95 protein-coding genes and 2 pseudogenes (2 of these 97 cut by a window edge) are annotated in these 113,967 nt (G+C 71.3%); 37 read left to right on the top strand and 60 right to left on the bottom strand.

Annotated elements, in window-relative coordinates; translation table 11 throughout:
• Nucleotides 1-782 carry the 3' portion of an ABC transporter substrate-binding protein gene (locus ACRAKF_RS32140; protein ID WP_447041288.1) on the top strand. The gene continues 217 nt to the left of window position 1, outside the view, so only the last 782 of its 999 coding nucleotides appear in the window; its start codon lies beyond the left edge, outside the window; the stop codon is at nucleotides 780-782.
• 2 nt (nucleotides 783-784) lie between these two features.
• Here the strand turns inward: ACRAKF_RS32140 and ACRAKF_RS32135 are convergent, their stop codons facing one another.
• Together ACRAKF_RS32135 and ACRAKF_RS32130 are read right to left on the bottom strand one after the other, a co-directional pair.
• Nucleotides 785-1,645, bottom strand: coding sequence for an SMP-30/gluconolactonase/LRE family protein (locus ACRAKF_RS32135; RefSeq protein WP_447041286.1), 861 nt, complete (start codon nucleotides 1,643-1,645; stop codon nucleotides 785-787).
• Nucleotides 1,642-2,412 carry an IclR family transcriptional regulator gene (locus tag ACRAKF_RS32130; RefSeq protein WP_447041284.1) on the bottom strand — a complete coding sequence of 257 codons (771 nt, stop codon included), beginning with the start codon at nucleotides 2,410-2,412 and terminating at the stop codon, nucleotides 1,642-1,644. The genes ACRAKF_RS32135 and ACRAKF_RS32130 overlap by 4 nt, the downstream gene beginning before the upstream one ends.
• Nucleotides 2,413-2,649: 237 nt before the next feature.
• On the opposite strand from ACRAKF_RS32130, the gene ACRAKF_RS32125 reads away from it, so the two are divergent.
• The 7 genes from ACRAKF_RS32125 to ACRAKF_RS32095 all read left to right on the top strand — a co-directional run bounded on the left by ACRAKF_RS32125 (nucleotide 2,650) and on the right by ACRAKF_RS32095 (nucleotide 11,014).
• Nucleotides 2,650-3,816, top strand: a complete 1,167-nt coding sequence (locus ACRAKF_RS32125) for a mandelate racemase/muconate lactonizing enzyme family protein (RefSeq protein ID WP_447041282.1) — start codon at nucleotides 2,650-2,652, stop codon at nucleotides 3,814-3,816.
• Nucleotides 3,813-4,841, top strand: coding sequence for a zinc-dependent alcohol dehydrogenase (locus ACRAKF_RS32120; protein ID WP_447041280.1), 1,029 nt, complete (start codon nucleotides 3,813-3,815; stop codon nucleotides 4,839-4,841). Before ACRAKF_RS32125 ends, ACRAKF_RS32120 begins: the two co-directional genes overlap by 4 nt.
• 86 nt (nucleotides 4,842-4,927) lie before the next feature.
• Nucleotides 4,928-5,896, top strand: a complete 969-nt coding sequence (locus ACRAKF_RS32115; RefSeq protein WP_447041278.1) for a hypothetical protein — start codon at nucleotides 4,928-4,930, stop codon at nucleotides 5,894-5,896.
• A gap of 4 nt (nucleotides 5,897-5,900) precedes the next feature.
• Nucleotides 5,901-7,007, top strand: a complete 1,107-nt coding sequence (gene chvE, locus ACRAKF_RS32110) for a multiple monosaccharide ABC transporter substrate-binding protein (RefSeq protein WP_447041276.1) — start codon at nucleotides 5,901-5,903, stop codon at nucleotides 7,005-7,007.
• Nucleotides 7,004-8,566, top strand: a complete 1,563-nt coding sequence (mmsA, locus tag ACRAKF_RS32105) for a multiple monosaccharide ABC transporter ATP-binding protein (RefSeq protein WP_447041274.1) — start codon at nucleotides 7,004-7,006, stop codon at nucleotides 8,564-8,566. The genes chvE and mmsA overlap by 4 nt, the downstream gene beginning before the upstream one ends.
• A gap of 9 nt (nucleotides 8,567-8,575) precedes the next feature.
• Nucleotides 8,576-9,808, top strand: coding sequence for a multiple monosaccharide ABC transporter permease (gene mmsB / locus ACRAKF_RS32100; RefSeq protein ID WP_447041272.1), 1,233 nt, complete (start codon nucleotides 8,576-8,578; stop codon nucleotides 9,806-9,808).
• Nucleotides 9,809-9,844: 36 nt separating this feature from the next.
• Entirely contained in the window at nucleotides 9,845-11,014 is a 1,170-nt protein-coding gene (locus ACRAKF_RS32095; protein ID WP_447041270.1) for an aldose epimerase family protein, read from the top strand.
• Nucleotides 11,015-11,081: 67 nt separating this feature from the next.
• Here the strand turns inward: ACRAKF_RS32095 and ACRAKF_RS32090 are convergent, their stop codons facing one another.
• From ACRAKF_RS32090 to ACRAKF_RS32060, 7 genes are all read right to left on the bottom strand, one after another.
• Nucleotides 11,082-12,158, bottom strand: a complete 1,077-nt coding sequence (locus ACRAKF_RS32090) for a glycoside hydrolase family 43 protein (RefSeq protein WP_447041268.1) — start codon at nucleotides 12,156-12,158, stop codon at nucleotides 11,082-11,084.
• Between the two features lie 31 nt (nucleotides 12,159-12,189).
• Nucleotides 12,190-14,676: an alpha-L-arabinofuranosidase C-terminal domain-containing protein gene (locus ACRAKF_RS32085; RefSeq protein WP_447041266.1), complete on the bottom strand. Its 2,487-nt coding sequence runs from the start codon at nucleotides 14,674-14,676 to the stop codon at nucleotides 12,190-12,192.
• A 185-nt stretch (nucleotides 14,677-14,861) separates the two neighbouring features.
• On the bottom strand, nucleotides 14,862-15,692 hold the full coding sequence (locus tag ACRAKF_RS32080; RefSeq protein WP_447041264.1) for a pectate lyase: 831 nt from the start codon (nucleotides 15,690-15,692) through the stop codon (nucleotides 14,862-14,864).
• Nucleotides 15,693-15,801: 109 nt separating this feature from the next.
• A complete protein-coding gene (locus ACRAKF_RS32075) occupies nucleotides 15,802-16,659 on the bottom strand; it encodes a hypothetical protein (RefSeq protein WP_447041262.1) in 858 nt (285 codons plus the stop codon).
• Entirely contained in the window at nucleotides 16,656-17,207 is a 552-nt protein-coding gene (locus ACRAKF_RS32070) for a SigE family RNA polymerase sigma factor (protein WP_447041260.1), read from the bottom strand. The genes ACRAKF_RS32075 and ACRAKF_RS32070 overlap by 4 nt, the downstream gene beginning before the upstream one ends.
• Nucleotides 17,208-17,286: 79 nt before the next feature.
• Nucleotides 17,287-19,587 carry an alpha-xylosidase gene (gene yicI, locus ACRAKF_RS32065; RefSeq protein ID WP_447041258.1) on the bottom strand — a complete coding sequence of 767 codons (2,301 nt, stop codon included), beginning with the start codon at nucleotides 19,585-19,587 and terminating at the stop codon, nucleotides 17,287-17,289.
• Entirely contained in the window at nucleotides 19,584-22,493 is a 2,910-nt protein-coding gene (locus tag ACRAKF_RS32060) for a glycoside hydrolase family 3 C-terminal domain-containing protein (protein ID WP_447041256.1), read from the bottom strand. The genes yicI and ACRAKF_RS32060 overlap by 4 nt, the downstream gene beginning before the upstream one ends.
• A gap of 298 nt (nucleotides 22,494-22,791) precedes the next feature.
• Between ACRAKF_RS32060 and ACRAKF_RS32055 the strand changes: the two genes are divergently transcribed.
• Genes ACRAKF_RS32055 through ACRAKF_RS32040 form a run of 4 tightly spaced genes read left to right on the top strand, consistent with a single transcriptional unit; the run spans nucleotide 22,792 to nucleotide 28,465 of the window.
• Nucleotides 22,792-24,468 (top strand): extracellular solute-binding protein, encoded by a 1,677-nt coding sequence (locus tag ACRAKF_RS32055; RefSeq protein WP_447041254.1) that lies wholly within the window; start codon nucleotides 22,792-22,794, stop codon nucleotides 24,466-24,468.
• 1 nt (nucleotide 24,469) lies between these two features.
• The gene (locus ACRAKF_RS32050) at nucleotides 24,470-25,531 is read left to right on the top strand and encodes an ABC transporter permease (RefSeq protein WP_447041252.1); all 1,062 of its coding nucleotides are present in this window, start codon (nucleotides 24,470-24,472) and stop codon (nucleotides 25,529-25,531) included.
• Nucleotides 25,532-25,550: 19 nt separating this feature from the next.
• On the top strand, nucleotides 25,551-26,477 hold the full coding sequence (locus tag ACRAKF_RS32045) for a carbohydrate ABC transporter permease (protein WP_447041250.1): 927 nt from the start codon (nucleotides 25,551-25,553) through the stop codon (nucleotides 26,475-26,477).
• 8 nt (nucleotides 26,478-26,485) lie between these two features.
• Nucleotides 26,486-28,465: a beta-galactosidase gene (locus ACRAKF_RS32040; RefSeq protein WP_447041248.1), complete on the top strand. Its 1,980-nt coding sequence runs from the start codon at nucleotides 26,486-26,488 to the stop codon at nucleotides 28,463-28,465.
• Nucleotides 28,466-28,473: 8 nt separating this feature from the next.
• Here the strand turns inward: ACRAKF_RS32040 and ACRAKF_RS32035 are convergent, their stop codons facing one another.
• Both ACRAKF_RS32035 and ACRAKF_RS32030 read right to left on the bottom strand, forming a co-directional pair.
• A complete protein-coding gene (locus tag ACRAKF_RS32035) occupies nucleotides 28,474-29,481 on the bottom strand; it encodes a LacI family DNA-binding transcriptional regulator (protein ID WP_447041246.1) in 1,008 nt (335 codons plus the stop codon).
• Nucleotides 29,482-29,661: 180 nt separating this feature from the next.
• Nucleotides 29,662-31,038 carry a glycoside hydrolase family 6 protein gene (locus tag ACRAKF_RS32030; RefSeq protein WP_447041244.1) on the bottom strand — a complete coding sequence of 459 codons (1,377 nt, stop codon included), beginning with the start codon at nucleotides 31,036-31,038 and terminating at the stop codon, nucleotides 29,662-29,664.
• Between the two features lie 424 nt (nucleotides 31,039-31,462).
• Here ACRAKF_RS32030 and ACRAKF_RS32025 point away from each other — a divergent pair, with 424 nt between their 5' ends.
• Both ACRAKF_RS32025 and ACRAKF_RS32020 read left to right on the top strand, forming a co-directional pair.
• Entirely contained in the window at nucleotides 31,463-31,642 is a 180-nt protein-coding gene (locus tag ACRAKF_RS32025) for a hypothetical protein (RefSeq protein ID WP_447042319.1), read from the top strand.
• A 51-nt stretch (nucleotides 31,643-31,693) separates the two neighbouring features.
• On the top strand, nucleotides 31,694-34,027 hold the full coding sequence (locus ACRAKF_RS32020; RefSeq protein ID WP_447041242.1) for a WD40/YVTN/BNR-like repeat-containing protein: 2,334 nt from the start codon (nucleotides 31,694-31,696) through the stop codon (nucleotides 34,025-34,027).
• Here the strand turns inward: ACRAKF_RS32020 and ACRAKF_RS32015 are convergent.
• From ACRAKF_RS32015 to ACRAKF_RS31940, 16 genes are all read right to left on the bottom strand, one after another.
• A complete protein-coding gene (locus ACRAKF_RS32015; RefSeq protein ID WP_447041240.1) occupies nucleotides 33,985-35,277 on the bottom strand; it encodes a pectate lyase family protein in 1,293 nt (430 codons plus the stop codon). The genes ACRAKF_RS32020 and ACRAKF_RS32015 overlap by 43 nt on opposite strands.
• A complete protein-coding gene (locus ACRAKF_RS32010) occupies nucleotides 35,274-36,035 on the bottom strand; it encodes a rhamnogalacturonan acetylesterase (RefSeq protein WP_447041238.1) in 762 nt (253 codons plus the stop codon). The genes ACRAKF_RS32015 and ACRAKF_RS32010 overlap by 4 nt, the downstream gene beginning before the upstream one ends.
• Nucleotides 36,032-37,372: an ABC transporter substrate-binding protein gene (locus ACRAKF_RS32005; RefSeq protein WP_447041236.1), complete on the bottom strand. Its 1,341-nt coding sequence runs from the start codon at nucleotides 37,370-37,372 to the stop codon at nucleotides 36,032-36,034. Before ACRAKF_RS32005 ends, ACRAKF_RS32010 begins: the two co-directional genes overlap by 4 nt.
• Before the next feature lie 74 nt (nucleotides 37,373-37,446).
• Complete coding sequence (locus tag ACRAKF_RS32000) at nucleotides 37,447-39,036, bottom strand: family 43 glycosylhydrolase (RefSeq protein ID WP_447041235.1); 1,590 nt, start codon at nucleotides 39,034-39,036, stop codon at nucleotides 37,447-37,449.
• On the bottom strand, nucleotides 39,033-39,893 hold the full coding sequence (locus ACRAKF_RS31995) for a DUF6807 domain-containing protein (protein WP_447041233.1): 861 nt from the start codon (nucleotides 39,891-39,893) through the stop codon (nucleotides 39,033-39,035). Before ACRAKF_RS31995 ends, ACRAKF_RS32000 begins: the two co-directional genes overlap by 4 nt.
• A complete protein-coding gene (locus ACRAKF_RS31990) occupies nucleotides 39,890-41,119 on the bottom strand; it encodes a Gfo/Idh/MocA family protein (protein WP_447041232.1) in 1,230 nt (409 codons plus the stop codon). Before ACRAKF_RS31990 ends, ACRAKF_RS31995 begins: the two co-directional genes overlap by 4 nt.
• A complete protein-coding gene (locus tag ACRAKF_RS31985) occupies nucleotides 41,116-41,988 on the bottom strand; it encodes a carbohydrate ABC transporter permease (RefSeq protein WP_447041230.1) in 873 nt (290 codons plus the stop codon). The genes ACRAKF_RS31990 and ACRAKF_RS31985 overlap by 4 nt, the downstream gene beginning before the upstream one ends.
• The gene (locus ACRAKF_RS31980) at nucleotides 41,985-42,950 is read right to left on the bottom strand and encodes a carbohydrate ABC transporter permease (RefSeq protein WP_447041228.1); all 966 of its coding nucleotides are present in this window, start codon (nucleotides 42,948-42,950) and stop codon (nucleotides 41,985-41,987) included. The genes ACRAKF_RS31985 and ACRAKF_RS31980 overlap by 4 nt, the downstream gene beginning before the upstream one ends.
• Nucleotides 42,951-43,103: 153 nt before the next feature.
• Entirely contained in the window at nucleotides 43,104-44,894 is a 1,791-nt protein-coding gene (gene araD / locus ACRAKF_RS31975; RefSeq protein WP_447041226.1) for an L-arabinonate dehydratase, read from the bottom strand.
• Nucleotides 44,891-45,793, bottom strand: a complete 903-nt coding sequence (locus tag ACRAKF_RS31970) for a dihydrodipicolinate synthase family protein (RefSeq protein ID WP_447041225.1) — start codon at nucleotides 45,791-45,793, stop codon at nucleotides 44,891-44,893. The genes araD and ACRAKF_RS31970 overlap by 4 nt, the downstream gene beginning before the upstream one ends.
• Nucleotides 45,790-46,470 carry a GntR family transcriptional regulator gene (locus tag ACRAKF_RS31965; RefSeq protein WP_447041223.1) on the bottom strand — a complete coding sequence of 227 codons (681 nt, stop codon included), beginning with the start codon at nucleotides 46,468-46,470 and terminating at the stop codon, nucleotides 45,790-45,792. Before ACRAKF_RS31965 ends, ACRAKF_RS31970 begins: the two co-directional genes overlap by 4 nt.
• A gap of 150 nt (nucleotides 46,471-46,620) precedes the next feature.
• The gene (locus tag ACRAKF_RS31960; RefSeq protein ID WP_447041222.1) at nucleotides 46,621-47,346 is read right to left on the bottom strand and encodes a methyltransferase domain-containing protein; all 726 of its coding nucleotides are present in this window, start codon (nucleotides 47,344-47,346) and stop codon (nucleotides 46,621-46,623) included.
• Nucleotides 47,347-47,504: 158 nt separating this feature from the next.
• Nucleotides 47,505-49,931, bottom strand: coding sequence for a SpoIIE family protein phosphatase (locus tag ACRAKF_RS31955; protein ID WP_447041221.1), 2,427 nt, complete (start codon nucleotides 49,929-49,931; stop codon nucleotides 47,505-47,507).
• A gap of 198 nt (nucleotides 49,932-50,129) precedes the next feature.
• Nucleotides 50,130-52,565, bottom strand: coding sequence for an MFS transporter (locus ACRAKF_RS31950; RefSeq protein WP_447041220.1), 2,436 nt, complete (start codon nucleotides 52,563-52,565; stop codon nucleotides 50,130-50,132).
• Nucleotides 52,566-52,751: 186 nt separating this feature from the next.
• Nucleotides 52,752-53,207, bottom strand: a complete 456-nt coding sequence (locus tag ACRAKF_RS31945) for an SRPBCC family protein (protein ID WP_447041219.1) — start codon at nucleotides 53,205-53,207, stop codon at nucleotides 52,752-52,754.
• Between the two features lie 139 nt (nucleotides 53,208-53,346).
• Nucleotides 53,347-53,919: a GNAT family N-acetyltransferase gene (locus tag ACRAKF_RS31940; RefSeq protein ID WP_447041218.1), complete on the bottom strand. Its 573-nt coding sequence runs from the start codon at nucleotides 53,917-53,919 to the stop codon at nucleotides 53,347-53,349.
• Nucleotides 53,920-54,180: 261 nt separating this feature from the next.
• Between ACRAKF_RS31940 and ACRAKF_RS31935 the strand changes: the two genes are divergently transcribed.
• Nucleotides 54,181-55,206 (top strand): Rv2578c family radical SAM protein, encoded by a 1,026-nt coding sequence (locus ACRAKF_RS31935; RefSeq protein WP_447041217.1) that lies wholly within the window; start codon nucleotides 54,181-54,183, stop codon nucleotides 55,204-55,206.
• A 146-nt stretch (nucleotides 55,207-55,352) separates the two neighbouring features.
• Nucleotides 55,353-56,957, top strand: a complete 1,605-nt coding sequence (locus ACRAKF_RS31930) for an alpha/beta fold hydrolase (RefSeq protein WP_447041216.1) — start codon at nucleotides 55,353-55,355, stop codon at nucleotides 56,955-56,957.
• Nucleotides 56,958-56,989: 32 nt separating this feature from the next.
• On the opposite strand, the gene ACRAKF_RS31925 is transcribed toward ACRAKF_RS31930, so the two are convergent.
• Entirely contained in the window at nucleotides 56,990-57,571 is a 582-nt protein-coding gene (locus tag ACRAKF_RS31925; RefSeq protein WP_447041215.1) for an adenylosuccinate lyase, read from the bottom strand.
• Between the two features lie 378 nt (nucleotides 57,572-57,949).
• Here ACRAKF_RS31925 and ACRAKF_RS31920 point away from each other — a divergent pair, with 378 nt between their 5' ends.
• The 9 genes from ACRAKF_RS31920 to pssA all read left to right on the top strand — a co-directional run bounded on the left by ACRAKF_RS31920 (nucleotide 57,950) and on the right by pssA (nucleotide 68,816).
• Nucleotides 57,950-59,731 carry a 3-hydroxyacyl-CoA dehydrogenase family protein gene (locus tag ACRAKF_RS31920; RefSeq protein WP_447041214.1) on the top strand — a complete coding sequence of 594 codons (1,782 nt, stop codon included), beginning with the start codon at nucleotides 57,950-57,952 and terminating at the stop codon, nucleotides 59,729-59,731.
• Between the two features lie 106 nt (nucleotides 59,732-59,837).
• On the top strand, nucleotides 59,838-60,662 hold the full coding sequence (locus ACRAKF_RS31915; RefSeq protein ID WP_447041213.1) for a TetR family transcriptional regulator: 825 nt from the start codon (nucleotides 59,838-59,840) through the stop codon (nucleotides 60,660-60,662).
• Between the two features lie 397 nt (nucleotides 60,663-61,059).
• On the top strand, nucleotides 61,060-62,397 hold the full coding sequence (gene ccrA / locus ACRAKF_RS31910; protein WP_447041211.1) for a crotonyl-CoA carboxylase/reductase: 1,338 nt from the start codon (nucleotides 61,060-61,062) through the stop codon (nucleotides 62,395-62,397).
• Between the two features lie 21 nt (nucleotides 62,398-62,418).
• Nucleotides 62,419-64,446, top strand: coding sequence for a methylmalonyl-CoA mutase family protein (locus tag ACRAKF_RS31905; protein WP_447041209.1), 2,028 nt, complete (start codon nucleotides 62,419-62,421; stop codon nucleotides 64,444-64,446).
• Complete coding sequence (locus ACRAKF_RS31900) at nucleotides 64,443-65,402, top strand: HpcH/HpaI aldolase/citrate lyase family protein (protein ID WP_447041207.1); 960 nt, start codon at nucleotides 64,443-64,445, stop codon at nucleotides 65,400-65,402. Before ACRAKF_RS31905 ends, ACRAKF_RS31900 begins: the two co-directional genes overlap by 4 nt.
• Before the next feature lie 4 nt (nucleotides 65,403-65,406).
• Entirely contained in the window at nucleotides 65,407-65,943 is a 537-nt protein-coding gene (locus ACRAKF_RS31895) for a MaoC family dehydratase (RefSeq protein WP_447041205.1), read from the top strand.
• Nucleotides 65,940-67,145: an acyl-CoA dehydrogenase family protein gene (locus ACRAKF_RS31890; protein WP_447041203.1), complete on the top strand. Its 1,206-nt coding sequence runs from the start codon at nucleotides 65,940-65,942 to the stop codon at nucleotides 67,143-67,145. The genes ACRAKF_RS31895 and ACRAKF_RS31890 overlap by 4 nt, the downstream gene beginning before the upstream one ends.
• Before the next feature lie 170 nt (nucleotides 67,146-67,315).
• Complete coding sequence (locus ACRAKF_RS31885; protein ID WP_447041201.1) at nucleotides 67,316-67,972, top strand: phosphatidylserine decarboxylase; 657 nt, start codon at nucleotides 67,316-67,318, stop codon at nucleotides 67,970-67,972.
• Nucleotides 67,973-68,033: 61 nt separating this feature from the next.
• Nucleotides 68,034-68,816, top strand: coding sequence for a CDP-diacylglycerol--serine O-phosphatidyltransferase (pssA, locus tag ACRAKF_RS31880; RefSeq protein WP_447042273.1), 783 nt, complete (start codon nucleotides 68,034-68,036; stop codon nucleotides 68,814-68,816).
• Nucleotides 68,817-68,954: 138 nt separating this feature from the next.
• Here the strand turns inward: pssA and ACRAKF_RS31875 are convergent, their stop codons facing one another.
• From ACRAKF_RS31875 to ACRAKF_RS31855, 5 genes are read right to left on the bottom strand one after another with little or no spacing between them, the layout of a single operon-like run.
• Nucleotides 68,955-70,214: an ABC transporter substrate-binding protein gene (locus ACRAKF_RS31875; protein ID WP_447041199.1), complete on the bottom strand. Its 1,260-nt coding sequence runs from the start codon at nucleotides 70,212-70,214 to the stop codon at nucleotides 68,955-68,957.
• The gene (locus tag ACRAKF_RS31870) at nucleotides 70,211-71,317 is read right to left on the bottom strand and encodes a branched-chain amino acid ABC transporter permease (RefSeq protein ID WP_447041197.1); all 1,107 of its coding nucleotides are present in this window, start codon (nucleotides 71,315-71,317) and stop codon (nucleotides 70,211-70,213) included. The genes ACRAKF_RS31875 and ACRAKF_RS31870 overlap by 4 nt, the downstream gene beginning before the upstream one ends.
• Nucleotides 71,310-72,200, bottom strand: coding sequence for a branched-chain amino acid ABC transporter permease (locus ACRAKF_RS31865; RefSeq protein WP_447041195.1), 891 nt, complete (start codon nucleotides 72,198-72,200; stop codon nucleotides 71,310-71,312). Before ACRAKF_RS31865 ends, ACRAKF_RS31870 begins: the two co-directional genes overlap by 8 nt.
• On the bottom strand, nucleotides 72,197-73,000 hold the full coding sequence (locus ACRAKF_RS31860) for an ABC transporter ATP-binding protein (RefSeq protein ID WP_447041193.1): 804 nt from the start codon (nucleotides 72,998-73,000) through the stop codon (nucleotides 72,197-72,199). The genes ACRAKF_RS31865 and ACRAKF_RS31860 overlap by 4 nt, the downstream gene beginning before the upstream one ends.
• Nucleotides 72,997-73,845 (bottom strand): ABC transporter ATP-binding protein, encoded by an 849-nt coding sequence (locus ACRAKF_RS31855; protein ID WP_447042271.1) that lies wholly within the window; start codon nucleotides 73,843-73,845, stop codon nucleotides 72,997-72,999. Before ACRAKF_RS31855 ends, ACRAKF_RS31860 begins: the two co-directional genes overlap by 4 nt.
• A gap of 272 nt (nucleotides 73,846-74,117) precedes the next feature.
• On the opposite strand from ACRAKF_RS31855, the gene ACRAKF_RS31850 reads away from it, so the two are divergent.
• Nucleotides 74,118-75,338 carry a PucR family transcriptional regulator gene (locus ACRAKF_RS31850; RefSeq protein WP_447041191.1) on the top strand — a complete coding sequence of 407 codons (1,221 nt, stop codon included), beginning with the start codon at nucleotides 74,118-74,120 and terminating at the stop codon, nucleotides 75,336-75,338.
• On the opposite strand, the gene ACRAKF_RS31845 is transcribed toward ACRAKF_RS31850, so the two are convergent.
• Nucleotides 75,339-75,914, bottom strand: a complete 576-nt coding sequence (locus ACRAKF_RS31845; RefSeq protein ID WP_447041189.1) for a TetR/AcrR family transcriptional regulator — start codon at nucleotides 75,912-75,914, stop codon at nucleotides 75,339-75,341.
• A 98-nt stretch (nucleotides 75,915-76,012) separates the two neighbouring features.
• On the opposite strand from ACRAKF_RS31845, the gene ACRAKF_RS31840 reads away from it, so the two are divergent.
• Entirely contained in the window at nucleotides 76,013-76,399 is a 387-nt protein-coding gene (locus ACRAKF_RS31840) for a nuclear transport factor 2 family protein (RefSeq protein WP_447041187.1), read from the top strand.
• A 7-nt stretch (nucleotides 76,400-76,406) separates the two neighbouring features.
• Here ACRAKF_RS31840 and ACRAKF_RS31835 read toward each other — a convergent pair whose 3' ends face one another.
• Nucleotides 76,407-77,528: a glycerate kinase gene (locus tag ACRAKF_RS31835; RefSeq protein WP_447042270.1), complete on the bottom strand. Its 1,122-nt coding sequence runs from the start codon at nucleotides 77,526-77,528 to the stop codon at nucleotides 76,407-76,409.
• A gap of 274 nt (nucleotides 77,529-77,802) precedes the next feature.
• Here ACRAKF_RS31835 and ACRAKF_RS31830 point away from each other — a divergent pair, with 274 nt between their 5' ends.
• The gene (locus ACRAKF_RS31830) at nucleotides 77,803-78,303 is read left to right on the top strand and encodes an NUDIX domain-containing protein (protein WP_447041185.1); all 501 of its coding nucleotides are present in this window, start codon (nucleotides 77,803-77,805) and stop codon (nucleotides 78,301-78,303) included.
• Nucleotides 78,304-78,358: 55 nt separating this feature from the next.
• Here the strand turns inward: ACRAKF_RS31830 and ACRAKF_RS31825 are convergent, their stop codons facing one another.
• From ACRAKF_RS31825 to ACRAKF_RS31805, 5 genes are all read right to left on the bottom strand, one after another.
• The gene (locus tag ACRAKF_RS31825) at nucleotides 78,359-78,859 is read right to left on the bottom strand and encodes a methylated-DNA--[protein]-cysteine S-methyltransferase (RefSeq protein ID WP_447041183.1); all 501 of its coding nucleotides are present in this window, start codon (nucleotides 78,857-78,859) and stop codon (nucleotides 78,359-78,361) included.
• A 15-nt stretch (nucleotides 78,860-78,874) separates the two neighbouring features.
• Complete coding sequence (locus tag ACRAKF_RS31820) at nucleotides 78,875-80,368, bottom strand: AlkA N-terminal domain-containing protein (protein WP_447041181.1); 1,494 nt, start codon at nucleotides 80,366-80,368, stop codon at nucleotides 78,875-78,877.
• Nucleotides 80,369-80,487: 119 nt separating this feature from the next.
• Nucleotides 80,488-81,897: a phytoene desaturase family protein gene (locus tag ACRAKF_RS31815; RefSeq protein ID WP_447041179.1), complete on the bottom strand. Its 1,410-nt coding sequence runs from the start codon at nucleotides 81,895-81,897 to the stop codon at nucleotides 80,488-80,490.
• Nucleotides 81,898-81,974: 77 nt separating this feature from the next.
• Entirely contained in the window at nucleotides 81,975-82,802 is an 828-nt protein-coding gene (locus tag ACRAKF_RS31810) for an inositol monophosphatase family protein (protein WP_447041177.1), read from the bottom strand.
• A gap of 118 nt (nucleotides 82,803-82,920) precedes the next feature.
• The gene (locus tag ACRAKF_RS31805; RefSeq protein ID WP_447041175.1) at nucleotides 82,921-84,771 is read right to left on the bottom strand and encodes a gamma-glutamyltransferase family protein; all 1,851 of its coding nucleotides are present in this window, start codon (nucleotides 84,769-84,771) and stop codon (nucleotides 82,921-82,923) included.
• A 179-nt stretch (nucleotides 84,772-84,950) separates the two neighbouring features.
• On the opposite strand from ACRAKF_RS31805, the gene ACRAKF_RS31800 reads away from it, so the two are divergent.
• Nucleotides 84,951-86,015, top strand: a complete 1,065-nt coding sequence (locus ACRAKF_RS31800) for a lipoate--protein ligase family protein (RefSeq protein WP_447041173.1) — start codon at nucleotides 84,951-84,953, stop codon at nucleotides 86,013-86,015.
• On the opposite strand, the gene ACRAKF_RS31795 is transcribed toward ACRAKF_RS31800, so the two are convergent.
• The 7 genes from ACRAKF_RS31795 to ggt all read right to left on the bottom strand — a co-directional run bounded on the left by ACRAKF_RS31795 (nucleotide 85,981) and on the right by ggt (nucleotide 95,014).
• Nucleotides 85,981-86,715, bottom strand: coding sequence for a DUF4232 domain-containing protein (locus ACRAKF_RS31795; RefSeq protein WP_447041171.1), 735 nt, complete (start codon nucleotides 86,713-86,715; stop codon nucleotides 85,981-85,983). The genes ACRAKF_RS31800 and ACRAKF_RS31795 overlap by 35 nt on opposite strands.
• Nucleotides 86,716-86,785: 70 nt before the next feature.
• Nucleotides 86,786-87,784: a TIGR03842 family LLM class F420-dependent oxidoreductase gene (locus ACRAKF_RS31790; RefSeq protein ID WP_447041169.1), complete on the bottom strand. Its 999-nt coding sequence runs from the start codon at nucleotides 87,782-87,784 to the stop codon at nucleotides 86,786-86,788.
• A gap of 14 nt (nucleotides 87,785-87,798) precedes the next feature.
• Nucleotides 87,799-89,202, bottom strand: a complete 1,404-nt coding sequence (gene hydA, locus ACRAKF_RS31785; protein WP_447041167.1) for a dihydropyrimidinase — start codon at nucleotides 89,200-89,202, stop codon at nucleotides 87,799-87,801.
• A 54-nt stretch (nucleotides 89,203-89,256) separates the two neighbouring features.
• Nucleotides 89,257-90,540: an aspartate aminotransferase family protein gene (locus ACRAKF_RS31780; RefSeq protein WP_447041165.1), complete on the bottom strand. Its 1,284-nt coding sequence runs from the start codon at nucleotides 90,538-90,540 to the stop codon at nucleotides 89,257-89,259.
• On the bottom strand, nucleotides 90,537-91,379 hold the full coding sequence (locus ACRAKF_RS31775; protein WP_447041163.1) for a nitrilase-related carbon-nitrogen hydrolase: 843 nt from the start codon (nucleotides 91,377-91,379) through the stop codon (nucleotides 90,537-90,539). Before ACRAKF_RS31775 ends, ACRAKF_RS31780 begins: the two co-directional genes overlap by 4 nt.
• Nucleotides 91,380-91,574: 195 nt before the next feature.
• On the bottom strand, nucleotides 91,575-92,954 hold the full coding sequence (locus ACRAKF_RS31770) for a hypothetical protein (protein WP_447041161.1): 1,380 nt from the start codon (nucleotides 92,952-92,954) through the stop codon (nucleotides 91,575-91,577).
• Nucleotides 92,955-93,151: 197 nt separating this feature from the next.
• Complete coding sequence (gene ggt, locus ACRAKF_RS31765; protein WP_447041159.1) at nucleotides 93,152-95,014, bottom strand: gamma-glutamyltransferase; 1,863 nt, start codon at nucleotides 95,012-95,014, stop codon at nucleotides 93,152-93,154.
• A 104-nt stretch (nucleotides 95,015-95,118) separates the two neighbouring features.
• Between ggt and ACRAKF_RS31760 the strand changes: the two genes are divergently transcribed.
• Complete coding sequence (locus tag ACRAKF_RS31760) at nucleotides 95,119-95,874, top strand: hypothetical protein (protein ID WP_447041157.1); 756 nt, start codon at nucleotides 95,119-95,121, stop codon at nucleotides 95,872-95,874.
• Nucleotides 95,875-96,007: 133 nt separating this feature from the next.
• Nucleotides 96,008-97,192 (top strand): L,D-transpeptidase, encoded by a 1,185-nt coding sequence (locus tag ACRAKF_RS31755; RefSeq protein WP_447041156.1) that lies wholly within the window; start codon nucleotides 96,008-96,010, stop codon nucleotides 97,190-97,192.
• Between the two features lie 203 nt (nucleotides 97,193-97,395).
• Here ACRAKF_RS31755 and ACRAKF_RS31750 read toward each other — a convergent pair whose 3' ends face one another.
• The 7 genes from ACRAKF_RS31750 to ACRAKF_RS31720 form a co-directional block, all read right to left on the bottom strand.
• The gene (locus ACRAKF_RS31750) at nucleotides 97,396-98,277 is read right to left on the bottom strand and encodes an amino acid ABC transporter permease (RefSeq protein WP_447041155.1); all 882 of its coding nucleotides are present in this window, start codon (nucleotides 98,275-98,277) and stop codon (nucleotides 97,396-97,398) included.
• Nucleotides 98,274-98,918, bottom strand: a complete 645-nt coding sequence (locus ACRAKF_RS31745) for an amino acid ABC transporter permease (protein WP_447041154.1) — start codon at nucleotides 98,916-98,918, stop codon at nucleotides 98,274-98,276. The genes ACRAKF_RS31750 and ACRAKF_RS31745 overlap by 4 nt, the downstream gene beginning before the upstream one ends.
• Nucleotides 98,919-98,927: 9 nt before the next feature.
• Complete coding sequence (locus ACRAKF_RS31740; protein ID WP_447041152.1) at nucleotides 98,928-99,833, bottom strand: glutamate ABC transporter substrate-binding protein; 906 nt, start codon at nucleotides 99,831-99,833, stop codon at nucleotides 98,928-98,930.
• Nucleotides 99,834-99,865: 32 nt separating this feature from the next.
• Nucleotides 99,866-100,609 (bottom strand): amino acid ABC transporter ATP-binding protein, encoded by a 744-nt coding sequence (locus ACRAKF_RS31735; RefSeq protein WP_447041151.1) that lies wholly within the window; start codon nucleotides 100,607-100,609, stop codon nucleotides 99,866-99,868.
• A gap of 209 nt (nucleotides 100,610-100,818) precedes the next feature.
• Nucleotides 100,819-101,265, bottom strand: a complete 447-nt coding sequence (locus ACRAKF_RS31730; RefSeq protein ID WP_447041150.1) for a DUF6278 family protein — start codon at nucleotides 101,263-101,265, stop codon at nucleotides 100,819-100,821.
• A 206-nt stretch (nucleotides 101,266-101,471) separates the two neighbouring features.
• Nucleotides 101,472-102,332, bottom strand: coding sequence for an ABC transporter permease (locus ACRAKF_RS31725; RefSeq protein ID WP_447041148.1), 861 nt, complete (start codon nucleotides 102,330-102,332; stop codon nucleotides 101,472-101,474).
• Nucleotides 102,329-103,240 (bottom strand): ATP-binding cassette domain-containing protein, encoded by a 912-nt coding sequence (locus ACRAKF_RS31720; protein ID WP_447042269.1) that lies wholly within the window; start codon nucleotides 103,238-103,240, stop codon nucleotides 102,329-102,331. Before ACRAKF_RS31720 ends, ACRAKF_RS31725 begins: the two co-directional genes overlap by 4 nt.
• Before the next feature lie 132 nt (nucleotides 103,241-103,372).
• On the opposite strand from ACRAKF_RS31720, the gene ACRAKF_RS31715 reads away from it, so the two are divergent.
• From ACRAKF_RS31715 to ACRAKF_RS31705, 3 genes are all read left to right on the top strand, one after another.
• On the top strand, nucleotides 103,373-104,704 hold the full coding sequence (locus ACRAKF_RS31715) for a sensor histidine kinase (protein WP_447041146.1): 1,332 nt from the start codon (nucleotides 103,373-103,375) through the stop codon (nucleotides 104,702-104,704).
• Nucleotides 104,701-105,360, top strand: coding sequence for a response regulator transcription factor (locus tag ACRAKF_RS31710; protein WP_447041144.1), 660 nt, complete (start codon nucleotides 104,701-104,703; stop codon nucleotides 105,358-105,360). Before ACRAKF_RS31715 ends, ACRAKF_RS31710 begins: the two co-directional genes overlap by 4 nt.
• Before the next feature lie 274 nt (nucleotides 105,361-105,634).
• The gene (locus tag ACRAKF_RS31705) at nucleotides 105,635-107,410 is read left to right on the top strand and encodes an SGNH/GDSL hydrolase family protein (protein ID WP_447041143.1); all 1,776 of its coding nucleotides are present in this window, start codon (nucleotides 105,635-105,637) and stop codon (nucleotides 107,408-107,410) included.
• A 31-nt stretch (nucleotides 107,411-107,441) separates the two neighbouring features.
• Here ACRAKF_RS31705 and ACRAKF_RS31700 read toward each other — a convergent pair whose 3' ends face one another.
• From ACRAKF_RS31700 to pcaDC, 3 genes are all read right to left on the bottom strand, one after another.
• Entirely contained in the window at nucleotides 107,442-108,221 is a 780-nt protein-coding gene (locus ACRAKF_RS31700; protein ID WP_447041141.1) for an exodeoxyribonuclease III, read from the bottom strand.
• A 58-nt stretch (nucleotides 108,222-108,279) separates the two neighbouring features.
• Nucleotides 108,280-108,912 carry an MBL fold metallo-hydrolase gene (locus ACRAKF_RS31695; RefSeq protein ID WP_447042268.1) on the bottom strand — a complete coding sequence of 211 codons (633 nt, stop codon included), beginning with the start codon at nucleotides 108,910-108,912 and terminating at the stop codon, nucleotides 108,280-108,282.
• Between the two features lie 69 nt (nucleotides 108,913-108,981).
• Entirely contained in the window at nucleotides 108,982-110,262 is a 1,281-nt protein-coding gene (pcaDC, locus tag ACRAKF_RS31690; RefSeq protein ID WP_447041139.1) for a bifunctional 3-oxoadipate enol-lactonase/4-carboxymuconolactone decarboxylase PcaDC, read from the bottom strand.
• A 413-nt stretch (nucleotides 110,263-110,675) separates the two neighbouring features.
• On the opposite strand from pcaDC, the pseudogene ACRAKF_RS31685 reads away from it, so the two are divergent.
• A pseudogene (locus tag ACRAKF_RS31685) lies at nucleotides 110,676-110,841 on the top strand (transcriptional regulator); the annotation flags it as partial.
• A gap of 106 nt (nucleotides 110,842-110,947) precedes the next feature.
• Here the strand turns inward: ACRAKF_RS31685 and ACRAKF_RS31680 are convergent.
• Complete coding sequence (locus ACRAKF_RS31680; RefSeq protein ID WP_447041137.1) at nucleotides 110,948-111,598, bottom strand: TetR/AcrR family transcriptional regulator; 651 nt, start codon at nucleotides 111,596-111,598, stop codon at nucleotides 110,948-110,950.
• An 80-nt stretch (nucleotides 111,599-111,678) separates the two neighbouring features.
• Between ACRAKF_RS31680 and ACRAKF_RS31675 the strand changes: the two genes are divergently transcribed.
• A complete protein-coding gene (locus ACRAKF_RS31675) occupies nucleotides 111,679-112,086 on the top strand; it encodes a RidA family protein (protein WP_447041135.1) in 408 nt (135 codons plus the stop codon).
• A 30-nt stretch (nucleotides 112,087-112,116) separates the two neighbouring features.
• Here ACRAKF_RS31675 and ACRAKF_RS31670 read toward each other — a convergent pair.
• Nucleotides 112,117-112,520 (bottom strand): annotated as a pseudogene (locus ACRAKF_RS31670) (helix-turn-helix domain-containing protein); the annotation flags it as partial.
• A gap of 277 nt (nucleotides 112,521-112,797) precedes the next feature.
• Nucleotides 112,798-113,523 (bottom strand): SDR family oxidoreductase, encoded by a 726-nt coding sequence (locus tag ACRAKF_RS31665; RefSeq protein WP_447041134.1) that lies wholly within the window; start codon nucleotides 113,521-113,523, stop codon nucleotides 112,798-112,800.
• Nucleotides 113,524-113,610: 87 nt separating this feature from the next.
• Here ACRAKF_RS31665 and ACRAKF_RS31660 point away from each other — a divergent pair, with 87 nt between their 5' ends.
• Nucleotides 113,611-113,967, top strand: partial view of a LysR family transcriptional regulator gene (locus ACRAKF_RS31660; protein WP_447041132.1) — the start only. It continues 522 nt past the right edge of the window; the window shows 357 of its 879 coding nt (coding positions 1-357); its start codon is at nucleotides 113,611-113,613; its stop codon lies beyond the right edge, outside the window.

Below are 113,967 nucleotides of genomic sequence, written 5' to 3'. Positions count from 1 at the left end.
AGCACGTGACGGGCTACGTGATGCCGCCCGCCAATCCGCCGGTGAGCGAGTCGCCCTGGGCGTCGGAGTACGCCAAGGTGAAGATGCTCAGCGACGACCTGCTCAACAAGGAACTCGTCGTCGAGGCCAAGTCCGACTTCGTCGTCGCCGGCTGGAACTCCGGCTTCAGCGACCAGCGCGGCATCACCCCGAAGATCCTGGACAAACTCGGCATCCAGAGCTTCATGCACACCGAGAGCTGCTTCAACTACCCGAAGTATCCGCAGAAGGTCACGCCGTTCAACGCGCTCTACAGCGATCTGGAGCGACTCGGCGAGATCTTCCGGGTCGAGAAGAAGGCCGGACAGGTGGTCGACGGCCTGAAGAAGCGCGTGGCGGCCGTCAAGGAGAAGGCCCCCAAGGGCGGCGACCCCGTACCGGTCTTCCTCTACGACTCCGGCACCGACCAGCCGTTCACCGCGGGCAGCCAGGTGCCGCCCACCGACATCATCAAGGCCGCGGGCGGCAGGAACGTCTTCGACGGGCTCGACGAGCGCTGGACCCAGGTCAACTGGGAGGCCGTCACCAAGGCCGAGCCCGAGGTCATCATCATCTTCGACTACGGCGACCAGCCCGCGAAGAAGAAGATCGACTTCCTGAAGAAGTCCCCGCACACCAAGGAGCTGCCGGCCGTCAGGAAGAACAACTTCTTCGTGCTCGACTACAACGAGGGCATCAGCGGACCCCGCAACATCGACGGCCTGGAGAAGTTCGGGAAGTACCTGCGCGAGCTGAAGCGCTGACGTCAGCCCGCGAAGGCCGTGCCCGGCAGCCCCGTGCCCGCGTCCGGCAGTACGAGCACCGAGCCCGCCAGCGGATGCGGGCGCTCCTGGCCGACGCGGGCCGTGGTGATGTAGAGGTCGCGCAGCGAGGGCCCGCCGAAGGCGCAGGCGGTGGGGCGCGGCACGGGAAGGCCGACGGTCAGGTCGAGCCGTCCGTCGGGGGTGTACCGGCGGACGGCTCCGCCGTTCCAGAGGGCCACCCAGACGCAGCCGTCCGCGTCGACGGTGAGCCCGTCGGGGTCGCCCGCCCCGTCCTCGATCACCGCGAACGGCCGCCGGCCGCGCGCGTTCCGGCCGTCGAAGTCGAGGACGTCGACGCGCCGCGTGGGGCTGTCCACGTAGTACATGAGCCGCCCGTCGGGGCTCCACCCCGTGCCGTTGCTCACCGCCACATCGCCGGTGTCGGCGCCCTGTCCGGTGGCCGTCCCGTCGGGGTCGACGCGCGTGAGGCCGCCGCCGCCCGGCGCCTCGTCGTAGCGCATGGTGCCCGCCCAGAGGGAGCCGTCCGGCGCCACGGCCGCGTCGTTGCCGCGCCGTCCGGGCACCGGGTCGTGGACCAGCCAGGAGAAGGGGGAGCCGCCGGGCCCGTAAAGCCCGATGCCGTCACGGAGGTTCACCACGAGGCCGCCGCCCGCGCGGGGCTTCGCGGCGCCGACGTGCTGCCCGGTGGCCATGACCGTGCGGCGGCCGTCCCCGGGGGCGTAGGTGTGCACGCGTGAGCCGAGGATGTCGACCCAGATCAGCCGTCCGGTGGCCGCGTCCCAGGTGGGCCCCTCGCCGAGCAGCGCCTCCGCGCGCACCGCGACCTCGTACGCGGTGCTCATCGTCCGCCCCGGTGGCCGAGGCGGACGGACAGGTCTTCGGCGCCCTTGGCGGCGAGCTCGGCCAGTTCCCGCTCGCGGTCCTCGCTCCAGCGGATCATCGGCACGGAGATGGAGAGCGCCGCGACGACCCGGCCCGCGCTGTCCCGCACCGGCGCCGCCACACAGCTCACGTCCGGGTTGGACTCCCGGTGCTCGACCGCGACGCCCCGCTCGCGGATCTGTGCGAGGGCGTCGAGCAGTTCACCGGGGTCGGTGATGCTGTCCGGCGTCATCGCGGCGAACTCCCGCCCGCTGAGCCGGGCTTCGAGCTCCGGCTCCGGCAGCGAGGCGAGCAGCATCTTGCCGACCGACGTGCAGTGCGCGGGGAGACGGCGGCCCGCCGCGGAGACCATGCGCACGGCGTGCGTGGAGTCGACCTTGGCGATGTAGATGACGTCCGTGTCCTCCAGGATGGCGACGTGGACGGTCTCGTCGCAGGTCTCGGCGACCTCACGGGCCATCTGCTGCCCCTCGGCCGCGAGGTCGAGCTGCTCGGCGTAGCGGCTGCCGAGCTGGTAGGTGCGCACCCCGAGGCGGTAGCGGCCCGGCTGGTCCGGGATCTGGACGAGGTACGAACGGGCCGCCAGGGTGGTCAGCAGCTCGTGCACCGTGGTGCGCGGGAGCCCCAGCCTGCGGGTCACCTCGGGCGCGGAGAACGTCCCGTCGCCCTCCAGGAACAGTTCCAGTATGTCCAGCGACCTGGTCACCGCGGGCACCAGTCGTCCCATGAATCGGCCTTCCCACCCTGCGCGTCCGAAACTTCGGTCGCTGATCGGTATGACGAACACAGGTTAGGCACGGTGCCGTTCGGGACGCAATGGCCGCCGGGACGGGCGGCCGCGCACGCCCGCCTCCCGCAAGACCGTCCAGCCATACCCATTGACACGTTCCGGCCACCGTGATTACCGTCACGCCAACATTTCGAACGTGTGACGAAATACCGAACAAGTCAAGGGACAACTGCCTTGCGCATCACGGGAATCAGCACGCATGTGGTCGGAACGCCCTGGCGTAACCTCACGTACGTCCAGGTCCATACCGACGAGGGCCTGACGGGGATCGGTGAGACCCGCATGCTCGGGCACACCGACGCGCTCATCGGATACCTCCGCGAGGCGGAGGCCAACCACATCAAGGGGTCCGATCCGTTCGCGGCCGAGGACCTGCTCCGCAGGATGAAGTACGGCGACTACGGCCGGGCCGGCGAGATCGTGATGTCCGGCATCGCGGTCATCGAGATGGCCTGCTGGGACATCAAGGGCAAGGCGCTCGGCGTCCCCGTCTGGCAGCTCCTCGGCGGCAAGGTCACCGACCGCGTCAAGGCGTACGCCAACGGCTGGTACACCACCGAGCGCACCCCGGAGGCGTACCACAAGGCGGCCAAGAGCGTCATGGAGCGCGGCTACCGCGCCCTGAAGATCGACCCCTTCGGCACCGGGCACTTCGAGCTCGACCACGAGCAGAGCCTGTACGCGGTCTCCCTGATCGAGGCCGTACGGGACGCGATCGGCCCCGAGGCCGAGCTGATGCTGGAGATGCACGGCCGGTTCTCGCCCGCCACGGCCATCCGCCTCGCCCGCGACCTCGCGCCGTTCCGCCCCGCCTGGCTGGAGGAGCCGGTGCCGCCGGAGAACCTCAAGGCGCTGGAGAAGGTCGCCGCGAAGGTCGACATGCCGGTCGCGACGGGTGAGCGCATCCACGACCGCATCGAGTTCCGCGAGCTGTTCGAGAGCCAGGCGGTGGACATCATCCAGCCCGACGTCGGCCACATCGGCGGCATCTGGGAGACCCGCAAGCTCGCGGCCACCGCCGAGACGCACTACGTCCTGGTCGCCCCGCACAACGTGGGCGGCCCGGTCCTGACCGCGGCCTCGCTCCAGGTCGGCTTCACCGCGCCGAACTTCAAGATCCTCGAACACTTCAACGACTTCGCCGACGCGGACATCAAGAAGGTCGTCAAGGGCGCGCCGCAGGTCGACCCGGAGACCGGCTGCTTCGAGCTGTCCCACGCGCCCGGCCTCGGCGTCGAGCTCGACACGGACGCCGCCGCGGAGTTCCCGCAGCAGCAGGCCCGCTTCGACCTGTGGGCCGAGGGCTGGGAGAAGCGGTCGCCGGGCGGGGCCGAGGCGTGAGCCACGGGACGGCGAGCAGCCGCGCGGTCGTCGTCGAGCGCCCCGGCGAGCACCACCTCGTCACCGGGGACATCCCGGAGCCCGGCCCCGGCGAGGTCCTCGTCGAGGTGGCCGCCGCCGGGATCTGCATGAGCGACCGCGAGGTGTACGACGGTCATCGCGACGCGGCCTACGTGCGCTACCCGGTGATTCCGGGGCACGAGTGGGCCGGGACCGTGGTCTCGGTGGGCGCGGGCGTCGACCCCGCGCTCGTCGGCCGCAGGACCGTCGCCGAGGGGTTCCGGGCGTGCGGCCGCTGCGAGCGCTGCCGGTGCGGCGAGACCAGCCTGTGCGAAGGCGGCTACGCGGAGACCGGGTTCACCGAGCCGGGCGCCTTCGCGGACCACCTGACGGTGCCCGCCCGGCTGTTGCACCCGCTGCGGGATGACGCCGATCTGCGGGCGGCCGCCCTGCTCGAACCCTCGGCGGTCATCGCGGCCGCCGTGCGTGCGGGGCGGCCGCGGCCGGGCGAGCGGATCGCGGTGGTCGGCGCGGGGACGCTGGGGCTGCTCGCCGTGCAGCTCCTGGCCGCGTCCAGCCCCGCGGAGCTGGTGGCCGTCGACCCCCGGGCGGCCCGGGGTGAGCAGGCCCGGGTGTTCGGGGCGACGGACGCGCTCTCTCCCGAGGAGGCGGCTGCCGCCGGGGGCCGCTTCGACCTGGTCGTCGAGACGGCGGGGGCGCCGAGCACCGCCGCCTCGGCCTGCCTCCTCGCGCGCAGGGGCGGTCGGGCCGTGCTGACCGGGATGTTCACGGAGGGGGCCGTGGGCATCGACCCGGTCCATCTCTCCCTCAGCCAGCTTGAGGTGCGCTCCGTCTTCGGGGCGTCGTCCGCCGCCTGGTCCGACGCGGTGCGGGCCTTCGGCCTCGGACTGATCGACCCTGCCCCGCTGATCACGCATGAGTTCTCGCTGGAGGGGTTCGGGGAGGCCATCTCCCTGGTCGGCTCGGGCGACCCGAAGGTGGGGAAGGTGCTGCTGGTGCCCTGAGTCCTCGCCGCGGGCCGGCACCACCTCCCCCACCTCACCAGCCGAACCCCGAACCGACATACCGAACAACGGAACATAGGAGCCTCGTGACCACCCCGTCCGTACCCCGGCGCCCCGGCGCCGACGCCCTCGCCCGCATCGGGCACCCCGTGCCGCCCGTCGAGGCGGCCGACACCTCGCCGCACACGTTCCCCGACGGCGGAACGTGGCGTACCGAGATCCCCTCCGTCGAGGGGCCCGAGCCGCTCGCCGCCGTGCTGAAGGAGAGCGCGCGGCTCGACGTGCCGGTGCACCGGATCAGTCAGGGCAGTGGCGTCTGGATGCTCCGTGACGTCGAGATCACCGAGATGGTGGACTCCTGCGCCGAGCGCGACATCGAGCTCTGCCTGTTCACCGGACCGCGCGGCACCTGGGACATCGGCGGCTCCACGCGCACCGACTCCGGTGGCGCGGGGCTGCGCGCCCGTGGCCACGACGCGCTCGCCGGGTGCGTCGAGGACGCCGTACGCGCCACGGAACTCGGCGTGAAGTGCCTGCTCGTCGCGGACGAGGGCGTGCTGTGGACGCTGCACAGGCTGCGCGCCACCGGCGTGCTCCCCGCCGACACCACCTTCAAGCTGTCCGCGCTGACCGGCCCGGTGAACCCGGCCGCTTACGCCGTGTACGAACGGCTCGGCGCCGACTCGCTCAACGTGCCGTCCGACCTGTCCCCCGCGCATCTCACCGAGATCCGCCGGGTCAGCGGGGCCCCCATGGACATGTACGTCGAGGCCCCCGACGACCTCGGCGGCTACGTGCGGATGTACGAGGTCGCCGAGCTGATCCGGCGCGGCGCCCCGCTGTATGTGAAGTTCGGCCTCTCCAAGGCCGCAGGCATCTACCCGTACGGCGCCCATCTGCGTGAGCACGCCCTCGCCACGGCCCGGGAGCGGGTCAGGCGGGGCCGGCTCGCCCTGGATCTGCTCGCCCGGCACGGCGCGGACGGCGGCATGTCGCCGCTCGGCTCGCGGCTCCCCGGTGAACTGCGCCGTTTCTCCGTCCCGGAAGGGGACTGAACCCATGCGCACCCGCACTCTCGGCCTCGCCGCCGTCGCCGCGCTGCTCACCGTCTCGCTGACCGCCTGCGGCCAGGAGGCCAAGGGCGGCAGCCGCTACAAACCGGATGACGGCAAGGGCGGCACGATCGGTCTCGCGATGCCCACCAAGTCCTCCGAGCGGTGGATAGCCGACGGCAAGAACATGGCGGAGCAGTTCAAGAAGGCCGGTTACGACACCGACCTCCAGTACGGCGACGACAAGGTGGAGAACCAGGTCGCCCAGATCGAGAACATGATCACCAAGGGGCACCGGCTGCTCGTGGTCGCCGCGATCAACGGCTCCGCGCTCACCGATGTGCTGAAGCGGGCGCACGACGCGGGCATCCCTGTGATCTCGTACGACCGGCTCATCCTGGGCACGGAGAACGTGGACTACTACGCGTCCTTCGACAACGAGCGCGTGGGCCGGCTCCAGGGCCAGTACCTCGTGGACAAGCTCAAGCTGGGCAAGCCCGAGAAGGGCGGCGAGGCCCGGTCGATCGAGCTGTTCGCGGGTGACCCGGACGACAACAACACGAAGTACTTCTGGAACGGCGCCATGAAGGTGCTGAAGCCGTACTTCGACAGCGGCCAGCTCGTGGTGCGCAGCAAGCAGACGCGGATCAACCAGGCCACGACGTTGAAGTGGGACGGCGGCACCGCGCAGAAGCGCATGGACGACCTGATCAGCAAGAGCTACGGCGACAAGCGCGTGGACGCGGTGCTCTCGCCGTACGACGGCATCTCGATCGGCGTCATCTCGGCGCTGAAGAGCGCGGGTTACGGCAGCAAGAGCGAGCCGCTGCCGGTGATCACGGGCCAGGACGCCGAGCTGGCCTCGGTGAAGTCCATCATCCGGGGCGAGCAGACGCAGACGGTCTTCAAGGACACGCGCAAGCTGGCCGCGCAGACCGTGAAGATGGGCGACGCCGTGCTGACCGGCAAGAAGGTGCAGGTCAACAACACAAAGGACTATAACAACGGCGAGAAGACCGTCCCCGCCTTCCTGCTCAACCCGGTGAGCGTCGACAAGTCCAACACGAAGCTCCTCGTCGACGAGGGGTACTTCACGGCAGGACAGCTCACGTGAGCGCCCCGCTCCTGGAGATGCGGAGCATCACCAAGACGTTCCCGGGCGTCAAGGCGCTCTCCGATGTGCGGCTGAACGTACGGCCCGGGGAGATCCACGCGATCTGCGGGGAGAACGGCGCCGGCAAGTCGACGCTGATGAAGGTCCTCAGCGGCGTGTACCCGCACGGCAGCTACGAAGGGGACATCCTCTTCGAGGGCGAGCCCGTGGCCTTCAAGGACATCCGTGCCAGCGAGCGCCACGGCATCGTGATCATCCACCAGGAGCTCACGCTCGTCCCGTACCTGTCGATCGCCGAGAACATCTTCCTCGGCAACGAGCAGGCCAAGAGGGGCTTCATCGACTGGAACGACACGCTGCGCCGGGCGAGCGCCCTGCTGAAGCGGGTCGGCCTGCACGAGAAGCCGCAGACGCCGGTCTCCGACATCGGCGTGGGCAAGCAGCAGCTCGTGGAGATCGCGAAGGCCCTGTCGAAGGAGGTGAAGCTGCTGATCCTCGACGAGCCCACCGCGGCGCTCAACGACGAGGACAGCGCGAAGCTCCTGGACCTGATCGTGGAGCTGCGCGAGCAGGGCATAGCCAGCATCATCATCTCGCACAAGCTGAACGAGATCCGGCAGATCACCGACGCGGTGACGATCCTGCGCGACGGGCAGTCCATCGAGTCGCTGACGGTGCGCGAGGCCCCCGGGGCGAGCGCCGACCTGTCCGAGGACCGCATCATCCGGGGCATGGTCGGCCGCGACCTCGACCACCGCTTCCCCGACCGCACCCCGTACGAGGGGCAGGACAAGGACGAGCTCGCGCTGTCCGTCGAGGGCTGGACGGTGCGCCACCCCGTGGACCACCAGCGCACGGTCGTCGACGACGTGTCGCTGACCGTGCGGCGCGGCGAGATCGTCGGCATCGCGGGCCTCATGGGCGCGGGCCGCACGGAGCTGGCGATGTCGGTCTTCGGGCGCTCCTACGGGCAGTACGTGGCGGGCACGGTGGCGGTGAACGGCCGCCCGGTGGTCACGAAGACGGTTCCGGCCGCGGTCGACGCCGGGATCGCGTACGTCACCGAGGACCGCAAGCGGTACGGCCTGAACCTCATCGACAACATCAACCGCAATATCTCCCTGGCCTCGCTGCCCGGCATGCGGCGGCGCGGCATGGTCGACGAGCACCACGAGCGCCAGGTCTCGGAGCGCTACCGCAAGTCGATGAACATCAAGACGCCCACCGTCTTCGAGCAGGTGGGCCGGCTCTCCGGCGGCAACCAGCAGAAGGTCGTCCTGAGCAAGTGGATCCACGCCGATCCCGAGGTGCTGATCCTCGACGAGCCGACGCGCGGCATCGACGTGGGCGCCAAGTACGAGATCTACACGGTGATCGACCGTCTCGCGGCGCAGGGCAAGGCGGTCCTCTTCATCTCCTCGGAACTGCCCGAGCTGCTCGGGATGTGCGACCGGATCTACACGATGGCCGAGGGCCGCCTGACCGGTGAGGTCACGCGTGCGGACGCCACCCAGGAAGTGCTGATGCGCCATATGACCAAGACGAGAAGCAAGAGCTGAGGGCCCGCCATGACCACCACGACCACTCCCCCACGGGACTCGTCCGCCGCTCCGCCGCCCGTCACGCAGCGGGCCGGTGCGCTGCTGCTCCAGAGCATGCGCTCCAACATGCGCCAGTACGGCATGCTCATCGCCCTGGCGTTCATCGTCGTGCTGTTCCAGATCTGGACCGACGGCACGCTGCTCCTGCCGAACAACGTCTCCAACCTGATCCAGCAGAACGGCTACATCCTCATCCTGGCCATCGGCATGATGATCGTCATCATCGCCGGTCACATCGACCTGTCCGTCGGGTCGCTGGTGGCGTTCGTCGGCGCCATGTCGGCGGTGATGATGGTCAAGCACGACATGCCGTGGGTGCTCGCCCTCGTCCTGTCGCTGCTCATCGGCGCGGTGGCGGGCGCCTGGCAGGGCTTCTTCATCGCGTACGTCGGGATTCCGTCGTTCATCGTGACGCTGGCCGGCATGCTGCTCTTCCGCGGCCTCACGCAGATCGTCCTGGAGGGCCAGTCGCTGGCGCCCTTCCCCGACGGCTTCCAGAACATCGCCAAGGGCTTCATCCCGGAGATGGGCCCGTACACGCAGTACCACAACCCCACGCTGTTCCTCGGTCTCCTCACCATCGCCTTCCTGCTCTTCCGTGAGGTGCGGGACCGCAAGCGGCAGCAGGCGTTCGAGCTCGACGTGCTGCCGCAGGGCCTGTGGGTCGCCAAGTGCGTGGCGATGACGGCGGCCGTGGTGGCGTTCACGATGACGCTGGCCAGCTTCCACGGCGTGCCGGTCGTCATGCTGATCATGTGCGCGCTGCTGATCGGCCTCGGCTATGTGATGCGCAACGCGGTCGTCGGGCGGCACGTGTACGCGCTCGGCGGCAACAAGGCCGCCGCGATGCTCTCCGGCGTCAAGGACAAGCGCGTCACGTTCCTGGTCTTCGTCAACATGGGCGTCCTCGCGGCGCTCGCGGGCTGTGTGTACGCCGCGCGCCTCAACGCGGGCACCCCGCAGGCGGGCCTCAACTTCGAGCTGGAGGCCATCGCGGCCTCGTTCATCGGCGGCGCGTCGATGAGCGGCGGCGTCGGCACGGTCATGGGCGCCGTCATCGGCGGCCTGGTGCTCGGCGTCCTCAACAACGGCATGTCCCTCGTCGGCATCGGCACCGACTACCAGCAGGTCATCAAGGGTCTCGTCCTGCTCGCCGCGGTCGGGTTCGACGTGTGGAACAAGCGCAAGGTCGGTCGCTAGCACCCCCCTTCTCATCCCTCATCTCAGGAGCCGCACATGGAAACGAGCAGACGCACCGTCCTGGCCGGCGCGGCCGCCGCGGGCCTCTCCGCCGCCGCCACCGGCGTCTCGTACGCGACGGAGGGCGCCGCGCGCACCGCGCCCTCCTCGAAGCCGGTACGGGAACTCTTCGGGAAGCTCGCCGACGGCACGAAGGTCTACCGCTGGTCGCTGGCGAACGGCGGCACCCGCCTCAAGGTCCTCTCCTACGGCGGCATCGTCCAGTCGCTCGAACTCCCGGACCGGCACGGCCGCTACACCAACGTCTCCCTCGGCTACGACTCGATCGAGGAGTACGTGGCGGGCACCACGTTCTTCGGGGCCACGATCGGCCGCTACGGCAACCGCATCGCCCGCGGCCGTTTCACCCTGGACGGCGCGACGCACCAGCTCTCCGTCAACGACGGGGAGCACAGCCTGCACGGCGGCGCGAAGGGGTTCAACACGCGCGTGTGGGACGTGGAGCCGTTCACGGACTCCTCCGGCGTCGGCCTCGTCCTGCGGTACGTGAGCGTCGACGGTGAGATGGGCTACCCGGGGACGCTGCGCGTGAAGGTGACATACACCCTCACCGCGCGCGGCGAGTGGCGGATCGACTACGCGGCGACCACCGACAAGGCCACGGTCGTGAACCTCACCAACCACACGTACTACAACCTGGCGGGTGAGGGCAGCGGCAGCATCGAGGGCCATGAACTGACCCTGGCCGCGCGGCGGTTCACCCCGACGGACGCCGGCCTGATCCCCACGGGCGAGCTGGCGAAGGTGTCCGGCACGCCCTTCGACTTCCGGCGGGCCAAGACGGTCGGGCGGGACATCCGCGCCGCCCATCCGCAGCTCGTGACCGCCAAGGGGTTCGACCACAACTGGGTGCTCGACAAGGGCATCACACGCGCCCCTGAGCACTTCGCGACGCTGCGGGACCCGGACTCCGGACGCACGATGAGGATCGCGACGACCGAACCGGGGGTGCAGTTCTACTCCGGCAACTTCCTGGACGGCACCCTCACCGGGCCCTCGGGCCGCACCTACCGGCAGGGTGACGGCCTCTGCCTGGAGACCCAGCACTTCCCCGACTCGCCGAACCAGCCGTCGTTCCCCTCGACGGTGCTGCGCCCGGGTGAGACCTACCGGTCGAGCACGGTGCACGGCTTCTCGGCACGCTGACCCGTACGACGACGAAGGAGCGCGGTACGGACACCGGTTCGGTGTCCGTACCGCGCTCCTTCATGTGCTACGCGGGGCCGTCCGCCACCGGCACCCCGAAGTCGGGGGTGCCGTCGGCGTGCCAGTTCAGGCGCTGGACGCGGGTGTGGCGGTTGGGGTCGTTCAGCGGGTCACCGACGATGTCCCTGTACTGGCGGGCGTGGTAGACGAGGACGTCGGTGCGGCCGTCCTCGGCGACGGTGAACGAGTTGTGTCCCGGGCCGTACTGCTTGGTCGTGTCGTTGCTGGTGAAGACCGGCTCGGGCGACTTGGTCCAGGACCTCGGGTCGAGCAGGTCACTGCCCGCCCTGGCGGTCAGCAGCCCCATGCAGTAGTTGGCGTCGGTGGCGCTCGCGGAGTACGTCATGAAGACGCGGCCGTTGCGCTGGAGGAACGAGGCGCCCTCGTTGACCTTGAAGCCTATGCACTCCCAGTCGTACTCGGGGGTGGTGAGCCGGACCTGGGGTCCCTTCAGCGTCCAGGGGTTGGCCATCCGGGACAGGAACACGGCGCTGTTGTGGTCCTCACCGGGGTCCTTCTGCGCCCAGGCGAGGTAGCGCGAGCCACGGTAGGTGAACGTCGTGGCGTCCAGCGAGAACGTGTCCCAGGCGGTCTTGATCTGCCCCTTCTCGGTCCAGGTGCCCTTGAACGGGTCGCGGTGGCTGTTCTCCAGGACCCACATGCGGATCTTCCACACGTCATCGGCCGGCGCCGCGGCGAAGTAGAGGTACCACTTGCCGTTGATGTGGTGGATCTCCGGCGCCCAGATGTGCGCGGCCATGTCACCGCTGGTGTGCCGCCGCCACACGACGGACTCCTCGGCGGTGGCGATGCCTCCCAGGGTGCGGGAGCGGCGCAGGATGATGCGGTCGTACTCGGGGGCGGTCGCCGTGAAGTAGTAGCGGCCGTCGCTGTGGCGGTGGATGTGCGGGTCGGCGCGGTGCGGGACGAGGGGGTTGGTCCGCGGGGCGGCCACGCGTGCGCCCGGCGCGGCGGCGAGGGCGCTGCCCTGCCCCAGGGCCAGCGCGCCGGTCACGGCGGCGCTCACCGCCAGGCCGCCCTTCAGGAGCGTCCTGCGGCTGGGGTGTTCGTCAGGGGTGTACACGTCGTTGGTCTGCCTCTCCGAAGTAGGTGGTTCAGCCGGTCTTGATGCGCAGGAACGTGATCGAGTGGGCGGGGAAGGTGTACGAGAAGGAGTCGTCGACGCCTCGGAACACCGACTCGACGGGTTTCACCGGCGTCTTGTCCTTGGTGTTCTCGGCGGCCGGATCGGCGGCGAGCGTCGTCACCCGGGCCTTGTCGGCGACCTTCGTCCCCTGCCCGAGGCCGACCGTCGTCCGGGCGTCGGAGTCCTGCGCGTTGACGACCTTGACGATGAGGTCGCCGGTCGCCTTGTCGCGCGTGACGACCTGGCGGAACGGCTCGGCGGGCTTGTCGTCGGTGAAGGAGCCCCACTTCTTGCCGTCGAGGTAGAGCGTCACCTGCCGGCCGCGCACCTCCACGCGGATGTCGTAGGTGCGGCCGGTCTCGATGGTGGTGGAGTCCTCGACAAGCGTCTGCTTGCCGCCGTCCACGCCCTTCTCGACGGCGGAGCGGGTGTTGTTCCAGCCGCCGAGGTTCCACCAGTAGTAGTTGCCGGTGTCCTTGACGCCGAAGGCGACCATGAAGCCCTCCTTGCCGGACTTCTTGGTGGCCTTGACCTTCAGGTCGTAGTTCTGCCAGCCCTTGTCGCCTGCGGTGACCAGGGTGTTCTCGGCGCTGTCGTCGGACTGGACGTAGGCCCCGTCCTCGACGGCCCACGTGCCGCGGCCCGCCGTCTTGCTCCACTTGGCGTCACCGGCGGAGAAGTCGTCGGAGAGCAGCGGCTCGCCGCCCGCTCCCGTGACCGAGACGTCGTCGTACGCCGCGCTGGTGGCCCAGGTGGAGAGGCCGACGGCGCCGGTGATGGGTCCCGAGGTCGCGGGTGTCCCGGAGGCCTTGGACGGCACGACCTCGTCGCCCACGTTGCGCATGAAGAGCTTCTGCGTCTCGTAGTTGGCCGAGCCCCATGACTGGTCGTTGTCGAACCAGATCATGTTCGGCTTCCACTGCACGTAGTCCTCGTTGGCGAGCAGCGGGGCGTACGAGGCGAGCTTCACGACGTCGGCGTTGCGCTCCAGGCCGGTCATGAACGCGGCTTCGGAGAGCGCGTTGCCGAACGTGTTGCCCTGCGAGGCGTACTCGCCGAGGAACACCTTCGGGCCGCTGCGGTCGTAGGAGTCGTAGCGGTCGTTGTTCTCCAGGAACCACTGGGGGCTGTTGTAGTAGTGCTCGTCGACCATCGCGACGTCGGCGTCGCGGTTGAGCTGCCAGGCCTTGTCGAAGACCGCGCCGCTGTCGTCGGGGCCCGAGTTGGAGATGACGGTGATCTCCGGGTGCTTCGCCTCGATGGCGGCGCGGAACTCCTTGAAGCGGGCGAAGTACTCCTCGGGGAGGTTCTCCTCGTTGCCGACTCCGAGGTGGGTGAGCTTGAAGGGCTTGGGGTGGCCCATCTGGGCGCGCTTCTTGCCCCACTCGCTGGTCACCGGGCCGTTGGCGAACTCGATGAGGTCGAGGGTGTCCTGGATGTGCCGCTTCAGCAGCGCCGGGTCGTCGGTCGCCTTGTTCTGGCCGCAGCCGGTCACCAGGGCGGGCACGACGGGCAGCGGCATGGCGCCGGTGTCCTCGGCGAACTGGAAGTACTCGTAGTAGCCGAGGCCGTAGCTCTGGTTGTAGCCCCAGAAGTTCGCGTTCGTGGCGCGCTGCTCGACCGGGCCTATGGTGTCCTTCCACTGGTAGGAGCGGGCCCGCTGCCAGCCCGACTTCTCGTCGTACGCCTCGTGGCTGCCGGTGTTGACCAGGCAGCCGCCGGGGAAGCGCAGGAAGCCGGGGTCCAGGGCGGCGATCTTCTCGGCGAGGTCCTTGCGCAGGCCGTTCTCGCGGCCCTTGTAGGTGTCGCGGGGGAAGAGGGAGATTTCGTCGAGTGCGGCGGGCGAGCCGCCGGACGCGACCGTCAGCCGGCCCGTGGAGGAGGTGCGTTTCGCGGTGAACGACACCTCGTACTTCGCCCAGCGGTCGCGCGGGGTGACCCGGCGGGCGGTGGCGAGCTCGCCCGAGGCGTCGTGCAGCGTGAGGGTGAGCGGCGCGCGCCCGGCGCCGTCCGTGCGGGCCCAGACCGAGAAGTCGTAGCGCTTGCCCTTCTCGACCGCGATGCCGGTGTTGTAGCCGGAGTTGGTGACGGCGGCGTCCGCGGCCAGGGTGAGGTAGTTGCGGTTGCGGTCGTTCAGGCGGCCCCCGTCGTTCACCACCTTGGCGGTGCCCTTGGTGTCCCAGGACGTCAGCGGCGTGTACGAGCGGTTGTCCGCCTTGTCGTACTCGAAGGACCTGTTCTGGACGAGCTCCGCGTAGAGACCGCCGTCGGCGGCGCGGTTGATGTCCTCGTAGAAGACGCCGTACATCGAGTCGTCGATCTTCGCACCGGTGCGTGCGGTTTCCACGTCGATCGTGTAGTCGGCCGGCTCGGCCGCCGCGCCGGGGCTCGTGGCGAGCGTGCCGGCCAGCAGGACTCCGACGGTGAGAGCGAGTCTCCGTCGTCTGTGCGCCATGTCATCCCCTGTCGGGTGGTTCGGTATCTCGAACATTGGTCAACACTTCGAACATCAGGGAACTTAAGAAGCGGAAGGAGCATGCGTCAACGCCTGGGACGAACTTGGTGGCTTCCGGTACGAGAAAGCCCCCTCCGGTGTCCACCGTCGGGGGCGTCCTCATGCGGTAGCGGCTGGTTTGTCGCCTACTTGTAGGTGATGTCCGCCGCGGTGAACTTGCAGTACGTGCCGTCGGGGCCGTGGCCCGTCTCGACCGGCTCGTCACCGGTGTTGTTGCCCGTGAAGCGGGAGCACGTCTTGATCTTCTTGTTGCTGTCGCCGTAGATACGGATGTTGCGCAGCTCGGCGGTGTCGCCGTAGTTGGTGTTGATGCCGACGATCGACTTGCCGGGGGCGGTGATGTCGACGTCGTCGATGACGACGCTGCGCTTGTACTGCTTGGAGCAGTTGCCGCACGCGCGCACCAGCTTGCCGAAGTCGGAGACCTGGAACTTGGTCACGACCAGCTTGCCCGCGCCGTTGAACTGAAGGACCTTGTCGTCGGCCTTGCGCGCGCCACCGCCGCGCACGGTGTACGTGGCGTTCGCCGACGTCCCCTTGAACGTGGCGGCGTCCTCGCCGACGTCCTCCCACCACACGTTCTCCAGCGTGCAGCTGCCCTGGCAGTGGATGCCGTCGGCGGCGGGCGTGCCGATGATGACGTTCTTCAGCGTGGCCCCGTCCTTCAGCTTGAAGATCGGGTCCTGGCCCTCGTCCTGGCCGTCGCCGCCGAGCTCACCGCTGCCGTAGTAGCGCTTGAGCCCGCCGTCCCGGGTGCCGGAGACCTCGATGGTCTTGGACACCGCCTGCTTGCCGTTGGCCTCGGGCCAGGCGGTGGCCGCCCCGGCGGACGTCATGACGGAGGTGGTGACGAGGGCGGCACCGGTCAGTCCGAGCGCCGTGACGCCGCCGATGAGGGCACGGCGACGGGTCCGGGTGCGGCGGTGTCGGGTGCGCCCGTTGGCTGATGTAGTCATGTCCGGATTCCTTCGGTGGACAGAAGTGTGCGTCTCCTGGTCGCCGCCGGCCGGGGAAGGGTTGCCGCCCTCCGCGAAGAAATTGATCACGTCACGAAATCAGTCCACGTCAGTCCCCCGAGGGGGCGAAGTCACCCTTCCACTCCGTGCGTTCACCGGAGGTGCCCGCATCGATCCGGTAGCGGTCCCCGTGCGCGTCCCGCTTGCCCTCCGGGTGGTTGAACTGCCCGGCGAACCGGTGCTCACCCGCGGGTACGGTCCGCCCGGCCTTCAGCGTCCACCGGTAGACGAGGGAGCCGCCCCGCTCCCGCACCGTGACGTCGAAGTCGCCCTCGGGCAGTGAGCGCCAGTTGCCGGTGGACTCGACCTCGGCGCGCCGGTCCACGCGCAGCTCCACGGTGAGCGCGGTCAGCGGCTTCTTCGCCTTGAGGGTGATGTCGCTCTGCGACCAGTACTCGCTGGACCCCGGGTCGATGGACCCGTCCGCCCAGAGCAGCTCGTCGGCGGGCACCTCGACGGGGGTGCGCGGCCGGTCCGCGGGGGTCGAGTGTTTGTCCCCGGCCGGGGGCCGGGCGGACTTCGGGGGCCCCGAGGTCGGCGGCGTGACGGGGGTGCCGTCGGGGCGGCGGGGCGGTGGGGCGGGGTCGCTGCCGTGCTCCGTCGCCGCGGGGGACGGCGCGTCGGGCGTCGCGGTGGTGGCCACGGAGCGGTGGTCGGTCTCGTCGGCGCGCAGGGCCGATGCCACGCCGTAGCCGCCGACCGCGCAGACCCCCGCCACGGCTGCCGTCGCCGTCACCACGCGCAGCCAGGACCCGCCCGCCCTGCGGTCCGGCTTCGGCTGCCGCTCGGGCCGCTGCCCGGCCGCCATGCCCTGCTCGACGCGGGCGCGCATCCGCTCCCGGTCGGGGCGGTGCGCCTGGGCGGCGCCGCGCAGCCGCCTGCGCACCTCGTTGTCGTCGTCCCTCATGTGCTTCCCCCCGTGTCCGCCGTGACGGCGCGCACCCGCTGCCAGGTGGTGTGCGGGCCGAGGCTCCTTTGCAGCTCCGCCATCCCCTTCGACGTCTGGCTTTTCACCGTACCCACCGAGATGCCGAGGGCCAGCGCGGTGTCCTTCTCCGAGAGGTCGAAGGCGTGCCTGAGCACCACGCAGGCCCGCTTGCGGAAGGGCAGCGAGCGCAGCGCGTCCCGCACGTCGACCACGGCGGGTATGTCGGGGTCGGCCACGTCCTCGCCGCGGCCCGACCAGAAGAGGGTGACGCGGCGGCGCTCGCGTACGGCGCTGCGGATGCGGCTGCGCGCCATGTTGGCGACGACGCCGCGGGCGTAGGCGGCCGGGTGCTCGGCGGCGCGCACCCGGTCCCAGCGGTGCCAGAGCGCGAGCAGCGCGTCGGCCGCCAGATCGTCCGCGCCATCCGTCTCGCCCGTCAACAGGTGGGCCAGGCGGGCGAGTTCGGCGTAATGCCGCTCGAAGAAGGCGTGGAACTCGGCGGCCGCGTCATCGACGGCCGAAGGCATAGGTGTCCTCTCTTCCACGGTCCCCGGCGCGGCGCCCACGGTGGGGCGCGCCGGCGTCGCCGTATCGGAATCGCGCACTCTAGCCGGTCGTCGGGCCGGCGAGGACATCGGGCAGGACCACCTCCCCCTCGCCGTGGGCGGACGCGCGCCCGTCGGCCGTGCGGACGTGGAAGGCCCGCGCGGAGCCGGCGGCCCGGACCTTGATACCGTCACCGTGCCGTGTCGCGCGGAAGGTCGCCGCGGGACGTCCTTGCAGGTCGGGCACGGTGACCTCGACGTCGTAGGCGCCGCCGTGAGCAGCCGTTCCGGGGGTGGCGAGCAGCGTCAGCTCCTCAAGCCAGTCGCCGTCGGGGCGCTGTTCGTCGGCGCCCAGCGGCAGCAGGGCGCCGGGGCGCACGTACAGCGGGAGGCTGTCGAAGCCGTGGGTCTCGCGGCGCCAGCAGGGGCCCTGGACGCGCTGTCCGGTGAGCAGGTGGGTCCAGGTGCCCTCGGGCAGGTAGAACTCCACGTCTCCTTCGGCGGTGAAGACGGGGGCGACGAGCAGGTCGGGGCCGAGCATGTACTGCCGGTCCAGGGTGCGGCAGGCCGGGTCGCCGGGGAACTCCAGGAGCATCGGCCGCATCACGGGCACGCCGTCGCGGTGGGCCTCGACCGCGGCCCCGTACAGGTAGGGCATGAGCCGGTGCTTCAGGCGCGTGAACTTCCGGGCCACGTCCACCGCTTCGTCGCCGAACGCCCACGGCACCCGGTAGGAGACGTTGCCGTGCAGACGGCTGTGCGAGGACAGCAGGCCGAAGGCGAGCCAGCGTTTGAAGACCGCCGGGTCGGGGGTGCCCTCGAAGCCGCCGATGTCGTGGCTCCAGAAGCCGAAGCCGCTGAGCGAGAGCGAGAGGCCGCCGCGCAGGGACTCGGCCATGGCGCCGAGCGAGGCGAAGCAGTCGCCGCCCCAGTGCACGGGGAACTGCTGGCCGCCCGCGGTGGCGGAGCGTGCGAACAGGACGGCCTCGCCCGCTCCCCGCTCCTTCTCCAGGACCTCGAAGACCGTGCTGTTGTAGAGCTGCGTGTAGTAGTTGTGCATGCGCTCGGGGTCGGAGCCGTCGTGCCAGACGACGTCGGTGGGCACCCGCTCGCCGAAGTCGGTCTTGAAGCAGTCGACGCCCTGGTCGAGCAGGGCGCGCAGGTGGTCGGCGTACCAGGCGCGGGCGGCCGGGTCGGTGAAGTCCACGAGCGCCATGCCGGGCTGCCACAGGTCCCACTGCCAGATGTCGCCGTTCGGGCGCCTGAGGAGGTGTCCCGCGGCGGCGGCCTCGGCGAAGAGCGGGGACTTCTGCGCGATGTACGGGTTGATCCACACACTGACCTTGAGTCCGCGCTCGCGCAGCCTGCGCAGCATGCCCTCCGGGTCGGGGAAGACGTCCGGGTCCCAGCGGAAGTCCGTCCACTGGTGCTCGCGCATCCAGAAGCAGTCGAAGTGGAAGACGCTGAGCGGCAGGTCGCGCGCCGCCATGCCGTCGACGAACCCGGTGACCGTCTCCTCGTCGTAGTCGGTGCAGAACGAGGTGGAGAGCCAGAGGCCGAACGACCAGGCGGGCGGCAGGGCGGGGCGGCCGGTGAGCGCGGTGTAGCGGCGCAGGACGTCCTTGGGGGTGGGTCCGGCGACGACGTAGTACTCGATCGACTGGTCCTCGACGCTGAACTGGACCTGGCCGACGGATTCCGAGCCGATCTCGTAGGACACCTTGCCGGGGTGGCTGACGAAGACGCCGTAGCCGCGCGAGGAGAGGTGGAAGGGGATGTTCTTGTAGGCCTGTTCGCTGCTGGTGCCGCCGTCGGCCTGCCAGATGTCGACGCTCTGGCCGTTCCTGACGTACGGGGTGAAGCGCTCGCCCAGGCCGTAGATGTACTCGCCGACGCCGAGGGCGAGCTGGGCGATCATGTGGTGGCTGCCGTCAGGGGCGGTGGCGAACCCGGTGCCTCTGCGCTCCACGGCGGTCAGCCGCCGTCCCTCGGCGTCGAGGAACTCCGGCCCCCAGGGCCCCGCGCTGTCCAGGCGCAGGGTGAGCGGGCCGCTGACGAGTTCGGTGACGGTGCCCTCGCGGCGCACCTGCCCGGTGCGCCCGCCGCCGTGCACCTCGAACGCCGGGGCACGCACCGCCTTGCCCGCGTGGTGGGTGGCCCGCACGCCGATGACGCCCTCGGCGGGCGAGAAGCACTCGACGGTGATGAGCGGCGAGTTGAGGGTGTCACCGCGCTCGCGGACCCGCTGGACGGCGGCGTACGCGGTGAACTCCCCCTCGCCCTCGCGGACCTCGCGCACCTCGGTGGCGTACGAGGCGTTCACCCCGTCACGCATCAGCCAGAAGCCGTCGGTGAATTTCATGCGGTGTCTCCCCGCTCTGTGGTGCCGGTGAAGGAGAGGTGCGTCAACCGGACGGGGCCGCGCAGCCGCACGCGCAGGTCGCGCACGCCGGACACGGCGAACCCCGAGACGCAACGGGTGTAGTCGTACACGCCGCCGGTGGGTGGCACGGTGACGGTGGTCGCGGTGCTGCCCGCGATGAGATCGACGGCGCCCTCGCCCGCCGCCTCGACGGTGACGGTGACGGTGCCGGTCCCCTCGCCGAAGTCGCACGCGTGGAAGTGCAGCTCGCCGGTGCCGCCGTCGACGGCCCGCACGGCGTCGCCCGACGTCCTGCTCCGGTCGACGATCTCGGTGCCGCTCTGCGTGTCGTACCCGACGGCCGCCAGGCCGGCCCCCTGTACCGGCCTGGCGCCGGGGGGAGGCCCGTCGAGCACGACGGGCGCGGACAGGCGGATGTCCTGGCTGGAGGCGCCCGCGAGGAGTTCGTACGTGCCGGGCGCCACCGTCCAGCGGTCGTGCCGCACGTCCCAGAACCCCAGGTCGGTCACGGGCACCCGGAACACGAGGCGTCGGCGGGCCCCGGGCGCCAGACCGACGCGGCGGTGGCCGACGAGCTGCCGGTGCGGCAGGGCCACGACGGGTAGGCGGGGCGCGCGGACGTAGAGCTGCGCCACCTCGTCCGCAGCACGGGACCCGGTGTTGGTGACGGTGAACGCGACGCTCAGGGTGTCGCCGTCCCTCTCGGCCGTGAGGTCCTCGTACGCGAAGGAGGAGTAGCCGAGGCCGTGCCCGAACGGGTAGAGCGGCGTGCCGTCGAAGTAGAGGTAGGTCTGCCGGGAGCCGATGATGTCGTAGTCGAACAGGTCGGGCAGGTCGGCGTGGTCGGCGTACCAGGTCTGCGGCAGCCGCCCCGCCGGGGAGACGTCACCGGCGATGACGCGGGCGAGCGCCGCGCCCCCGGCCTGCCCGCCGTGCGCGGTCCACAGCAGCGCGGGCAGCTCGGCGTGGGCGTCGGCGACCGCGTACGGGTAGGAGCTGACCAGGGCCAGGGCGGTGCGCGGCTGGGCGGCGCGGGCCGCGCGCCACAGCCGTTCCTGGTGCGGCGGCAGGCCGAGGGCGGTGCGGTCCTGGGTCTCGCGGCCGTTGATGTGCGGATCGTTCCCGGCGACGACGATCACGGTGTGAGCGGCTGCGGCCACGCGGCGCACGGCGTCCTCGCCGCGCTCCAGGACCTCGACCGTGAACACCTCGGCGCGGTCGGCGGCGACGGCTTCGCCTTCCTCGGCAACCTTCACGCCGTCGGCGGCGACTGAGACGTGACCACCCGTCCCCGTGTGCCGCAGGAGGTGTCCGTCCCCGTGCCCGCTCTCGTGCCCGACCAGTTCGAACGTCTCCTGCACCACCCAGCCGCCCGGCTGGTCCGCCGAGGCCCGCACGAAGCCGTCGCCGGCGACGGAGACGTAGCGCCCGTCCGGCGCCCGCAGCGTCCAGGCCCCCTCGCCCCAGTCGACGAGGGCGAACTCGGTGGCCTGGTCCTCGTCCCCGGTGACGGTCAGCGGCGGCAGGTCGGTGCGGCCCGTCAGGAGCGCCGGGTCGAGGGCGCCCGCGGCCACTCTCGCCAGGGCGGCGGCGCCGGAGGCGGGCACGCGCAGCCAGCCGCCCGCGCACCGCAGGCGCACCCGGTCCGCGCCCTCGGCGAAGGTCACCCGGTCGGCGCCGAAGCGCTCACGCAACCCGTCGAGCAGGGAGCTGCGGCGGATCAGGGTGCCGCTGTACCAGTCGGTCCTGCACTCGTCGGCGAGGATTCCGACGACCGCGACGCGGGCGTCCCCGACGGGGGGCGCGAGGGGCAGCAGGCCGTCGTTCTTGAGCAGGACGACGGCCTGCTCCGCGGCCTCGCGGGCCAGCTCCTGGTGTTCGGCCGTGTCGATGCCGTGCGCGTCCGTCACCTCGTACGGGCCGCCGTCGGGGTCGAACTCGCCGAGCCGGAAGCGGACGGTCAGGTGCCTGCGTACGGCCGTCCCGATGTCGGCCTCCGTCAGCAGGCCGTCCGCCAGGGCGCGCCGCACGCGGCCCAGGATGACCTGCGCGTCGGTCCCGTGGTCGGTGAAGCTGTCGACGCCGGCGACGAGGGCCGCGGCGACGGCCTCCTCATGGGTGTCGAAGTAGTGCTGGGAGTCGACGAGGTTGCTCGGCGCGCCCGCGTCGGAGCAGACGAACAGCTCCTCGTCGGTCCAGCGCCGCAACTCCTCGCGCAGGTGGGGCGAGAGGTGGTTGGGGCGGCCGTTCACGAGGTTGTAGGCGGGCATCACCCCGGCGACCGCGCCCGCCTCGACGGCGGCGCGGAAGGCGCGCAGGTCGTACTCGTGCAGGACGCGCGGTCTGACGGAGGCGTTCGACGTGTCCCGCCGTGTCTCGTTGTTGTGCGCGAGCCAGTGCTTGAGGACCGGGGCGGTGCGCCAGTACGCCGGGTGGTCGCCGCGCAGGCCGCGGGTGAACGCGGCGGCGAGGGCGGAGGTCAGGTGCGGGTCCTCCGCGTAGCCCTCCTCGTTCCTGCCCCACAGCGGGTGGCGCAGCAGGTTCACCGTGGGCGCCCAGACGTTGAGGCCGACGCGGTCGTCGCGCGAGCGCATGGCGCGTGCCTCGACGGCGACGGCCTCGCCGACCCTGCGCAGCAGGTCGTCGTTCCAGGTCGCGCCCAACCCGACGGCCTGCGGGAAGACCGTCGCGGGCCCCATCCAGGCGACACCGTGCAGGGCCTCCTGGCCGGTGCGGAACGCCGCGACGCCGAGCCGGTCGACGGCGGGCGCGAACTGGTGCAGGAAGGCGACGCGCTCATCGGTCGTCAGGCGCGAAAGCAGGTCGTCCACGCGCTTGTCGAGCGGAAGTCCGGGGTCACGGAACGGCGGCGGGCTCTCGGTCACGTGCGGGTCCCCTCGGCGGACGGCGGCGGGCTGGACGGCGGAACGGAATGCTCACTTCTTCGAAGCGCTTCGATGCTCATGCCCACACCGGTGCATGTCAAGACGAGAGGCACGGCCGACCCGTTTGATCCCGTACTGCTGGCGGAAAAGCCAACAGCTCCGCAGGTTTGAGGAATTCGCGTTCAACTCTTGTTACGGCAGGGACGTTCACTTAACCTCGCTGCAACATCGAAGCGCTTCGAAAGCCGACCGGCGGTCACCGCCGTGTGTCAGGGCGCGCGCCACGAAGGGTTGAGCAATGACTGCGAACTCCCCCTCCACCGGCTCCGGACCCAACCGGAGAACGTTCCTCGCCTCCTCCGGGCTCGCCGCGCTCGCCGTGGCCGGCGGGGCACCGCTGCTCGCGGCCTGCGGGGGCGGCGGGTCGAAGAACGAGGGCACCACGACGGGGAAGAAGCTCAAGGACCTGCTCCCGGCGTACGTCCCCTCCGACCTCGCCGCGCCGGACATCCCGGCCAAGAACGGCTCGGCCGCGGGTTTCACCAAGGCCCTGCCCGCGGCCGAGCTCAAGGCGTCGGTACCGAAGAAGCTGGGCAAGGGCGGCGAGTTCACCGTCATGGCACCGATCTGGGGGAACGTGCCCAAGCAGGGCAATCCCTACTGGACCGCCATGGACGAGGCGGCGGGCGTCCGCGTCAAGTGGCAGAACCAGCAGGGCGACACCTACGGCCAGAAGCTGGGCGCGGTCCTCGCCTCCAGCGGCGTCCCGGACGCCGTGGTCGTGCCCGGCTGGGAACTGACCGGCAAGATACCGAGCGCCATCGCCAACAAGTTCGCCGACCTCGGCCCCTATCTGAGCGGCGACAAGGTCAAGAGGTACCCGAACCTCGCCGCGATCCCGACCGGCGCCTGGCAGCGCTCCGTCTTCGGCGGCAAGCTGCGCGGGCTGCCGATGCCCGCGGCCACCACCCCGAACATCGCGCCCTTCTACCGCACGGACCTCTTCGAGAAGGAGGGGCTCGAAGCGCCCACCAGCGCCCAGGAGTTCTACGACCTGTGCAAGCAGCTCAACTCGCCCAAGAACAAGGTGTGGGCGTGCGGCGACATGACCTGGGCCGCCTGGAACATCTTCGGCGTACTGCCGGAGAAGCCGTACTACTGGAAGCTCGTCGACGGCAAGCTCGTCAACCGCTACGAGACCGACGCCTACCTCGAAGCCCTGGAGTGGTCGCGCAAGCTCTACTCGGCGGGCTTCGTCCACCCCGACGCGAAGGCCGAGACCGGCAGCATCGGTGACCTGTGCGCCGCGGGCAAGGTCTGGATGTACTGCCAGGACCTGTCCGACTGGTACGGCAAGGCGGCCGTGCAGCGCGTGGACGACAAGAAGTTCCGCATGGAGGCGTTCGACTACTTCGCCCCCGACGGCGGCGCCCCCACCCTGTACGCGCGCCCGCCCGCCGACATCTGGACGTTCATCAGCGAGAAGGCCGACGAGAAGACCATCCGCGACATCCTGGCCCTCGCCGACTTCACGGCGGCGCCCTACGGCTCCAAGGAGCAGCGCCTGCGGATGTACGGCGTCGAGGGCGTCCACCACACCTACGAGGACGGGGTCCTCACCAAGAACGGCAAGGGCAACAACGAGGTCTTCTCGACATACGAGTACCTCGCCTCCCCCGCGCCCTTCGTCGCCTACGCCGATCTGCCCGACGTCACCCGGGGCATGGTCCAGTGGCAGCAGCGGCAGGGCGAGCACATGAAGAAGCCCCTCTTCCACGGCATGATGATCATTGAGCCGACGCGGTACACCGAGCTGAACGCCGAGTTCGAGGACCTGGAGAAGGACATCGTGCGCGGCCGCAAGAAGGTCTCCGACATGCAGCGCGCGGCCTCGGACTGGAAGTCGGGCGGCGGCGACAAGCTGCGCGACTGGTACCGCGGGCTCCTCGACGAGACCGGCGACTCGGCGGCCTGAGATGGCACACACCACAGCCCGGGCGCGCGGCGCCGCGGACGAGGCGGAGCCCGCCCCGGCCGGCGGGCCACCCCGCTCCCGCGCTTCACGCGCCTCCCGTGCCTCCCGCGCCTCTCGCGCGCGGAAGGCCGACGCCCGCGTCCCGCTGCGCCACCGGCTGCGCCGCGACCGGGTCCTGCTCCTGATGGTCCTTCCCGCGCTGCTGCTCCTGCTCGTCTTCAACTACGTACCGCTGATCGGCAATGTCGTCGCCTTCCAGGACTACGACCCCTACATCGCGGACAACGCGTTCCAGGCGATGTCGCAGAGCCCGTGGATCGGCTTCGAGCACTTCCGGCACATGGCCGAGGACCGGCTGTTCTGGCAGGCGGTCAGGAACACGCTCGCCATCTTCGCGATCCAGCTCACGCTGTTCTTCCCGGTGCCGATCCTGCTCGCGCTGTTCGTCAACAGCTTCGTGCGGCCCCGGGTGCGGGCCGTCGCCCAGGCGATCCTCTACCTCCCGCACTTCTTCTCCTGGGTCCTCGTCATCACCGTCTTCCAGCAGATGTTCGGCGGGGCGGGCCTGGTCGCCCAGGTGCTGCGCGACCACGGCCACGAAGGCTTCGACCTCATGACCGACCCGGCTCTCTTCAAGTTCCTCCTCACCTTCGAGATGGTCTGGAAGGACGCGGGGTGGGGCGTCATCGTCTTCCTCGCCGCGCTCGCCGCGGTCAGCCCCGAGCTGTACGAGGCCGCCGCGATGGACGGCGCGAACCGCTGGCGGCGCATGTGGCACATCCAACTGCCGGCGCTGCGCCCGGTCGTGGCCCTGCTGCTCGTGCTCCAGGTCGGCAACGCGCTCACGGTCGGCTTCGAGCAGATCCTGCTCCAGCGGGCGGCGGTGGGCCCCTCCGCCTCCGAGGTCCTGGACACCTACGTGTGGAACACCGGTCTGGACAACGGCAACTTCGGCTACGGCGCCGCCATCGGCATCGTCAAGGGAGTCTTCGGCCTCCTGATGGTGCTCGGGGCCAACAAGGCCGCCCACCTCATGGGCGAGCAGGGGGTGTACAAGCGATGAAGCGTGAGGTGTACGAGCGATGACTGTGCTCAGCTTCGGCATCAAGCCGGGCAGCCGTACCGGTCTGCGGCCCGTGTGGGAGGAGCCGCCGACCCGCGCCGGTCTCGCCACCAAGGGCGTGACGCTGGCCCTGGTCTGTCTGGCCGTCCTCTTCCCCATGTGGGTGGTGGTCGTCACCAGCCTCTCCTCGGTGCGCACGATCACCGGGACGGGCGGCCTCGTGGTGATCCCGCGGGGTGTCACCTTCATCCACTACCAGGAGCTGCTGGGCGGCGGCCAGGTGTCGCGGGCCGCGCTGGTCAGCGTCGGCGTCACGGTCGTCGGGACGCTCTTCAGCATGGCGGTGTCGGTCCTGTGCGCCTACGGCCTCTCACGGCCGGGGTCCGTGCTGCACCGGCCGATCCTGATGGTGATCGTCGCCACGATGTTCTTCGGGGCGGGGCTCATCCCCACGTATCTGGTGGTGCAGGGGCTCGGCCTGACCGACAGCTATCTGTCGCTGATCCTGCCGAGCGCCATGAACGTCTTCAACATCCTGGTGCTGCGGGCGTTCTTCATGGGCACGGCGCAGGAACTGATCGAGAGCGCCCGCCTCGACGGCGCGGGTGACCTGCGCATCCTGTGGCGGATCGTCATGCCGCTCTCGCGGGCGGTGATCGCGGTGATCACCCTCTTCTACGCGGTGGGGTACTGGAGCGCGTGGTTCAACGCGTCCATCTACCTCAGCGACCCGGACATGATGCCGCTCCAGAACGTCATGCAGCAGCTGGTGATCAAACAGCAGCGGCCGACCGGCCTCAGCCAGGCCATCAACACCGGGCACCTGTCGCCGCTCGCCATCCAGATGGCCGTGATGGTCCTCGCGCTCCTTCCGGTCGCCGTCCTCTCCCCCTTCGTGCAACGGCACTTCAAGCAAGGCATGCTCACCGGCGCTGTGAAGGGCTGAACCCACCGATGCCTTCCCTCGACGACACCACCCGCGGCCGCGTCCTGTTCGGCGGCGACTACAACCCCGAGCAGTGGCCCGAGGAGGTCTGGCACGACGACGTGCGTCTGATGCGCGAGGCGTCGGTCACCTCCGTCACCCTCGGCGTCTTCTCCTGGGCCAAGCTGGAACCCCGGCCGGGCGCCCGCGAGTTCGGCTGGCTCGACCGGCTGATGGACCTCATGGACGAGCACGGCATCGGGGTCGTCCTCGCCACACCGACCTCCGCTCCCCCGCCGTGGCTCGGCCGGCTCCACCCCGAGACGCTGCCCCGCGACGAGAACGGGCAGGTCGAGTGGTGGGGTTCGCGCCAGCACTTCGCGCACTCCAGCGCCGTCTACCGCCGCTGCGCCGCGGCCATCACCGAGGACCTGGCCGCGCGCTACGCACACCACCCCGCGCTGCGCATGTGGCACATCAACAACGAGTACTGCACCTACGACTGGGGCGACGAGGCGGCGGCCGCGTTCCGCCGCTGGCTCCGGGCCCGGTACACCTCGATCGACGCGCTCAACACCGCCTGGGGCACCGCCTTCTGGGGCCAGGTCTACGACAACTGGCGGGAGGTCCTGCCGCCGCGCCGCGCCCACTACCTGAAGAATCCCACCCAGGTCCTGGACTTCAAGCGCTTCACGTCGGACGCCCTGCTCGAGTGCTACCTCGCCGAGCGCGACATCGTCCGCGCCCACACCCCGCACCTGCCGGTCACCACCAACTTCATGCCGCTCTGGCCGGGCCAGGACGGCTGGAAGTGGGCGGGCGAGGAGGACGTGGTGTCGGTGGACGTCTACCCCGACCCCAAGGACCCGCTGGGCGGCCGGTACGGCGCTCTCGTCCAGGACCTCACGCGCTCGCAGGCCGGTGGCGGCCCGTGGATGGTGATGGAGCAGGCGGCGGGACAGGTGAACTTCCGCGGCGTCAACCGCCCCAAGCCGGCCGGCCTGAATCGCCTCTGGTCCTGGCAGGCCGTGGCGCGCGGCGCCGACGCCGTCTGCTACTTCCAGTGGCGGCAGTCCCGGCAGGGCGCGGAGAAGTTCCACTCGGGGATGGTCGGCCACGCGGGCGCACAGGGCCGCGCCTTCCAGGAGGTGAAGCGCCTGGGCGCCGAACTGGCGCGGCTGGGCGGTGAGGTGAGCGGCGGGCGCGTACCCGCGCAGGTGGCGGTCCTGCACGACTGGGACTCCTGGTGGGCGGGACAGCAGGATGGCCGCCCCTCCGACCGGCTCGACCACGCGGAGACGCTGCGGGCGTGGCACGGCGCCCTGTGGGACGCACACCTGACGGCCGACTTCGCCCACCCCGAGCACGACCTGTCCCCGTACAAGCTCGTCGTCGTCCCGCACCTCTACCTCCTCACCGACACCGCGATCGACAACCTCCTCGCGTACGCGGCGGGCGGCGGCTCCGTCGTCTGCGGCTTCTTCACCGGTGTGGCCGACCGCGACGACCGAGTACGGCCCGGCGGCATGGACGCCCGGCTGCGGGACCTCTTCGGCATCCGTACCGTGCACGAGTGGTGGCCCCTCGACGCCGACGAGAGCGTCGACTGCGGGGAGTTCACCGGCACGCTCTGGTCGGAGGAGCTGGAGCCCACGCGGGACGCCGTGCCGGAGGCCTCCTACCGGGGCGGCGAACTCGACGGCATGCCCGCGGTGCTGCGCCGGGGCCGCGCCTGGTACGTCTCCACCCTCCCCGCACCGGCCGCCCTGCGCGACCTGCTCGCACGGGTGGCGGCCCTGGCCGGCGCACGGCCTCCCCTCGACGGCCTCCCCCGGGAAGTGGAGGCCGTGCGCCGCGGCGACCTGCTGTTCCTGCTGCACCACGGCCGCGGCGAGGTGAGCGTCCGCGTACCGGGTCGCCACCGCGAGCTGCTGTCCGGCGACGCCGTGGAGGACACGCTCACACTCGGCCGCTACGGGGTGGCCGTGCTGCGGGAGGCCACTCCGTAGTCAGTGGGTCAGCCGGGAGCGTTTCCCGTGCTGGCCCGCACCGTCAGCTCCGGTGCGATCAGCGTGACGTCGTCCTCGTCGTCCCCCGCCAGCTTGGCGATGATCCGCTCCACGGCCCTGCGGCCCATCTCCTCGGCGGGGATGGAGACCGAGGTGAGCCGCACCGATGCCTGAAGGGCCACCTGGTCCGGGCAGACCGCGATCACCGAGATGTCCTCGGGAACGGCGCGGCCCTGCTGGCGCAGCAGGCCGAGCAGCGGCTCCACGGCCGACTCGTTCTGGACGACGAAGCCGGTGGTGCCGGGCCGCTCGTCGAAGACGCGGGCGAGCGTGGCCGACGTCGGCCCGTACCCCGCGTCGCAGGGCCGGTGCAGCAGCCGCACGCCCTGTTCGCGGGCGCCGGTGCGCAGGCCCTCCAGGGTGCGCTCGGCGAAGCCGGTGTGCCGTTCGTAGACGGCGGGGGCCTCGCCGATGACGGCGATGTCACGGTGGCCGAGCCCGGCCAGGTGCTCCACGCAGAGCGCGCCCGTCGCCACGAAGTCGAGGTCGACACAGGTCAGGCCCGCCGTGTCGGCGGGCAGTCCGATGAGCACCGCGGGCCGTGTGCTCTCGCGGAGCAGCGGGAGCCGCTCGTCGTCCAGCTCGACGTCCATGAGGATCATCGCGTCGGCGAGTCCGCTGCCCGCCACGCGGCGCACGGCCGCGGGGCCCTCGTCGCCGGTCAGGAGCAGCACGTCGTAGCCGTGTGTGCGGGCCGAGGTGGCGATGGCGATGGCGATCTCCATCATCACCGGTACGTACATGTCGGTGCGCAGCGGCATCATCAGGGCGATGACGTTGGACCGGCTGCTCGCCAGGGCGCGGGCGCCCGCGTTCGGGTGGTATCCGAGCTGCTCGATGCTGCGCTCGACGCGCTCGCGGGTGCCGGTGGAGATCGACCGCTTGCCGCTGAGGACGTAGCTCACCGTGCTGGCCGAGACTCCGGCGTGCTTGGCGACCTCGGCTAGGGTGACCATTGAGCTCTCCGGTCCGGTCGGGGCGGCGGCGCATCGTGGCGAAACGCTTCGACGCACGCCGCTGTGGTGAAGGCGCAGTTGAGCCTCCGACCCTATGTGGGCGCCCACGACAAGTCCAGGGGCGAGTCGAAGCGCTTCGACTCGCCCCTGGCGACCGTCGCCCCACGGTTCTCCCGGTGGTTACACCGCCGGGTGCGCGTTCTTCAGGAGCTCCTGGAACTGGGCCGAGAACCAGTGGCCGGAGACCGGGGCGTCGGGCAGTGCGCCCGTCTTGTTGTGGTTGTTGCGCGGGTTCCCCTCGTACGTGGGATCGCACATCCGGTCGAAGCCCTTGCCCTCGTCGTTCGGGATCTGCTTGCTCGATCCGTCGGACTCGCCCGGCGGCTTCATCCACACGTAGGCGTCGATGCCGGCCTCCGGTGCGGCCTTCGGGCGTTCGCCGAGACCCGCGCCGGACTGGTTGCACCAGTTGCCGAGGTGGATGCGGCGGTCATAGCGCCCGCCGTTGACGTAGGAGTCGACGTCCGTCTTCGGGCCCGGGCCCTTCGGGCGTGCCGCGCCGCCCCAGCCGTTGCGGGAGGTGTCGATGAGCATGCCGATGTCGGACCGGAAGCCGGTGCTGACGAGCTGGTTGCGGAAGGCCTGGGCGAAGGACAGCTCGTCGGTGTAGCGGTTCCAGTCGACCCACTTCGACTCGCGGACGGAGCGGCCCCCGACCGAGTCCCCGATCGTGAAGTTCTCCTCCTTCAGGGCGCTGTAGTTGGCGGTGTTGGTGATGAAGCCGTGCACGTTGTCGACGGTGCTGCCCTCGGCGGTGGCGGCCTGGCGGAAGACCTGCGCGGACGCGGCGAAGTTGTCGTCCCAGCCGATCCAGCCGTGGTGGCCCGCGTCGATGTAGTTGTAGACGTTCGGGACGGCGCCGAGCTGCTTGAGGGCGTAGCCGACGCCCTTCACGTAGTTCCCGTTGGCCTTCATCACGTCGCAGGCCGGGGTCGCGGTGGGGCGGCCCGAGGTGTTGGTGACGAGGTTGGGCAGCGAGTCGATCTCGATGGTCGTGACGATGCGCAGGCCGGAGTACTTGGACTCGCCGAGGATCCTCGCGATCGGGTCGATGTACTCGTGCTTGTAGCGGTCGATCTCGGTGGGGCCGAGTTCACCGTTGGAGGCGAGGGCCGCGCAGTCCCGGCCCGGCAGGTTGTAGATGACGAGCTGGACGACGCCCGCGCGCTGCTGGAGTGCCGCGTCGAGGTGCTGGCGCAGGCCCATCTTGCCGTTGCCGCCCGCGATCGCGGCGATCCTGTCGAGCCAGACGCCGGTGGGCTGGTCGGACACGGCGCTGCCGCCCGGCTCGGCGGCGGCCTTCTTCGACCACTCGGGGTTCACGTACACCTTGGCGCCCGCGTAGGGGTTGTCGACGCGGGCGGCGGCCGCCGCGGCCGGGCTCTCGCCGGTGAGGGCGACGGCGGTGCCGCCGCTGACGGCGAGCACGGTGGAGAGGGCGAGCAGGAGCGTGCGCGATCTGCGGTGCGTGCGGATGCGGGGATGGTTGCGGCTCATGTACGGGGTCCTGCCTCTCGGGAGTCGATCACGGACCTCTGACGTGAAGTCACCGCGGGGAGAAGAAAAGGTTGCCGGGTTTCCCGATAAATCTTCGCCACTTCTCCGTCGAATGGATTCGGCACAGTGAGGCACGCGAGAACCCTTGACAACTTCAAGTACCACAAGGATTTTGGGAGCGCTCCCACCTTTTCCGGCAGAAGGGCACCCCCATGCGTCCATCACCCGCCCCCGCCGAGCACGGGCAGCCCCTGAGCCGCCGCCGCATGCCGGCCGTCAGTGCGGCCGCGGCCGCCATCCCCGCCGTTTCCTCCCTTGTCCCCGCAGGTCAGAGCGCCCATGCCGCCAAGGCGTCGCGGCCACCCCGTACGAGCGACGGCTATTTCTCGCCAGAGGGCATTCCTATCCGATATGGCCGCAAGCCATGTACGGCAAATTCATGATCCCCTCGCGCGCGGACCAGCCGACGAACAGTTTCTCCAATGCGTCGAAACCGGCTGCGTTCGCGTACGGCACCGATGACATCTACGGCATGCGCCGGCTCCAGGACGTCGACAACACGTCGCTCCGGGAGACGGCCGCGACGGAACTCCTCGCATCCTGAACGATCCGCCCCCGCCCCCTCCTGCCCCACCCGACGTGCGAAGGGACCCCCATGCCCCCTACGCCCCGCGCGCACAGAGCGCGCGTGCTGCCCGCCCTCCTCGGCCTGCTCGGCGGACTGCTCGCCGGTGGCCCGGTGGCGACCGCCGACGACCACACCCCCGCGTCCGCGACGGCCGCCGAGAGGTACGACTGGAAGAACGTCCGCGTCGACGGGGGCGGCTTCGTCCCCGGCATCGTCTTCAACCGCTCCGAGCGCGACCTCGCCTACGCCCGCACCGACATCGGCGGCGCCTACCGCTGGCAGGAGTCCGCCAAGTCCTGGAAGCCGCTGCTCGACTCGGTCGGCTGGGACGACTGGGGCCACACCGGCGTGGTGAGCCTCGCGTCCGACTCCGTCGACCCCGACCGGGTGTACGCGGCCGTCGGCACGTACACCAACGACTGGGACCCGGGCAACGGCGCCGTCCTGCGCTCCGCCGACCGGGGAGAGACCTGGCGCAAGACCGACCTGCCGTTCAAGCTCGGCGGCAACATGCCCGGCCGCGGCATGGGCGAGCGCCTGGCCGTCGACCCGCACGACAACGACGTGCTGTACCTGGGGGCACCCAGCGGCAAGGGCCTGTGGCGCTCCACGGACGCGGGCGCCACCTGGAAGCAGGTCACGGACTTCCCCAACCCGGGCAACTTCCAGCAGGACCCGGGCGACACGACCGGCTACAACTCCGACAACCAGGGCATCGTCTGGGTCACCTTCGACGAGTCGACGAAGGCCGGGGGCAAGACCGGGACGCTCTACGTGGGCGTCGCCGACAAGGCCAACTCCGTCTACCGCTCCACCGACGGCGGCGGCAGCTGGTCACGCGTGGCGGGCCAGCCGACCGGTCTGCTGGCCCACAAGGGCGTCCTCGACGCGGAGAACGGCTACCTCTACCTCGCCTACAGCGACCGGGCCGGGCCCTACGACGGCGGCAAGGGGCAGGTCTGGCGGTACGCGACGAGGACCGGCGAGTGGAAGAACGTCAGCCCGGTCGCCGAGGCCGACACCCACTACGGCTTCAGCGGTCTGACCGTCGACCGGCAGCGCCCGGGCACCGTCATGGTCACCGGTTACAGCTCCTGGTGGCCCGACACCCAGATCTTCCGGACCAGGGACAGCGGCGCCAACTGGACGCCGGCGTGGAGCTACTCCGCGTATCCGGCGCGCGAGAACCGCTACACCATGGACATCTCCTCCGTCCCCTGGCTGTCCTGGGGCGCGAACCCGGCGCCTCCCGAGCAGACCCCGAAGCTCGGGTGGATGACGGAGGCCCTGGAGATCGACCCGTTCGACTCCGACCGGATGATGTACGGCACGGGCGCCACGGTCTACGGCACGGAGAACCTCACCCGGTGGGACGCGGCGGGCGGCAAGTTCACCATCACACCCATGGTGAAGGGCCTGGAGGAGACCGCCGTCAACGACCTCGCCGCTCCCCCGTCCGGGGCGCCCCTGCTGAGCGCGCTCGGCGACATCGGCGGCTTCCGGCACACGGACGTCACCAAGGTGCCGCCGCTGATGTACACCTCGCCGAACTTCACGACCACGACGAGCCTCGACTACGCCGCGGGCGATCCGGACGCGGTCGTCCGGGCCGGCAACGCCGACGCGGCGCCCCGCGTGGCCTTCTCCACGGACAACGGCGCCACCTGGTCGGGCGGGCAGGAGCCCCCGGGCGTCACGGGCGGCGGCACGGTCGCCGCGGCGGCCGACGCGAGCCGCTACGTGTGGAGCCCGGAGGGCGCCGGGGTGCACACCGCCACCGGCCCCGGGTCCGCGTGGACGGCCGCCGAGGGCATCCCGCGGGGCGCGGTGGTCGAGGCGGACCGGGTGGACCCGAAGAGGTTCTACGGCTTCAAGTCCGGTGTCTTCTACGTCAGTTCGGACGGCGGCAGCACCTTCGCCGCGAAGGCGTCCGCCGGCCTGCCCACCGAGGGCCCGGTGAAGTTCCAGGCCGTGCCCGGCAGGAAGGGCGACATCTGGCTCGCGGGCGGCAAGGCGGGCGGCACGTACGGCCTGTGGCACTCCACGAACGGCGGTACGAGCTTCACCAAGGTCGGCGGCGTCCAGGAGGCCGACACCATCGGCTTCGGCAAGGCGGCGCCCGGCGCCAAGTACCAGACGCTCTACACCAGCGCGAAGATCGGCGGCGTGCGCGGCGTCTTCCGCTCCACGAACGCGGGCGCGAGCTGGGTGCGCGTCAACGACACCAAGCACCAGTGGGGCTGGACGGGGGCCGCCATCACCGGCGACCCCAACGTCTACGGCCGGGTGTACGTGGCGACGAACGGCCGCGGCATCGTCTACGGCGACACCGCGGCCCGGCCTCCGGCACCCGCTCGGTGACCCACCACGTGCGGCACCGCGCGCGGGTGGTCGACGTGGGTGCGCAGGCGCGGGGTCCAGCCCGCACCGGACTGGAGCGTCTCCTCGGGGAACTCCGCGTTGTGCGCGGCGATGAGGTCCACGCGCTTGCCGTTGACGTAGTTGTGGCGGGCGGTGACGGGCGCCTCCTTCCACTTCTTCAGGACGCGTCCGGCGCCGGTCCCGCCCGGCAGGGTGAACGCGTTGGCCTCGGCCACGAGCCGGGACTCGGCGCCGATGCCGAAGGAGTACTGGTAGCCGTCGCGCGGTACGACGTAGTGGTTGTTGTAGGCGTCGACCTTGCCGAAGCGCACGCGCGGGGCGCGCTCCACGATGTCCCTGAACAGGTTGTGGTGGAGCGTGACGCGGAGCTTGCCGCGGTCGGTGTCACCCGCGCTGTCGCTGTTGCCGATCATGAGGGTCTTGTCGTGGTCGGCGAAGACGTTCCAGGAGACGGTGACGAGGTCGGCGCCGCGCACGACGTCCAGCTCGCCGTCGTGCCGCTGGTAGAGCTCTCCGTAGTAGGAGGGCAGCGAGCTGTCGGGGTGGGCGCCGTCGGTGAAGGTGTTGTGGTCCAGCCAGACGTGTGTCGAGCCGTACACCACCGCGCTGTCGTACTCCGAGTTCCACGCGCCCCGCTCGCCGTCGGTGGGGTCCCACTGCGGGAAGCAGTCCAGGGGGCTCTCCAGGGTGAGGTTGCGGACGACGACGTTGTCCACATCCTTGATCTGGAGGCTGCCGCCGACGATCCCGGCGTCCTTGCCGACCCCCACGACGGTCGTGTCGGAGGGGACGTACGCCTTGACGGCGGCGGCCTGGCGGGCCGCCGAGGCCGCGCGCAGGTCCTCCTGCTCACCACTGACCGGCCGGTCCCTGCCCCACACGGCCGGGTCGTACGCGGCGAGGTACTTCTCGAAGTCGTACCCCGGTGCCTCGAACGCCGCGCAGCCGCCCGCCCCGGTGGCGTCGAGGGTTCCCCTGACCTTGATGATCCGGGGTCCCTCGCCGTCCGCCGCGAGCGCGGCGGTGAACTCCTGCCACGTGGTGACCGTGTAGGTGCGTTCGGCGCCCGCGCCCGCGCCGCCGGTCGTGCCGCCGTCGGCGGACGCCCATCCGTCGTGCGCGGGCAGGGTGTCGCGCGCGGGCGCCGGGCGCGCCGACGCCGTCGCGGGGACGGCGAGGGCGAGGGCCGTGCAGCCCGCGATCAGGGTGAGGGCGACGCGCATCGTCATGCTCCTTCTTCCGGGAACAGTGCAGGTGCCGGTGCTGGTGCCGGCTCGGGTGGCCAGGTGATCCAGGACGCGGGGACCGCGTCGTCGAGGCGGCGCACATCACCGCGGGCGAGCACCCCTTCGCGCAGCAGCTCCGCCGCGACCATGCGGGCGAGAGCGATGGCACCGGGCGGGTTGAAGTGGGTGTTGTCCTGTTCGTACACGGTCCAGTTGAAGTAGCGCTTCGTCTCCTCGGCGCCGAGCTTGTCCCAGAGCGCGAGGGACAGCGCCTGGACGTCGAGGAGCGCCGCGCCCTCCTCGACGGCCAGGGCGCGCATCGCGTCCGGGTAGTCGCCGTGGGTGGGCAGGGCGGTGCCGTCCTCGTCGAAGCGCCGGCGTTCCACGGAGGTGAGCAGCACGGGGCGCGCGCCACGCGCCCGCGCCCCGGCCACGTACTGCCGCAGGTACTCCTGGTAGGCCGTCCACGGCTCGGTGTACCTGGCGGGGGCCTCGCGCTTCTCGTCGTTGTGGCCGAACTGGACCAGGAGGAGGTCGCCGGGGCGGATCGCGGCGAGGACCGCGGCGAGGCGGCCCTCGTCGACGAAACTCTTCGAACTCCGCCCGTTGACCGCGTGGTTGGCGACGTCCAGCGCGGGGCGCAGGAAGAAGGGCAGGGCCATGCCCCAGCCCGTCTCGGGCGCGGCGGACGCGTACTTCTGGGCGGCGGTGGAGTCACCCGCGAGGTACAGCGTCCGCCGGCCGGGGCCCGCAGCGGTCACTGACGCTCCTTCTTCCACTCCGCCTGCGCCTCGTTGAGCTGCTCGGCGAGCGAGTCGAGGAAGTCCTTCGCCGACATCTTGCCGAGCATCACCTTCTGGAGGTTCGGCTCGTTCTCGGCCTTGCTGATGGTGTTCCAGTCGGGCAGGTAGTACGGCAGCTGCACGATCTTCAGGGAGCCGTCGTTCAGTGCCTCGGCGGCCAGCTTGGTGGGCTCCGACTTCTTCACCCACGGGTCCTTGGCGGCCTCGGTGTTGGCGGGAATGGCGCCCGCCGACTCGTTCCACTTGCTGTTGGACCGGTGGGAGGCCGCGAACTCGATGAACTTCCAGGCCGCCTTCTTGTTCTTGCTCGACTTGAAGAGGCCGAGCCCGTCGACGGGGTTGGACACCTGGACCCGTACGCCCGCCCCGGTCGTCGGGTTGGGCAGGCCGCGGAACTTGCTCTCGCCGAGCGCCTTCACGTGGTCCTGGTAGGAGCCGAGGTTGTGGCTGAGCATGCCGATCTGGCCGCTGTCCCACTGGGCGACCATCTTGGTGAAGTCGTTGTTGAGGTCGGCGGACGGCGTGGCCTGCTTGTAGAGGGAGACGTACTTGTCGAGGGCGGCGACGTTCTTGGGGTCGTTGACGGTCGTCTCGTCGCCGTCCCAGAAGTCGCCGATGCCGGACTGCCCGTACATCGCGTCGAGGGCCTGCGCGATGGAGCCCTCGCCGCCGCGGATGGTGTAGCCGAAGCGGTTGTCGCCCTTGTCGGTGAGCTTCTCGGCGGCCTCGTAGAACTTCGGCCAGGTGGTGGGCGCTTGCAGGCCCGCGGCCTTGAACAGGTCGGTGCGGTAGTACAGGACGCCGTTGCTCGCGGAGGTCGGCACGGTGTACAGCTCGACGCCGCCGCCCGCCGCCCGCACGCTCTCGACCATCCCCGAGTTCAGCTCGTCCTTCAGCGGGCTCTTCTCGACGCGCTTGTCCAGCGGCTCCAGGGCGTCCTGCGCGGCGATACCGGCGAGCATGGCCGCGCCGACGCCCCCGACGTCGGGGAGGCCACCGCCCTGGATGGCGGTGTCGTACTTGGACTGGACGTTCTCGGCGGGCACGCCGACGTACTTGACGTCGATGTCGGGGTTCGCCTTCTCGAAGTCCTTGATGATCTCCTGCCAGATGTCCTGCCGGACGGCCGTGTTGTTGTCCCAGAAGACGACCTCGCCCTTGCCGCTGCCCTCTCCGCCCTTGTCCCCCGCCGCTCCGCTGCCGTCGTCACCGCAGGCGGTGGCGGTCAGCGCGAGGGCGGTGGTGAGGGCGAGCGCGGCGGTGGTGCGGCCTCTGCTGCGGTTGCTCGTGGTCATTGCTGCGGCTCTCTTCTCGTGAGGTGTCGGATCGTGAGGTGTCGGACTGTGCTGTACGTGGGTGGGTGCGGGTGTCAGTGCGTGATCCGGAAGCCGGTGAACAGGGCGGTCCCCGTGGCCCCCCGGCCCTCTTCGGCCACCGCGAACAGGCCGAGCAGGGCGCCGACCCAGCGCCAGGGCGTCGCGGCGAAGACCGGCCCCCCGGTGGGTGCGAAGCCACTGCCGGTGTCGGCGTGGAAGCGGCAGCGGGCCCCTTGCGTGACGTCGATCCGCAGCCGGGCCGTGCCGTCCGGTGCGGGGCGCGGTGGCGCGGCGTCCCGCTCCGCCTCCGCGCCCGCCTCGGCGAAGCGGTGCACGAGCCTGGTCGTGCCGTCCTCGGCCCGCTCCAGGCCGATCCAGGAGTACGCGTCGCCGAGCACCACGAGCCCGGCCCGCGCCCCGGGTGACTCGGCGTCCAGACGCAGCTCCACCTCGACGGTGCAGGGCCGCAGCGGCAGGCGCTGGGTGAGGGTGTGCGGCAGGGCGCGTACGTCGTGGGCGCGCGCCGCGCGGAGGCAGGACAGGCGGAGCCCGTCCCGGGAGTGCGACGTGGCCCAGCCGGCGCGGGGGTTGGCGGTCCACTGCCACTGGGGGCCGTGGCGGCCGCCGGGGAAGTCGTCGTCGGCGGCGGGGGCGGAGCGGGGCTGCGGCGGCAGCTCCGGTTTGCGGTGTACGTCGACGGGGGCGCCGTCGTCCCCGAGCACCGGCCAGCCGTCGGCGCCCCACCGCATGGGCTGGAGATGGACGACCCTGCCGTAGGCGCCGCGCTGCTGGAAGTGCAGGAACCAGTCCTCGCCGGCCGCGGTGCGCACCCAGCCGCCCTGGTGGGGCCCGTTGACGTCGGTGTCGCCCTGCTGGAGCACGACGCGCTGCTCGTAGGGCCCGTGGAATTCGCGGGACCTGAAGGCGCCCTGCCAGCCGGTGGCCACGCCGCCGGCCGGGGCGAGGATCCAGAACCAGCCGTCGTGGCGGTAGAGCTTGGGCCCCTCGATGGTGAACCAGCCGGGTATGCGGTCGCCGTCGACGATCACCTCCCCCTCGTCGAGGAGTTCGCGCCCGTCGGGACTCATGCGGTGGCCGGTGAGCACGTTCTTGACGCCGGACCGCGACTTCGCCCAGGCGTGCACGAGGTACGCCGTGCCGCTCTCCTCGTCCCACAGGGGGCAGGGGTCGATGAGCCCCTTGCCGGGCTTGAGGAGGTGGGGCCGGGTCCAGGGCCCGCGGATGTCCGCCGAGTTGACCTGCTGGATGCCGTGGTCGGGGTCGCCCCAGAAGATCCAGAACCGCCCGCCGTGGTACCGCAGGGACGGCGCCCACACCCCGCAGTCGTGCCGGGGCGAGGCGAAGGCCTCGGCCGGTTCGACGCGGTCCAGGGCGTGGCCGATCAGCGTCCAGTTGACGAGATCGCGGGAGTGCAGCAGGGGCAGGCCGGGGGCCCGGCCGAAGCTGGACGCGGTGAGGTAGAAGTCGTCGCCGACCCGCAGGACGTCGGGGTCGGACCAGTCGGCGGCGAGGACGGGGTTGCGGTAGAAGCCGTCACCGAGGTCGCCGGTGACGTGGGCGGGTGCGGGGCTGGGTGCGGGCCCGGCGGTCGGTGTGCCGTTCGTGAAAGTGCCGGTGCTCATGCCGTCACCGCCTTGCGGGCCAGCGCGTCGGCCTCGCCGCGGTCCAGGGTGCCGTCGGCCACGACGGTGACGATCCGGCGTACCACCGTCTCGCCCGGGGCGATCGGCAGCCGGTCGGCGGACGCCAGCGAGGAGCCGACGCCGGGGTACTCGGCCGCCCGCACGAACCACGGGTCGCGGCGGGTCTCGGCGGTGGCCCCCGCGAAGACCAGCGTCCAGCCGTCCCCGGCCAGCGCGAGCCACTTGGCGCGGGCGGCGTGCGCGGCCTCCTCCCCCTCGGCCTCCGGGGTGAAGACCCTGGGGGGCGCCGCAGCCTTGGGGGCGCGCCAGAAGTAGCCGCCGTACGCGGCGCCGGGGCGGCCGTTGGTGGCGGGGCTGCCGATGGTCAGCTCGCCGCCGGTGGCGTTGGTGAGCGAGAAGGTGAAGTCGAGCGCCCAGGCGGTGTCGGTGAGTGCGGCGGCGGCGACGGTACGCCGCTCGCGCAGCAGGACCTCACCGTCCGCCGCCCAGGCGACCTCCTGCACGAAACCGTCCGGGTCCCGCAGCTTGAACGCCTGGTGACACTGGGCCCCGTGGTTGTCGAGCTCCGTCGGCCCCTGCCCGCGCACGAAGGTCCGTCCGCCCCAGAAGTTGCGTCCCGCCACATCGGGCACGGCCACGCTCACCCCGAAATGGTGCGGGTGGTCCTCGGGGCTCGACTCGGTGACGGCGGTCCCGGAGAGGGTGGTGACGGGATGGAGGTAGGGGCGGGGCGCCGTGGTCCGCCCCGGCTCGGGCCGGACGACGTAACGTGCCACGGGCCGCCCGGCGCAGCGCAGGACGAGGGGGCCGGGGCTCTGGTGCGGGGAGATGCTCATCGCGTCCTCAGCTCGTCGTGGAAGTCACCGTGGTGGTCACCGTGGAGAGGCCGGGGGTGGGGGTGCGGGAGGGCCCAGGGCGCGCCCAGCTCCGAGTACAGGCTCAGCGAGTCCGCCGCCACCGCCACCAGGCCGTCGATGCCCTGGACGATCCGGCGCTCCGCGCGCTCCCCCGGCGCCGCCCGCCACGCCCCGGGGGGCAGCGGCTCGGGGTCCGGTGCCACCCGTACCGCCTCGACCACGCGCATGAACGCCCCGGTGGCCGCGGGCGGGGCCAGCAGTTCGGCGTGGCCGAGCACGTGGTCGACCAGGTTCCGCAGGAGGTCCGTCCTGCCGTACAGGGCGGGTGACCCCGCGGCCATCGCGGCACCGTGCCGCACCAGCACGCGGTCCTGCTTGTACCAGAAGGTGACGCGGCCCTCGCTGCCGTGCACCACGACGTACGGCTCCTCCTGCGTGTGCGCGCACAGCGTGGCGGCGACGGTGACCTTGATGCCGCCCGCCGTGGAGACCCGTACGCACGAGGTGTCGTCGGACTCGATGGCGTGGGCGCGGAAGAGTTCGGTCTCCACGGCGGTGACGTCCTCGGCGGCGGCGCTGTCCGCCAGGGCGAGGGCGGTGGCGACCGCGTGCGCCAGGGGGTTGGTCAGGACGCCGTCGACGACGTCCGCGCCGTCCAGGCGCCGCCGCCCCGACCACGGCGCCCGCCGGAAGTACGCCTCGTCCCGCACCCAGGCCCCGGCGCCGCCCACGCCCGTCACCTCGCCGATCGCCCCTTCGGCGATGAGCCGGCCGATGGCGGGCAGCGCGTGCGAGCCGAGCGACTGGAAGCCGATCTGGACGGCGGTCCCCGCCGCGGCGGCGCCGTCGGCCATCCGCCGGAACTCCGCGTACGACGGAGCGGGCGGCTTCTCCAGGAGTACGTGGACGCCGCGCGCCGCCGCCGCGAGCGCGAGGCCGGTGTGGGTCGGGATGGGCGTGCAGATGACGGCGACGGCGGCGCCCGTCGAGTCGAGCAGCCCCGCGAAGTCGTCGGACTGCGCGACCGCCCCGAAGCCGGTCAGCTCCTCGGCGTCCAGTGGGCGCAGCTCGCAGACGCCCACCAGACGGACGTAACCCTCCCGCTCCAGGCGGCGGATGTTCTCCAGGTGCCAGATGCCGTGCCCCCGGGCGCCCGCGAGGACCACGGGCAGCGGCAGCCGCGGATCGAGCGAGCGCGCGCTCATCCCTTCACCGCCCCCGCGCTGAACCCGGTGACCAGCCACTTCTGGATGAACGCGAAGACGATGACGACGGGCACCGCGGCCACCACACCACCCGCGGCGAGCGCCCCGAGGTCGACGCTGTCGGCGCCCATCAGCGTGGCGAGGCCCACCGGGATGGTCTGCTTGCCCTGGTCGCTGAGGAACATCAGGGCGAACAGGAAGTGGTTCCAACTGTGCACGAAGGCGAAGGAGCCGACCGCGATGAGGCCGGGCCGCAGCGCCGGCAGGACGACGGCGCAGAACGCCCGGAAGCGTCCGCAGCCGTCGACCCAGGCGGCCTCCTCCAGGACGTAGGGCACGTTCCTGATGAAGCCGCTGAGGAGGATCATCGACAGCGGGAGCTGGAAGACCGTCTCGGCGACGATGACGCTGGCCAGCGAGTTGATCATCTGTAGCTCGGCGAAGATCTCGAAGAGCGGTACGAGCATCAGCGCGCCCGGGATGAACTGCGAGCAGAGCAGCGCCAGCATGAACCCGCGCTTGATCCGGAAGTCGAAGCGGGCCAGCGCGTAGCCCCCGGCGAGGGCGACGAGCGTGGTCATCACCATGGAGATGACGCCGACGAGCAGGCTGTTCTGGAAGAACGTGGCGAAGCTGCGCTCGGTCCACACCTTGTCGAAGTGGTCGAAGGTGATGGGCCACGGCACGAGCGAGGTGGAACCGGTGGGGCGGACCGCGAAGAGCAGGATCCAGTAGAAGGGGATGAGGGTGAACAGCAGGTACAGCCCGAGCGGAAGGTAGATCTGCCAGCGGGGCGTCCGCCCGATGGTGGTGGACTCGTTCCCCGCGTCGGCGACGGCCTTGCGCGGCGCGGTGAGTGTGGCGGTCATTTGTCCTGGCCCCCGAACTTGCTGAGCCGCAGATACAGCAGCGAGCAGAAGAGAAGGATCACGAAGGCGATGGCGGTCAGCGCGGACGCGTAGCCGAAGTCGTGCGAGTCCACGGCGATGGACGCGATGCGCAGCGGCAGCGTCGTCGTTTCGCCCGCAGGACCACCGCCGGTGAGGGTGTAGAGCAGGTCGACGTTGTTGAACTCCCAGACCGCGCGCAGCAGCGTGGAGAGGATGATCGCGTCCTTGAGGTGCGGCAGTGTGATGTGGAAGAACTGCCGCCAGCGGCTCGCGCCGTCCACCTCGGCCGCCTCGTACAGGTCCTTCGACACGGACTGGAGGTCGGCGAGGATGAGGATCGCGAAGAAGGGGACTCCTCGCCAGAGCTCGGCGACGACGACCGCGGGGAAGACCGTGCCGGTGTCGGAGAGCCAGGACGTCCCGTACGAGCCGATGCCGACGTCGGCGAGGTAACGCGTGATGCCGGTCTGGGAGTTGAAGATCAGCAGCCAGATCGTCGAGGTGAGGACGCCGGAGACGGCCCACGGCGAGAAGACCAGGGCGCGGGCCATGGCGCGCCCCACGAAGGTCTGGTTGACGAGGAGGGCGAGCGCGAGGCCGAGCAGCAGTTGCAGCACGATCTCGACGGCCACCCACTGGAGGCTGAAGCCGAGGGTGCTCCAGAACTGCGGGTCGTCGGTGAACGCGGTGACGAAGTTGTCGAGGCCGGCGAACCCGTTGCGCCACGGCTTGGTGGGGTTGTAGTGCCGCAGGCTGTAGTAGAAGACGCTGACCACCGGGTACGCGATGAAGCCGAGCATCAGCAGGACGGCGGGGGCGATCAGCAGATAGGGCAGGCGGCGCGGGCTCGCCCCGGTCCTTCGACGGTGCCGCCGCTCCTTGCCGCGCGGCGGCTGCGCGGTACTCGGCGGCGGCTTCGCCACGGCTGCGGCCTGTGCCATGACAGTTCTCCGATCCTGGGGGTGCGTGAGGTGCGTGTGCGTGAGGTGCGTGTGCGTGGGTGAAGCTGTGGGTGAAGCGCTTTCCGCACGGCGTTCGGTATCTCGGACATACACGGGCGGGAGAGGTAGAGGTGGAGGTGGCGCGGCCGGGCGTCAGCCCGCGTACGGGTCCGGCACCGTGCCGGGACGCGCGAGGAACGCGAAGTCGCAGCCGGTGTCGGCCTGGGTGATCTGCTCGCTGTAGAGCGCCCCGTAGCCCCGCTCGTAGCGGGCGGGCGGCGGCGTCCACTCGGCGCGCCTGCGCTCCAACTCGGCCTCGTCCACGCCGAGATGAAGCGTCCGCCCCGCCACGTCGAGGGTGATGGGGTCCCCGGTGCGGACGAGCGCGAGCGGCCCGCCGACGTACGACTCGGGCGCCACGTGCAGCACACACGTGCCGTACGACGTGCCGCTCATCCGCGCGTCGGAGATCCGCACCATGTCCCGCACGCCCTGCTTGAGCAGGTAGTCGGGGATCGGCAGCATCCCGTACTCGGGCATGCCGGGACCGCCCTTGGGACCCGCGCCGCGCAGCACGAGGACGTGGTCGGGCGTGATGCCGAGGGACGGGTCGTGGATGGTCCGCTGCATCGTGCGGTAGTCGTCGAAGACGACGGCGGGCCCGGTGTGCTGGAGCAGCCGCGGCTCGGCGGCGATGTGCTTGATGACCGCGCCGTCGGGGCAGAGGTTGCCGCGCAGGACGGCGACGCCGCCCTCCCCGGCGACCGGGTTGCTCCGGGGCCGGATGACGTCCTCGTCGTGCACCCGGGCCTCGGCGAGCTGTTCGCGCAGGGTGTCGTGGGCGACGGTGGGCCGGTCCAGGTGCAGCAGGTCGGTGATGCGCGACAGGAAGCCCGGCAGCCCGCCCGCGAAGTGGAAGTCCTCCATCAGGTACTTCTCGCCGCCCGGCCTGACATTGGCGAGCACCGGCACCGTACGGGCGACGCGGTCGAAGTCGTCCAGCGTGAGCTTGACCCCGGCGCGTCCCGCCATCGCGATGAGGTGGATGACGGCGTTGGTGGAGCCGCCGAGCCCGAGGACCGTGGTCACCGCGTCCTCGAAGGCGTCGGCGGTGAGGATGTGCGAGAGCCGCCGGTCCTCGCGTACGAGGTCGACGATGCGCAGTCCGGACGCCGCCGCCATCCGGTCGTGCCCGGAGTCGACCGCCGGTACCGAGGAGGCGCCGGGCACCGTCACGCCGAGCGCCTCGGCCGCCGCGGTGAGCGTGGACGCGGTGCCCATCGTCATGCAGTGCCCGGGTGAGCGCGCGAGGCCGCTCTCCAGTTCGGTCAGCTCGCAGTCGCCGATGAGCCCGGCGCGGTGGTCGTCCCAGTACTTCCACATGTCGGTGCCCGAGCCGAGCGTCTCGCCGCGCCAGTGGCCCGGCAGCATCGGCCCCGCGGGCACGAAGACGGTGGGCAGGTCGACGCTGGCGGCGCCCATGAGCAGCGCGGGTGTCGTCTTGTCGCAGCCGCCGAGCAGCACGGCGCCGTCCACCGGGTAGGAGCGCAGGAGCTCCTCGGTCTCCATGGCGAGGAGGTTGCGGTAGAGCATCGGGGTGGGCTTCTGGAAGGTCTCGCTGAGCGTCGAGACCGGGAACTCCAGGGGGAAGCCGCCGGCCTGCCACACGCCGCGCTTGACGGCCTGGGCACGGTCGCGCAGGTGGGAGTGGCAGGGGTTGATGTCGGACCAGGTGTTGAGCACCGCGATGACGGGCTTGCCGAGGTGCTCCTCGGGGAGGTAGCCGAGCTGGCGGGTGCGGGCCCGGTGGCTGAAGGAGCGCAGTCCGGACGAGATGCCGTCGCCGAACCACTGACTGCTCCGCAGCTCCCGCCGCCCCCCGTCCCGGCCCGCGCCACCGCCCCGGCCCGCCTCCTTGCCCTGCTCCGTGTCGGGCCCGGTCATATCGACCACCCCTCGACGATCGCGGCCACCTCGGCGCGCTGGGCGTCCGCCAGGAGACTGCTCGGCGCCCGCACGTCGCGGCGGCACAGGCCCAGCGTGGCGAGGGCCTCCTTGACGACCGTGACGTTGTGCGCGGAGCCGTCGGCGGCCCGCAGCTCCTCGAAGCGGCGGATCTGCTCCCACACCTTCATGGCCAGCGGATGGTCACCGGATCGAAGCGCTTCGATCATGCGCAGCGACAGCCCCGGGGAGACGTTCACGAGCCCGGAGGTGAAGCCGGTGGCGCCCGCCGAGAAGTACGAGGGCGCGTACGGCTCGGCGAGCCCGGCCACCCACACGAAGCGGTCGAGCCCCGCGTCCCGCGCGAACCCGGCGAAGCGCGCGGCGTCCGGCACGGCGTACTTCACGCCGATGACGTTGGGGCAGGCGTCGGCCAGCTCGGCGAGGCGCGCGCCGGGCAGGCCCGCGTCACGCAGGTAGGGGACGACGCCGAGCTCCGGCACTGCCTCGGCGATCGCCCGGTGGTAGGCGACCCAGCCCGCGTCCGAGACGTAGGGGTGCACGGGCTGATGGACCATCACCATGCTCGCCCCGTACTCCCCGGCGTGCCGGGCGGCGGCGACGGCGGTCGGCACGTCGTGCCCCACCCCGGCGAGCAGCACCGCACGGCCCGCTGCCTCGGCGTGCGTCAGCTCCACGACCTCGCGGCGCTCTTCGGGCGAGAGGGCGTAGAACTCCCCGGTGTTGCCGTTCGGCGTCAGGGTGCGCACGCCGCCGTCGAGCAGCCGGCGCAGGATCACCCCGTGGGCGGCGCGGTCGATGCCGCCGTCCTCGGTGAACGGGGTCACCGGGATGGCCACGACGTCGGCGAGCGCGGCGCGCTGTGTCTCGAAGCTCACTTCGTCTGCCCCTCTCCCGGGAAAGCGCGCCGTACGAACGACTCGATGTGCTGGTGCAGGGCCTCGGCGGCCCCGTCCTGGTCCCCGTCGAGGGCGAGCCGCAGGATCTGCTCGTGCTCGGTGGCCTCGCGCGCCCACGAGGGGTCGGCGGCCCAGGCCACGGCGGAGACGAGCGCGGCCTGGTCCCGCACGCCGTCGAGGAGCCGCCCGAGCAGCGGATTGCCGCAGTCGATGTAGAGGGCGCGGTGGAACTCCCGGTTGGCGAGGGAGCGTTCGGCGGCGTCGTCGGCGTCGTCGGCCCGCTTCAGCGCGTCGCGCGCCGCCTCCAGGGGGGCGCCGCGCAGCACGGTGCGGCGCAGCGCCTCCGGCTCCAGGAGCAGCCGTACGTCGTAGACCTCGCGGGCCATGGCCGCGTCGACGGTGCGCACGGCCCCGCCCTTGTACTGGCTCATCTCGACGAGGCCGGTTCCGGCGAGGGTCTTCAGGGCCTCGCGGACGGGCGTCTTGGAGACGCCGTACTCGCGGGCGAGTTCCGTCTCGATCAGTGGCTGCCCCGGGGTCAACTCGCCCGTCAGGATGCGGTGCTTGATCGATTCGAGCACGTACTGCGTGCGCGAGGGGATCGGCACCGGGCCCGGTGCGGCAGCCACCGGGGTCGGAGTCGGGACGGACGTCATGGGCTCCCTCAGATCTCACATATCGCGTCTCATATATGACGTACGAAGTACGACGCGTTGAAGCTAGGAGGGCGACCGGAGTTCGTCAACGGTTCTGACGAAAACAATTGCGATCAGTGTCCTCGCGGGTGCGATCAGCGTCCCCGCGGGTCAGCGCGCCCGCCCCACCGCCAGCCACCGCGAGGGCAGTTGAATGCGGGAGCCCTCGGGAGTGAACTCCGTTGTGACGAGCGGGAGTTCGCCGCTCGCCAGGACGGCGAGGCCGGCCGCCGCGAGGTGCTGGGGCACGGCGTCGTCCAGCACTTCGGCGGGCGTGAGGCCATGCGCGAAAACGGGGGCGAGCTTCGGCGGCGGCCCCTCCGGGCGCGTGGCCAGGCCGAGCAGGACGGGCTTGGCCGCCTCGGAGAGTTCGACGACGAAGGCCCTGCCGCGCTCGCCGGTCAGCGCCGCGATGGCGTCGGCCAGGGGCTGCCGGTCGGCGGGGTCGCACTGGTGGAGCACGCCGCGCATGTAGACGTTGGCGTCCCCCAGCTCCTCGTGCAGCAGCCCGGCCGCGCCCTTCTCCACGGCGTCGAGCTGCCGGAACTCCGCCTCGCCCGCGGGGTCGGCGCGCCGGGCGCGCTCGATCGCGGCGGCGGACAGGTCGACGCCGACGACGCGCGGGAAGCCGCCGGCGAGGAAGCGGGTCTGCGTGCCGTTGCCGCAGCCCAGGTCGACGAGGGGCAGGCCCTCGGCCACCAGGTGGGGTTCGAACAGGGCCAGGTGCAGTGCCGCGGTGAGGGCGGGCTCGGCGTCCCAGAATACGGCGCCCTGCTCGGCGGGCGCCGCCTGCCAGAATGCCTCCCAGGCCTCCTTGTACCGACTCGTGACGCTCATGCGTGACTCCCCGGGGTGCGACGCGAAACCGCCGTAGCGGGCGGTCAGCTCGGTCTACCGCCCCCGGGGCGCGCCCACAAGGCACCCGTACGATGCTTCGGGGCCCGTCCGGCGCTCCACGGCCTCGCGCGGCCACTTCGGGGGGCCGGCGCCCGCGGTCACCGCGAGGGCAGGTCCAGTTCGCACCAGACCGTCTTGCCGGAGTCCGTACGGCTCGTGCCCCACTTACCGGCGAGCGCGCTGACGACGCCCAGACCGCGCCCGGACTCGTCGCAGGGGCCCGCGCCGAGCAGCATGGGCAGCGCGGGGTCGTCGTCCTCGACCTCGCACACGAGCGATCCCGAGCGGACCAGGCGCAGGTCGACGCGGCTGCTGCGCGAGTGCCGTACGACGTTGGTGACCAGCTCGCTGACCAGCAGTTCGGCCGTGTCGGCGAGCGCCTGGAGCGACCAGGCCCGAAGCTGCCCGCGGACCAGCTCGCGGGCCCTGCTGACCTCGCTCGGGTCGAGGGCGAACCGCCAGTGCGCGACGTCCTCGCCCGCGATGCCGTTGAGCCGGGCCATCAGGAGCGCCACGTCGTCCTTGCGGGCGCCGCCGGTGTTGAGCGCCCGGATGATCGTGTCGCAAGCGTCGTCCATGGACGCCGCGGGATGCGCGGCGGATTCGGTGAGCGTGGCGAGGCCGACGCCGATGTCCTCGCCGCGCACCTCGACGAGGCCGTCGGTGCACATGAGCAGCCGGTCCCCCGGGGCCACGCGGACGCGGACCGACTCGAAGGGGACGCCGCCGACGCCGATGGGCGCCCCGGTGGGCAGGACGAGGAGCTCGCTGCGGCCGTCCTCGGCGCGGACGAGGACCGGCGGTATGTGCCCCGCGTTGGCGAGGCACAGCTCGCCCGCGATGGGGTCGTAGACCGCGTACAGGCACGTCGCGAGATAGTGCTCGCCGAGGCGCTGCGCGAGGTCGTCGAGGTTGCGCAGGAGCTGCTCGGGCGGCAGGTCGAGGGCGGCCATGGTCTGCACGGCCGTGCGCAACTGGCCCATCATGGCGGCGGAGTTGAGACCGTGCCCCATGACGTCGCCGACGACCAGCGCGGTCCTCGACCCCGGCAGCTTCACGGAGTCGAACCAGTCGCCGCCGACCCGGCCGAGGAGCGTGCCCGGCAGATAGCGGGTGGCGATGTCGCAGCCGGGCATGCGCGGCTGGATGTGCGGCAGCATGCTGTCCTGGAGGGTGTCGGCGACGCTCTCCTGGTAGGTGTACATGCGGGCGTTGTCGAGCACGAGCCCGGCACGGGCGGCCAGTTCGGCGCCGGTGACGCGGTCCATGTCGTTGAAGACGGGCCGCTCCCTGTGCCGGAGCAGGATCATGAAGCCGAGCACCACCTGACGCGCCTTGAGCGGTACGACGAGCATCGAGCGGTGGTTGATCAGCGGGCGGATGTCGCGCTTCTCGAACTGCGAGGCGATGGCGTTGCCCATCTCCTCGGTGATGCGCGGTACGAGCACCGGGTCGCCGGAGGTCATGCACTGGAAGAACGGCGTGTGCGCGGGGAACGGCATGGACTCGCCGACCGGCACGACGTCGTCCCAGCGGCCCGGCTCGTCGGTGTGCTCCACGGCGACCCGGTGCCACAGGGTGGTCTCGTCCGGCGGGCCCTCGGGAAAGCCCTCGCCCGCCACGACCTGCTCGCGCAGATAGGTGCCCGCGACATCCGTGAAGCGCGGCACGACCGCCCTGCTGACCTCCAGGATCGTGCGCGACAGGTCGAGCGAGGAGCCGATGCGGCCGCTGACCTCGTTGAGGAACTCCAGGCGCTCGCGCACCGCCGCGTATTCGAGGTCCTCGCCCTCGTCGTCGTCCGGCCCGGGACCGGGAAGGCCGCGCGCGGCGTCCCGCTCGGCGCGCTCCTTGCGGGCCTTGCGTTCGGCCCGCCGCGCGACGCCCCAGTCGGGGGTGACGGGCACCCGGTCGTGGCGGCTGAACTCCAGGACGGGATAGCCCAGTTCGAGGACCTGGGAGGCGATGCGGGAGCCCTCCCCCACGCTCATGCTGGGCAGGATCTCGGGAAGCCGGTCCGCGAGCTCGTCGGCTTCGGGGAAGTCCGTGTGCAGGGCGAAGCCGGGAGCGATGCGCTCGACCCGCTCGCCTCGTCCTGCCCCGCCGCCCCTCGGCACGCCCTCGGCCCCGGCCGCCAGCACGAGGAGCCGCTCGGGACCCGGCCCGACCAGCGGATACGCCCACCAGAGCACATCGACGCGGTCGCCCCGCGGCCCGGGCCCCGGCAGCCGGGCGCGTCCGGCGGCCGGGTAGGAGACCCGGCGGTCGAGGGACATCTCCAGGTCGGGGCCGAGTCCGTCGTGGGCCCCGTAAGGCCCGTGGTCCTGGGGGATCGCACCGTGCACGGGCAGCAGATCGCCCACGGGGCGGCCGATGGCCTCTGCCCTGGCGCACCCGAAGAGGCGGCGCGCGCCGACGCTCCAGTGCGAGACGAGACCGGCGGCGTCGACGACGACCACGGCCAGCGGTATGCGTCCGGCCACGGCACCGCGCGCCACCGGTCCGTCCGGAGTGCCCTGTCCCATGGCCGTGCTCCTTCCGCGGCGGCGCGGAGATCTGAGGCGCCATCAACCACCGTACGACCGGCGCAGGTCGCGGGGCGGGGCATTGCGGGAATTCGCCGGAGGCCACAGTCCTCCGGCGCACGCCCCCCAGGGGCCTCCTGACGGATCTCCGCGGCGTCGTGACCCCGGCGTCGCGCCCACGGCGCCGTGGCCGCGGCCTCAGTCCTCGTGGCCGAGCTGGAGGTCCCGCTCGGTGCGGCCGCCGCCCGCGACCTGGAGGACGGTGGCGACCGGCGGGTAGCCCGCCGCGATGACGGTGTACTCACCGGACGACAGGTCGACGAAGCGGAACGTGCCGTCCGTCTCCGTGGTGAGGGTGTCCACGACGTTGCCCGCGGCGTCGAGCAGCGTCACGCGCGCGTCCTCGACGGGGCGGCCGCCGCCGGCCCGCACGGTGCCGCGCAGCACCGCCCCGCCCGCGAGCTCCACGTCCTGGCGGGTCTCGCGCGAGGCCTGCACGCTGACGGGCAGCGCGGCGGGCCGGAAGGCGGGGGCGCTGGCCGCCAGGGTGTACTCGCCGGCCACCAGCTCGGTGATGACATAGCCGCCCTCGCGGCCGCTGCGGGTGGTGGCGACGACCTCCCCGCGTACGTCGGTGAGGGTGACGGCGGCGTCCCTGACCGGCGTTCCGTCGGCCGTCACCACCGTGCCCGCGAGGCGGCCCGCGCCGCCGAGCACCACGTCGAGCTCGACGGGCCGCTCGCCGACGGTGACGGTCACGGCCTGCGGCTGGTGCCCGCCGGCCGCCGCGATCAGCACGAAGGAACCCGCCCCCGGCGTCGCCAGGGCGTACCGCCCGTCCTCGCCGCTCGCGCCGCGCCCGATCTGCTGCCCGGCGACGTCGATGAGGGTCAGGGCCGCGCGGGGCACCACGGTGCCGTCGGCGTGCTGCACGGTGCCGCAGACGGGGACGCCCGCCGCGGGCCCGGCGGCGCGGGCCTGCGGGACGGCCGTGGGCTCGGCGGCGGTCGCGTCGGGAGAGGCTGCGCTGGACAACAGGGGGGTCTCCTTGAGGAAGAAGGTGATCAGCATGCCGAGGACGAGCACCGGCACGAGATAGAGGAAGATGCGCGGCATCGCGTCGGCGTAGGCCTGGATGTAGCCCTCGCGCAGCGGCGCGGGCAGCGCGTGGACGAGCTGCGGGGTGAGCGAGTCGGCGTCGGGCAGCGCCCCGCCGGAGCCCGCGGGGATGCGGTCGTCGAGGGCGTCGGCGAGCCGGTCGGCGAAGAGGGTGCCGAAGATCGCGGCGCCCACGCTGCCGCCGATCTGCCGGAAGTAGTTGTGCGCGCTGGTGGCGGTGCCGAGGTCGGTGGGGCGCACGGCGTTCTGCACGGCGAGGACCAGCACGGGCATGACCAGGCCGATGCCCGCGCCGAGGACCGCCATCCAGAGGCTGTACTGCGCCCGGGAGGTGTCGGTCTCCAGCCGCGAGAGCAGCCACATGCCGGCGACGGAGAGGGCGCCGCCGAGGACCGGATAGATCTTGTAGCGGCCGGTGTGGCTGATGAGCTGCCCGGAGATGATCGAGGCGCCGACGATGCCGCCCATCATCGGCAGCATCAGGAGCCCCGACTCGGTGGCGCTGGCGCCGTCGACCATCTGTAGGAAGGTCGGCAGGTAACTGGCCGCCCCGAAGAGGCCGACGCCCACGATCATGCCGACGAGGCCGGTGATGTTGAAGACCGGGTCGCGGAAGAGGCGCAGCGGGATGATCGGTTCCGCGGCGAACTTCTCGGCGACGAGGAAGAGCGCGCCGCTGACGGCCGCCCCGGCGGCGAGAGCGAGGATGACCCGGTCGCCCCACGCGTACTCCGTACCGCCCCAGCTCGTGAGCAGCACCAGACAGGTCGAGGCGGCGGCGAGCAGCAGCGCGCCCAGCACGTCGAGGCGGGGCTTGCCGGTGGGCTTGGGCAGTTGCAGCACGAGGCTGATGACGAGCAGCGTGACCAGGCCGAAGGGCACGTTGAAGTAGAAGCACCAGCGCCAGGAGGCGTGGTCGGTGAAGAAGCCGCCGAGCAGCGGCCCGGCGACCGACGCGAGGCCGAACGCGGCGCCGATCACCCCCATGTAGCGGCCACGCTGCCGGGGCGGCACGATGTCCGCGATGATCGCCTGGACGCCGATCATGAGACCGCCCGCGCCGACGCCCTGGATCGCGCGGAAGGCGATGAGTTCCTCCATCGTCCGCGACCAGCCGGCCAGCGCCGAGCCCACGACGAAGACGACGATCGCGAACTGGAAGACGCCCTTGCGGCCGAAGAGGTCGCCGAGCTTGCCGTAGATGGGCAGGCCGACGGTGGAGGTCAGCAGATAGGCGGTGATCGTCCAGGACATCTTGTCCAGGCCGTGCAGCTCTCCGACGATCTTGGGGAGCGCCGTGGCGACGATCATCTGCTCCAGGGCGGCGAGCAGCAGGGCGAGCATCAGCCCGAGGAAGACCATCCGTACGCGGCGGGGGCTGAGCCCGAGCGCCGCCGGATCAGGGGGCGGGGGCGGCGCCTGGCCGGCCCCCGGTTCCCCGGTCCGCAGCGGCACCGTCTCCACGGCCGCCGCGCCGTCCCGCCCGGCGGCCTTCACCAGCGTCGTCCCGCCCACGTACTGCTCCCCTCGTCGCGCCTGCGCCGCCCATTTCTCGCATTACGCGACAACTGCGAGCAAGCGCGACGAGTCGCCCCCAACGGGGGCCACGCGGACGTTAGTGCCGGTGGGAGCCCTACGGCGTACAACGGGACCGAACGGAAAACCACTCGAAACGGTGAGCGTGAAAACGGCTCAGCCGGGTCAGTCGGCGGTCGGCTTCTCCACCTCGCGGGCGAGGTTGTCGAGCACCTCGCCGTAGATCCGGCCGAGCCCCTTGGGCGCGAAGGTCTTCTCGAAGAAGCCGCCGATGCCGCCCGCGCCGTTCCACACGCTGGAGACGACCACACGCGACTTGCCCTCGCCGGCCGGGGTCACGGTCCAGGTGGTGACCATGGAGGAGTTGCGGTCCTTCTCGATCAGCTCGCCGTCGGTGGGCTCGCTGACCTCCAGGAGGCAGTCGCGGATGCGCTTGCTGGTGGCCTGGAGCTTCCAGTGGACGACCGTGCCCTCGCCGTCACCGCCCTCGCGGACCTCGTACTCGCTGAAGTGCTCCGAAAGGAGCTTCGGGCGCGTGCCGTTGTAGTCGGCCAGCGCGTCGAAGACCTCATCCGGCTTTGCCGCTACGACCCGCTCCGTGACAGCTTCGACCTGCGCCATTGCACTTCCTCCAGCTTGGTTTTCGGGGACTTCACGGAAAGCCAACCACCCGGCGCACCGGACCCCAAATCGTGGCCATGGCCGAGGGCGTGCTCGGCCCGGCGGCGGATGGCTTTCGCCGCCGGGCGCGGCTGTTCGGTTACCGCTGGTCGGGCGCCGAGGCGCGGTACCGGGCCGTCGCGCCGTCGCTGCTCACGCGGTGCAGTCCGGCCTTCGCGAGGACGCGGACGGATGCCGGGTTGGCGAGTTCCACCTCGGCGTGGACCTCGGTGACGCCCGGCAGGGCCAGGGCGTGGGCCACGAGGGCCCGGGCCGCCTCCGGGGCGTAGCCGCGGCCGCGGCGTGAGGCGACGACGCCGTAGCCGAACTCCACGGAACCCGCGTTCGGCGGCCAGAGCAGGCTGATGGAGCCGACGACGGCACCGCTCTCGCGTTCGACGATCAGCCGGTGGCCGTGCGCGCCGGGATCGGCGGGGCCCTCGGCGGTCTGCGCGGCGATGACCCCGGCGATGACGCCGTCGCCCTCGGCGGGGAAGTCCTCCGCCCAGTGCGCGCGCCGGCGCCCGGCGAGCACGTCGGCGACCTCGCCCGCGGTCCAGGGCCGCAGCGTGAGGCGCTCGGTGGTCAGGTCACCGTCGCCGCCGCCGCGGGAGGAGGGAGAGGAAAGAGAGGAGGAGGGAGAGGGGGAGGAAGGGGAAGAGGAAGAGGACACGTGACACTCCGGGTCGTTTTGTTCGAACGACCGGACCGCTCTCAGGCTCGTGCGGCCCGGACAAGGGCATGCCGATGAAGGGCCTGGCGGGCCATATTCATCAACCTCCCCGGTCGCCGTGGTGTCACGCGGATCGCACGGACCACGCGGACCACGCGGATCGTGCTGGACGGGACGGTACCAAACGGCGTCACGAGGGCCGGTCGCACGATCAAGGGAACATATGTTCTATTCTGTGGCCAGTGCTATCTAGGAGGCGTCATGCGCTGGGAGAATCTCTCCGAAGGACCGCGTCAGGGCCCCGCCGATGCCGCGCTGTTCGGCGCGGACGCGATCACCACGCGGACGTTCGACACCCCGGAGTTCGCGGGGATCACCTTCCACGAGATACGGGCCAGGTCGATCGTGAACCGCGTGCCGGGCGCGTCCCGGATGCCGTTCGAATGGACGGTCAACCCCTACCGCGGCTGCACGCACGCGTGCGTCTACTGTTTCGCCCGCAAGACCCACAGCTATCTCGACCTGGACACCGGCCTCGACTTCGACAGCCAGATCGTCGTCAAGGTCAACGCGGCCGAGCTGCTGCGGCGCCGGCTCGCCTCGCCCCGCTGGCAAGGCGACCACATCGCCATGGGCACCAACGTCGACTGCTACCAGCGGGCCGAGGGACGCTACGGCCTGATGCCGGGGATCATCAGCGCGCTGCGCGACCGCGGCAACCCCTTCTCGATCCTGACCAAGGGCACGCTGATCCTGCGCGACCTCGATCTGCTGCGGGAGGCGGCCGCGGTGACGGACGTCGGCATCTCGGTCTCCGTCGGCTTCACCGACCGGGAGCTGTGGCGCACCGTCGAGCCGGGCACGCCCGCCCCGGAGCGGCGCCTGGACGTCGTACGCACCCTGAGCGAGCACGGCATCGACTGCGGTGTCCTGATGGCCCCCGTCATCCCCTTCCTCGGCGACCACCCCGACGAGCTGCGCGCCACGGTGCGGGCCGTCGCCGCCTCCGGGGCGACCTCGGTGACACCCCTGGTGCTGCATCTGCGGCCGGGGGCGCGCGAGTGGTTCATGGCCTGGCTCGGGCAGCACCACCCGCATCTCGTACGGCGCTACGAGCGGCTGTACGCGGAAGGGGCCTATGCCCCGAAGTGGTACCAGCGGCGCATCACCCGTCATGTGCACGAGCTGGCCGAGGAGTTCGGCATCGGGCCCACGCGCGCGGGCGCCGCCCGGCGGATCCGGGTGCCGGAGCAGCCGACGGGCCCCACGCAGCTCACCCTGCTCTAGCGGCGGCCCGGTGCTCCCTCGCCGCTGCTCCTTTCGGTTATTCATCAGCAGAGCTGCAGAATTTGGGCGCGCCTTGCGGGGACGATACGCCCGAGGTCGTTCGGTCCACGGCCCCGGATGACCTCGCCCCGAACGCTGGGAAGCCGATGAAACCGATGCAGCTGATGAAGCTGATGAAGCTGATGAACAAGCGCGCCCTCGCTCTCTGCTGCTTCGTCGCGCTCGCCGGGCCGGCCGCCGCGGTGACCCCCGCCGCAGGCGCCACCTCCACCGCCACTCGGGAAGCCGCCGCCCCGACGTGGAAGGAGTGCGCCACCGAGGCCCACCCGACGCTCCAGTGCGCGTCCCTGAAGGTGCCCCTGGACCACCGGGACCCCGGCGGCAGGAAGATCACCCTCGCCCTGTCCCGGGTCCCGCACACCGCGCGGACCTCGCAGGGGCCGCTCCTGGTGAACCCCGGCGGCCCGGGCGGCAGCGGTCTCGCCATGGCCGGCTCCGTCGCGAAGAGGCTGCCGAAGGAGGTGGCGGCGCAGTACGACGTCATCGGCTTCGACCCGCGCGGCGTCGGCCGGAGCGAGCCCGCGCTGAACTGCCGCCCCGGCCACTTCGCCCCCGTACGGCCCGGCAGCCTCCCCGCCACCGCGGCGGCGGAGAAGGCCAACCTCGACCGCGCCCGGGCCTTCGCCGACGCCTGCCACGCGAAGTACGCGGACGTGCTGCCGTTCATCGACACGGTGAGCACGGTGCAGGACATGGACGCCATCCGCGCGGCCCTCGGCGCCGGGCGCGTCAACTTCTTCGGCTACTCCTACGGCAGCTACCTGGGGGCGATGTACGGCAAGCTCTATCCGCACCGCGTGCGCCGCATGGTGCTGGACTCGATCGTCGACCCGACGGGCGTCTGGTACGACGCCAACCTCCGCCAGAACCGCGCCTTCGACGTCCGCCACAAGGCACTGATGGCCTGGATCGCCCGGCACGACTCCACGTACGGGCTCGGCGGGGACCCCGCCGGGGTCGAGGCCCGCTGGCACGCCATGCGCGAAGATCTCGCCGCGCGGCCCGCGGGCGGGAAGGTGGGCGCCGCGGAGCTGGAGGACACCTTCATCCCCGGCGGCTACGACACCGGCCACTGGCCGGTGCTGGCGCGGGCGTTCGCCGCGTACGCGAACGAGGGCGACGCCCGGCCGCTCGTCGCCGCGTACGAGGAGCTCGCGGCGGCCGACGCGGTGACGGAGAACGGCTACAGCGTCTACACGGCCGTGCAGTGCAGGGACGCCCTGTGGCCTCGCGACTGGGCGACGTGGCGCGCGGATCACGCCGAGATCCACGCGAAGGCCCCGTTCTTCACCTGGAACAACGCCTGGTACAACGCTCCATGCGCCTTCTGGCGCACCCATCACCTGAGCGCCCCGGACGTCTCCAACACGGAGCTGCCCCCGGTCCTCCTCTTCCAGGCGACGGACGACCCGGCAACGCCCTACGAGGGCGCCCTGGTGCTGCACCGCAGGCTCTCCGGCTCCCGCCTGGTGGTCGAGTCCGGCGGCGGCAACCACGGCATCACCCTGAACGGAAACGCCTGCCTGGACGCCCACTTGGCGTCCTATCTGGCGACGGGCGAGCTCCCGCGGGCCACCGGCGAGGAGGCCGACGCGATCTGCGGGGCGAACCCCGACCCGAAGCCGCTGAGCGCCGAGGGCGGAACGCGGACCGCCGCGGAGACCCGGCGCGGGACACTCTCACCGCGCTGACCGGCTCCCGCGGCCCTCTCGCCCCAACCCCCTCACCCCGGCAGCCGCGCCAGCGCCGCCGCGGCAGCCGCCGCCAGGCGCGGGTGGCTCCGGGCCGCCGTCAGGACCGGGCGGGCGCGTTCGTCGCCCAGGGCGCCGAGGCCCTCCACGCAGGCCAGGGCTATCTTGCCGAAGGGGTCGTGCGGGACCAGCCTGCGTTCGAGGGTGGTGATCAGGGCGGGGGCCGACTCCGGGGCGCGGAGTTCGGTGAGAAGGCGTACGGGGTGCAGGGCGTAGGCGACGCGGAGTTCGTTCGTCGCCAGGGCCGCCGCCGCGCGGGCCGTACGCGGGTCGCCGAGGCGCGCCAGGGCGTGGGCCGCGGCGGCGCAGCGGGGCGGGTCGCGGTGGTTGAGGAGGAGGACCAGGGACTCGAAGGCCCTGCGGTCACCCGCGACGCCGAGCCGGAGCGCGGCCAGCTCCCGGGTCCACAGGGGCTGCCCCGGAGAGACGAGCACCTGGGCGAGCTCGTCGAGATCCTCCGTGGCGACCAGCCTCTCGTACAGCTTCACGTGCCCCGGCGAGGTCTCCGCCTCCCGGCGTAAACGTGCCATCACCCTCCGCGACTCCTCATCCATGGCCGTGAGCCTAATGGGCGGTGGTGGATGGCGACGCAGGTCACAGACACTCAGGACTGGCGCGCTCGTTACCCGCCGGTTAACCTCATCTGAGCGGGGCACACTCCCCGCAGCAGTTTCTTTCTCGCGGTGGCCTGGTGACGCAGCCACCGCGGGGTGTTGGTCGGTTCGGTACTTCAGGTACCGCAGTACGACGTCGGCCCCGGGACAGGGCCCGTCGGCTCCTCACCGGTGCGCGCGGCGACGCCGCCCGGACACGACAGGCATCACCTTCCGCACGCCTCAAGGTTTCCGCACGCCTCAAGGCTTTCGCACGCCTCAGGGCGCCAGTCGCCCGCGTGCGCCCCTCAGTCGTCACTCTCCTCCTGGAGTCCACCCATGGACGCTCCCCTGAACACCGTCGCCGTCATCGGGCTCGGCACGATGGGCACCGGCATCGCCGAGGTCCTGGCCCGCGGCGGCCGCGAGGTCATCGGCATCGACATCAGCCAGGCCGCGGCCACCCGCGCGGTCACCGCCCTGGAGGCGTCGACCGCCCGCGCGGTGCGCCGCGAACGCCTCACCGAGGAGGAGCGGCGGGGCATCCTGTCCCGTTTCCGCACCTTCACGGACCTCCAGGCCGCCGCCGACGCCGACCTCGTCATCGAGGTCGTCCCCGAGTCGTACGAGATCAAGCAGCAGACCATCCGCGGCATCGACGCCGTGGTGCGCCCCGAGACGATCATCGCCACGGGCACCAACGCGCTCTCCGTGACCCGCCTCGCCGCCGAATCCGCCCGGCCCGAGCGCGTGTTGGGCCTGCACTTCTTCAACCCGGCGCCCGCCATGAAGCTCGTCGAGGTCGTCTCGTCCGTCCTCACCTCGCCCGCCGCGGTCGCCGCGGTCACCGAGCTGGCCCAGGCGCTCGGCAAGGAGCCCGTCGCAGTCGGCGACCGCCCCGGCTTCGTCGCCGACGGACTGCTCTTCGGCTACCTCAACCAGGCCGCCGCGATGTACGAGGCGAAGTACGCGTCCCGCGAGGACATCGACGCCGCCATGAAGCTGGGCTGCGGCCTGCCGATGGGTCCGCTCGCCCTGCTCGACCTGATCGGCGTGGACACCGCCCGCACGGTCCTCGACGCCATGTACGCCGAGTCCCGCGACCGGCTGCACGCGCCCGCCCCGATCCTCAAGCAGCTCAGCGAGGCGGGCCTGACGGGACGCAAGGCGGGCCGCGGCTTCTACACGTACGCGGCCCCCGGCAGCGAGGACGTGGTGGACGACGCGCTCACCCCGCGGGAGGACGAGCGGCGCGTCCAGGGCCGGGCGGTCCGCTCCGTCGGCGTCGCGGGCTCCGGGACGATGGCGTCCGGGATCGCGGAGGTCTTCGCCAAGGCGGGCTACGACGTGGTGCTCGCCGCCCGCACCGACGAGAAGGCGGCGGCCGCCAAGGCCCGCGTCGGCGCGTCCCTCGCGCGCTCGGTCGACAAGGGCAGGCTGACGGCCGGGGCCGCCGCCGAGACCCTGGAGCGCATCACTCCGGCCGCTTCGTACGAGGCGTTCGCCGGCGTCGATCTGGCCCTTGAGGCCATCGCCGAGGACCTGGAGGCCAAGCGGCAGCTCTTCGCGGCGCTCGACAAGGTCTGCAAGCCGGGCGCGATCCTCGCGACCACGACCTCGTCACTGCCGGTGGTGGCCTGCGCCCGCGCCACCACGCGTCCGCGCGACGTGATCGGCATGCACTTCTTCAACCCGGCCCCGGCGATGAAGCTCGTCGAGGTGGTCCGCACGGTGCTGACCGCCGACGACGTGCACGCCACCGTCCGTGAGGTCTGCGCGAGCATCCGCAAGCACCCGGTGGACTGCGGCGACCGGGCGGGCTTCATCGTGAACGCCCTGCTGTTCCCCTACCTCAACAACGCGATCAAGATGGTCGAGGAGCACTACGCCTCGCTCGACGACATCGACGCCGCGATGAAGCTCGGCGGCGGCTACCCCATGGGGCCCTTCGAGCTCCTGGACGTCGTCGGCCTGGACGTCTCGCTGGCCATCGAGAAGGTCCTGCACCGCGAGTTCCGCGACCCCGGCCTGGCCCCGGCCCCGCTGCTCGAACACCTGGTGGCCGCGGGCTGCCTCGGCCGCAAGTCGGGCCGCGGCTTCCGCGAATATGCCCGGCGCTGAGCCGGCCGAGGATCGCACGGGGGAACGGACGGGGGAACGGACGGACTGGGGCGGGCTGCTCGGGCCCTCGGGCGGCCCCGTCCCTCAGGAGCACCATGGTGCGCACATGCAGTACGTTCATGGCATGTCCAAGGCCGTCAAGTCCTCACGTAACGCAACCCCCGACGCTCCGGAGAGCGCCGCGGGCAGCCGCGCCGCCGCCCAGCGGCTCAAGATGCGCAGGGAGCTGGCGGCGGCGGCCATGGAGCTCTTCGCGTCCAAGGGGTACGAGGCGACGACGGTCGACGAGATCGCGGCCGCCGCCGGGGTCGCCCGCCGGACGTTCTTCCGGCACTTCCGTTCCAAGGAAGAAGCGATCTTCCCCGACCACGACGACACCTTGATCCGCGCGGAGGCGGTCCTCAACGCCGCTCCCCCGCACGAGCACCCGCTGGACACGGTGTGCCGCGGCATCAAGGAAGTCATGAAGATGTACGCGGCGTCGCCCGCGGTCTCCGTGGAGCGCTACCGCCTCACCCGTGAGGTGCCCACGCTCCGCGAGCGCGAGATCGCCTCGGTGGCCCGTTACGAGCGGCTCTTCACGCGCTATCTGCTCGGCCACTTCGACGAGCAGGCGCACCACGACGGCAACGACGACCCGCTGCTCGCCGAGGTCGCCGCCTCCGCCGTGGTCACCGCCCACAACCACGTCCTGCGCCGCTGGCTGCGGGCCGGCGGCCAGGGCGACGTGGAGACGCAGCTCGACCACGCCTTCGCGATCGTCCGCCGCACCTTCGGCTCGGGCATCGGCGCGGGGCGCGACACGCTGCCCGCCACGGCGGCCGCGACGGCGTCCTCACAGGGTGAGGTCCTGGTCACGGTGGCCCGCACGGACGCCCCGCTGGACGAGGTCATGCGGACCATCGAGAAGGCGCTGCGCGAGCGCTCGTAGTCGCTGTTTTCGTCCCGTTTCGTCCTGGTTTCACGAGGGGGCGCTACCCACCAGTAGCACCCCCTCTGCCATGCCCCACGCACCCCTGACCTGCACTGATCGATCATCGGTCAAAAACTTCTGGCACCCAGTGTCTTGCCGACTGGCACGCCGTGCCATACGTTGAAGGTGTCCGGGCGGCCGGCGCACGGGGATCCTCCGTACGCCGGCTGTCCCCACAGGCCACGGCTTGCGCGCCCGGACGCCTGCGTCACAGGCACCTCCCGCGCCCCACCAGGGCGTCGCCGAGCACCACCCTTCGCCGAACCGACGGCACACCTCCACCGCACAGCAAGCACCCCGACGTAACCCTCAAGCAGCGCATCCCCCGATGTGTTTCTTCGCCGGAGGCAAAACCGTGAAGGAAATCCTGGACGCGATTCAGTCCTCGGACACCACGTCCGCCGACTTCGCCGCTCTTCCCCTGCCCGACTCGTACCGCGCGATCACCGTGCACAAGGACGAGACGGAGATGTTCGCGGGCCTCGACACCCGCGACAAGGACCCCCGCAAGTCGATCCACCTGGACGACGTGCCGGTCCCCGAACTCGGCCCCGGCGAGGCCCTGGTGGCCGTCATGGCCTCCTCGGTCAACTACAACTCCGTGTGGACCTCGATCTTCGAGCCGGTGTCCACCTTCAGCTTCCTGGAGCGCTACGGCCGCCTGAGCGAGCTCACCAAGCGCCACGACCTGCCGTACCACATCATCGGCTCCGACCTGGCGGGCGTCGTGCTGCGCACCGGGCCCGGCGTGAACGCCTGGAACCCGGGCGACGAGGTCGTCGCGCACTGCCTGAGCGTCGAGCTGGAGTCCTCCGACGGCCACAACGACACGATGCTCGACCCCGAGCAGCGCATCTGGGGCTTCGAGACCAACTTCGGCGGCCTCGCCGAGATCGCGCTCGTCAAGTCCAACCAGCTCATGCCGAAGCCGGACCACCTGAGCTGGGAGGAGGCGGCCTCGCCCGGCCTCGTGAACTCCACCGCGTACCGCCAGCTCGTCTCCCGCAACGGCGCCGGCATGAAGCAGGGCGACAACGTGCTGATCTGGGGTGCGAGCGGCGGTCTCGGCTCGTACGCCACCCAGTTCGCGCTGGCCGGCGGCGCCAACCCCATTTGCGTGGTGAGCAGCCCCCGGAAGGCGGAGATCTGCCGCGCGATGGGCGCCGAGGCGATCATCGACCGCAACGCCGAGGACTACAAGTTCTGGAAGAGCGAGCACGAGCAGGACCCGCGCGAGTGGAAGCGGTTCGGCAAGCGCATCCGCGAGCTCACCGGCGGCGAGGACGTGGACATCGTCTTCGAGCACCCGGGCCGCGAGACATTCGGCGCCTCGGTGTACGTCACGCGCAAGGGCGGAACCATTGTCACGTGCGCCTCGACCTCCGGCTACAACCACGAGTACGACAACCGCTACCTGTGGATGTCCCTCAAGCGCATCATCGGCTCCCACTTCGCCAACTACCGCGAGGCGTGGGAGGCCAACCGCCTGATCGCCAAGGGCAAGATCCACCCGACGCTCTCCAAGGTGTACTCCCTGGAGGACACCGGCCAGGCGGCCCACGACGTGCACCGCAACCTCCACCAGGGCAAGGTCGGCGTCCTCGCGCTCGCGCCCCGGGAGGGCATGGGCGTGCGCGACCCGGAGAAGCGGGCCGAGCACATCGACGCGATCAACCGCTTCCGGAACGTCTGAACCCGCTAGGAGCAGCGTTACATGACAGAGCGTCAGAAGGACCGGCCGTGGCTCATGCGGACCTACGCCGGTCACTCCACGGCGGAGGCGTCCAACGAGCTGTACCGGCGCAACCTCGCCAAGGGGCAGACGGGCCTCTCGGTCGCGTTCGACCTGCCCACGCAGACCGGCTACGACCCCGACCACATCCTCGCCCGCGGTGAGGTCGGCCGGGTCGGCGTGCCGGTCTCGCACCTCGGCGACATGCGGCGGCTGTTCCAGGACATCCCCCTGGACCAGATGAACACCTCGATGACGATCAACGCCACCGCCATGTGGACGCTGGCGCTCTATCAGGTGGTCGCCGAGGAGCAGGGCGTCGACATCAGGGAGCTCCAGGGGACGACGCAGAACGACATCGTCAAGGAGTACCTCTCGCGCGGGACGCACGTCTTCCCGCCGGTGCCCTCCCTGCGCCTGACCACCGACCTGATCACGTACACGGTGGCCCACATCCCCAAGTGGAACCCGATCAACATCTGTAGCTACCACCTCCAGGAGGCGGGGGCCACACCCGTCCAGGAGATCGCGTACGCGATGTCCACCGCCATCGCGGTCCTCGACGCCGTACGCGACTCGGGGCAGGTCCCCGAGGAGAAGTTCGGGGACGTCGTGGGCCGCATCTCCTTCTTCGTGAACGCGGGTGTCCGCTTCATCGAGGAGATGTGCAAGATGCGGGCGTTCGGGCGCATCTGGGACCAGGTCACGCGCGAGCGGTACGGCGTGGAGAACGCCAAGCAGCGCCGGTTCCGCTACGGCGTGCAGGTCAACTCCCTGGGGCTCACCGAGGCGCAGCCGGAGAACAACGTCCAGCGGATCGTGCTCGAAATGCTGGCCGTCACCCTCTCCAAGGACGCACGCGCGCGTGCCGTGCAGCTCCCCGCCTGGAACGAGGCGCTCGGTCTGCCCCGCCCCTGGGACCAGCAGTGGTCGCTCCGCATCCAGCAGGTCCTCGCGCACGAGAGCGACCTCCTGGAGTACGAGGACATCTTCGCGGGCTCGCACGTCATCGAGGCCAAGGTCGCCTCGCTGGCCGAGGAGTCCCTCGCCGAGATGGCCCGCATCGAGGAGATGGGCGGCGCGATGGCCGCCGTCGAGTCCGGCTACCTGAAGTCGCAGCTCGTCTCCTCGCACGCCGAGCGCAGGGCCCGCATCGAGTCCGGCGAGGAGAAGATCGTCGGTGTGAACTCCTACGCGTCCACCGAGCCCAGCCCGCTCACCGCCGACCTGGACGCGGCGATCATGACGGTCGACCCGGCCGTGGAGGCCCGCGTCGTCGCCGCCCTGAAGCACTGGCGCGACACCCGCTACCAGCCGCCGTTCAACCACCCCCGCCCCTGCAAGGCCCTCCAGCGGCTCAAGGAGGTGGCCGCGGGCACGGGCAACCTCATGGAGGCGACCCTGGAGTGCGCGCGGGCCGGCGTGACGACCGGCGAGTGGGCGGGTGCCCTGCGGGAGGTCTTCGGCGAGTTCCGCGCCCCCACGGGCGTCTCCGGCGCACCCGTGGCCGTCACCGCCGAGGCCGGCACACCGCTCGCCCATGTGCGGGACAAGGTGGCGGCGACGGCCGCCGACCTCGGCATCGGCAAGCTCCGCTTCCTGGTCGGCAAGCCCGGCCTCGACGGCCACTCCAACGGCGCCGAGCAGATCGCGGTGCGCGCCCGTGACGCCGGCTTCGAGGTGGTCTACCAGGGCATCAGGCTCACGCCCGAGCAGATCGTCGACGCGGCGCTCGCCGAGGACGTGCACGCGGTGGGCCTGTCCATCCTCTCCGGCTCGCACGCCGAGCTCGTGCCGGACGTCCTGGCGCGCCTGCGCCGGGCGGGCGCGCCGGACATTCCCGTGATCGCGGGAGGCATCATCCCCAACAGCGACGCCGAGGACCTTCTCGCGGCGGGTGTGGCAGCCGTCTTCACCCCCAAGGACTTCGGCATCACGGAGATCATCGGCCGTATCGTCGACGAGATCCGGAAAGCGAACAAGCTCGACCCCCTGGAGGTCCCCGCATGACCGTGAACCGTCTTCGCCCCCGCCGCTCCTGTCTCGCGGTACCCGGCTCGAACCCGCGCTTCCTGGAGAAGGCTCAGGGCCTGCCCGCCGACCAGGTCTTCCTCGACCTGGAGGACGCCTGCGCGCCGCTGGCCAAGCCGGAGGCCCGGCACACCATCGTCAAGTTCCTCAACGAGGGCGACTGGACGGGCAAGACGCGGGTCGTGCGCGTGAATGACTGGACGACCGAATGGACGTACCGCGACGTCGTCACGGTCGTCGAGGGCGCGGGCCAGAACCTCGACTGCATCATGCTGCCGAAGGTGCAGACGGCCGAGCAGGTCGTCGCGCTGGACCTGCTGCTCACCCAGATCGAGAAGACCATGGGCTTCGAGACCGGCAAGATCGGCATCGAGGCGCAGATCGAGAACGCGCGGGGCCTGAACAACGTCAACGCCATCGCCGAGGCCTCGCCGCGCCTGGAGACCATCATCTTCGGCCCGGCCGACTTCATGGCGTCCATCAACATGAAGTCCCTGGTCGTCGGCGAGCAGCCGCCCGGCTACCCGGCCGACGCCTACCACTTCATCCTGATGAAGATCCTGATGGCCGCCCGCGCCAACGACCTCCAGGCGATCGACGGCCCCTACCTCCAGATCAAGAACGTCGACGGCTACCGCGAGGTCGCGGGCCGCGCCGCCGCCCTCGGCTTCGACGGCAAGTGGGTCCTGCACCCCGGCCAGGTCGAGGCCGCCAACGAGGTCTTCTCGCCCTCCCAGGAGGACTTCGACCACGCCGAACTGATCCTGGACGCGTACGAGTACTGCACGTCGGAGGCGGGCGGCAAGAAGGGCTCGGCGATGCTCGGCGACGAGATGATCGACGAGGCCAGCCGGAAGATGGCGCTGGTCATCTCGGGCAAGGGGCGCGCCGCCGGCATGACCCGTACCTCCACGTTCGACGTCCCGGAGGCCTGATCCCATGCAGTTCGGCCGCACCTACGAGGAGTTCGAGGTCGGTGCCGTGTACAAGCACTGGCCCGGCAAGACGGTCACCGAGTACGACGACCACCTCTTCTGCCTGCTCACCATGAATCACCACCCCCTCCACATGGACGCGAACTATGCGGAGAAGACGACGGACTTCGGCAAGAACGTCGTCGTGGGCAACTACATCTACTCGCTGCTGCTCGGCATGTCCGTGCCGGACGTCTCCGGCAAGGCGATCGCCAACCTGGAGGTCGAGTCGCTCAAGCACGTGGCGCCGACCTTCCACGGCGACACCCTCTACGGCGAGACCACCGTCCTGGACAAGACGCCGTCACGGTCCAAGAGCGACCGCGGCATCGTGTACGTGGAGACCAGGGGCTACAAGCAGGACGGCACCGTCGTGTGCGTCTTCCGCCGCAAGGTGATGGTTCCCACCGAGACGTACATCAAGGAGCGCGGCGGGGAGCAGCCCGGCCGCCCGGAGCCGAAGAGCCAGGAACCGAAGAGCCAGGAGAAGAAGCAGCCATGAGCCGACTCGCGCAGACCGCCGGTCTCACCGACATCCAGCAGGAGATCCTGGCGACGGTCCGGGACTTCGTCGACAAGGAGATCATCCCGGTCGCGACGGAACTCGAACACCGTGACGAGTACCCGCAGGCCATCGTCGACGGCCTCAAGGAGTTGGGCCTGTTCGGTCTGATGATCCCGGAGGAGTACGGCGGCCTGGGCGAGTCGCTGCTCACGTACGCCCTGTGCGTCGAGGAGATCGCGCGGGGCTGGATGTCGGTCTCCGGCATCATCAACACCCACTTCATCGTCGCCTACATGCTCAAGCAGCACGGCACGCAGGAGCAGAAGGAGACCTTCCTGCCGCGCATGGCGGCCGGCGAGGTGCGCGGCGCGTTCTCCATGTCGGAGCCGGCGCTCGGCTCGGACGTGTCGGCGATCACGTCCAAGGGCGTCCGGGACGGTGACCACTATGTCCTCAACGGCCAGAAGATGTGGTTGACGAATGGCGGAACGTCCAACCTGGTGGCCGTTCTGTGCCGAAGTGACGAAGGACACCCCGAGGGCACCGCCCCCCACAAGTCGATGACCACATTCCTGGTCGAGAAGGAGCCCGGCTTCGGAGAGGTCCGCCCCGGCCTCACCATTCCGGGCAAGATCGACAAAATGGGCTACAAGGGTGTCGACACGACCGAACTCATCATGGACGGACTGCGAATTCCGGCCAATCGCGTACTCGGCGGCGCCACCGGCCGAGGGTTTTACCAAATGATGGACGGCGTGGAAGTCGGGCGTGTCAATGTCGCGGCCCGTGGCTGTGGCGTCGCACAGCGTGCATTTGAGCTGGGTGTCTCATATGCCCAGCAACGCCACACTTTCGGTAAAGCCATCGCCCAGCACCAGGCGATCCAGTTCAAACTGGCCGAGATGGCTACCAAGGTCGAGGCCGCCCATGCGATGATGGTCAACGCAGCACGCAAAAAGGACTCCGGGGAGCGAAACGACCTCGAAGCAGGGATGGCGAAGTACCTCGCCTCCGAGTACTGCAAGGAAGTCGTCGAGGACGCGTTCAGGATTCACGGCGGTTACGGCTTCTCGAAGGAGTACGAGATCGAGCGCCTCTACAGGGAGGCGCCGATGCTGTTGATCGGTGAAGGTACCGCCGAGATCCAGAAAATGATCATTGGTCGTCGACTGCTCGAAGAGTATCGATTCCAGGGTTGAATGTCCGATTCAAGGGGTTATCTCCGCGAAGAACATCACACCCTGTCAGCACTCTTCGGCCGCCGACTCGGCTTCCTGGCTTGCCCAGTTGTGGCCCGCAACCGATACCATCCGGAGAAAGCCGCCGTCCCCCAGTCACTGCGCGGCATCATCCGCTACGAAGGTCATCCATGCCCCACAGCCAAACCTCTGCACCACGCGACGGCATTCTCCAGGGACGCCTTGCCCGCGGAGCATCGCCGTGGCTCCTGCCGACCGTCGCCACCGCGGCGATCAGCCTCGCCCGCGCGCGCCGCTCCAAGAGCGCCGCGGCCGTCGCCGTGCCCGCCACCGCTCTCGCGGCGGGCATGCTGTGGTTCTTCCGCGACCCCGAGCGCGAGATCGCTCAGGGCCGGGTCATCTCCCCCGCCGACGGCGTGGTGCAGAGCATCATGCCGTGGAAGGACGGGCGTACCCGCGTCGCCATCTTCATGAGCCCGCTGAACGTCCACGTCAACCGTGCGCCCCTCGCGGGCACCGTGACGTCCGTGGAGCACATCCCCGGCGGGTTCGTCCCGGCGTTCAACAAGGAGAGCGAGAACAACGAGCGTGTTGTCTGGCACTTCGACACCGAGCTCGGCGACATCGAGATGATCCAGATCGCGGGCGCTGTCGCGCGGCGCATCGTCCCCTACATCCCGCAGGGCACGAAGGTGGAGCAGGGCGAGCGGATCGGCCTGATCCGCTTCGGCTCGCGCGTCGACATCTACCTCCCGGAGGGTGTCGAGGTGGACGTCGAGGTCGGTCAGAAGACCGTGGCTGGGGTGACTCGCATTGACCGTGGTTGATCCTGAGACACAAGCCGGCGGCTGGGTGCCCGAGGCCGTGGAGGACGAGGCCGACGAGGAGATGCCCCTCTCGCTGCGCCTGTCGATAGCGGACACGCTCACGCTCGGCAACGCCACGTGCGGCTTCATGGCGGTGTACTTCACCACCACGGGCATCCTCATCCCGTACGTGCAGGGCAGCACCGAGAGCGGCATGGCACGGCACTCCGCCGCGACCGCCGTGATCCTGATGCTCTGCGCCGCCGTCTTCGACCTCTTCGACGGGCTCGTGGCCCGCAAGCTGCGGTCCTCGCCGATGGGCGCGGAGCTGGACAACCTGTCGGACCTGATCAGCTTCGGTCTGGCGCCGGCGTACTTCGTCCTCGTCTACGGCATGGTCGCCGACGACGCCCACCAGCGGGTGGCGGCGGTCGGTGCGATCGTCGTGCTGTTGGCGGTGGTGCTGCGGCTTGCGCGGTTCTCGTGCGTGACCGTGAAGGACGGCACGTTCCAAGGCATGCCCTCGCCCTTCGGGGCGCTGACGGTGGTCTCGATCGTCCTCCTGGAGCTGCCCTTCGTGGCGACGCTCCTGGCGATCATCGGCACGGCCTGGCTCATGGTCAGCCGTGTGGAGTACCCGAAGCCGCGTGGCCCCCTCGCGATGGCCATGCTCGCGTGGATCGTCGCGGCCATGGGGCTGCTCGCGGCCTGGGCCTTCGAGGCCCCGGGCGGCCAGCTCCTGCTCCAGACCGGCTGTGCCCTCCAGCTCGTCCTCGGGGCGGTGATCCCGCTCTTCGCCACGGCTCGGCGGGTGAACAACTTCCGCGGGAACCGGCGCGAGGCGCGGGCAGCGCAGCTGCCGTAGCGGCGGTCGCTTGAACGGTGGCACGAAAGGGGCCCGAACCTGAATGGTTCGGGCCCCTTTCGCATGCCGTCCGTCGCCCTGCGGGCTCGTCCTCAAACGCCGGACGGGCTGGAGAGCCTCCGCCGGGCCGAGTGACCTCTAGCCACCCGCGCTATACCCCTCGGCCTCCTTCGCCGCCTGGGGGTTCCGTACGACCCTCATGCCGCCCGTGGCCTTCTCCGAGGGCTGGAGGATGACGCTCTGCTTGGACGACGGAGCCTTCGGGTCCGTGAAGTTCTGGGGGACGCCGAAGCCCGAGTCGAAGGCGTCGATGGTCAGCAGGGCCTTGTCCACGCCGGCCCGCGTGAGGTCCTTGCTCTCGCAGGCCTTCTTCAGGGCCTCGCCGAAGACGGCGGCCGCCGTCCAGCCCGCCACGACGCCGTTGTCCAGGGCGTCCTTGGGATGGGCCTTCCTGTAGTCGGCGACGAGCTTCTTCGCCGCAGCGGTGTCCGCGCCGATGGGCAGCGTGGGCGAGGCGACGTAGTAGTTCTTCTGCAGGGCGGGGCCCGACTGCGTGGCGAGGAGCTGCGGGGCGTAGGCCGAGTTGTTGCCGATGACCGGGACGTCGAAGCGGCCCGCCGCCGCGACACCCACCAGGGACGCGGCCTGGCGCGGCCCCGCGCTGATCACGACGCCCTTGACCCCGGCCTTCTTCAGGGCGGAGACCTGGGCGGTCATGTCGTTGTCCGTCGGCTTGATCTTCTGCTCGACGACCGTGAGGCCCGCCTCCTTCGCCATGTACGTGGAGCCCTTCAGGGCGCTCTCCCCGTAGTCGCCCTCGAAGTAGACGTGGCCGATCTTGTCGCCCTTCTTCAGCCCCTTCTCCTTCATCAGGAAGTCGATCGCGTTGATCGTCTCCAGGTCGTACGTGGAGCCGATCACCCGGATGTACGGGTTGCCCAGGAGGTTCGCCGACCAGGCCTGCGGCAGGACCAGGCCCTTGTTGCCCTCGATCCGCTGCTCGACGGCGGCGACGAACGGCGAGCCGATGAACTGGGCGAAGCCGAGGACCTTCGGCTCCAGCTCCGTGTAGGCGGCGACGGCCTTCTGCGGGTCGTAGCCGTGGTCGCGGATGGTCAGCTTCAGCTTGTGGCCGCAGATGCCGCCGTCCGCGTTGGCCTGGTCGACGTAGAGCTGCTGGGCCTGGGTGACGCTCTTGCCGAGGGTGGCGTAGACCCCGGTCATGTCGGTGAGCACGCCCAGGTTGATCGTCTTGCCCGAGATGCCCTCGCCGGTCTTCACGCCTCCGGCGCTCTTGGAGTCGTCGTCACCGTCCTTCGCCTTTGAGCTGCACGCGGTGAGCGCGAGGAGCGCCGCGAGCGCGGTGGCGGCCGCCGTGGCCCTGGTCAGTGCATTCATGCTGTCTCCCCTGGAGTGCCTGGAGTGGGTTTGCTGCGCCGGGCGGCGAGCCTGACCAGGCCGCCGGGCAGGAAGAGCACGACCGCCACGACGGCGGCGCCGTACAGGTACCGGGACGCCTCGCCCGGTGAGACACCGCCGCTGCCGGGGGCCGAGACGAGGGGCAGCGCGTCGCTGTACCGCGTCAGGAGCTGCGGCAGCAGGGAGACCAGCGCCGCGCCCGCGACCGCCCCGGAGACCGAGCCGAGGCCGCCGATGACGATCATGGCGAGGTACTCCAGTGACAGGGTCATGCCGAAGTAGTCCGGCACGGTCCGCTGGAAGACCAGGGCGAGCAGCACCCCGGCGAGGCCCGCGTACATCGACGACAGGACGAAGACCCCGGCGCGGTAGCGGGCCACCGGCACGCCGATGACGCCCGCGGCGACCCGGTGGTCGCGGATGGCGTTCATGGCCCTGCCCGGACGCCCGCGCAGCACGCCCCTGGCGAAGAGACCGCAGGCCAGGAGCGCGACGAGGCCCGCGTACCAGAGCTTCTCCGCGGACCCGAACGGGACGGCGGCCACGACGGCCTCGCTGTCGTCGAAGGTGAGGCCGAAGAGGTTCAGGGGCGGGACGTCGCGCCCGTTGGAGCCGCCCGTCAGATCGTGGGCGTTGAACAGGACGTGCTGCCCGATGAAGATCAGCGCGAGGGTCGCGATGCCCAGGTACGCGCCTCGCAGCCGCCCCGCGATGGGGCTGAAGATCCCGCCGGCGACCCCGGCGAGTGCCACCGCGAGCACGGCCGCGAGCCAGGTCGGCAGGGAGAGCCCGGTCAGGCCGTCGCCGCCGTCCCCCGCCAGGACGCAGTACCCGTACGCCCCGATGGCGAGGAAGAAGGCGTGCCCCATGGAGAGCTGCCCTGTCGCGCCGGTGAGGAGGTTGATGCCGATCGCGCCGATCGCCGCGGCCATCGCGAACAGACCGGCCTGGAGCCAGAAGCGGTCGAGGTAGAAGGGCATGGCGAGCAGGACGGCCGTGGCGGCGGCCCAGACGTAGGTACGGCGGCGCTTGAGCAGCGTCCGGCCCGCGGAACGGGCGGAGCGTGCGATGACGTCAGACACGGGCCAGCTCCTTCGTGCCGAAGAGCCCGGCGGGCCTGATCAGCAGGATCACGGTCATCACGAGGTAGGGCGCGAGGTCCCCGAGGCCGCGCCCCAGGAAGCTGAGCTCGCTCTGGTAGCCGGTGGCGAGGGCCTCCGTCACGCCCACCACGAGGCCGCCGACGAGGGCGCCCGTCGTGGAGTCGAGGCCGCCGAGGATGGCGGCGGGGAACGCCTTCAGGGCGGCGAGGGACGTGGCGCGCTCCAGGCCCGGCGTCGGGAAGACGGTGAGGAACAGCGCGGCCACGGCCGCGAGCGCCCCCGCGACCGCCCATGCGCCGAGGGACACCCTGCCCAGCCGTACGCCCATGAGCGCGGCGGTCTGAGGGCTCTCGGCGGCGGCGCGCATGGCCACGCCCCAGGAGGTGTAGCGGAAGGCGAGCAGGAAGACGGTGATGAGCAGGGCCGCGGCGACGAAGGCGGCGATGCGGGTGTGGGCGATGGAGATCGGCCCGACGGTCAGCACGGCGTCGCCCCAGGGGTCGCCGAGCGGCAGCACGTCGGTGCCCAGGCGCCGGGCCAGCTCGGTGGTGAGCAGGATGTCGACGCCGATGGTGACGATGGCGAGCACGCTGTGGTCGCTGCCCCGGTAGCGGCGCATGACGAGGAACTCGACGGCCGCGCCCACCACGGCGGCGCCCGCGATGCCCACGAGCAGCGCCGGCCAGAAGCCGAGGTCGTCGTGGAGGGATGCGGTGATGTAGCCGCCCGCGAGGAGCAGGGAGGCGTGGGCGAAGTTCACGACCTCGGTGGCGCGGAAGATGACGACGAAGCCGAGCGCGATGAGGGCGTAGACGGAGCCCATCGACAGGCCGTTGAGAAGGAGCTCGAAGAACGTGCTCATGGGCGGGGCTCCTCTTCGCTCGCGCTGTCGCCCTCGCCGAGATAGGCGCGGACGACCGCCGGGTCGTTCTGTACGTCGGCGGGGGCGCCGTCGGCGATCCGGCGGCCGAAGTCCAGTACGGTCACCGCGTCCGCGAGCCGCATCACCACCCCCATGTCGTGTTCCACCAGGACGATCGAGATGCCGAGGCTGTCGCGGACGCCCGCGATGACGGCGGCGGTGCGGCGCCGCTCGTCGGCGGTCATGCCCGCCACGGGCTCGTCGAGGAGCAGCAGCCGCGGCTCCATGCACAGGGCGCGCGCCAGTTCGGCGAGCTTCTGCTGGCCGTAGGGCAGGGCGCCCGCGGGCAGGTCGAGCTGGCGTTCCAGGCCGACGAAGGCCGCGATCTCGCGGACGCGTTCGCGGTGCCTGCGCTCCTCCTTGGCCGCCGAGGGGAGCCGCAGGCCCGCGGCGACGAAGCCGGTGCGGGTCAGCCGGTGGCGGCCGAGCAGCAGGCTGTCGGCGACCGTGGCGCGGGGCGGCAGGGCGAGGTTCTGGAAGATGCGGGCCACGCCGAGCCCGGCGATCTGGTGCGGCCGCATGCCGGTGAGTTCGTGCTCTCCGAAGCGGACGCTGCCGCCGCTCGCGCGGTAGACGCCGGACAGGACGTTGAAGCAGGTGGACTTGCCCGCGCCGTTGGGACCGATCACGGCGTGCACGGTGCCGGGGCGGACCGTGAAGCTGACGGCGTCGAGGGCGGTGAGCCCGGCGAAGCGGACGGTCAGGTCGCGGACTTCCAGGGGCGGCGTCTGCGAGGTCATCGGCCGGCCTCCCAACGCGGCAGGGCCGGCAGCGCGCCCAGGCCACGGGAGGCGTCGGCCGCGGCGTCCTCGTCGACCACGCCGAGGTAGCGGCGGCGCACCTCGTCGGAGGCGGCGAGTTCGTCCGCAGGTCCCGACAGGGCGACCTCGCCGACGTCGAGCACGTACGCGTGGGAGGCGAGCCGCAGCGCGAGGGCGGCGTTCTGCTCGACGAGGAGCACCGAGGTGCCCTGCGCGTTGATCTCCCGGACGGTGTCGGCGATGCGGGCGGCCATCAGCGGCGCGAGCCCCAGGGACGGCTCGTCGAGGAGCAGCAGCCGGGGCGAGGCCATCAGCGCCCTGGCCACGGCGAGCATCTGCTGTTCGCCGCCGGAGAGCAGCCCCGCGCGCTGCCCACCGCGGTCGGCGAGTACGGGGAACAGCTCGTGGACGCGCCGCAGGGCGTCCGCCTTGGCGCCGCGCGAGCCGGTGGAACCGAGGGCTCCGGCGCGCAGGTTGTCGGTGACGGTCATCCGGGCGAACACCTGTCTGCCCTCGGGGACCTGCGAGATCCCGGCGGCCACGACGCGGTCCGGCGCCAGGCCGTCGATCCGCCTGCCCTGGAAGCGGATGTCTCCCGAGGTGAGCGTCCCGCCCTGGAAGGAGAGGGTGCGGGAGACGGCGCGCAGCAGCGTCGACTTGCCCGCGCCGTTGGAGCCGAGCACCGCGACGACGGCGCCGTCCGGCACGTCGAGCGAGACCCGGCGCAGCGCGCGCACGGGCCCGTAACCGACCGACACCTCCCGTACGACGAGACCTCCGCCGGGCGCGGTGTCGCTGCCTGGGCCGGGGTCGCGCGCGCCCATGCCGAAGCCCTTCACATTCCTGCCGACCACGTACCGACCCCCAAGTCACCGCACGGCCCGTCCGCCGTCGCGTGGCGCTCACCCCAGCACCGCGGGACCCGCCCGTCCACGGCCCGGCGGGGAAACGCTGCGGGGGCCCAGCGGCGGCGCCCCGCCGTTGTGCAGCCGCACAACACCGCGTGTCAGGGGCCTGACCGCGGGGGGCGTCGCATGGCATCCTCCGCAGCAACGACGTCCCGACGACGTCCGGGAGCACGGCGATGGGGGGATCCATGACCGGGCCCACGAACGGGCGCAGGCCGCGGACCGGACACGACTGGAGACTGCTCAAGGAGGCGTGCACGGCTCTGCTGCCGCGCGTGCCCGAACTGGTCGACGAGCATCTGCGGCAGCTCTCCGACCACTCACCGGTGTTCGGCCGTGTGCTGCCGCACGACGTGCACTGGCGGGAGGCCGAGGAGGCCATGCGGATCGGCATCGAGGCGATCTCGGCGCCCCGGGCCTCGCCGCGCCGCGACCTGGAGTACGCGGAGGAGTCCGGGCGGCGCAGGGCCCAGCAGGGGCTGCCGCTCGACCTGCTGATCCACTCGTACCGGAACGCGGGCTACCTGGTGTGGGACTCGCTCCTGGAAGGCGTCGTGGGCCGCGACCCCGAGAAGCTGGCGGTCCTGATGCGCTCGGCGACGATGGTGTGGTCGGCGGTGGACGCCCAGGCGGCGGCCGCCTCGGACGCCTACCGCGCGACCGAGCTGGAGCTGCGGCGACGCACCGACGAACAGTTGCAGGCGCTGCTCGACGCGCTGTTGGAGGGCCAGTCGGCGCCGGGTCTCGCGGCGCGCGCGGCGGCCGGCCTCGACCTGCCCGAGCACGGCCCTTACGCGGTGGTGGTGCTGCGGGTGGAACGGCGCGACGGGCGCGAGGCGTTCCACCGGCAGATCCAGCGGACGGGGTTCCGTTTCATCTGGCGGATGCGGACGGACTGCGAGGTCGGCGTGGTCGCGCTGCACGCGGAGGAGGGCCTCGACGGTCTCGCCCGGCTCCTGGACGGGCGGTGCCCAGGACCCGGCGGGATCAGCCCCGTGGTCGGCGGCCTGGCGGACCTCGGGCACGCGCGCCGCCTCGCGGAACTGGCCCTGCGCACGTGTCCCCCGGACGCGACCGGCATCGTACGGCTCGACCAGCGGATGCCGGCCGCCCTGGTGGTGAGCCAGCCGGAGCTGGCGGGGCGCCTGGTGGCCGACGTGCTCGGCGAGGTCCTCACCGTGGAGCCCCCGGACCGCGCGGTCCTCCTGGAGACCCTTGACACCTGGCTGGACTGCGAGGGCTCGGCGGGCCGGGCGGCGGCCCGCCTCTACTGCCACCGCAACACGGTCTTCAACCGCCTGCGCCGCCTGGAACAACTGACGTCCCGGTCCCTGGCGAGACCGAGGGACCTGGTGGAGGTCTCCCTGGCCCTGGAGGCCCACCGCCTGACCTCCGGGGCACGGGAGTGACTAACCCCGCTCCCCGAGGAAGTCCGCGACGAGTTCGCGGACGTACGCCTCGTCCGTGCCGGGAATCGAGAAGACCACCCGGAAGTAGAGCGGCGCGATGATCCGGTCCAGGACCTGCTCCAAGGACGGGGGCGGGGGTGCGTCGCCGCGCTCCCGCGCGGCGTCGAGGACCGGGCGGAAGCGCTCGCTGACCCTGCGCAGACACTCACGCAGCCCGTCGTGCCGCTCGTCGACGTCGGAGGCGACCTCGGCGCGGAAGAACGCGATGCCACCGGGCCGGGAGAGCTCCGTCAGCGTCCAGAGCGCCTGGTTCTCCAGGTCGGTGCGCAGGTTGCCGACGAGCGGGGGCGCGCCGACCTCGCCGCGGTGCTTGGCGACGTCGGCCAGGAGCGCGGCGAGCGTGCCCCAACGCCGGTAGAGCGTGCTGGAGTTGACCCCCGCGCGCTGCGCCACGGCGGGCAGGGTCACCTGGTCGGCGCCGCGCTCGCCCACCAGCGCGACCGCGGCGCTGTGTACGGCGTCACGGACGCGGCTGCTGCGTCCGCCCGGCCGCTTCGTCGATGCGTCAGTGTTCACCCCTCCACCCTAAAGCAAAGAATTGCGCCTTAGCGGCCGGTGCGCCTACAGTCGCACTAAAGCGGAGATCGCCGCTTTAGTGCTGTGAAGGGAATGCCATGTCCACCAACGAATCCGCTGCCGCCCTCGGGCGCAGCTTCCACCAGGCCCTCGTCTCGCGCGACTGGGACGGCATCCGGGCCCTGCTCCATGACGACGCGACCTGGACCCTGCCCGGCGACAACACCATCTCCGGCACGGCCGACGGCGCCGACGCCGTGGTGGAGCGCGCTCAGCTGATCGCGTCGTACGGCCTCGACTTCAAGCTGCTGCATCTCCTGGTCAGCAAGGAGAACATGGCGCTCTCCCTGCACAACACCGCGCGCAGGGAGGACGCCGTGCTGGACGAACACCTGGCCACGGTCTGCCGGCTCCGCGACGGAAGGATCGCGAGCATCGAGACCTATCTCTCCGACGTGCCCGGGATGAACGCCTTCTTCGTCTGACGGCGCCTCAGGCCAGGTAATCCCGGCCCAGGGCCTCCGCGAGTTCCTCCAGGATCGGGCCCGCCTCGGCGATGCACCGGGCGACATCCGGTTCCACGTCGGTGAGGGCGTACGCCCGCCGGATGCCGGCGCGGCCGAGGGCCTCCGCCGGAAGGGCAAGACGCCCGCAGACGGCGACGACCTCGACCCCGGCGGCCCGAGCCGCGGCGGCCACCCCGGCGGGGGCCTTCCCGTGCAGGGTCTGCTCGTCGAGCGACCCCTCACCGGTGATCACGAGCGTGGCCCGCTCGAGCGCGGGCGCGAAGCCGAGGACGTCGAGCATGACGTCGATGCCGGCCCGGAAGCCCGCCCCGAGCCCGACGAGCGCCCCGTACCCGATGCCACCGGCGGCTCCCGCGCCGGGCGAGAGCGCGTACTCCGCGGCCCGGGGCCCGACGGCCTTCTCCATAACCGTCGCGAAGTGAGCGAGCGCCGCGTCGAGCGCGGCGACGTCCTGCGGGGTGGCCCCCTTCTGCGGTCCGTACACCGCGGGCGCGCCCTTCGGCCCGGTCAGCGGGTTGTCGACATCGCTGGCCAGGATGATCTCGACGTCACTCAGCCGCGGGTCGAGGCCCGAGAGGTCGGCGGTGGCGAGCGACTTGAGCGGTCCGCCGCCCGGCCCGACGGGCGCTCCGTCCGCGTCCAGGAAGCGCGCGCCGAGCGCGGCCAGCATGCCCGCGCCGCCATCCGTCGTGGCACTGCCGCCGACGCCGAAGACGATGGTGCGGGCGCCCCCGTCCAGCGCGGCCCGGATCAGTTCGCCGGAGCCGTACGTCGTGGCCGCGAGCGGCGCGAAGACACCCTCGGGGAGCAACTGGAGCCCCGAGGCCTCGGCCATCTCCACCACGGCGGTGCCGTCCTTGAGCGCGTACGCCGCCGTCACCCGCTCGCCGAGCGGCCCCGTGACGCGCACCTCGCGGCGCTCGAAGCCGCCCGCGACGGCCGCGGCGACCGTGCCGTCACCGCCGTCGGCGACGGGCAGGGCCTCGACCTCCACGCCGGGGGCGACGCGGTGGAGCCCTGCCGTCACCCGCTCCGCGACCTGCACGGCCGTGAGCGAGCCCTTGAACTTGTCCGCGGCGATGAGCACGTGCGGCGCCTTCTCGCGCCGCGCCTGCTGCTCGCGTCCCGCCGTCCCTGCAGCGTCCGCCACCTTGCATTCCCCTTGCTTCTTGGCCTTGCTCACGTCAAGGCAGTCGCGCCGCTGCGACCATAACCGCAGGAGGGGCCCCCTGCCCATGGCCGCCCGCGCGGCGAGACGGATCAGAGGGTGGGCTCATCACGTTTTCGCACGACATTTCGGGTGCCTCGGAGGGTGTCCCGGAGGGAGAAATGATCGATCAGCTCCTGGGTACGCTTCCCCGATGACCATCCAGGACTACGCCACGTACATCGCGGGCCTGCCGCGCGTCATCGTCGGGGCCGCCGCGCTCTTCCGGGACGCGGAGGGCCGGCTGCTGCTGGTCGAGCCCAACTACCGCGAGGGCTGGGCGCTGCCCGGCGGCACCGTGGAGTCGGACGACGGGGAGACGCCGCGCCAGGGCGCCCGCAGGGAGACCGCCGAGGAGATCGGCCTCGACGTCGAGCTGGGGCGGCTGCTCGCGGTGGACTGGGTGCCCTCGGGGACGGAACGCGTACGGCCGCCGCTGGTCGCCTACCTCTACGACGGCGGCGTGCTCACCCCTGAGCAGCTCACGTCGGTCCGGCTCCAGGAGGACGAGCTGCTCTCCTGGCGCCTGGTGGACCCCGAGGACATCAGCGAACTGCTGCCCGAACCGCTGGGTCGCCGCGTCACGGCCGCGCTCGGCGTGCTGGCGCGCGGCGACCACACGGCGGAGCTGGAGAACGGGCACCGGGTCGGCTGAACCCGGCACCCGCCGTCACAGCGACCGCGCGTCGCACCGGCCGCGGCGCCCGCTCTCAGAACAAGGCGTCCGAGGCCGCCACGGTCCCGCCCTCGAAGGCCAGGAGCCGCTGCTTGCGGTCGAGCCCGCCGCCGTACCCCGTCAGGCTGCCGTTGGCGCCGACGACGCGGTGGCACGGCACGATGACGCTGATGGGGTTCTTGCCGTTGGCGAGACCGACGGCCCGGGACGCGCCCGGCCTGCCGAGGATCTCGGCGAGCTCGCCGTACGTACGGGTCTCCCCGTAGGGAATGCGTACGAGCTCGTCCCAGACCGTGCGCTGGAACGGTGTCCCGTCGAGCCGGAGCTCCAGGTCGAACTCCGTCAGCTCCTCCGCGAAATAGGCCTCCAACTGACTGATCGCCTCCCCGAAAGGGCCCTCGTCACGGTCTCCGAAGGTCTCCTGCGCCGGGCGGTGGCGCTGATCGGTCATGTAGAGGCCGCTGAGGACTCCGTCGGTGGCGACGAGCGTCAGCGTCCCGTACGGGCTGTCCATCAGGGTGTGCACGCGTTCCATGGTCACGTCCTCCATTCACGCATCCCGCGCCGGGATGATGTTGATCGGGTGGTCGTCGATGGCCCAGAGGTACTGCACCGCGTAGGCCCGCCAGGGCCGCCAGGCGGCGGCACGGGCGGTGAGCGCGGCGGGGGTGTGCGGCAGGCCCAGTCCACGCGCGCTGCGCCGGATGCCCAGGTCGGAGGGGAGAAAGGCGTCGGGGTCGCCGAGCGCGCGCATCGCGATGACCTCGACCGTCCAGGGCCCGAACCCGGGCAGCTCGGCGAGCCGGGCGCGTGCCTCCTCCCAGCCGCTCCCCGACCCGAGACCGATGCCGCCCTCGGCGAGGTGGCGTACGAGGGTCGTCAGCGTGGTGCGGCGGCTGCGGGGCAGCGCCAGCGACTCGGGGTCGAGCGAGGCGAGCCGCCGCGGGCCGGGGAACAGATGGGTGAGGCCGCCCTCCGGGTCATCGACGGGCTCGCCGTGGGCGATCACCAGGCGCGCCGCGTGGGTACGGGCGGCGGCGGTGGAGACCTGCTGGCCGAGAACGGCACGCACCGCGAGCTCGGCCTCGTCGACCGTACGGGGCACCCGTCGTCCCGGAGCCTTGTCGACGAGGGGCGCGAGCAGCGGGTCGTCGCGCAGCAGGCCGTCGATGGCCGCCGGATCGGCGTCCAGGTCCAGCAGACGGCGGCAGCGGCTGATCGCGATGGTCAGATCGCGCAGGTCGGTCAGGCTGAGGCGGCAGCCGATGTGGTCGGGGTGCGGGGTGAGGGCGACGATCCCGTGCCCGTAGGGGAGGCTCAGGGTCCGCCGGTACGCACCGCCGCGCCACTCCTCCACCCCCGGCACGCCGGTCGCGATGAGGTGCCCGAAGAGGTTGTCGGGGTTGAGCGGCGCACGGAACGGCAGCCGCAGGCTGATCGCGCCGGACGTACCGGAGGCCGCGGCCCCGGCGGCGGCCCGCTTCGGCGCGCGGGCCCGCAACTCCCCCGGGGCGAGCGCGAAGACCTCGCGGACGGTGTCGTTGAACGTACGGATCGACGAGAACCCGGCGGCGAAGGCGATGTCCGCCATGGGCAGCGCGGTCGTCTCGATGAGCAGCCGCGCGGTCTGCGCGCGCTGGGCACGGGCGAGGGCGAGCGGGCCCGCGCCCAGTTCGGCGAGGAGCTGGCGCTCCACCTGCCGGGCGCTGTAGCCGAGCCGGGTCGCGAGGCCCGGGACGCCTTCGCGGTCGACGACGCCGTCCGCGATGAGGCGCATGGCGCGGGCCACGAGGTCGGCCCGGTGGTTCCACTCGGGCGAGGCGGGGCTGCTGTCGGGGCGGCAGCGCTTGCAGGCCCGGAACCCGGCCTGCTGGCAGGCTGCCGCGCTCGGGTAGAAGGTCATGTTCTCGGCCTTCGGCGGCACGACCGGGCAGCTCGGCCGGCAGTAGATGCGGGTGGTGAGGACGGCGGTGAAGAACCAGCCGTCGAAGCGGGCGTCCTTCGACCGCACGGCACGTACGCAGCGCTCGGTGTCGGTGTGCATGCGCCCCAGCATTCCGGATGCACCCACTCGTGACTGGCGAGAATCCGACATCAACCTCGCGCTGCCAGGACCGGCGCGTTACGCGTCTTCCCGGGCGGCGAGCTCCGCGCTCTTCTCCCTCATGCGGCGCGCAGCCGCTTCCAGACCGCCTTGGCGGCGTTGTGCCCGGACATGCCGTGGACGCCGGGTCCCGGCGGTGTCGCCGACGAGCAGAGGAAGACGGCCGGGTGCCGGGTGCTGTACGGGAAGAGGGAGAGCTTGGGCCGGAGCAGCAGTTGCAGCCCGCTCGCGGCACCGCAGGCGATGTCGCCGCCCACGTAGTTGGCGTTGCGCGCGGCGAGTTCCGGCGGTCCCGCGGTGGCGCGGGCCAGGACCCGGTCACGGAAGCCTGGTGCGAAGCGCTCCAACTGCCGCTCGATCGCGTCGGTCAGGTCGCCCTGCCAGCCGTTGGGCACATGGCCGTACGCCCAGAAGACATGCTTGCCCGCCGGGGCGCGGGAGGGGTCGACGAGGCTGGGCTGCACGGTGATCAGGAACGGGGCGTCCGGTGCTCGTCCCGCGCGTGAGGCGGCCCGCAGCGCGGCGCCGATCTCCCGGCTGCTCGCGCCGACCTGCACGGTCCCGGCGGACCGCGCCTCTTGCGCCGTCCAGGGCACGGGCCCGTCCAGGGCGTAGTCGACCTTGAAGACAGCGGCTCCGTAGCGGTAGTTCTCATACACGTTCCCGAGGCCGGCGATCCGGGCGAGCGCGGTCGGCGAGGTGTCGAAGACGTAGGCACGCGCGGGGGGCAGATCGTCGAGCCGCTTGACCTCGTAGTCCGTGTGGACGGAGCCGCCGAGGTCCTTCAGATACGCGGTGAGGGCGTCGGCGATCGACTGCGATCCGCCGCGGGCGACGGGCCAGCCGCGGGCGTGCGCGGCCAGCGCGAAGACCATGCCGACGCCGCCGGTGACGATGCCGTCGAGGGGCGCGATGACGTGCGCGACGAGACCGGCGAAGAGGGCGCGGGCCCGGTCGTCGCGGAAGCGCCGCATCAGCCACGTCGAGGGAGGCAGCCCGGCGAGCCCGAAGCGGGCGAGGGTGCCGGGGTCGCGCGGCAGGGAGCTCATGGGCAGCGACATGAAGTCCCGCAGGAGCACGTCCCACTTGGGGAGGAAGGGCTCCACCAGGCGTCTGTAGGCCCCCGCGTCCCGCGGTCCGAAGGAAGCGGCGGTCTCCCCCACGGAACGGGACAGCACGGCGGCGCTGCCGTCCAGGAAGGGGTGCGCCATGGGCAGCGGCGCCTGGAGCCACTCCAGGCCATACCGGTCCAGGGGCATGTCGCGGAAGGCCGGGGAGTTGATGCCCAGCGGGTGGGCCGCGGAGCAGGGGTCGTGCCGGAAGCCGGGCAGGGTCAGCTCCTCGGTGCGCGACCCGCCCCCGACCGTGCTCTTCGCCTCGAACACGGCCACGGAGAAGCCGCGGCGGGCGAGCTCGACGGCGGCGGTCAGCCCGTTGGGTCCCGCTCCCACGATGACGGCATCAAGCATCGACGGCACCTTCGGACTCCTTCGTCAGCCGGTGGCCACTGCCGCACAGGATAGGCCGGACGTCCCGGCCGGCCGGCTCAGGCCCCCGCGGCGAGAAGATCCACGACCCGGCGGGCCGTGGCGGCGTCGCGCGCCGCGGTGAACGGCAGCGCGTTGCCACCGGCTATGCGGAACGGCTCGCCGGACAGGGTCAGCGAGGCGCCTCCGGCCTCGGCGACCAGCAGCAGCCCGGCGGCGTGGTCCCAGGCCAGCTCCCACGAGAAGGCTACGGCGTCCAGCTCGCCCCTGGCGATGGCGAGATACTCGAGACCGGCCGAGCCGCAGGGCCGGGGGCGCACACCCTCGGTCCGCAGCCCGAGGAGGGCGTGCTTCTGCTCGTCGGTGGTGAAGTCGGGGTGGGAGGTGGCCACTTCGAGTGCCTTGCCCGCGTCGGGCGCACCGGCGGTCAGCCGCTGTCCGTCGAGCCAGGCACCCTTGCCGCGGACCGCCACGGCGAACTCGTCCAGGGCCGGGGCGTACGTCCAGGAGGCCTTGACCTCGCCGCCGACCGCGAGGGCGACGAGCATGCAGAAGCCGGGGTCGCCCCGGACGAACTGCCGGGTCCCGTCGACGGGGTCGACGATCCAGACCGGGGCGTCGCCGCTGATCGCCTCGTAGATCGTCGGGTCGGCGTGGACGGCCTCCTCGCCGACGACGACCGAGCCCGGCAGGAGGGCGGCCAGGTCCGTGGTGAGCTGCTCCTCCGCGCGACGGTCGGCCACCGTCACCACGTCGTGGGGCCCGCTCTTCTCCACGACGTCGCCTGCGGCGAGCTGCCGGAAGCGGGGGGTCACCTCGGTCGCGGCGGCCTTCCTGAGGGCCTCCTCGACATCGTGAACGCCTTGCGTCAAGAACTCTTCGATCATGCCTCCATGAGAGCACGCCCCACTGACAACGCGTACGTCCCGGCTGAACGTGGGGCGAATCCCGGGGGAACCCCTGGCTTCGCCCGGCGAGGCCACTGGACCGTGCGCACCGCCCTGCTCACCGGCCCACCGCGTACCCCTGCATCCCCCGCGCGTTCGCCGCAGCCGACAGCACGCCGGTGCGTGGGTCCCGCGCCACGGCGCACAGCCTGCCCTCCGACCAAGGACCGCCCACCAGGACGTCATGCCCCCGGCGCCGCAGCTCCGCCACGACCTCCACGGGCGTCCGGGACTCCACCGTCACGCTGCCGGGGCGCATCCCGCGGGGGTGGAAGGAGCCGGGGAAGCTGTCCGTGTGCCAGGCGGGGGCGTCGATCGCGCCCTGGAGGTCCGGGCCGCCCCGCACCGGGTCCCGCAACGCCACGCCGAGGAAGAAGTGCACCTGCCACTGGTCCTGCTGATCGCCGCCGGGCGTACCGAAGGCCATGACGGGCACGCCGTCCTTCAGGGCGAGCGAGGGAGTCAGCGTGGTGCGCGGGCGCCTCCCGGGGGTCAGGGAGTTCGGCAGTCCCTCGTCGAGCCACGCCATCTGCAACCGCGTACCCAGCGGAAACCCCAGCTCGGGCACGACGGGGTTGGACTGGAGCCACCCCCCGCTCGGCGTGGCGGAGAGCATGTTCCCCCAGCGGTCGACGATGTCGATGTGACAGGTGTCGCCCCGCGTCCCGCCGTCCCCGGCCACGGTCGGCTCCCCGCCCCCGAAGGCCTCGGCGGCCCCGACCGCTCCTGCCCCCGAGGCCACCGCGAGCGCGTGCGCGGACAGCCGTGGGGAGCGCCCGCCGGGCGCGCCTGGCCGCAGCTCGTACGAGGCCGTCTCCCCGACCAGCTTCCGCCGGGCGGCGTTGTACTCCTCCGAGAGCAGCTCGCCCACCGGGACGCCGCCGTCGGTCGCCGCGTCCCCGTACCAGGCCTCCCGGTCGGCCATGGCCAGCTTGCACCCCTCCACCAGCAGGTGGACGTACTCGGCGGACCCGTACGCCGGGAGCTCCGCGACGTCCCGCGGCAACAGCGCGAGCTGCTGCAAGAACGCGGGGCCCTGGCTCCAGGCCCCCGCCTTGCACAGCGTCCAGCCGTTCCAGTCGTATGTGACCGGGTCCTCGTACGAGGCCGACCAGCCCCGCAGGTCCCGTGCCGACAGTGTCCCCGTGTGCCGCGACCCGCTGGTGTCCATGGTCGGCACCCCGGCCTGCCGGACGAGCGCCTCGGCGATGAATCCCCCGCGCCACACCTCGCGCGCGGCCTCGATCACCGCGACGCGTGTCCCCGCGCCGGCCGAGCCACCGGCACCGGCCTCCGCCTCCGCCTCCGCTTCCGCCTCCGCGAGCAGCCGCCGCCACGTCGCCGCCAGCGCCGGATTGCGCAGCAGCTCACCGGGGCGCGGCGGCTCGCCGCCCGGCAGGTACACCTCGGCCGATGACGGCCACTCCGTCTCGAAGAGTCCCCGTACCGTCTCGACGGTCTCGGTGACCCGCTCCACGGGCGCGTGCCCGTCCTCCGCGTACCCGATGGCGTACGTGAGGACGTCGGCGAGCGACTTCGTGCCGTGGTCCCGCAGCAGCACCATCCACGCGTCGAACGCCCCGGGCACGGCCGCGGCGAGCGGTCCTGTGCCGGGTATGAGGTCGAGGCCGAGTGAGCGGTAGTGGGCCACGGTCGCCCCCGCGGGCGCGGGGCCCTGCCCGCAGAGCACGCGCACGTCGCCGCCCGCCGGCGCGAGGATGACGGGCACCTCACCGGCGGGTCCGTTGAGGTGCGGTTCGACCACGTGCAGGACGAAGCCGGCGGCTACCGCGGCGTCGAAGGCGTTTCCTCCGTCCTCCAGCACGGCCATCGCGGACTGCGAGGCGAGCCAGTGGGTGGAGGACACCATGCCGAAGGTGCCCTGAAGGGTCGGTCGGGTCGTGAACACAGGCCTCATACCTCGCTGTTGCCGTGCATCGGCCCGGGTGGCGGGCGCTCGGGACAGGGAGGGGGAGGACTCCGGCACGCCCGCGCCAGAGGTCCCCGTCTCCCGGTCCCGGAAGGTTATCGATCACTCGGCTAGCGTTGGGGACGATTCCGGAACAACAGGGGCATGGAGGCAGCACGGTGCACGGTGAGTACAAGGTTCCCGGCGGCAAGCTCGTCGTGGTGGACCTGGACGTGGAGGACAGCGTGCTGCGGCACGTGCGCGTGGCCGGCGATTTCTTCCTGGAACCGGACGAGGCGCTCGACGCGATCAACGGCGCGCTCGACGGTGCCCCCGCCGACACGGACGCCGCGGGTCTCGCGGCCCGCGTCGAGGCGGCACTGCCGGAGGGCACCGTGATGTACGGCCTCACCTCGGAGGGCCTCGGCATCGCGGTGCGCCGCGCGCTGGCCCAGGCGACGAACTGGACCGACTACGACTGGCAGCTCGTCCACGACGGACCGCAGGCGCCCGCCCTGCACATGGCCCTGGACGAGGTCCTGACCCAGGAGGTCGCGGCGGGCCGGCGTCCGCCGACGCTGCGGGTGTGGGAGTGGGCGTCCCCCTCGGTGATCATCGGCAGTTTCCAGTCGCTGTCCAACGAGGTGGACGCGGAGGGCGCGGCCCGGCACGGCATCGACGTCGTGCGCCGCGTCTCCGGTGGCGGGGCGATGTTCGTGGAGCCGGGCAACACCATCACGTACTCCCTCTCCGTACCGGACGCCCTCGTGCAGGGGCTCTCCTTCCAGGACAGCTACGCCTACCTCGACGACTGGGTGCTCGGCGCCCTCGCGGACATGGGCATCAAGGCGTGGTACCAGCCGCTCAACGACATCGCGACGGACGCGGGGAAGATCGCGGGGGCGGCGCAGAAGCGGGTGGTGGCTCCCGAGGGGGGCACGGGCGCGGTCCTGCACCACGTGACGATGTCCTACGACATCGACGCCGACAAGATGCTGGAAGTGCTCCGCATCGGCAAGGAGAAGATGTCGGACAAGGGCACGAAGAGCGCCAAGAAGCGCGTCGACCCCCTCCGCCGCCAGACGGGGCTGCCCCGCGAAACGGTGATCGACCGAATGATCGACTCCTTCCGCGCCCGCTACGGCCTGACTCCCGGCGGGGTGACGGAGGCGGAGCGCGTGCGGGCGGAGGAGCTGGTGCGCACGAAGTTCACGGCACCGGAGTGGACGGCACGGGTCCCGTAGCGGGCCGGGCCCCGCTCGCGCCATCGTCCTGGGGGCTCCGCTGCCACGCCGTCGTGCCCAGCATGCCCGTCTCGCCGATGTCGAGGCCGCCCTCGGGCTCAAGGGTCTGGCGCGCCTCGCCCTTGGCCGGACCGATGTCCACGTAGACGCCGCTTCCCTCGCGGGTGGCGGCGTTCACGGCCGAGTAGCGCCAGACGAGCGAGGTGTACGCGGACTGTCCCGGCCGCAGGCGCACGCGGCTCGGTCCCGGGTCGTCCATGGTGGTCACGGGCTCCGTCCCCTTGAGCACCGTCACGGCGAACATCTGCCGGTCCAGGCCGCGCACGCGGATGTCGGGATAGCCGTTCACCTCGCGCACGCCCTTGCCGCAGTTGGTCAGCGTCACGGACATCGCGCGCAGCCCCATGGTGGCCGTCACCATGCCGGGCGACATCCGCCAGCCGGACTCGGGGCAGGCGGGGGCGGTGGAGGCGGGCGGCGTGGTGGGCCCGAGCGCAAGGCCGGAGGGTTCAGCGGGCCCGGACGGTTCGGCGGGTCCGGAGGGTTCGGCGGGCCCGGACGGTTCCGCCGCGGGCGTCGTCGCCTCCCGCGCCGGATCCATCTCCCGGTCCAGTTCCGCGGAGAGCCCGCAGCCGGCCAGCAGCAGCGGGGCCACGGCGAGGAACACGGCGCGCCTGAGCGGTCTCGACGTGACGGTCACGCGGAGATCATGCCATGGCCATGACTGGGCCCTCAGTACTCCAGCCGAGCCCTCCGTGCTCCAGCCGGTTTCAGGAGAGCCGCGGGATGACCGTTGACCCGTACGCGTCGATGGCCTCCTCCCGGGCGTCGTGCATCGCGTACACCGCGAACTGGTCGACGCCCAGCTCCCGTAGCTCCTGGAGGCGTTCCACATGGGACTCGACGGGGCCCAGGAGGCAGAAGCGGTCGACGATCTCGTCGGGGACGAAGGCGGTGTCCGGGTTCCCGGCCCGCCCGTGGTGGCTGTAGTCGTAGCCCTTGCGTGCTCTGATGTACGCCGTGAGGGCCTCCGGCACCGCCGACGAGTGCTCGCCGTACCTGGCGACCAGGTCGGCGACGTGGTTGCCGACCATGCCGCCGAACCACCGGCACTGCTCGCGGGCGTGCGCCAGGTCGTCGCCCACGTAGGCGGGCGCGGCCACGCAGATCTTCACGTCCGCCGGGTCGCGCCCCGCCTCGGCCGCCGCGTCCCGCACGGCCTTGACCATGTACGCGGTGAGGAAGGGGTCGGCGAGCTGGAGGATGAAGCCGTCGGCCCGCTGTCCGGCGAGCGCGAGCGCCTTCGGACCGTACGCGGCCATCCACACCGGCAGCTTCCCGTCCCGCACCCACGGCAGCCGCAGCGTCTGCCCGCCGACGTCCGCCTCGCGCCCCTCGGCCAGGTCACGGATGACGTCGATCGCCTCGCCGAGCCGGGCCAGCGTGTTGGGCCTGCGGCCGGCCACCCGCATCGCGGAGTCGCCGCGCCCGATGCCGCAGACGGTGCGGTTGCCGTACATGTCGTTGAGCGTGGCGAAGGTCGAGGCGGTGACCTCCCAGGTCCTGGTGCCGGGGTTGGTGACCATGGGACCGACGGTCAGCCGCGTGGTGTGCTCCAGGATGCGGCTGTAGATGACGAACGGCTCCTGCCACAGGACCGCGGAGTCGAAGGTCCAGCCGTAGCGGAAGCCGTTGCGCTCCGCGCGCCGCATGAGTCCCACGACCGCCGAGGCGGGCGGGTCGGTCTGCAGTACGAGTCCAAAATCCACGGTGGCCCCTCAGGCTAGTTCACGTACTGCGTCAAGCCCCGCGGCACGAACGCCCCGTGCCCCGCACGGCCCCTGAACTCCCGCCGCTCGATGACCGGTTCGCCGCGCGAGAGCACCGTCTCCACCTGTCCGCGCACGCGCTTGCCCTCGTACGCCGAGTAGTCGACGTTCATGTGGTGCGTCGCCGCCGACATGGTCTGCTCGGCGGCCGGGTCGTAGATGACGACGTCCGCGTCGGCGCCCGGCGCGATCGTGCCCTTCTTGCCGTAGAAGCCGAACATCCGCGCCGGCGCGGCGCACGCGATCTCGATCCAGCGGCGGCGCGTGATGCGCCCGTCCACCACGGCCTGGTGGAGCAGGTCCATGCGGTTCTCCACCCCGGGGAGCCCATTGGGGATCTTGGAGAAGTCGCCGCGGCCCAGCTCCTTCTGGCCCGTGAAGCAGAACGGGCAGTGGTCGGTGGAGACCACCTGGAGGTCGTCGGTGCGCAGGCCCCGCCAGAGCGCCGCCTGGTGCTCCCGTGGCCGCAGCGGGGTCGAGCACACGTACTTCGCGCCCTCGAAGTCCGGTTCCGCGAGGTTGTCCGTGGAGAGGAAGAGGTACTGCGGGCAGGTCTCGCCGAAGACCGGGAGCCCCTTGTCCCGCGCCGCCGCCAGCTCCGCCACCGCCTCCTCGGCCGAGACGTGCACGACGTACAGCGGCGCCTCGGCGACCCGGGCGAGCTGGATGACGCGGTGCGTGGCCTCCGCCTCCAGGAGCGCCCTGCGCACCTCGCCGTGGTGGCGGGGGTCGGTCTCGCCGCGGGCCAGGGCCTGCTGGACCAGGACGTCGATGGCGATGCCGTTCTCCGCGTGCATCATGATCAGCGCGCCGTTCGTGGCGGCCTTCTGCATCGCGCGCAGGATCTGGCCGTCGTCGCTGTAGAACACCCCGGGGTAGGCGGTGAACAGCTTGAACGAGGTCACTCCCTCGCCGACGAGGCCGTCCATCTCCTTGAGCGACGACTCATTGACGTCGGAGACGATCATGTGGAAGGCGTAGTCGATCGCGCACTGCCCGTCCGCCTTCGCGTAGTAGGCGTCCAGGCCGCCGCGGAGCGAGTGCCCGACGGACTGCACCGCGAAGTCGACGATGGTGGTCGTGCCGCCCCAGGCCGCCGCCCGGGTGCCGGTCTCGAAGGTGTCCGACGAGGCGGTCCCGCCGAACGGGAACTCCATGTGCGTGTGGGCGTCGACCCCGCCCGGGATGACGTACTTGTTCGTGGCGTCGATGACGCGCTCGGCGGACCACGCGCCCGCCGCGGCGCTGCCGCTCGCGGCGAGGGCGGCGATCCTGCCGTCCTCGATCAGCACGTCGGCGTGGGTCTCCTCGGCGGCGGTGATGACGAGACCGCCGCGGATCAGGGTGCGGTTGCTCATGTGGTGCGCTCCCTTCGGGTGGGCGGCACGGCCAGGCGCCGCCAGGCGGCACGGCTAGGCGCTGCGCAGGGCCTGTTCCAGGATGGCGGCGCCCTCTTCGGCCTCCGCGACGGTCAGGGAGAGCGGCGGGGCGACGCGCAGGACGCTGGTGTCGTGGCCGCCTCCCTTGCCGAGCAGCAGGCCGCCCTCGCGGGCCGCTTCGAGCACGGCGGCCGCCGCCCGCGGATGGGGCCCGCCGGTGCCGGGGTCGGCCAGCTCGATGCCGATCATCAGGCCGCGCCCGCGCACTTCCCGTACGGCGGGCACCTGGGCGCAGACGGCCCGGATCCGCTCGATGAGGAGCCCTCCGACGCGCCGGGCGTTGCCCTGGAGGTCGTGTTCCAGGAGGTACGTGAGGTTGGCGAGGCCGGCCGCCATGGTGACCGGGGAGCCGCCGAAGGTGGAGATGGAGTTGGCGTCGAGGCAGTTCATCACCTCGGCACGGGCCACCACACCGCCGATCGACATGCCGTTGCCGATGCCCTTGGCGAAGGTCAGGATGTCCGGCGGCCCGCTCCGCGCGTGTGCCTGCCAGCCCCAGAAGTGCTCGCCCGTGCGGCCCCAGCCGGTCTGCACCTCGTCGGTGATCCAGAGGATGCCGTACTCGTCCAGGACCTCCTTGAAGGCCGCGTAGAGCCCGTCGGGCGGCGAGGTGAAGCCGCCGACCCCCTGGATCGGCTCGGCGATCAGCGCCGCCACTCCCCCGCGCCCTTGCCCCAGCATGTCCCGCAGGTCGGCGACGCAGGCCGCGGTGAACTCGGCGTCGTTCAGCCCCGCGTACGGTCCCCTGCTGCGGACGCCCCCGTGCACGTACAGCGTCTGGAGCGGCGAGAGGCTGGTCGGCGACCAGGAGGCGTTGCCGGTGATGCCGACGGCCGTGAAGCTGCGGCCGTGGTAGCTGTTGCGCATCGCCAGGATCTGGTTGGAGCGGCGGTGTGCGGTGGCCAGGAGCAGCGCCGCGTCGTTGGCCTCGGTGCCGGAGGTGGTGAAGAAGACGCGGGCGTCGGGGATGCCGGAGAGGGCGGCGACGCGCTCGGCGAGGTCGACCATCGGCCGGTTGAGGTAGAGCGTCGAGGAGTGGATGATCCGCCCGGCCTGCTCGGCCACGGCCTTGGTGACCTCGGGCAGGGCGTGCGCGGTCATGGTGGTGAGGATGCCGCCGAAGAAGTCGAGGTACTTCCGGCCGTCGGCGTCCCACACGTGCCGGCCCTCGCCGTGGGTGATTTCGAGGGGCCGCTGGTAGTAGAGGGCGAGCCACTCGGGCAGCACCGCCTTGTGGCGGTCGTAGAGGTCCGTCACGGCTGCACCAGCCCTTCGTAGGCGTCGGGGCGCCGGTCGCGGTAGAACGCCCACTGCTGTCGTACTTCCTCGATGAGGGCGAAGTCGAGATCCCTGACGACGAGTTCCTCGGCCTTGTCGCTCGCGGGCTCGCCGACGAACCGGCCGCGCGGGTCGACGAAGTAGGACGTGCCGTAGAAGTCGTTGTCGCCGTACTCCTCCTGGCCCACGCGGTTGATCGCGGCGATGAAGTACTCGTTGGCGACGGCCGCGGCCGGCTGCTCCAGCTGCCAGAGGTGCGAGGAGAGGCCGCGGTGGGTGGCGGAGGGGTTGTAGACGAGCTGGGCGCCGTTGAGACCGAGTTGACGCCAGCCCTCCGGGAAGTGGCGGTCGTAGCAGATGTAGACGCCGACCTTGCCGACGGCGGTGTCGAAGACGGGCCAGCCGAGGTTTCCCGGCTTGAAGTAGTACTTCTCCCAGAAGCCCTTGACCTGGGGGATGTGGTGCTTGCGGTACTTGCCGAGATACGTGCCGTCGGCGTCGATCACGGCCGCGGTGTTGAAGTAGAACCCGGACTGCTCGACCTCGAAGACGGGGACGACGATCACCATGCCGGTCTCGCGGGCGAGTTCCTTCATGCGCGTGACGGTGGGCCCGTCCGGCACGGGCTCCGCCCAGCGGTAGTGCTCGGGCTCCTGGACCTGGCAGAAGTAGGGGGCGTTGAACACCTCCTGGAACCCGATGATCTTCGCGCCCTGCCGGGCGGCCTCCCGGGCGTGTTCCTCATGCTTGGCGATCATGGATTCGCTGTCGCCTGTCCAGGTCGCCTGGACCAGAGCGGCGCGTACGACGTTGACCATGAGCTGCTCCTTCACCTGCCCTTGGAGGGACTGTCCCCGAGGGGACGTCAGAGAGCCTCTACGCACGTAGACCGGGTGCGTAGAGAGGAAAACGTAAGCCTCCCCGGCGGGCTGAGCAAGACCATCGTCAGCAAGCGCCGGAGTCGATCATGATTCGCACCCGAGCGGGCGAGAACGGGCACGGAAGGGGCGGGGTCAGGCGCTGAACCCGGCGACGCGCAGGGCGTGCACCAGGTCCCAGTGGTGCTCCTCGGAGACCGCACGTGCCGTCTCCAGGAGCAGGGGGATGAGCCGGTAGGGGTCGGTGTGCGCGCAGGCCGCCGCGTCCTCGGAGGTGCGCACCCGGTGGTAGGAGTCGAGCAGGGCGCGCGCCTCCCGCTCCCGGCCCGCGTCGAGCAGCGCGAGGATCGCCTCGGCGATCTCCGGGGCGGGACGCGCGACGCCCTGCCGCAGCAGCTTCCGGCAGTCCTCCGCGCGGCCCGTCCCCGCGAGCGCGTCCGCGAGGGCGACCAGGCGGTCGGGCGGCAGGGACGCGGCCTCCCACAGCAGGGTCGCCCAGTCCGCGCCGAGCCCCGCGTGGTGCAGCTCCGCGGCGAGCTCGGGCAGCCGGTCCGCGGGCCACCCGGCGACCTCCACCAGGACGCCGTGCGCCTCGCCGCTGCGGCCCTCCTTGCGGAGCCGGGCGAGGAGTTCGGCGGTGGCTCGCGGATCGCCGTGGGCCGTGTACTGCGGGTGGCCGTGTTGAGCAAGCGGATCGTGCGCGCCATCCGGTCCAGACGGTGCATCCATACCGTCCATACCGTCAACGCCGTCCATACCATCAATGTCATGCATGGCATGCGTGCCCTCGCGATGCATGCCGTCCATGCCGTCCATGCCGTCCGGATCGAGCATGGCCGGCTCGAACCAGGCGCCGGGCGATGCCTCCTCCGTCGCGGTCACGTCGGCCGGGGCCCTCTCGGCGGGGGGCGGTACGAACGGGCCGCGCGGCTCGGGGAACCCGGGGGCATGGGCCTGCTCACGGCCATGCGCCGCGGCCGGGCCGAACTCCACCCACGAGGGGCGCTCCGCCGCGTCGAGACGGTCCATGCGCTCCCGGAGCTCCACGCACCGCGCGGAGGCCCGCTCGTGGTCGTCGCGCACCCACGCCAGGTCGAGGGTGAGACGGTCGGCCTCGTCGGGACTGACCGCGGCGGCGAGCTGCCGCGCGAATTCCGCCTCCCGCTCCACGGCGATCCGCTGCTCCCTGAGCATCATGTCGAGCCGGTCCCTCAGGAGCTCACGGGCGCCGGGCCTCGCGTCGTACGCCGTGAGCGAGGCGCGGTGCAGGGTGCGTGCCCGCTCCGTCTCCCGCTCGGCCTCCGGGATGCCGCGGTCCGCCGCGAGGTCGTGCAGCAGCGCCTGCACCACGTCCCAGGGCGGGATCTCGACGCCGTCCAGGCAGGCCCGCATGCCGTCCGGGTCGCGCTGCCAGAACACCCCGCACCAGCCGGCGGCCTGATCGAGCCGTCCCAGCAGATCCCGCAGGTACTTCGCGAACTCCCCGACCTGATCAGGGAGTTGTCCGACAGTCATGCGACCAGCTCCGCCCGTCCAGACAGGAGTATTCCGGTCCGGAAGATAACATCAGATGCGTTACGGGACGACTACACGCAGTCTGACGCGAGCGCGACGCCTCACCGCCGGGGCCCCGCCAGGGCTCCGACATCGCCGAGCCCTGGCGGGTTACCGCCGGTTCCGATCCGCGGTCCCGGCGGGATCTCACCGCCTCGCTACTTCTCCGGCCTCACCACCATGGCCGAGCCGCCGCCCCTGCGCTCCTTCTCGGCCGCCGCGAGCCACTTGCCGCCCGGGAGGCGCTGGACGCCGGTTGCCGCGCCGATCTCGGCGGTGCGCTTGAAGGAGTGTCCGATCGCCTCCAGCGAGGCGCGCTGCGGGCTGTCCCAGAGGCCCGGCTCCAGCTCGGTCTGCGCGGCGTTGCGCTGGCTCGCGCGGGGCGCCGCGATCGCTTCGACCAGCGGCAGGCCGCGGTCGACGAAGCCGGTCAGGGTCTGTAGGACGGTGGTGATGATGGTCGCGCCGCCCGGTGAGCCGAGCGCCACCACGGGCTTGCCGTCCCGCAACACGATCGTCGGCGCCATCGAGGAGCGCGGGCGCTTGCCGGGCCCGGGCAGGTTCGGGTCGTGCACCTTCGGGTTCGCGGGCGCGAAGGAGAAGTCCGTCAGCTCGTTGTTGAGCAGGAAGCCGCGGCCGGGCACGGTGATGCCGCTGCCGCCGGTCGACTCGATGGTGAGGGTGTAGGCGACGACGTTGCCCCACTTGTCGGCCGCCGTGAGGTGCGTGGTGTTCTCACCCTCGTACGTCGTCGGCGCCGCCTTGTCCCCCGAGGCGCACGCCTTGGGCCTGCGCGGGTCGCCGGGCGCGAGCGGGCTCTTGAGGACGGCGTCGTCCTTGATGAGGCACGCGCGCGTGTCCGCGTACCGCTGGGAGAGCAGTTCCTTGGCCGGGACGTCCTCGAAGGCGGGGTCGCCCACCCAGCGGCCCCGGTCGGCGAAGCCGATGCGGCTGGCCTCGATGAAGCGGTGCAGGTACTTGGTCTTCGAGGCCTTGGAGAGGTCGGTGCGCTCCAGGATGTTGAGCGCCTCTCCGACCGTGGTGCCGCCCGAGGAGGAGGGCGCCATGGAGTACACGTCGAGCCCGCGGTAGGAGGTCTTCGAGGGCTTCTGGTCCTTCACCTCGTACGCGTCGAGGTCCTTGAGGGAGAGGTCACCGGGGCGCACCTCGCGGCCGGAGTCCGGGTCGACGGGCGGTTCGTTGACCGTGCGGACGACGTCCTTGGCGAGCTTGCCGTGGTACAGCGCGCCGACGCCCTTGCGGCCCAGCTCCTCGTACGTGCGGGCCAGATCGGGGTTCTTGAACGTCGAGCCGACCACCGGCAGCTCCCCGCCCGGCAGGAACAGCTTCGCCGAGGCGGGGAAGTCGGCGAACCGCTTCTGGTTCGACTCGGTCTGCGAGCGGAACGTCGGGTCGACGGTGAAGCCGTCACGGGCCAGGCGCTCGGCGGGCTTCAGGAGCGTGCTGAGCCGTTTGCTGCCCCACCTGTCCAGCGCCGACCGCCAGGTGGCGGGCGTGCCGGGGGTGCCCACGCTCAGCCCGCTGGTGACCGCGTCGGCGAAGGGGATCGGCTTGCCGTCCTCCAGGAACAGCCCGGAGTCCGCGGTGCGGGGAGCCGTCTCGCGGCCGTCGATGGTGCTGACCCGGTGCGTCTTGGCGTCGTAGTGGACGAAGTAGCCGCCCCCGCCCACGCCCGCCGAGTACGGCTCGGTGACGCCGAGCGCGGCGGCGGTGGCGACCGCGGCGTCCACGGCGTTGCCGCCCTTCCTCAGGACCTCGATGCCGGCGGCCGAGGCGTCGGGGTCGACGCTGGCGATCGCTCCGCCGTGGCCGACGGCGACCGGCACCTTCTCGGCGGTAGCCCCGGCCGCCCCTGCTCTGGCCGCTCCGGCCGTCCCTTCTCTGGCCGCTCCGGCCGGTTCCGCTGAGCGCGTAGGCGAAGGGGGCGCGGCGGCACCGACCGACACCAATACCCCTCCGACCGCCAATAGCGTCAGATTGCGTACGACAGCGTGGCGCATTCGTACCTCCAGTCAACAGCCGTCCGCGCAGCGTAACTTCGCGCCCCTCCTCGCGTAAGGACCGACCCGAACACAGTTTTGGTGTGCCGCTACCATGCGCCCCCATGACTGGAGACGTGCGCATCATCGTCCTCGGCCTGATCGCGGTCGGCGTCAGTGCCGTACTCGGCTGGCTCGCCCGGAGCTCTCTGTGGAAGCGCAGGCTCCGCCGCAAGCAGGCCTTCTTCGGGCTGCCCGAGAACGCGGAGTCGCTGCTGGTCGTCAACCGCGACGCGAGCGGCCCCGAGTTGAGCGTGGTCCGCCATGACGTGTCCGCGCTCATGGAGCTCGCCGGTGTGATCAAGGAGTGCGGGGCGAACGCGCAGATCGTCGCGCACGACGCGGCCCAGCAGAGCTTCGGCGAGCGCACGGAATTCTGCGTGGGAAGCCCGGTGGCCAACCGCCGCATGGCGGCGCACATGCACTCCCTGCTGCCGGGCGTCCGGGTGAACACCGAACCCGAGCCGATACCCGACCGCGGCGCCTTCCAGGTCGGCGCGGAGCGCTACCGCCTGGAGTCGGGCCTGCCCGAGTACGTGCTCCTCGCGCGGCTCACCGCCGACCAGGGGCAGGAGGCGAGACCGGTGTTCCTCTTCTGCGGCCAGCGCGCGGTCGCCAGCCAGGCCGCCGCCCGCTACCTCGCCCGCCACCACGAGAAGCTCGCCCGCAAGCACGGCGGCAGCGCCTTCGTGCTGCTCCTGAAGGTCGTCAACTCGCAGGCGTACGGTCCCGACGTCGTGGAACTCGACGCGGACGTGACGCGGGCCGCCCGGACGCCGCTCCCCACGCCGTCGGCCCGCAGCTCCCATCGCGCCAAGTGACGGCGCGCCCACCGCGAGTCGTGATCATCCGGGTCCTACTGTGATCTAGCGGTCATTTTCGGGACATCGGGCAACCCGTCGGCGTCTGCCGCGCTCTCTCCGTGGAGTCCCCATTCGCACGGAGGTAGTTTTCTTGACCCCGCAGAGCTCTTCGAGCCACCGCCGCCCGCTTCGCACCCCCCACGTGGCGGCAGCGGGCCTCGCGGTCCTCACCGCCGCCCTGACCGCCTGCTCGGGCGGCGGCGACGCATCGGCCGCCACCGAGAAGCCGCAGATCTCGGTGAACCTCACGGGCCGCGAGGCCAAGGCGGGCGGCCCGGTCACGGTCGAGCTGGCCGAGGGCAGGCTGAAACAGGTGACCGTCACCGACGCCAAGGGGGCCGAGCTGCCCGGCAAGCTCGCGGCGGACGGCGGCTCCTGGACCTCGGGGCGCAAGGCGGCGCCCGGCACCGCGTACACCGTGCGGGCGGTCACGGACGAGGGCGGCAGCGCCAAAAAGTCGTTCGCGACGGCCGCGCCCGACGAGGTCAACAAGGTGACGCTGGCGCCGGGCAAGAACAGCACCGTCGGCGTGGCCCAGCCCCTGTCGATCACCTTCGACCACCCGGTGGAGAACAAGGCCGAGGTCGAGAAACAGCTCAAGGTGACGACCTCGAACCACACGACCGGGTCCTGGGGCTGGATCAAGAACCACGACGGCAAGGACCGCGTCGACTGGCGCCCGAAGGAGTACTGGAAGTCCGGCACGAAGGCGAAGCTGGACGCTCGGCTCAACGGCGTCGACTCGGGTGACGGCGGCTGGTTCGTGCGCGACTACACCACCGGCTTCACGGTCGGCCGGAGCCAGACCGTGAAGGTGGACCTGGACAGCAGCACGGCGACGCTGGTGCGGGGCGGCGCGAAGGTCAGGACGCTCCCGATGTCCGCGGGCACCCCCGGAGGCGAGAAGGCCTCCTGGGGCGGCACGTCCGTCCTGATGTCGAAGGAGGGCACGATCAACATGCGCTCCGAGACGGTCGGCCTCTCCGGCAGCGACAGCTACGACAAGATGGTCGACTACTCGATGCGTCTGACCTGGTCGGGCATGTACGCGCACGCCGCGCCGTGGAACGCCGCGTATTTCGGCAACACCAACCACAGCTCCGGCTGCGTCGGCATGAGCGACGGCGACGCCGGCTGGCTCTACGGCCAGGTCCGCCCCGGCGACCCCTTCGAGGTCACCGGCAGCGGCTCCAAGGGCGCCCCCGACCCGGGCAACGGCTACGGCGAGTGGAACGTCTCCTGGTCGGACTGGCAGGCCAGGAGCGCCCTGCGCTGAGTCGCCACCGCCCAAGGACGCGAGAGCGGTACACCACCACGCAGCGGGTGCGCGGCACGGATCGAGCACAACCCGTCCGGCGCGCAGCTGACCTTCTCCTCACCGGCGGCGGACCCGTCATACGGTCCGTCCCCTGCGTGAGCAGTGATCTCCGGCTGCCGCCGGTCGGGCATGGCCCTACTGGCTGCTGCTCCCCCGGGATCTCAGCGATCCGGGGGCACCCCCTTCGGCAGCAGCGTTCCTGGTTCGGCCGGTGCTACTTCCGCGGCCTCGGTCTTGGGATTGCGCCGCTGACGCCTGGACACCCACTGGGCGAACCACGAGAGCAACATACACATCCCGATGTAGATCGGTGAGATCACCATGACCACGGGGATGAAGGGCAAATCGTAGTCGAGATTCGACGCGATCAGCTTCCCGGCGTGGAGGAACTCCTCGTAGGTGATCAGAAAACCGAGTGAGGTGTCCTTGAGGGCGACCACCAACTGGCTGATGATTGCGGGCAGCATGGCACGCACGGCCTGGGGCACGAGCACATGGCTCATGACCTGGGACTTGCGCATGCCCAGTGCGTAGGCGGCCTCCTTCTGTCCGTGCTCCACGGAGTTGACGCCGGAGCGGAAGACCTCGGCGAGCACCGAGCCGTTGTAGAGCGTGAGTCCGGCCACGAGCGCGGGCAGCGGCTGCACCTTCAGCGCCACGAAGACGAAGAAGATCATCACCAGTACCGGCATCGCGCGGAAAAACTCGACGATGAGCGTGGCCACCCAGCGCACCGGGCGGTGGTCCGAGAGCCGCCCCATGGCGAGCAGTCCGCCGAGGGCGAGCGCGAGGACGGCGGAGATGGCGAACGCCTTGAGCGTGTTGCCGAGGCCCCGCAGGAGCAGCTCCTGGATGCCCGCGTACTCGAAGGGCGTCCACTTCGTGGAGGTGAACTGGTCGGTGTCGAAGAGCAGGTAAAGCACCCAGGCGAGGAGAGCGAGCAGGAGGAGGGTGGAGAGCACCCCGTAGAGCCGGTGCCTGCGCACGGTCTTCGGGCCCGGGAAGTCGTACAGGGCGGTGGAATCGTGGGAGATGGCTTTCATCGTGCGACTCCCCAGCGGTTTTCCAGGACGTTGAAGACCGCGCTGATGGCCAGGGTGATGATGAGGTAGCCGAGGGCGATCCAGACGAAGGTCCAGACGATGTCGTAGCCCAGCTCGTTGAGCGTCTTGTACGTGCCGAGCAGCTCGGTGACGCTGAACGCGCCGGCGATCGCGGAGTTCTTGGCCAGCGCGATCAGGTTGGAGCCGACCGGCGCGATGACCGCCCGGAAGGCCTGCGGGAGCACCACCGTCGACAGGGTCTGCCCGAAGGTCATGCCGAGGCTGCGGGCCGCCTCGCCCTGCCCCTTGGGCACGGTGTTGATGCCGGACCTGAGCGCCTCGCAGATGAAGGCGGATGTGTAGCAGCCGAGGGCGAGCACCGCGAACACCTTGAACGGCAGCACGAGTCCGAAGCGCGGCAGGCCCAGCAGCACGGCGAAGAAGAGCAGCGTGAGCGGGGTGTTGCGCAGGACGGTCACCCAGGCCGTGCCGAAGGCCCGGAAGGACCCGACGGGCGCGACCCGGAAGGAGGCCATGAGGAAGCCGAGCACGAGCGCCAGGATCGAGGCGAAGAGGGTGAGCTCGACCGTGCCGAGGAATCCCTCGCCGAACGTGGAGAAATTGTCCGTCAGTACGTCCACGACGCCTCCTCAGCTCGCCGGGTAGCGGTCGATGGCGGGCGGGCTCGGCGCGGGCACTCCGGACAGACCGAGTGTGGCGTCATAGGCCTTCTTCCAGACGCCGTCCTTCTCGCGGGCGGCGAGGGCGTCGTCGATGGCCAGGCGCAGCGCGTTGTCGTTCCTGGGCACCCCGATCCCGTACGGCTCCCGCGAGAACGGCTTGCCGACGACCTTGAGCTCGTCGGGCACCTTGGCCGCGTAGCCGATCAGGATCGCGTCGTCGGTGGTGACGGCGTCGACCTGGTAGGTCAGCAGGTTGTCGACGCAGATCGAGTAGGTGTCGTACGCGACGAGGTCGGCCTTCGGGTAGTCCTTCTGGATGCGCTGGTACGGGGTGGATCCGGCCGCCGAGCAGACGCGTTTGCCCGCCAGGTCCCGCGGGCCCTTGACGCTCTTCTCGTCGGAGCGGACGAGCAGGCCCTGGCCCGCCATGTAGTAGGGGCCCGCGAAGCCGACGAGCTTCTTGCGGTTGTCGTTGATGGTGTAGGTGCCCACGTAGTAGTCGATCTGCCCGTTCTGGAGGGCGGTCTCGCGGTTAGCCGACGCGATGGTCTTGAACTGGATGCCCTTGGGGTCGATGCCGAGCGACGCCGAGACCATCTTGGCGATCTCGATGTCGAAGCCGGAGTAGGTGCCCGACGCCGGGTCCTTCTCGCCGAGGTAGGGCTGGTCCTCCTTGGCCCCCACGACGAAGCGGCCCCGGCTCCTGGCCTTCTTCCAGGTCGCCGACTGCGGGAGCCGGAAGTCCTTCGCCACGGCGTACTCGGGGAGCTTGTCGCGTGCCGGGCCCTTGGTCGGCGGGCTGCCCTCCTTGCCGCAGGCGGCGCAGGTGAGCGCGGACAGGACGAGCACCGCGAGCAGCCGGGTCGTACGCATGGTGTGTCGCTTCGGAAGCACGTCGCCCCCCGTCAGTGCTTGAGGATCTTGGAGAGGAAGTCCCTGGCGCGCTCGCTCTCCGGGTGGGTGAAGAAGTCCTCGGGGGCCCGGTCCTCGACGATGCGGCCGTCGGACATGAAGACCACGCGGTTGGCGGCGGAGCGGGCGAACCCCATCTCGTGGGTGACGACGACCATCGTCATGCCCTCGCGGGCGAGCTGCCGCATGACTTCCAGGACCTCGTTGATCATCTCCGGGTCGAGGGCCGAGGTCGGCTCGTCGAAAAGCAGTGCCTTGGGGTCCATGGCCAGGGCGCGGGCGATGGCCACGCGCTGCTGCTGCCCGCCGGAGAGCTGGGCCGGGTACTTCCCGGCGTGCGCGGCGAGGCCCACCCGCTCCAGGAGCTCGCGGGAGCGCTGGTCCGCCTCCTCCTTCTTGCGGCCGCGCACCTTGATCTGCGCCAAGGACACGTTCTGGAGCACCGTCTTGTGGGCGAAGAGGTTGAAGGACTGGAAGACCATGCCCACTTCGGTCCTGAGCCTGGCGAGCGCCTTGCCCTCCGCCGGCAGCGGCTGCCCGTCCAGTCTGATCTCGCCGGACTGCACGGTCTCCAGCCGGTTGATCGTCCTGCACAGCGTCGATTTGCCCGACCCCGAAGGGCCGATGACCACGACCACCTCCCCCTTGCCGACGGTGAGGTCGATGTCCTGGAGGACATGCAGCTCGCCGTAGTACTTGTTCACATCACGCAGCTCGATCAACGGATCGACGGCCATGGAAAGACCTGCCCACTTTCTGCTGTGTACGTCCGGGCAAACTATCCGCGCGAAAACGGGACTTACTGGACGACACGCATGTAGGGGCATTAACCGTATTTGAGGCAATTAGGGCATGGCTGTCTGACGCGATCAAGCTGGACCTTGGCGCTCGTGGCCAGCGGGGCCCGTGGCGCCCACGGCACCCGTGGCACCCGTGGCACCCGTGGTCAGGCTTCGGAAGCCTCGGCGTAGACCTGGGACAGCTCGGGCGCCCCTTGGACCGCCCAGTCGAGCCCCGCCTCGACGACCGCGATCTCCCTCCCGGAGGTGAGCCGCACGACGGGGCTTCCGCCGGGCCACACGTGCCAGGCGGCGCCCTCGACCGTTCGCACCACGACCGAGCCGAGGTAGAGGCCGGCGTCGTTGCCGAGCCAGGGCAGCAGCTCCGGGTCGTCGCGCCAGCGGGGCAGGAGCTGGTCGAGGGCGGCCAGCGACGCGGGGGTGTCGTCGAGCTCAAGGCCGGCCACCGCGGCCTGCGAACGCAGCAGTTCACACTCGGACAGGAGCGCGGCCACGCCTTCGGGGTTGGCCTCGAACGCACCGGCGAGCCCCTCGCCCGTCGGCTCCGCCCCTGTGTGCCGCCTGCGCCACTTGTCGAGGAACGGGATGTTCATGGTCGGCCTCTCCGTCGATGCCACCCGCCGGGTGCGCGGCCGAGCGCGCACCACCACCTGTCCGCCTGCCCGTCCGCTCGCCCGTCCGCCAATCCGAATGTCCGCCTGTCCGTCAGTCCGTCAGTCCGTCAGTCCGGCTATGCGTATGTCCAAGAATGTACCTGGCATCAGTCGATCACGGAATCGGGCGGATCACCCGCCCTGGGTCACAGGTCACGGCGGTCCACGGTCCATATGGTCAGGGCCGCCGCGGCGAGCGACCAGAGGGTCAGGGCCGTCCATGCCCCCGCGGTCGTCCAAGGATAGGGGGCGGTCACCTCACCGGCCTCGGCCAGACGCAGCCATGCCTGGTACGGCATGGTGTGGCCGACGACGGCCGTCCAGTGGCGGTCGTCGCCGAGCGCCCCCGGCAGCAGGAGCAGCAGTACGAAGGCAGCGACCATGGTGGTGCCCACGTGCCGAAGGAGTGCGCCGAGCGCCATGCCGGTCAGTGCCGAGACCGGCGCGAGCAGCGCGGAGGCGACGACGAGCCGCCACGCACCCGGGTGGCCGATCGGGACGCCGACGCCCCGGCCGTCCAGGATCGTCTGGGTCAGCCAGAAGGAGAGGCCCGCGGCGACCGCGCCGAGGACGGTCGTGGCCGCGGTGACCACCAGGACTTTCGCCGCCAGCAGCGGACGCCGGGCCGGTACGGCCGCGAACATCGTGCGGAACAACCCGGTCCGGTACTCCCCCGCCACCGCGAGGGCACCGACGGCCCCGGCCGCGAGCATCATGACCAGCATCGCGTTGGCGTTGAAGGCCTCCTGGAGCGGAATCCCGTCCCGGATGAAGCGGGCGCGGTCGCCCGCGTCGTTCTCTCTCCAGTAGCGGTACGTGTCGTACGCGGTCCCCGCGTTGAAGGCGAGGACGGCGAGCACGGTGACCACCAGCGCCCAGGCGGTCGAACGCAGCGACCGGAACTTCAGCCACTCGGCGGCGGCCAGGTCGGTGAACCGGGGGCCCGGCCCTTCCGCCGCGGGTGCCTTACGGGGCGTACGACCGGGGGCGGCCGCGACGGGGGTCATCGGGCCTCTCCTGCCGCGTACTCGACGTCGTCGGCGGTCAGTTCCATGAAGGCCTCTTCCAGAGATGGCGTGCGGGTGGTCAGCTCGTGCAGCAACACTCCGTGGTGCAGGGCCAGTTCGCCGACGTGGGCCGCATCGAGGCCGCTGACCAGCAGTCTTCCGTCGTCGTCCGGCACGACCGAGGCGCCCTGCGCGGTCAGCGGCGGCGTCAGGACGGCCGCGTCCGGTGTCCGCACGGCCACGACGCCGCGTCCCGCGCGGGCGGCGAACGCGGCGAGGCTCTCGGCGGCTATCAGCTCGCCCCGGCCGATCACCACCAGCTCGTCGGCGGTGTGCTCCATCTCCGACATGAGGTGGCTGGAGACGAACACGGTCCGGCCCTCGGCCGCGAGGCGCCCGAAGAGACCACGGACCCAGCGCACGCCCTCCGGGTCGAGGCCGTTCAGCGGCTCGTCGAAGAGGAGCACAGGGGGGTCGCCGAGGAGAGCCGTGGCGATGCCCAGGCGCTGGCGCATGCCGAGCGAGAAGCCGCCGATACGTCGGCGGGCCACCTCCGCGAGGCCCACCTCCGCGAGGACCTCGTCGACCCTCGTGCGCGGAATGCCGTTGCTTCGCGCGAGGACGCGGAGGTGGGTCCGCGCGGTGTGGCCGCCGTGCACGTCACCCGCGTCGAGCAGCGCGCCGACGTGGCGCAGGCCGCGCGGCCGGGCACGGAACGGCCGGCCCTCGACGGTGACCCGCCCGCTGGTGGGCGCGTTCAGACCGAGGATCAGGCGCAGGGTGGTGGACTTCCCGGCGCCGTTCGGCCCCAGAAAGCCCGTCACCAGGCCCGGGCGCACCTGGAAGCCGAGGCTCCGCACCGCGGTGGTGGCGCCGTAACTCTTCGTCAGTTCGTTGACTTCGATCACGGTGTCCACGCTCCCGTATCTCGCCTCGCGGGTCGTCGGACCGGCGCTGACACTTGACGGCGGTGGGTGTCGACCGTGGTTGTACACCCCAGGCCCGATGCCTCTGGGTGACTCCATGGCTACGATCACCGCATGACCGCCTCGCCGCCGAACACCCTGGCCAAGTACGCGTCGCCGGGCCCGTGGGCCGCCGTGTCCTGGTGCCTGGGCATGGCCGTCGCCGCGCGAGCGTATTTCGGCATCCCGTTCATGCCGACCAGCTCGTTCCCGGGGCCCACCCCCTGGGACTGGTTCCTCATCGCCGCCGCCCTGGGCACGGCACTTTGCGCGGGCCGCATCCTGTACCGCAGGCCGCTCATGGCCCTCACGCTGCTGATCGTCTGTTCGTACGTGGCGACGCTGGCGGTCGGTGAGGTCGCCATCACCTTCCCGCAGTACGCGGCCGTGGACATAGCGCTGGGCTTCATCGTGGCCACGCGGGGCACACGGACGCGCGCCGCCGCCTTCACCCTCGCGCTCTGTGCCCTGCCCGGCTTCGCGTTCCTGCGGCAGGCGCTCGGGCTGCCCTTCCGGCTCCCCCACTCCATCGAGTCAAGCTGGTCGGGCTGGCAGACGTACTGCCTGCTCGTCGCCGTGGCCTGGCTGCTCGGTGACTCGGTGCGGCGGACCCGTGCGTACACCGAGCGGCTGCGCGCCCAGGCCACGGCGCAGGCCATCACCGCCGAGCGACTGCGGATCGCCCGCGAGATGCACGACACGGTCGCGCACAGCATCGGCATCATCGCTCTTCAGGCGGGCGCGGCGGCCCGGGTCGCGGAGACCCAGCCGGCCAGGGCGCGCGAGGCGATGGTCGCGGTGGAGACCGCGGGCCGGGAGACCCTGGCGGGGCTGCGGCGGCTCCTCGGGGCGCTGCGGGAGAGCGACGCGGGCGGGACGACGCGGGACGGTGCGGCGGGGAGCGGGGCGGCACACGGTGGTGCGGCGGGGGACGGTGCGGCACGGGGCGGTGTGCCGCTGAGCCGCCACTCGGGTGACGGGCACGAGGCCGTGCCGCTCGAACCGGCCGCCGGGCTCGCGGACGTCGACCGGCTCGCCGCGGTGACGACGGCCGCCGGGGTCCGCGTGGACGTGCGGTGGCGGGGCGAGCGCCGGGCGCTGCCCGCGGACATCGACCTGTCGGCGTTCCGTATCGTCCAGGAGTCCGTCACCAACGTGGTGCGGCACGCGGGCACCGGCTCCTGCACCGTGACCGTGGAGTACCGAGACGAGGAGATCATCATCGGCATCGAGGACGAGGGCCGCGGCGCGGCCGTTCCCCCGCACGGCTCCTCCGGGTACGGCCTGGTCGGCATGGGTGAGCGCGTGGCGCTCCTGCACGGCGATCTCACGGCCGCCCCACGCCCCGAGGGCGGCTTCCGCGTGACGGCCCGGCTGCCGCTGCCTGCCCCGGCGGGTGCGCGATGACGGTCCGTGTACTGCTCGTCGACGACCAGCCGCTGGTCCGTACGGCCCTGGGCATGGTCATCACCGACGCCCTCGACATCGAGGTCGTGGGCGAGGCGTCCTCGGGCGACGAGGCGGTCCGCCGCTGCGCGGAGCTGCGCCCGGACGTCGTCGTGATGGACATCCGCATGCCCGGCATGGACGGCATCGAGGCCACCCGGCTCATCACGACGGGCCCGTCGCCCGCGCATGTCGTCGTCCTGACCACGTTCGACGACGACGAATACGTATACGGGGCGCTGCGCGCCGGCGCCGCCGGGTTCCTCGTCAAGGACATGGCCCTGGACGACATCCTGGCGGCGGTCCGCGTCGTCGCCTCCGGGGACGGTCTGATCGCCCCGAGCGTCACCCGCAGGCTGATCAAGGAGTTCGCGGGCCGCCCCGATGCCGAGCCGCCGCGCGAGGTCACGATCGAGGGCATCACCGGCCGCGAGCGCGAGGTGCTGACCCTGGTGGGCCGCGGCCTCTCCAACACCGAGATAGCCGAGGAGCTCTGCCTCAGCGTCGCCACCGCGAAGACCTACCTGACCCGCCTCCTGGCGAAGCTGAACGCCAGGGACCGCGTCCAGCTGGTGATCCTCGCGTACCGGACGGGGCTGGTGTCGGCGGAGCGGTGAGGCCGCCGTGGCTCGGGGCGGCGGGTTCTGCGGGCGTGGGGCGGCGGGTTCTGCGGGACGTGGGGCGGCGGGTTCTGCGGGACGTGGGGCGGCGGGTTCCGCGGGGCGTGGGGCTCGTGCGCTTCCCTGGCCCCCGGCCCGTACAGGTGAGTTCGCGTCGTGTTCACGCGCGACTCATTGACGCGCCTCTGACGCCTCTTTAGCTTCATGGCGCATCTGTCATCACCGGCTCCTGCCACCCGGCGGGAGCCACCCGACATGGGAGGGGTCCGTCGTGCGCCGACGTATCTGGGGAGCGGCCGTCGTGGCCGCCCTCCTCTCCGGCATCGTCCCCGTGGCCTCCGCCGAGGCCACGGCCCCGCACAGACCCCGGCCGCTCCCCCTGGAGCGGCTCTTCGACAACCGAGCGGTCAGCGACGACGCCCGTCCCGGCGAAGCGGACTTCGACGGGGCGGGCGGTTCGCTGTCCGCGCGGGACCTGGCGGCGGCGGGCTGGACCCCGGGGCGCTCCCTCGACGTCGACGGGGCAAGTCTGGGCTTCCCCCGCAGCGGCCCCGGCGAGCGGGACAACGTGGTCGCCGACGGCCAGTCGGTCCGGGTGCACGGCCGTGGGGACGCCCTGGCCTTCCTGGTCGCCGGGACCGGCGGCGAGGCGAGCGGCACCGGGACGATCCGCTACCGGGACGGCTCCCGCGGCAGCTACCGGCTCACCGCGCCGGACTGGCGCTCCGGCCCGCTCGCCACGAAGTCCGTCGCCCTGCCGCACATCAACACGCCCCAAGGGCAGCTCACCGAGAAGGCCAAGCTGTACGTGGTCACCGTGCCGCTGGCCCAGGGGCGCGAGGTCGCCTCGGTGGTCCTGCCGCGTGACCGGAGCGCCACGGACCTGCATGTCTTCGCCTTGTCGGTACGGTCACCGGCCAAGGGGTGGACGGGAAGCTGGGCCGCTTCGACCGCCGGGTACACGACGGTCGGGGACTGGAGCGACCGGACCGTACGCCTCGTCGTACACACCAGTACCGGCGGGCCCCGGGTGCGCGTCCGCCTCGACAACACCTTCGCGGCGGCTCCGGTCAGGATCGGCAGCGCCACCGTGGCGGTGCAGGAGGTCGGGGCCGAGGCCCGGGGCGAGCCGCGGAGGCTGACCTTCCGGGGCGGCCTGAGCGGCACCGAGATCCCGGCGGGCGCCCAGGCGTACAGCGACCCGCTCGACTTCGACGTCCCCGCCGACAGCAATCTGCTGGTCAGCTTCCATCTGCCGGGCCAGGTGACGACGGCGCCCGTGCACAGCCAGGCCATCCAGCGCTCGTACGTCAGCTCCCCCGGCGACCACGCGGCTGACGGCTCCCCGGCGGCGTACTCCTCGACGATCACGACGTGGCCGCTGCTCACCGGCGTCGACGTGAGCGGCGGCCCCGGCTCGGTGGTGCTGCTCGGCGACTCGATCACCGATGGTGTCCGCTCGACGCGGGACGCCAACCACCGCTGGCCCAACGTCCTGGCGACCCGCATCCTGAACCAGTCCGACGTGCCGCGCTACGGCGTCCTCAACCACGGCATCTCGGCCAACCGCGTCGTCGCCGACCGCTACCCCGGCGACGGAGTCTCCGCCGACACCGGCGGTGTGAGCGCCCTGCACCGCCTGGACCGCGACGTCTTCGCGCAGACCTCGGTACGCACGGTCGTCGTCTTCGAGGGCGTCAACGACGTGCGCTGGGGCGCCTCGGCGGACGAGGTGATCGCGGGCCTGCGGAAGATCGCCGACCGCGCCCACGCCCGTGACCTCCGCGTCGTGGCGGCCACGATCGCGCCCTGCGAGGGAGAGTCCCTGTGCACTGCGGCGGCGGACACCCAGCGGAAGGCGGTCAACACGTACATCCGCGAGGGCGGGGACTTCGACGCCGTGCTCGACTTCGACGCGGTGCTCCGCGACCCCGCGCACCCCGGGCGCATTCTGCCCGCCTACGACAGCGGGGATCATCTGCACCCCGGGGACGCGGGGCTCGCGGCGCTCGCGAACTCCGTCGACCTGCGGAAACTGGAGCCTTGAGGCACCGGCGACTCAGACGTGCACCGGTGACTCAGACGTCCAGATCCACCACGACAGGGGCGTGGTCGGACGCGCCCTTGCCCTTGCGCTCCTCGCGGTCCACATAGGAGTCGGTGACGGCCTTGGCGAAGGGTTCGTTGCCGTAGACGAGGTCGATGCGCATGCCTCTGTTCTTCGGGAAGCCGAGCTGGCGGTAGTCCCAGTACGTGAACGGCCGGTCGTACTTCAGCGGGCGCGGCACGATGTCCGTCAGGCCCGTGCCGCGCAGGTCGGCGAGGGCCGCGCGCTCGGCCGGGGTGACGTGCGTGGAGTCCACGAAGAGCGAGGGGTCCCACACGTCGTCGTCGGTCGGCGCGACGTTGTAGTCGCCGAGGACGGCGAAGGGGCGGGAGCCTCCCGCGTCCCCGGCGACGGCGGCCTTCAGGGCCTCGAACCACTGGAGTTTGTACGCGAAGTGCGCGTGGTCGACCTCCCGGCCGTTCGGCACATACACCGACCAGAGGCGGACCGGGCCGCAGGTCGCGGAGATCGCGCGGGGCTCCTGCACCCCGTCGTACCCCGGGTCGGCCGGCAGGCCCTTGACGACGTCCTCCAGGCCGACCTTGGAGACCAGCGCCACGCCGTTCCACCGGCCGGTCGCGTTCACCGCCGACTCGTACCCCAGCTCGCGGAGCTCGTCGGCGGGGAACTGCTCGGCCGTCGTCTTGGTCTCCTGTATGCACATGACATCCGTGCCGGTGGCCTCCAGCCAGGCGAGGAGTCTCGGCAGTCGAGCGGTGATCGAGTTCACGTTCCAGGTCGCAATGCGCATGCCCCACAACCTACCCGGCACCACTGACAGCCAGGGCTCGGCGGTGCGCCTCCGGCGGTCAGAGGTCGGCGGTCTCCCCCGGGGCCAGCCGCGCGTGTTCGGCGCCGCCGAGCGACCCGATCTGGTGGTCGTAGATCGGCCGGGCGAGGTCGGTGAGGAGCGCGTCGTGGATGTCGTAGGCGCGGCGCGGCTTGACCTCCCGTACGTACTCGATGACCTCGGAGATCTTGTTCCAGGGCGCCATGACGGGCAGCATCAGCGTCTCCACAGGCTGCTCGGGGACGGTCAGGGCGTCGCCGGGGTGGAAGACCGAGCCGTCGACGAGGTACCCCACGTTGGTGATGCGCGGGATGTCCGGGTGGATCACGGCGTGCAGCTCGCCGTGGACCTGGATGTCGAACCCGGCGGCCGTGAAGGTGTCGCCGTGTCCGACGGTGTGGACGCGCCCGGGAAAGGCGGCCGAGATCTGGTCGGCGACCGACCGCAGGGTCCAGATCTCGGCGGCGGGGTTCGCCTCCAGGCCGGCGCGCAGCCGGCCCTCGTCGAAGTGGTCGGGGTGTTCGTGGGTGACGAGGACGGCGTCGGCGCCGAGCGCCGCGTCCTCCTCGCTGAAGCCGCCCGGGTCGATGACCAGGGTGCGTCCGTCCTTTTCGAGACGCACGCACGCGTGGGACTTCTTCGTGAGGGTGATGCGCTCGCCGCGCGCGGGCAGAGGCTGCGGGTCCGAGGGAGTAGCGATGCCGTTCATCCCTCCATCCTGCTACTCCTGGGGCGTGGTTTCCTCGCGGATCACGGCCTGGGCGACCTTGAAGGCGGAGTTCGCCGCGGGGACGCCGCAGTAGATGGCGGCCTGGAGCAGCACTTCCTTGATCTCGGCCGGGGTGAGGCCGTTGCGCAGGGCTGCCCGGGTGTGGAAGGCCAGCTCCTCCAGGTGCCCGCCGGCGACGAGCGCGGTGAGGGTGACGCAGCTCCGGGAGCGGCGGTCGAGGCCGGGGCGGTTCCAGACCTCGCCCCAGGCGTAGCGCGTGATGAGCTCCTGGAAGTCGCCGGAGAAGTCGTCGGCGGCGGCCAGGGCGCGGTCCACGTGGGCGTCGCCGAGCACCTCGCGGCGGACCTTGATGCCCGCCTCGTACGGGTCGGGCCTGCCGGCGCCGGCCACGGCCTCGGGCTGCTCGGCGGGGGCGATCGCGGCCATGGGGGCGGCGGCCTGCGGGGCGATGACGGGCTTGACGGGGGGCGCGATGATCGCCGTCTGGGTGTCCTGCCAGGCGGTGGAGAAGTGGCGTACGAGGAGGTCGGTGACGGCGGCGGGCTGCTCGACGGGGGCCAGGTGCGAGGCGCCTGGCACGACGGCGAGCCGGGCGTCGGGGACGCCGGCGACGAGCGTGCGTGCCTCGCCCTGCCCGGTGACCTGGTCCTCGGAGCCCACGAGCACGAGGGTGGGCACGCCGATGCTGCCCAGCTCGGCCCGGATGTCGAAGGCGGCGAGTGCCTCGCAGGCGGCGATGTAACACCCCGGGTCGGTGGTGCGCACCATCTGCACGGCCCAGTCGGTGATCGCGGGCTGCGCGGCGACGAAGCCGGGCGTGAACCAGCGCTCGGGGGCGGAGCGGGCGATGGGGTCGAGGCCGTTGCTGCGCACGATCACCCCGCGCTGGCGGAACTCGTCGGCGGTGCCGAACCGCGGCGACGCGGCGATCAGCGCCAGCGAGGCGACGCGCTCCGGGTGCCGCAGCGCGAGCTCGGCACCGATGGCGCCACCGAAGGCGCACCCCGCGTACCCGAACCGCCGCACACCCAGCTCGTCCAGCGTGGCGAGCAGCCGCTCGGCGAGCTCGCCGACGGACGGACAGGGATGCGCGGGCGCCCCGCCGTGCCCGGGCATGTCGAAGCGGAACACTCGCCACTGACGGGTCAGCTCGGGGACCTGGCGGTCCCACATGTGCCATGTGGTACCCAGTGAGGCACCCAGAATCAGGACAGGAGCGTCTTCTGGCCCGTCAAAGCGGTATTGCAGGGGGTTCATCGGTGTCTCACTCACTCGCCTGACCCTCTCATCTGTCACGAGTTGTCACATCGCCGGGGTGAACCTAGCGGCCTTGTCCCGCTCGCGACGGCAGGTCCGGCACCGCCGGAACCCCTCGATGAGCCCAGGTACGTGCTCTCCGGCGTGCACTCGTGACCGTATCGACAGCGGAACTCCAGGCACACGCCCTCCCCCAGTTCCTACGAGAACCTGCCCCCCTTGGCCACGGCCTCCACGTGGTTCCGCCGGATGGGCTTCAGTTGCGGCTACCGGAGCTGGCAGCGGCGGAGCCCGCTCACCCGCAAGGGACTTGGTGTCCTTCTCCACCACGTAACGGTTGCCCATCATCGTGCGTGTGTCGGCAATGTCGAGCGTGGCGTTCTCCAAGTCCACGTCCTCCCACCGAAGGCCGCAGACTTCAGCTGGACGCACAGATGCTCTGCACCCTGGCCTACACCGCCGCCCGAGGTGGCCACCGAGCCGATGCCCTGGCGATGACCGAGGAAGCCCGCCGCGCCGCTCGTCGACTGCCGGCGGCCGCCCCTCCAGGCCGGCTGTTCCATCAGCCCTGCCGCCGTCGACCTGTACGCCGTCAGTTGTGCCGCTCTGCCGGTAGCCGGCCCGCACCCATGGGGACGGCTGTACGAGAGTGCCCTGTCTCCCTCTGCCACGGATGAGATGGGGCACCCTTCGGACCGCCTCAGGGCCTGTCTCTCCGATCACGGGAGCCGGACCGGGCTGGGGCTATCCGGCCCCAGCCGTGCTCAACCGACCGGTGACATCGGTCGGGTTCGTCTCCTGCGCTGGTGAACAGTGCGGTCAACATGGGCATGCCGTGAGCGAGTGCCTCGTGCGGCAGGGGGCCTGTGGCGACGAGTGAGGCGAGTCCGTGGCCGATGGTCCAGCTCTGTGTTGCCAGTTCCAGTGGGTCGACCTCGTTGTGGAAGCGGCCGTTCGCCTTGGCCCGGTCGATGGCGCGGACGAGGCGGTGCAGGGTTTCGTCCGCGGCACCGGTGTCTTCGAGGTGGAAGCCCGCGTCGAACATGACTCGGTAGAGATCGGGGTTCTCCATGGCATTGGCCAGGTAGGCGGCCCCCAGTGCCGCGAGATCTCGTACCGGATCCGCGGACATCTTGACGGCCGCGAGTCGGGCGGCCAGGCGTGTGAAGCCTTCCTGTCGCAGCGCCTTCCACAGGCCGTCCATGCCGCCGAAGTAGGTGTAGACGGCCATCGTTGACACGCCTGTTCCGGCGACCAGGGTGCGGAGTGTGACCGGTTGCCTCGTCCGCAGCATCTGTGCGGCCCGGTCGAGCAGCAGGGAGCGTACCGCTGGATCTTTCGTCCTCACCATGGCCCCACAATACATAGCATCGCTATGCTTTGATGGGTGCTGATCTTTCTGTTCCTGATGCCAAGAGGAAGAGGTCGCTCATGGCCGTGACGCTGGTCAATCCCGAGGGGCTACCGAAGCCCGAGGTCTACCGGCAGCTGTCGGTCGCCACCGGATCGAAGCTGGTGTTCCTCGCGGGGCAGGTCGCCCGCGATGCCGGCGGCCGGCCCGTGGGCGAGGGAGACTTCGCCGCTCAGGTCGAACAGTGCTATCTCAATATCGCCACCGCTCTGGCCGGGATCGGCGGCTCCTTCAATGACGTGGCAAAGCTGACCGTCTATGTCGTCGACTGGAGTCCCGAGAAGATGCCGCTGCTGGGTGAGGGCGTGGGCCGGGCGGCAGCGAAGCTGGGCATCGATCCGGTCAAGCCGATCACCCTGCTGGGCGTTGCGGCGCTGGGGGAACCGGACCTCCTGGTCGAAGTCGAAGCCACTGCGGTCATCGAATAGCCGTATCGCTGTAAGTACCGCATAAGGGACGCCTGGTGCCGCGTGTTCGTAGCGTCGGATGATCCGGCGCGTGGCGTGGCCCGAGTGCGACAGTCGGGCGATTCGGTATCGGGTAAGTACTCGGTGCACGGTGGCGGGATTGAGACCAAGCAAGTAGGCGATGCAGGCTGGGCCCCAGCGGGGCAGGACACGGACTTTGATGATGCGCCGCTCGGTGCGGGTCGGCGTCCGTCGCGGGCTGAGGTGCGGGCGGCTGGAGCGATCTGCCATCCCAGCAGGTCCCTGCTCGCGGTAGCGGTCGGCCCACCGTTTCGCTGTGGTGGGTGAGACTTGGAACCGTTCAACTGCTCGGCGGAGTGGCCATTGATCGTCGACGACGCACCGCGCCAGGCGCAGGCGGCCAGTTCGGTCAGGGGCGCGTTGCGGTGGACCATGCGGGTCCTTCTGCTCGGAGGATGACAATGGCCGGGTGTACGAGTCCTGTCTCGTACACCCGACCGTTCTGAGGACGCCGTCAAGTGATGAGGTCCGTCGTGAGCTGTGAAAACGTGGATGGGCTCGCCTGGAGCGCGTGCGCCGGCTGCGGGTCGCCAGGTCTCTCAGGCGGGGCTCGCCGATCATGCTGAGCAGGTCGGTGTGATGTGAGTCCACCCCGGTTCCCGGCGGGTGCGTGTCGCGACAATTGCCTCCTGGGCCCTCGCACGTGCAGAGCTACCAGGCGACGGCTCCCTCGTCGTCGAAGAAGCCGCCTCGGGGACCGTCGTCGGGGAGGGTGGCGAGGCGGAGGGCGATCGCGGCACCCTGCTCGGGTGTGCGGTCCCCGGTGAATCCGGTGAAGTCGGTGGCGACGTACCCGGGGCAGGCCACGTTCACGACGATGTTCGTGTCGGCGAATCGGCGGGCGTACTGTGCCGTGATGCTGTTGAGCATCGACTTGGAGGGTGCGTAGGCGGCCATGACCGGGCCGGTCTGCAGTGTCAGCGAGCCCATGTTGCTGGACATGTTGACGATCCGGGGCGCGGCGGCACGGCTGAGCAGCGGGAGCATCGCGTTCGTCACCCGGATGACGCCGTACACGTTCGTCTCCAGGACCGCGTGCAGGACGCCGAGGTCGAGTGTTGTGGGGTCCTGCGCCCCGTCCTCGAACCGGCCGGAGATTCCTGCGTTGTTGATGAGCACGTCGAGCCGGCCGGCTTCCTTCTCGATGCTCGCGGCTGCTGCGGCGACGCTGGCGTCGGAGGTGACATCGAGGGCGACTCCGAACGCGTCGACGCCTGCGGCACGCAACCGCTCCACGGCCTCCGCGCGTCGGGTGTCGTCACGTGCCCCCACGGCGACGGTGAAGCCGAGGGCCCCCAGGCCCTGAGCGATGGCGAACCCGATTCCCTTGTTCGCGCCGGTGACCAGCGCGGTCTTGTTGTTGTTCACGCCGTTCATGCTCAGCGCGCGGCGTCCGTTTCGTCCAATATGGATCAGGTACCTTGTGATACCCGCCGGGTATCACAAGGTGAATAGGGTGTGCGCATGGACGACCTGGAGACCCGTGAGTTGCGGTACTTCGTCGCGGTCGCCGAGGAACTGCACTTCGGGCGCGCGGCCCAGCGGCTCGGGATCGCGCAGCCACCGCTGTCCCGCGCCATCCGGCAGATGGAACGTCGGCTCGGTGTCCAGCTCCTGGACCGGGACCGACGGGGGGTAGCCCTGACCGGCGCCGGCGATGTGCTGCTGCGCGAAGCCCGCCTGGCCCTCGATGCGGTCGCGGCTGCCGTGCGCCGGACCCGGCGAGCAGCAGATCTCCAACGGCCGCTGATCCTGGTGACGAAAGCCGGCGCCTCACACGAGCTACTACAACAGCTCCTCGCCTCGTCGGCAGCCGACGCC

Source organism: Streptomyces sp. DSM 118878 (assembly GCF_052936595.1).
This window is presented reverse-complemented; position numbering and strand designations above follow the sequence as displayed.

Bases quoted from the DNA above. Each gene is read 5' to 3' on its own strand.
- ACRAKF_RS31955 (WP_447041221.1), bottom strand. From the start codon at position 49,931: ATGGGACAGGGCACTCCGGACGGACCGGTGGCGCGCGGTGCCGTGGCC.
- ACRAKF_RS32050 (WP_447041252.1), top strand. From the start codon at position 24,470: ATGGCACACACCACAGCCCGGGCGCGCGGCGCCGCGGACGAGGCGGAG.
- pssA (WP_447042273.1), top strand. From the start codon at position 68,034: ATGCCCCTCTCGCTGCGCCTGTCGATAGCGGACACGCTCACGCTCGGC.
- chvE (WP_447041276.1), top strand. From the start codon at position 5,901: ATGCGCACCCGCACTCTCGGCCTCGCCGCCGTCGCCGCGCTGCTCACC.
- yicI (WP_447041258.1), bottom strand. From the start codon at position 19,587: ATGAAATTCACCGACGGCTTCTGGCTGATGCGTGACGGGGTGAACGCC.
- ACRAKF_RS31885 (WP_447041201.1), top strand. From the start codon at position 67,316: ATGCCCCACAGCCAAACCTCTGCACCACGCGACGGCATTCTCCAGGGA.
- ACRAKF_RS31915 (WP_447041213.1), top strand. From the start codon at position 59,838: ATGCAGTACGTTCATGGCATGTCCAAGGCCGTCAAGTCCTCACGTAAC.
- ACRAKF_RS32130 (WP_447041284.1), bottom strand. From the start codon at position 2,412: ATGGGACGACTGGTGCCCGCGGTGACCAGGTCGCTGGACATACTGGAA.
- ACRAKF_RS31860 (WP_447041193.1), bottom strand. From the start codon at position 73,000: ATGACCTCGCAGACGCCGCCCCTGGAAGTCCGCGACCTGACCGTCCGC.
- ACRAKF_RS31945 (WP_447041219.1), bottom strand. From the start codon at position 53,207: ATGGCGCAGGTCGAAGCTGTCACGGAGCGGGTCGTAGCGGCAAAGCCG.
- araD (WP_447041226.1), bottom strand. From the start codon at position 44,894: ATGACCGGGCCCGACACGGAGCAGGGCAAGGAGGCGGGCCGGGGCGGT.
- ACRAKF_RS31810 (WP_447041177.1), bottom strand. From the start codon at position 82,802: ATGATCGAAGAGTTCTTGACGCAAGGCGTTCACGATGTCGAGGAGGCC.
- ACRAKF_RS32055 (WP_447041254.1), top strand. From the start codon at position 22,792: ATGACTGCGAACTCCCCCTCCACCGGCTCCGGACCCAACCGGAGAACG.
- ACRAKF_RS32080 (WP_447041264.1), bottom strand. From the start codon at position 15,692: ATGACTACATCAGCCAACGGGCGCACCCGACACCGCCGCACCCGGACC.
- ACRAKF_RS31865 (WP_447041195.1), bottom strand. From the start codon at position 72,200: ATGAGCACGTTCTTCGAGCTCCTTCTCAACGGCCTGTCGATGGGCTCC.
- ACRAKF_RS31930 (WP_447041216.1), top strand. From the start codon at position 55,353: ATGAAACCGATGCAGCTGATGAAGCTGATGAAGCTGATGAACAAGCGC.
- ACRAKF_RS32135 (WP_447041286.1), bottom strand. From the start codon at position 1,645: ATGAGCACCGCGTACGAGGTCGCGGTGCGCGCGGAGGCGCTGCTCGGC.
- ACRAKF_RS31935 (WP_447041217.1), top strand. From the start codon at position 54,181: ATGCGCTGGGAGAATCTCTCCGAAGGACCGCGTCAGGGCCCCGCCGAT.
- ACRAKF_RS31775 (WP_447041163.1), bottom strand. From the start codon at position 91,379: ATGGTCAACGTCGTACGCGCCGCTCTGGTCCAGGCGACCTGGACAGGC.
- ACRAKF_RS31995 (WP_447041233.1), bottom strand. From the start codon at position 39,893: ATGAGCATCTCCCCGCACCAGAGCCCCGGCCCCCTCGTCCTGCGCTGC.
- ACRAKF_RS32030 (WP_447041244.1), bottom strand. From the start codon at position 31,038: ATGAGCCGCAACCATCCCCGCATCCGCACGCACCGCAGATCGCGCACG.
- ACRAKF_RS32020 (WP_447041242.1), top strand. From the start codon at position 31,694: ATGCCCCCTACGCCCCGCGCGCACAGAGCGCGCGTGCTGCCCGCCCTC.
- ACRAKF_RS31900 (WP_447041207.1), top strand. From the start codon at position 64,443: ATGACCGTGAACCGTCTTCGCCCCCGCCGCTCCTGTCTCGCGGTACCC.
- mmsB (WP_447041272.1), top strand. From the start codon at position 8,576: ATGACCACCACGACCACTCCCCCACGGGACTCGTCCGCCGCTCCGCCG.
- ACRAKF_RS31665 (WP_447041134.1), bottom strand. From the start codon at position 113,523: ATGAACGGCGTGAACAACAACAAGACCGCGCTGGTCACCGGCGCGAAC.
- ACRAKF_RS31890 (WP_447041203.1), top strand. From the start codon at position 65,940: ATGAGCCGACTCGCGCAGACCGCCGGTCTCACCGACATCCAGCAGGAG.
- ACRAKF_RS31905 (WP_447041209.1), top strand. From the start codon at position 62,419: ATGACAGAGCGTCAGAAGGACCGGCCGTGGCTCATGCGGACCTACGCC.
- ACRAKF_RS31850 (WP_447041191.1), top strand. From the start codon at position 74,118: ATGACCGGGCCCACGAACGGGCGCAGGCCGCGGACCGGACACGACTGG.
- ACRAKF_RS31750 (WP_447041155.1), bottom strand. From the start codon at position 98,277: ATGAAAGCCATCTCCCACGATTCCACCGCCCTGTACGACTTCCCGGGC.
- ACRAKF_RS31715 (WP_447041146.1), top strand. From the start codon at position 103,373: ATGACCGCCTCGCCGCCGAACACCCTGGCCAAGTACGCGTCGCCGGGC.
- ACRAKF_RS32095 (WP_447041270.1), top strand. From the start codon at position 9,845: ATGGAAACGAGCAGACGCACCGTCCTGGCCGGCGCGGCCGCCGCGGGC.
- ACRAKF_RS32085 (WP_447041266.1), bottom strand. From the start codon at position 14,676: ATGGCGCACAGACGACGGAGACTCGCTCTCACCGTCGGAGTCCTGCTG.
- ACRAKF_RS31985 (WP_447041230.1), bottom strand. From the start codon at position 41,988: ATGACCGCCACACTCACCGCGCCGCGCAAGGCCGTCGCCGACGCGGGG.
- ACRAKF_RS31725 (WP_447041148.1), bottom strand. From the start codon at position 102,332: ATGACCCCCGTCGCGGCCGCCCCCGGTCGTACGCCCCGTAAGGCACCC.
- ACRAKF_RS31960 (WP_447041222.1), bottom strand. From the start codon at position 47,346: ATGAGCGTCACGAGTCGGTACAAGGAGGCCTGGGAGGCATTCTGGCAG.
- ACRAKF_RS31965 (WP_447041223.1), bottom strand. From the start codon at position 46,470: ATGACGTCCGTCCCGACTCCGACCCCGGTGGCTGCCGCACCGGGCCCG.
- ACRAKF_RS31710 (WP_447041144.1), top strand. From the start codon at position 104,701: ATGACGGTCCGTGTACTGCTCGTCGACGACCAGCCGCTGGTCCGTACG.
- ACRAKF_RS32000 (WP_447041235.1), bottom strand. From the start codon at position 39,036: ATGAGCACCGGCACTTTCACGAACGGCACACCGACCGCCGGGCCCGCA.
- ACRAKF_RS31740 (WP_447041152.1), bottom strand. From the start codon at position 99,833: ATGCGTACGACCCGGCTGCTCGCGGTGCTCGTCCTGTCCGCGCTCACC.
- ACRAKF_RS31925 (WP_447041215.1), bottom strand. From the start codon at position 57,571: ATGGATGAGGAGTCGCGGAGGGTGATGGCACGTTTACGCCGGGAGGCG.
- ACRAKF_RS31840 (WP_447041187.1), top strand. From the start codon at position 76,013: ATGTCCACCAACGAATCCGCTGCCGCCCTCGGGCGCAGCTTCCACCAG.
- ACRAKF_RS31760 (WP_447041157.1), top strand. From the start codon at position 95,119: ATGACTGGAGACGTGCGCATCATCGTCCTCGGCCTGATCGCGGTCGGC.
- ACRAKF_RS31825 (WP_447041183.1), bottom strand. From the start codon at position 78,859: ATGGAACGCGTGCACACCCTGATGGACAGCCCGTACGGGACGCTGACG.
- ACRAKF_RS31675 (WP_447041135.1), top strand. From the start codon at position 111,679: ATGGCCGTGACGCTGGTCAATCCCGAGGGGCTACCGAAGCCCGAGGTC.
- ggt (WP_447041159.1), bottom strand. From the start codon at position 95,014: ATGCGCCACGCTGTCGTACGCAATCTGACGCTATTGGCGGTCGGAGGG.
- ACRAKF_RS31735 (WP_447041151.1), bottom strand. From the start codon at position 100,609: ATGGCCGTCGATCCGTTGATCGAGCTGCGTGATGTGAACAAGTACTAC.
- ACRAKF_RS31980 (WP_447041228.1), bottom strand. From the start codon at position 42,950: ATGGCACAGGCCGCAGCCGTGGCGAAGCCGCCGCCGAGTACCGCGCAG.
- ACRAKF_RS31820 (WP_447041181.1), bottom strand. From the start codon at position 80,368: ATGCACACCGACACCGAGCGCTGCGTACGTGCCGTGCGGTCGAAGGAC.
- ACRAKF_RS32045 (WP_447041250.1), top strand. From the start codon at position 25,551: ATGACTGTGCTCAGCTTCGGCATCAAGCCGGGCAGCCGTACCGGTCTG.
- ACRAKF_RS31815 (WP_447041179.1), bottom strand. From the start codon at position 81,897: ATGCTTGATGCCGTCATCGTGGGAGCGGGACCCAACGGGCTGACCGCC.
- ACRAKF_RS31730 (WP_447041150.1), bottom strand. From the start codon at position 101,265: ATGAACATCCCGTTCCTCGACAAGTGGCGCAGGCGGCACACAGGGGCG.
- ACRAKF_RS32005 (WP_447041236.1), bottom strand. From the start codon at position 37,372: ATGACCACGAGCAACCGCAGCAGAGGCCGCACCACCGCCGCGCTCGCC.
- ACRAKF_RS32075 (WP_447041262.1), bottom strand. From the start codon at position 16,659: ATGAGGGACGACGACAACGAGGTGCGCAGGCGGCTGCGCGGCGCCGCC.
- ACRAKF_RS32040 (WP_447041248.1), top strand. From the start codon at position 26,486: ATGCCTTCCCTCGACGACACCACCCGCGGCCGCGTCCTGTTCGGCGGC.
- ACRAKF_RS31855 (WP_447042271.1), bottom strand. From the start codon at position 73,845: ATGGGCGCGCGCGACCCCGGCCCAGGCAGCGACACCGCGCCCGGCGGA.
- ACRAKF_RS32025 (WP_447042319.1), top strand. From the start codon at position 31,463: ATGTACGGCAAATTCATGATCCCCTCGCGCGCGGACCAGCCGACGAAC.
- ACRAKF_RS31830 (WP_447041185.1), top strand. From the start codon at position 77,803: ATGACCATCCAGGACTACGCCACGTACATCGCGGGCCTGCCGCGCGTC.
- ACRAKF_RS32015 (WP_447041240.1), bottom strand. From the start codon at position 35,277: ATGACGATGCGCGTCGCCCTCACCCTGATCGCGGGCTGCACGGCCCTC.
- ACRAKF_RS31895 (WP_447041205.1), top strand. From the start codon at position 65,407: ATGCAGTTCGGCCGCACCTACGAGGAGTTCGAGGTCGGTGCCGTGTAC.
- ACRAKF_RS32070 (WP_447041260.1), bottom strand. From the start codon at position 17,207: ATGCCTTCGGCCGTCGATGACGCGGCCGCCGAGTTCCACGCCTTCTTC.
- ACRAKF_RS32035 (WP_447041246.1), bottom strand. From the start codon at position 29,481: ATGGTCACCCTAGCCGAGGTCGCCAAGCACGCCGGAGTCTCGGCCAGC.
- ACRAKF_RS31680 (WP_447041137.1), bottom strand. From the start codon at position 111,598: ATGGTGAGGACGAAAGATCCAGCGGTACGCTCCCTGCTGCTCGACCGG.
- ACRAKF_RS31770 (WP_447041161.1), bottom strand. From the start codon at position 92,954: ATGACTGTCGGACAACTCCCTGATCAGGTCGGGGAGTTCGCGAAGTAC.
- hydA (WP_447041167.1), bottom strand. From the start codon at position 89,202: ATGAGCAACCGCACCCTGATCCGCGGCGGTCTCGTCATCACCGCCGCC.
- ACRAKF_RS31920 (WP_447041214.1), top strand. From the start codon at position 57,950: ATGGACGCTCCCCTGAACACCGTCGCCGTCATCGGGCTCGGCACGATG.
- ACRAKF_RS31700 (WP_447041141.1), bottom strand. From the start codon at position 108,221: ATGCGCATTGCGACCTGGAACGTGAACTCGATCACCGCTCGACTGCCG.
- ACRAKF_RS31875 (WP_447041199.1), bottom strand. From the start codon at position 70,214: ATGAATGCACTGACCAGGGCCACGGCGGCCGCCACCGCGCTCGCGGCG.
- ACRAKF_RS31990 (WP_447041232.1), bottom strand. From the start codon at position 41,119: ATGAGCGCGCGCTCGCTCGATCCGCGGCTGCCGCTGCCCGTGGTCCTC.